The sequence below is a fragment of the Polaromonas jejuensis NBRC 106434 genome (assembly GCF_001598235.1).
Taxonomy (GTDB): Bacteria; Pseudomonadota; Gammaproteobacteria; order Burkholderiales; family Burkholderiaceae_C; genus Polaromonas; species Polaromonas jejuensis.
In genome coordinates this window covers 1-83,751 of the sequence record NZ_BCYO01000019.1, presented here as the reverse complement: position 1 = coordinate 83,751, position 83,751 = coordinate 1, and the positions used below count along the sequence as shown (strand labels likewise).

Below are 83,751 nucleotides of genomic sequence, written 5' to 3'. Positions count from 1 at the left end.
AAGCCCATGAAAAAAGCCGCCAGGGCAAACCGTGGCGGCTTTTTTCGAGCAGAACAGCTCGGGAAGCGTGATTAACGCTTGCTGAACTGCTTGCGACGGCGCGCTGAGCGGAAACCGACTTTCTTACGTTCGACTTCACGTGCATCACGCGTCACAAAGCCAGCCTGGCTCAGGGCCGGCTTGAGCGATGCGTCATAGTCAATCAGCGCACGGGTGATACCGTGGCGCACTGCACCGGCCTGGCCGGACTCGCCGCCGCCGTGGACGTTGACCATGATGTCAAACGTCTCGACGTGGTTCGTCAGAAACAGGGGCTGGCGGCAGATCATGATCGAGGTCTGGCGACCGAAGAACACCTGGATGTCCTTGTCGTTCACCGTGATCTTGCCAGTGCCTTTTTTGATAAACACGCGGGCGACGCTGGATTTGCGACGGCCAGTGCCATTGTTCCATTCACCAATCATCTCAAGGCTCCTTAAATTTCCAGCACTTTAGGCTGTTGGGCGGTGTGCGGATGCTCTGCACCACCGTACACCTTGAGTTTCTTGATCATGGCGTAGCCGAGCGGGCCCTTGGGCAGCATGCCCTTGACGGCTTTTTCCAAAGCGCGGCCGGGGTGCTTGGCTTGCATGTCACGGAAGCTGGTGGCAGTGATGCCGCCGGGATAACCGGAGTGACGGTAGTAAATCTTGTCGGTCGACTTGGCACCGGTGACGCGCAGCTGGGCTGCGTTGATGATGACGATGAAGTCACCGGTATCGACGTGAGGCGTGTAAATGGCCTTGTGTTTGCCGCGCAAACGGAGAGCAACTTCGCTGGCTACTCGTCCGAGGACCTTGTCGGTCGCGTCAATCACAAACCACTCGTGCGTCACGTCAGCGGGTTTTGCGCTGAAGGTTTTCATGAGTTTCTCTTTTTCAAAAGGGTTTGTCGGGTTCTTTTCCACGGTCGGCGTTCTTCTGATGAGAACCTCTTAGGTGGTCATTTGCGCAAAAACTCTCCGAAAAAGCCCACTTCCCGAAAAGACAAGTGAGGTCGCGAAAAGCCCCTGGCAACCCTGCCGCGGAACCACGTGTTCGCTGCAGAGCCTTGGATTATATGAAAAATCAAGGACTTGCGTCAATTTTTAGAAGCCTCCCGCGGCAAGAAGGTACGATAGACCCCATGTTTTCCTATCGCCACGCCTTCCACGCAGGCAACCACGCCGACGTTCTCAAGCACACCACGCTGATCGCGTTGATGAAGTATTTGACCCAGAAAGACACGGCGCTGACCGTGATCGACACCCATGCCGGCGCCGGTTTGTACCGGCTCGATGGCGATTACACCGAGACCAGCGGCGAAGCGCTGGAAGGTATTTTCAAGCTCCTTTCCGAGCCAAAACAGCCCGTAACCCAGACTCAACGGGCACCGGCAGCTACAAAAAAAGTAGCGCCTCCGGCCTCGGGCGAAGCGCCGGCGGCGCCTGTCGCCAAATCCGGCCCTGCTGCAGGCTGGGCGCCGGCCCTGCAGGATTACCTGGAAGTGCTGCGCGGCCTGAACCCGCATTTCGCCCAGACCGGCGACCCGGCGCATCTGAAAATCTACCCCGGCTCGCCGTTTATCGAGCAGCAATTCCTCAGCGGCCGCGACAAACTCAAGCTGTTTGAGCTGCACCCCACCGATTTCAAGTCGCTTTCGGGCAACATCGAGCAGCTCGGCGTCGGCCGCCAGGTGGCGGTGGCGCGCGAGGACGGCTTTGAAGCCCTCAAGACCTTTTTGCCGCCGCCGGCCCGCCGCGCCATGGTGCTGTGCGATCCCAGCTATGAAATCAAGAGCGATTACGCCCGCGTGAGCGCCTGCATGGCCGACGCCGTCAAGCGCTTTGCCACCGGCACCTATGTGGTCTGGTACCCCATCATTCCGCGGCCGGAAGCGCATGACTTGCCGCGCAAACTCAAGACACTGGCCGTCAAGGCCGGCCGCAGCTGGCTGAACGCCACGCTGACGGTGAAGTCGAGCAAGCTGACCACCGATGTGACCGGCGAAGTGAAACGCCCGGGCCTGCCCGCCAGCGGCATGTTTGTGATCAATCCGCCGCACACACTGAAAGCGGAACTGCAGGCGGCCCTGCCGCAAATGGTCGCCCTGCTGGGGCAGGACCGCAACGCCGGTTTCACGCTGGACCACGGCGGCTGAGCCGGGAGCCGGGTCCGCCCGGGCAACCCCAAAATCAAGGCCGCTTGGCGGCGGCGCGGCGCGTGGGGCGACGGGCTTTGCGGACCGGCGCGGATGCGGCCGCCAGCGGCGTGGACGCGGGCACTTCCAGAGACACCTCGGCGACCCCGTCGTCCAGCAGGCCCAGCGCCTGCGCCGCGGCCCGGCTCACGTCAATCACACGCCCCGGGGCAAACGGCCCGCGGTCATTGATGCGGACCTCCACCTCGCGCCCCAGCGCCAGACTGCGCACCCGTACCACGGTGCCAAAGGGCAAGGTCTTGTGGGCCGCCGTCAGCGCGTACATGTCGTAGCGCTCGCCGCTGGCGGTGCGCCGGCCATGCAGGCCCGGGCCATACCAGGAGGCCTGGCCGCGCTCCAGCTCCCTGGCCGCCTCGCCGGTCAGCAGGTATTTGTCGTCCGTCACGGCCCCCTCAGGCGGCGCTGCATCGGTGGCGGAAGCCGGCTTGGCCGGCCTGGGCGGCACCCTGGCGGCGGGTGCGGAGGTGCTGGACGATGATGGCGAAGGGATGGTCGTACAGGCGCTCAGGGCCGCCAGCAGGCCGGCGAGGGCCAGGAACCTGAACACGCCCTTGCGCATGGAGTCCGCCCGCTATCCGACCGGACTCAGGCCAGATTCAGGCGGCGAATGATCTCCGTCGTCGCCCCCGCCTGGTTCATGGTGTAGAAATGCATGCCGGGCACGCCGGCCGCGCACAGCTGCTCGCACAGCGCGGTGACCACGTCCAGGCCAAAGCTCTTGATGGAGGCCGTGTCATCGCCATAACCCTGCAGGCGCAGCCGAATCCAGCGCGGAATCTCGGCGCCGCAGGCGTCGGAAAAGCGCATCAGCTGCGTCGAGCTGGTGATCGGCATGATGCCGGGCACCACCGGCACGTCAAGGCCCAGCCGCCGCACATCATCGACAAAGCGGAAATAGGCGTCCGCATTGAAGAAATACTGGGTGATGGCCGAATTGGCCCCGGCCCTGACCTTGGTGGCAAAAGCCTGCAGGTCGGCATCGGCCGACTTGGCCTGCGGGTGAATCTCAGGGTAGGCCGCCACTTCCATGCGGAAGGCATCGCCGGTTTCGGCGCGGATAAAGGCCACCAGGTCGCTGGCGTAATGAAATTCGCCGCCCATGCCATAGCCGCTGGGCAGGTCGCCGCGCAGCGCCACCAGGCGCTTCACGCCCATGGCCTGCAGGGCGGCCAGCTGCTGGCGCACCGTGGCCTTGGTGGCGCCCACGCAGGAGAAATGGCAGGCCGCCTCCACCCCTTCGTCCAGAATTTCCTTGACGGTGCCAAAGGTGCCCTCCTGCGTCGAGCCGCCCGCGCCAAAGGTCACGGAGCAGAACTCGGGCTGGTGCGCGTACAGGGCCTGGCGCGTCAGCCGCAACTTCTCGGCGCCTTCGGGCGTTTTCGGGGGAAAGAATTCAAAGCTGATCGGAAGATTCATCGCGGGTCTCTATCGTTCTTCAGTGGTCTTCGGCTTTTTTGTCGCGCCGCTTGCTGCGTGCCGGGCCGGGCTGGCCTGCGTGCGCGGCTTCGGGATCTTCATGCGGCTCACGCGAGGCGGCGCGCGGCAGGCGCTTGGGCACCTTGCGCTGCGGCGCAGCGGGCAGCGGCGTGTCTTCGCCAGCAACGTCACGGCCCTTGATGGCATGGATGAAAAACTCGCGGTTGCCGTCACCGCCGTCAATCGGCGACGCCAGCCAGGCTTTCACGTCCAGCCCCAGCGTAGCGCAGGTGTCGCGCAGGCGTTTTTCCACAAATTCAAACAGTGCGGCTTCGCGGACAATGCCGCCCTTGCCGATCTGGCCGGGCTGCAGTTCAAACTGCGGTTTGACCAGCATCAGCAGATCGCCGCCCGGCTTGAGCAGGCGTACCACGGCCGGCAGTACCAGCGTGAGCGAAATGAAGGATAGATCGCCGGTCAGGAAGTCGAAATTGGCTTCGAGCGGAATGTCTTCTTCCGGCTCGCCATCGGCATCGAATCCATCGTCAGCCCCCGCCTCATGGGCGTGACCGGCGACCAAATCCATGGCCGTCATGGACCTCGCATTGACGCCCTCTATGCACACCACGCGCGGGTCACTGCGCAGGCTGGGGTGCAGCTGGCCGTGGCCCACATCCACACCCACGACCTGCACGGCACCGTGCTGCAGCAGGCAGTCGGTAAAGCCGCCGGTGGACTGGCCAATATCCATGCAGCGCAAGCCGCTGATGCTGAGGCCGGTGCTTTTCAGCGCGCCCTCCAGCTTCAGCCCACCGCGCGAAATGTATTTGGCCTCGGTGGTGTCCAGCAGCTGCAGCTCGGCCGCATCGGGAATCTCGTCACCGTTCTTGGCCACCTTCTTCCAGGCGCCCCCCTCTTCCACACGCCATTGCACCCCCGAAGCGATCAGGCGCTGGGCCTGGGAACGGGTCGCGGCATGGCCGTGTTCGACGAGGAAAAGATCAGCACGCAAAAGTAGTCTCCAGGCAATTCAACGGCCCCCAGGGCGTAGCGAGCGCCCCGAGAGCAAGGCGCGGGCGGCGGGCAACCGGAATGCACTTGAGGTGCATGAGGATTGCCTGACCAGGACCCGCAACGCCGCTATCGGGTCGCGCAGTCGCCTTAATAGCGATAGGTGTTGGCTTTGTAGGGGCCGGCTTTCGACACACCAATGTAAGCCGCCTGCTCGTCGCTCAGTTCGGTCAGCATCGCGCCGACTTTCTTCAGGTGCAAGCGCGCCACTTTTTCATCGAGGTGCTTGGGCAGCACGTAAACCTTGCCCACTTCGTAGTCGGCCTGTTTGGTGAACAGTTCGATCTGCGCAATCGTCTGGTTGGCAAAGCTGGACGACATCACGAAGCTGGGGTGGCCGGTGCCGCAACCCAGGTTGACCAGGCGGCCCTTGGCCAGCAGGATGATGCGCTTGCCGTCAGGGAAGATCACGTGGTCGACTTGCGGTTTGATCTCTTCCCAGGTGCATTTCTCCAGCGACGCCACGTCGATCTCATTGTCGAAATGGCCGATGTTGCAGACGATGGCCTGGTCTTTCATCTTGGCCATGTGGTCATAGGTGATGACGTTCTTGTTGCCGGTGGCGGACACGAAAATATCGGCCTTGTCGGCGGCGTATTCCATGGTCACGACCTTGTAGCCTTCCATCGCGGCCTGCAGGGCGTTGATGGGGTCGATCTCGGTCACCCACACCTGAGCGCTCAGAGCGCGCAGGGCCTGGGCCGAGCCCTTGCCCACGTCACCGTAACCGGCCACGCAGGCGACCTTGCCGGCCACCATCACGTCGGTGGCGCGCTTGATGGCGTCGACCAGCGATTCGCGGCAGCCATACAGGTTGTCGAACTTGGACTTGGTCACCGAGTCATTGACGTTGATGGCGCGCAGGGCCAAGGTGCCCTTGGCCGACATTTCGTTCAAGCGCAGCACGCCGGTGGTGGTTTCTTCGGTCACGCCGATGATGTTTTTCAGGCGGCGGCTGTACCAGGTCGGGTCTTGCGCCAGCTTGGCCTTGATGGCGTTAAACAGGCAGATCTCTTCTTCGCTGGTCGGCTTGGAAATCAGGCTGGCGTCCTTTTCGGCCTTGCTGCCCAGGTGCATCAGCAGCGTGGCATCGCCGCCGTCGTCCAGGATCATGTTGGGGCCTTCTTCGGGCGTGCCCTTGGCGCCGCTGAATTCAAAGATGCGGTGGGTGTAGTCCCAGTAGTCGGCCAGGGTTTCGCCCTTGATGGCGAACACCGGCGTGCCGGCCGCGGCAATGGCGGCGGCGGCGTGGTCTTGCGTTGAAAAGATGTTGCACGAAGCCCAGCGCACGTCGGCGCCGAGTGCCTGCAGGGTTTCGATCAGCACGCCGGTCTGGATCGTCATGTGCAGCGAGCCGGTGATGCGCGCGCCCTTCAGCGGCTGGGCCTTGGCGAATTCTTCGCGGATGGCCATCAGGCCAGGCATTTCGGTCTGGGCGATGTTCAGTTCCTTGCGGCCCCAGGCGGCAAGCGAAAGGTCGGCAATGATGTGATCGGTGGAAGGCTTCAAGACGGCGCTCATACGGTTCTCCAAATTTCAAACGTCAACTGGGCAAAATCGCCACGGGCACGGCCTTCAGGGGATGGGGAATTCAGTCATTCACCCGGCTGGAGAGCACATGCGGGTGAGCGTGGTTGCAATGAAGTCCTGAGCCTGGTCCACGTGGTGTGGCTTGCAACGCTCCTCAGGAAGCCGCTATTGTACCGAACCCGTTGCCGCCGCGCCAGCGCCGCAGTGCCCGTGCGAAAATTTCACGATGCAAGAACTGAACAGCTGGCCGGCAGCCGAGCGCCGCGCCATCACCGGCGTCTTCACCGACATTGACGACACCCTGACCACCGAAGGCGCCATCACGCCCGATGCGCTGCAGGCCCTGGCCGAGCTGAAGGCCGCCGGCCTGCAGGTGGTGGCCATCACCGGGCGGCCTATGGGCTGGAGCGAGCCCTTCGCCGCCCGCTGGCCGGTCGATGCCATCGTGGCGGAAAACGGCGCCGTCGCACTGGTCCCTCAACGCGACAATGCGCTGCAGCCCAATGGGGACGGTCGCAAGGCGCTATCAAAACTGTACCAGCAGGACGCGGCAACACGGGCCGCCCACTATGGCCGGATGCACCAGGTGCTGCAGCGCATCGAGCGCGAGATACCCGGCGCGCAGCGCGCCGCCGACTCGCCGGGCCGTGAAACCGACATTGCGATTGACCACAGCGAGTTTGCGCGCCTGAGCGAAGCGCAGATTGCGGCCGTCGTGGCGCTCATGACCCGCGAGGGCATGCACGCCACCGTGAGCAGCATCCACATCAACGGCTGGTACGGCGGCCACAACAAGCTCGAAGGCGCGCGCTGGATCGTCCGCGAACTCTGGCAACGCGACCTGGATGCCGAGCTTGAGCGCTGGGTTTACATCGGCGACTCGACCAACGACCAGCTGATGTTCAAGACCTTTGCCAACAGCGTGGGCGTGGCCAATATTGCGCGCTTCGTGCCGCAGCTGGCGCACCTGCCGCGTTATGTGACGCGCGGCGAGCGCGGCGCGGGCTTCACCGAAGTGGCGCGCGCCCTGCTCTAGGCCGGCGTGCCCGCGCGGCGCAGCGACGACCAGCGCAGCCAGGCGCCCAGGCCGGCCACCGCCAGCACCAGCGTGGCGTAACCCTCCACCGTGGCCGGCAGGCCCAGCGGTGCGATCAGCCGGCCGGCCAGCATGGCTGGCACGCTGAAGGCCAGGTAGCTGGTGGCGTACAGCGCTGCAAACAGCTCGGCCCGCTGATGCGGCTGCGCCAGCGGGGCCAGTGTCTGCACCTGTGCGGAGAAAGCCGAGCCGCCGCCGAAACCGGCCAGCGCCGTTCCCGCAAAAAACAGGGCCACGGAATGGGTGGCCAGCGACACGGCCACCAGGCCTGCGCCCACGGCAAGCAAACTCATGCCCAAGGCGCTCATGCGCACAGGCGGCAGGCGCCTGAGCAAGGTCGGCGCAACGGCGCCCAGGCCGAAAAAGGTCGCAATGGCGAGGCCGTTGACGATGCCGTTGTGAATGCCGAAGATTTGCTGCAGCACGGAAGGCACCAGCGACAGGTACAGGCCCGCGAAGGACCACACCGCCACCATCGTCGGCACGCCGCGCACAAATTCAGCACGTGCCTGCACCGGCACCGAAATGCGCGGCACCAGCGAGGCCAGCGCGCCGGGGCGCGGTGTGACGCTTTCAGGGAGAAACAGCGTGGCCACGGCACCCGTCACGCAGATGGCGGCCAGCACACCGAACACCAGCGGCACCGGGTGCAGAGCAAGCTTCACGGCGATGCCGGTCAGCAGCGCACCCACAGCCAGGCCCGCCAGTGGCGAGACGCTGCCTATCATCGCGCCCAGCCGTTTTTGCGCAGCCGGGGCCGCTTCCACCACCGCCGCCGTCAGCGCGCCGCTGACCATGCCGGTCGCAATGCCCTGGACGATGCGCGCCGCGATGATGCCGCCTACGCCCTCGGCCAGCAAAAAGGTCAGCATCGCGCCGGCCTGCAGCAGCAAGGCGGCAAACACCACGGGCCGCCGGCCGACGTGGTCGGACAGCGAGCCGGCCACCAGCAGCGAGGCCAGCAGCGCAATCGCGTAGATCGCAAAGGCCACCGTCAGCAACGCCGGCGAAAAGCCCCATTGCTGCTGGAACACGACAAACAGCGGCGAAGGCGCGCTGCCCGCCACGAAAAATGCGAACAACAGGATTGCCAGCAGCGGGAAGGCGGCCGCGGGCGGCAGCCGCCAGCGTGTGGACATGGCGGGAGTGGCGGAAGAGGACTCCGAAGAGGTGGCGGTAGATGCAGTCATGGGAAACGCTCGACTTTCTTAAAGCGAATTTATTTGCGTTTGTGAATTCTACGCTCAGTTTAAAATTAACGCAAACATCGTTGCTTTAAGCTAAAATCAACGCATGAACACCCCCCTGACACCCCAGATCAAACGCCCCGGCGGCCGCAGCGCCCAGGTGCAAACCGTGGTGCGCAAGGCGCTGGAAGAACTGATTGCCCAGGAAGGCCGCGACAAGGTCACCGTGCCGGCCGTAGCGGAGCGCGCCGGCGTCAGCGCCTCCAGCATTTACCGGCGCTGGGGCGACGTGAACGGCCTGCTGGGCGAAACCGCGACACAGCGGCTGGACCCGAGCCGCCCCCTGCCCGAGACGGGGGACTTGAAAGGCGAGCTCGCGGCCTGGGCCCGGGAGCTGATCACCCACCTCAACAAGGCCGGCAACACCTCGCTGCTGAAGGCTGCGGCCGCGCTGGCCGGCTCGGAAGACACCAACTGCCTGAAAAACCGCCGCGCCGAAGCCACCGTGCTGGTGAATCGGGCCCAGGCGCGCGGCGACGCCGCACCCAGCGTGCAGCAGGTGCTGGACCACATGATGGCCCCCATCATCTATCGGTTGATTTTTGGCTCCGGCGTCCAGCCGGGCCTGGCCGACCAGCTGGCCGACGAGCTGTTCGTGCTGGCAAACCCGAACGGCTCTGCCTGATCAGCGGGGGCCGCGGAACCGGCTTAGCCGGGCCGCAGGCGCCGTCCCCTGCAAGGGGAAAAGGGCTACACGCAGTGAGCCCGATAGGGGTGTGCTATTTATTCAGCCCCAGCTTGTCGATCAGCACTTTCTCACGGCCCACGGTGTCCTGCGCAAACTTCGTGTAGTCCGCCGAGCCCATGTAGTTGGGCAGCATGTCGTAGCGGGCCAGCACTGCGACATAGCTGGGTTCCTCCATCGCCTTCTTGAAGGCATCGTGCAGCCGCTTGACGACGTCCGGCGGCGTGCCCTTGGGCGCGCCTATGCCGAAGGGCGAGTTCTGCACGATGTCGTAGCCCAGCTCCTTCAGCGTGGGCGCGTTGGGGAATTTGTCCAGCCGCTTTTCGCCCCAGGTGTTGAGCACGCGCAGCTTGCCGGCCTCGACCTGCGGCGCAAAGCCGGTGCTGTCGGCGCCGGCCATCAGTTGCCCGCTGACCAGCGCCAGCATCAGGTCGGCGCTGCCCTTGTAAGGCACGTGCTGCAGCTCGATGCCCGCCTTCTGCGCGATAAGCTCCGTCGTCAGGTGCGGGCTGGTCAGCGTGCCGGTGGAGCCATAGGTCAGCTTGCCAGGGTTGGCCTTGGCATAGGCGACAAAGTCGGCCCAGGTCTTGAACGGGCTTTCGGCCGGCACCACGATGCCGAAGGCGTAGCCGGTCACATTGATGATGTAGCTGATGTCCTTGACCGGGTTCCAGTTGATCTTGGTGGTGTAGCCCAGCCGGAACACGCCCAGCGGGATCTGGGCGACGGTGTAGCCGTCTGCCTGCGCGCTTTGCAGCTGCTGCGCCGGCAGCGTGCCACCGGCGCCGGGCTTGTTTTCCACAATCACCGGCTGGCCGAGGATTTTCGAGGCGTTGTCGGCCAGCGAGCGCATGGTGATGTCGGTCGGCCCGCCGGCCGGAAAGGCGACGAGGAGTTTGATAGGCCGGGACGGGAAGCTTTGGGCCTGCGCCACGCCGAAAGAGGCCAAGGCTGGGGCCGCCAGTGCGGCGGCGGATTGCAATAAATGGCGGCGTTGCATAAGAGTCTCCAGGAATAATGTCGCAGCTTGCGAAGCGCCATCATGCGCCACGCAAGCCCCCGCCACATCAGGGCAACACCTGAAGCCCTGTCGCGCCCGCGTCAGCCGGACCTTCAAGCCTTTTAAGGCCATGGCCCAATCAACATGAGCGCAGATTGCTATTCATTTGATAGCATCAACACCATCACTAAACCCGCGCCAGCACCGGCGCGAGCGCCTGGCCGGTGTGGGTGCCCAGTGTCACCACCGCTTCCGGCGGCGCCGATGCGACGACTTGGCCGCCGGGGTTGCCGCAGCTACCAGGACCACAGCCCCATCCAGATCGTGCGCTACAGCAATCGGCTTGAGGTTATTAACCCCGGCTTTTCCTTGAAAGACATGGCCAGCCTGGGCACGCCGGGTTCGCGGCTGCGCAATCCCGCCATTGCCGCCGTGCTGCACGAAATCAACTGGGCCGAAACCAAAGGCTCTGGCATACGTACCATGCGCCGGCTGGCAGATGACGCAGGGCTGCCACTACCAGACTTTGCGTCTGATCGACAAAAAAACGAGTTCAAGGTCACGCTGTTTTTGCACCACCTACTGACCGAAGAAGACTACGCGTGGCTAAAAGCGCTGGCAGGCGACACGTTATCAGCCGAAGAAGCCAAGGCGCTGATTTACGCACGCGAAACCGGTGTGGTGGACAACACCGCTTGCCGCGATTTTTCTGAGCTAGACACCCTGCAAGCCAGCAGCCTGCTGCGCCGCCTGCGAGACCGGGGGTTGCTAGAAAAACAAGGAGCAGGCAGCCGCACGCACTACACCCTGGCAAACCCTGTGGAGGTGGCCAACAGGCACCCACAGCAGGGGAAATTGCCGCTCGAAGGTGATGCGCAGACACCTGAAGGTGGTAACCAACTGCCTGAAGGTGGTAAGCAGAGGTCCGAAGGTGGTAAGCGGGACTTACCACCTTTGCCGCCAGAACTGGCGGAAAGGTTGCCCGCCCTGGGTCAGCGGATGGGTGCAACAGCCTTACGCCAGCTCATCCGTGATTTGTGCGGGTGGCAACCGCTGCGGGGCGAAGAACTTGCCACCTTGCTGGGCAAGGACCTCAAATACCTGCGCAACAAGCACCTGTCAGCCATGGTTCAGGCGGGCAAACTGGCTTTTCAATACCCAGAGTCTCCAAATCACGCGTTGCAGGCCTACAAGCTTCCGGAAAAGCACTGAAATTGGCCCTCAGCCCAAACAAATCGGGCGCAATCTACTATCGTTTCAATAGCAACAACGTACGCCTAAACCCGCGCCAGCACCGGCGCGAGCGCCTGGCCGGTGTGCGTGCCCAGCGTCACCACGGCTTCCGGCGGCGCCGATGCGACGACCTGGCCACCGGCATTGCCGCCGTCCGGCCCCAGGTCAATCACCCAGTCGGCCTCGGCAATCACGTCCAGGTCGTGCTCTATCACCACCACGCTGTGGCCGCCGTTGACCAGCCGGTGCAGCACGTGGATCAGCTTCTCGACGTCGGCCATGTGCAGGCCCACCGTGGGCTCGTCCAGCACATACAGCGTGTGCGGCGCCTTCTGGCCGCGCCGCGTGATGTCGTCGCGCACCTTGCTGAGTTCGGTCACCAGCTTGATGCGCTGCGCCTCGCCGCCCGACAGCGTCGGTGAGGGCTGGCCCAGCGTGAGGTAACCCAGGCCCACATCCTTGAGCAGCTGCAGCGGGTGGCCTATGTTGGGCATGGAAGCGAAGAAATCGACCGCCTCGTCCACTTCCATCTTCAGCACGTCGCCAATGTTTTTGCCGCGCCAGGTCACGGCCAGCGTTTCCGGGTTGAAGCGCGCGCCGTGGCAGGTTTCGCACAGCACCTTCACGTCGGGCAGAAAGCTCATGCCTATGGTGCGCACGCCCGCGCCCTCGCAGGTCGGGCAGCGCCCCTCGCCGGTGTTGAACGAAAACCGCCCGGCCGCGTAGCCGCGCGCGCGCGCTTCCAGGGTGTCGGCAAACAGCTTGCGTATCGTGTCCCAGAAGCCGATGTAGGTGGCCGGGCAGGAGCGCGGCGTTTTGCCAATCGGCGTCTGGTCGACCTCCAGCACGCGGTCCACCACCTCGTAGCCCTCTATGCGCTCGCAGCCCGTCCACGCCGGGCGCCGGCCCGCGTCGTCGGCTTCACGCCCGGCCTTGGTCGAGCGCAGCGTGACGCCGGCATGCACGTTCGTCAACAACACATCCCGCGCCAGCGTGGATTTGCCCGAGCCCGAGACACCCGTGACCGCCACCAGCCGGTACAGCGGCACGGTGACAGAGACCTCCTTGAGGTTGTGCATGTCGGCATTGACGACATTGAGCCATGATGTGAATTTGCTTGCGGCAGCGGGTGCTGCGTTGTGCAGCGCGCTGGCGCTTGCTGCGGCCGCTTTCAATGCCGCGGCTTTGAGCGCAGCCTGCTTTTGTTTGCCCAAGGGCTTGAGGGGAGCGCCCTCACCCCCGCCCTCTCCCAGAGGGAGAGGGGGCAAGCCCGTTTCGCTCCCTCGCCCCTTTGGGGAGAGGGCTGGGGTGAGGGGCTGCTCCGTTTCGCGGCGTGCGTGCAGCGGATGAATCAGCGGCTGCGCCAAGTAGCGACCCGTCAGCGACTCAGGCACCGCAGACAACTGCGCCGCCGTGCCCTGCGCGACCAGTTGCCCGCCGCGTTTGCCGGCGCCGGGGCCTATGTCGATGATGTTGTCGGCGCGGCGTATGGTGTCCTCGTCATGCTCCACCACCACCAGCGTGTTGCCGCGCTCGCTGAGCTTGCCCAGGGCACGCAGCAGAATCTGGTTGTCGCGCGGGTGCAGCCCTATCGTGGGCTCGTCCAGCACATAGCAAACGCCCTGCAGGTTGGAGCCCAGCTGCGCTGCCAGCCGGATGCGCTGGGCCTCGCCGCCCGACAGCGTGGGCGCGCCACGGTCCAGCGTCAAATAGCCCAGTCCCACATCCTCCAGAAACTCCAGGCGGCTCTTGATCTCGGGAATCAGGTCGCGGGCGATGCCGGCTTCGCGGCCGGCAAGCGCCAGGGTTTCCGCCCAGCGGCGCACGTCCGTCACCGACAGGCGGGCAATGTCGGAAATGCCCACCCCGGCAAACTTCACGGCGCGCGCCTGCGCGTTGAGGCGTGTGCCCTCGCAGCCCGGGCAGACCGCGTCGGTCACGTCATCGGCATCGGGTTCTTCGAAGCTCTGCTCACGCCCCTTGTTGTCGTCGCCCAGCACCGAATCGTCAAAGACCTTGCGCTGTTCCCTGGTGAGCTTGACCCCGGTGCCCACGCAGTCCGGGCACCAGCCATGCTTGCTGTTGTAGCTGAAGAGCCGCGGGTCCAGTTCAGGGTAGGAAGTCGAGCAGACCGGGCAGGCCCGCTTGGTGGAAAAGGCCTCCAGCCGGCCAATGCCCTTGGTGCTGCTGCCGGCCTGCATGGCGGCCTGCAGGCCGTCCAGCGGCGCCAGCACATGCAGCACGCCCTTGCCATGCTCCAGCGCGGTGGCCAGCGCAGAACGCAGCGCGGCTTCGTTCTCTGGCCTGACATGGAGATCAGTCACCGGCAGTTCGACCGTGTGTTCCTTGAAACGGTCAATGCGCGGGAAGCCGGTGGTCGGCAAAAACTCGCCGTCAATGCGCAAATGCGTGTAGCCGCGCGGCCGCGCCCAGTCGGCCAGCTCGGTGTACACGCCCTTGCGGTTGATCACCAGGGGCGCCAGCAGGCCGATGTGCTGGCCGCGGTAGGTTTTCAGCAGCTGCGCCGCAATGCTTTCCGGGCTTTGCGGCATCACCGCCGCGCCGTCTTTGGTGCAATGCTGGATGCCCAGCTTGACGTAGAGCAGGCGCAGGAAATGCCAGACCTCGGTGGTGGTGCCGACGGTGGACTTGCGCCCGCCGCGCGACAGGCGCTGCTCGATCGCCACGGTGGGCGGAATGCCGTACACCGCATCGACCTCGGGCCGGCCGGCCGGCTGCACGATGCTGCGCGCATAGGCGTTGAGCGACTCCAGGTAGCGCCGCTGCCCTTCGTTGAACAGGATGTCAAAGGCCAGCGTGGACTTGCCCGAGCCGGACACGCCGGTCACCACATTGAACTTGCCGCGCGGAATATCGACCGACAGGCTCTTGAGGTTGTGTTCCTTGGCGTTGACGATCTGGATCAGGTTGGAAAAGGCCGGCCGCGTGGCCCAGGCCTTGGGCCGCGCCTCTTCCACGCCATGCACCCGGCCCATGGCCTGCTCGTACTCGCGCAGCGCCTGCGCCGTGTGCGAACCGGGATGCAGCCTCACTTCTTCAGGCGTGCCTTGCGCCACCAGCAGGCCGCCCGCTTCGCCACCTTCAGGCCCCAGGTCTATCAGCCAGTCGGCCGAACGGATCACATCAAGGTTGTGCTCGATGATGATCAGCGAGTGGCCCGCTTCCAGCAGCTTGCGCAGCGCCCGCATGAGCTTGGCGATGTCGTCAAAATGCAGGCCGGTGGTGGGCTCGTCAAACAGGAAAAGTGTGCCGCGATTTGGATACCTGAGTGCCAGCGCCTGTTTGCTGGCGCTGGCCGTTTTACTGGCATTGGCCAGAAAGCCCGCCAGCTTGAGCCGCTGCGCCTCGCCGCCCGACAGCGTGGGCACGGGCTGGCCCAGCTTCACATACTCCAGGCCCACATCCACAATCGGCTGCAGCGCACGCACCACCTCGCGGTCTTGCGCGAACAGCTGAACGGCCTCGCTCACGGTCAGCTCCAGCACGTCGGACACGTTGAGCAGCACCGGCTTGGGCTGGCCTATGGCCTGGCGCTCAATCGTGACTTCCAGGATTTCCGCGCGGTAACGCTTGCCGTCGCAATCCGGGCAGCGCAGGTACACGTCGCTCAAAAACTGCATTTCGACATGCTCAAAGCCGGAGCCGCCGCAGGTCGGGCAACGCCCGTCGCCATTGTTGAAACTGAACTTCGAGGCGGTGTAGCTGCGCTGCCTGGCCAGCGGCGCCAGCGCAAACAGTTCACGCACGGCGTCCCAGGCGCCCACATAGCTGGCGGGGTTGGAGCGCGCCGTCTTGCCTATCGGCGACTGGTCGACAAACACCACATCGGTCAAGTGGTCGGCGCCCATCAGCCGGTCATGCAGGCCCGGCGTCTCCGTGGCCTTGCCAAACTGACGCAACAATGCGGGCGCCAGAATATCCTGCATCAGCGTGGACTTGCCGGAACCGCTGACCCCGGTCACGCAAACCAGGCGCTGCAATGGAAATTCCACCGTCAGGTTTTTCAGGTTGTGGTCGCGCGCGCCCTCCAGAATCAAACGCGGCGTGTTGTCGGTCACCGCGCGCTTGAAGCCCATGCCGACCTGCTTGCGGGCGCCCAGGTAGGCGCCGGTCAGCGTATCGGCATGCTTGAGATCTTCGGGCGTGCCGTCAAACACAATCTGGCCGCCCTTCACGCCCGGGCCGGGGCCCATGTCTATCATGCGGTCGGCCGCCAGCATTACCGCGGGGTCGTGTTCGACCACCACCAGCGTGTTGCCGGCGTCGCGCAGCCGGTGCATGGCCTGCGTGATGCGGTTCATGTCGCGCGGGTGCAGGCCGATCGAAGGCTCGTCCAGCACGAAGAGGGTATTGACCAGCGAGGTGCCCAGCGCCGTGGTCAGGTTGATGCGCTGCACCTCCCCGCCCGACAAGGTGCGGCTCTGGCGATCCAGCGTGAGGTAGCCAATGCCGACGTCGCAGAGGTATTTCACGCGCGTTCTGATTTCCTCGAACAGCGATTTCAGGGCCTGCTTCTCGGCGTCGTCGCCCATCACATCGAGCGACAGGCGGCTGAAGAATTTTGCCAGCCGGTCTATGGGCAGCTGCATCAGGTCATGCACGCACAAGCCCGGCAGGGCCTCGAGTTGCTCGCGGCGCCACTGAACGCCCACCGGCATGAAGCGCCGGTCGGGCGGCAGCACTGAATCGGCGGCCTCTTTCGAGCCGAGGCGCCAGAGCAGGGGCTCGAGCTTGAGGCGCGCGCTGCCACAGGTTTCGCAGGGCGTGTAGCTGCGGTACTTGGACAGCAGCACACGAATGTGCATCTTGTAGGCCTTGCTTTCCAGGTATTCAAAGAAGCGCTTGATGCCAAACCAGTGCTGGTTCCACTTGCCGTTCCAGCTCGGCGAACCGTTGATGACCCAGGCCTGCTGCTCCGCGGTGAGTTTGTACCAGGGCGTGTCACGCGGAATGCCGGCGGCCTCGGCGTGGCGCATCAAATCGTCCTGCGCTTCTTTCCACGCCGGCGTCTGCATGGGCTTGATGGCGCCCATGCGCAAGGTGAGTTTTTCATTGGGAATGACCAGCCCATAATCCACGCCGATGACGCGACCAAAGCCGCGGCAGGTTTCACAGGCGCCCATGGCCGAGTTGAAGGAAAACAGCGACGGCGTGGGGTCGGTGTAGCGCAGGTCGCTGTCGGGGCAATGCAGGCCGGTTGAAAAGCGCCACATCTCGTCGGGCTGGCTATTGTTAGCCCCCACGCTTTTCACTTCGTGTAATGCGCTGCCCCCCAGGGGGGCTGGCTCGGCTTGGGGCGGCCCTGCGCTGTCGCCGCCTTCACCGCGCTGCACATACACATTGAGGCGTCCGCCACCGTGCTTCAGCGAAGTTTCAATCGCCTCAATGACGCGCACCTTTTCAGCAGTGTGCAGGCGAAAACGGTCCGCCACCACATCCAGCAGCTTAATGGCCCCCACGCTTGCCACTGCGTGTGCTTTGCTGCCCCCCGAGGGGGCTAATTTTCCTTGGGGCGGCCCGGCGGAAAATTGTCGGGCCGCCACTTCCCGCTCGGCATGCACGCGCGTGAAGCCGCTGGCAGAGAGCCATTGCTCGAGTTGCTCGGCGCTGGTATTTCCCGGCAACTCCACCGGAAACGTCATCACCGTTCTGGGATCACCCTCCACAGTGCGTGCCATCAGGTCGGCATAAATCGACTCGGGACTGTCATGCCGAACCGCTTGCGCCGTCTGTTTGTCGAACAGCTGGGCCGCGCGGGCATACAGCAGCTTCAGGTGGTCGTTGAGCTCCGTCATGGTGCCCACGGTGGAGCGTGAACTGCGCACCGGGTTGGTCTGGTCAATCGCAATGGCGGGCGGCACGCCCTCGACCTTGTCCACCGCCGGCTTGTCCATGCGGTCCAGAAACTGGCGGGCGTAAGCGGAGAAGGTCTCCACGTAACGGCGCTGGCCTTCGGCGAACAGCGTGTCAAACACCAGCGAGGACTTGCCCGAGCCGCTGGGGCCTGTCACCACCGTCATTTCGCCGGTACGGATGTCCAGATCAAGGTTTTTGAGGTTGTGCTGACGCGCGCCGCGAATGCGGATGGTTCCCTGGGACATCGGTTGGGTCTTTCCTGAAGAGGTCAAACATTCTAGACAGTCGTGCTGCGGATGCCGGGCGGTGGGGTTAAAGCGCCGTGCCGAGCCGCCATGATGGTTTTCCCGGCTCCTCACGCACCCCGCTTCATGATCCACTTGCGGCCTGAGTTGAACTTATGGAGACAAGTGTGAAGAAATCGAATTTGTGGTGCGCGGCCTTCATGATGGCCATGCTGGGCCACACCAGCCAGGCCCAGATCGTGATTGGTCAAACCGCAGGATTCACGGGCCCCGTGAGCGCCGGTGTGAAGGAAACCACGGACGGCGCGAAACTCTACATAGAGGCCATCAATGCCAAGGGGGGCGTCGGGGGACAAAAAATCGAGTTGATCTCCCTGGACGACAAGTTCGAGCCCAAGCTGGCGGCCGAAAATGCGCGCAAGCTGATTGAAGAGCAAAACGTGGTGGCGATGTTCCTGACCCGCGGCACACCTCACACCGAAGCGATGATTCCACTGCTCGACAAATATGGCGTGCCGCTCATAGGCCCATCCACCGGCGCCATGGTGCTGCACCAGCCCGTGAAAAAGCATATTTTCAATGTGCGCGCGACCTACCAGCGCGAAGCTGAAAAAGCCGTGACCCACCTGAACTCCATGGGCATCAGCCGGATCGCCATTGTCTATGCGGACGACAGCTTCGGCGCTGATGGCGTGACTGGCGCGCAAAAAGGACTGGCGACCGCCAAGCTGCAAGCGGTCGTGCAGGAAAAGTTTGACCGCTCCAAGCCCGATTACAGCGCTATCGCACCCAAGGTTTACCAGTCCAACGCGCAGGCCATCATCATGGTGGCGTCAGGCCAGGCCGTGGTGGATGGCATCAAGGCCTTCCGCGCAGCCGGCTCCACCGCACAGGTCGTGACCCTGTCCAACAACGCGTCAAGTGGCTTTGTGAAGAACCTGGGCGAAAACGGGCGTGGCGTGATCGTCACGCAAGTCTTTCCCTACGAACGCTCTATTTCCTACCCCATGGTGAAGGAAGCCCTGGAACTGGCCAAGGCCAAAGGACAGAACGAGGTGAGTCCGGCCATGCTGGAGGGCTTTGCGGCCGCCAAGGTGCTGGTTGAGGGCCTGCGCCGCGCCGGCGCCAAGCCCAGCCGCGAAAAAATCCAGGCAGCGCTGGAAGGCATTCGCAAACTGGATATCGGCGGACTTGAAGTGAGCTACAGTCCCGACCATCACACCGGACTGGATTTTGCCGACCTGTCCATCATTGGCACCGACGGAAAATTCAAGCGCTGAGCGGCGCTGGCCCGAAGCCCTGCCGCGGTCAGGCGTGAAGCAGGCGCATCACGCTGAGCCATACCTCGCCGTGACGTTCAGGAATACAGGGCGTGTTCAAGCGCCCTGAATTTCTCGGGGCCGACGGCCTCCTTGATTTTCGGCGCCAGTTCCCGCAGCTTGACCAGGTCACCGGCGGCTTCAACCGCCAGGTTAAGCCGGAAGCCACGCAGACCCAGCTCCGCAGTGAGCCGGGTGGCAATGGGATAGGCCTTTGAGTAATGCTCTTGCGCACTCAGGCGGGACTCGCCAGCAAGGCCTGGCGCGGAGGCAGGACCCGGCTCTGGCACCGCTGCGGCCGTGCCCGCCAGCAGACCCAGCGTCACCAGGTGATTCACATCGTCCGTCGTCACCCCCAATCCGGCGGTTGCCTTGAGCACCTCTTCGGTACTGCGCTTGCCGTCAAACATGATGAATGCCGAGCGCTGTCTTGGCGTCAAGGCAAGAGAACGGTTCTGCAAAGCGGTTTGCCCCAGCGCCGTCTTGGTGAAAGTCATTGGCTTGTCTCCATTAAATGCGCTGTGGACGTGGCCCACGGCATGGTGTCATGGTGCAGAGACGACGGTGTATTTTGTTTTTTCGCCCCCGCCCCAATTTAACCCATTTTTCGGCATCCGCCTGGATGGCTTCACTTGCCAAAACTCACGCGACGCACAGCGACGCCTGACAAGCCGGGAGAAAACCCGGACTCAGGTCGCCGCGCCGCTTGCAACGCCCGCCACGAGGGCAGCCGGCACGGGCAAGGCCCCATGCTTTTCGCCCCCCATTTCAATATCACCGCCCCTGTTCAGCATCAACAGCGCAAGCCCCGCAAACACGATGAATCCCACCACCAGTTTCCACATCTTTTTTCTCCCCCCCAAAAAAAAGCCCCCGGCACATGATGACGAGGGCCTGCAAACTTTGACAAGGCCTTGATAAGGACCTCAGGGTCAACGCGGGCGGTCACCGCCCGCGTTGCCAAAATGCCAATCAGTCGTTGGCGTAAATGTCAACGTCCTTGGTCTCCTTGATGAACAAGGTGCCGATCACGACGGTGACACCGGCAATGATGATCGGGTACCACAGGCCGTTGTACATATTGCCGGTCTGCGCAACGATGGCAAAGGCCGTTGTTGGCAGCAGGCCGCCGAACCAGCCGTTACCGATGTGATAAGGCAGGCTCATGGAGGTGTAGCGGATGCGGGTAGGGAACAGTTCAACCAGCATGGCGGCAATCGGGCCGTACACCATGGTGACGAGCACCACCAGATAAAACAGGATGGCCGTCACCGCGACCTTGTCCATCTTGGCGGGGTCCGCCTTGCTGGGGTAGCCGGCCGCCTTCAGGTCGTCAGCGACCAGCTTCTTGAACTCGGTGTCCTTCTTCTTGGCATCGTCCGCGCTCAGGCCCTTGGCGCTGTAGCTTGGAATGGTGGATTCACCAATCTTGATCGTGGCCACCGTACCTGCGGGCGCTACGGCGTTGTCGTAGCTCACCGACGCACCGGCCAGCACCTGCTTGGCAATGTCGCAGGAACTGGTGAACTTGGACGTGCCCGTTGGGTTGAACTGGAACGAGCACTCTTTTGGATCGGCGCTCACTATCACCTGGTTCTTGGCCTGTGCTGCGGCCAGATCCGGATTGGCCGCCTTGGTCAGCGCGCCGAACACAGGGAAGTAGGTCACAACGGCCAGCAGGCAGCCCGCCATGATGATGGGCTTGCGGCCGATCTTGTCGGACAGGACACCGAAGATGACGAAGAACGGCGTCCCCAGAATCAGCGAATAGGCCACCAGAATGTTGGCCGTAGGACCGTCCACCTTGAGCGCCTGGGTCAGGAAAAACAGTGCATAGAACTGGCCGGAATACCAGACCACGGCCTGGCCGGCGGTCAAGCCGATCAGGGCCAGAATCACGATCTTCAGGTTTTTCCATTGGCCGAAAGACTCGGACAGCGGCGCCTTGGACGTCTTGCCCTCTGCCTTCATCTTCTGGAAGGCAGGCGATTCGTTCATGGAAAGGCGGATGTACACAGACACCGCCAGCAGCAGGATGGACACGACGAAAGGAACGCGCCAGCCCCAGTCGGCAAACGCCGCTTCGCCGGTGGCGGTACGCACACCCAGGATCACCAGCAGGCTCAGGAACAGGCCCATGGTCGCCGTGGTCTGGATCCAGGAGGTGTAGGCGCCGCGCTTGCCGTGCGGCGCATGCTCGGCCACGTAGGTCGCGGCACCACCATACTCACCACCGAGCGCCAGGCCCTGCAGCATGCGCAGTGCAATCAGGATCACGGGCGCCGCGACGCCAATGGATGCATAGCTGGGCAGCAAGCCCACGATGAAGGTCGACAAGCCCATGATCACGATGGTGACCAGGAAGGTGTACTTGCGGCCGATCATGTCCCCCAGGCGCCCGAACACCAGTGCGCCGAACGGACGCACGATGAAACCGGCGGCGAAAGCCAGCAGTGCAAAAATGAAGGCCGAGCCCGAGTCCAGTCCGCTGAAAAACTGCTTGGCAATGATCGCGGCCAGTGATCCGTAAAGGTAAAAGTCGTACCACTCAAATACGGTGCCCAGCGATGAAGCGAAGATGACTTTCTTCTGCTCCGATGTCATGGGTCTGTTGTCGACGGCTGTTGACATGATGTCTTGTCTCCAAAATATGAGTGCTTCCGAGATGAAAGCTGAACTCATTATTTTGGTCATCCCTGACCTAGCTCTGACACGAAAATAACAGGAGCTTGCGCGAAACTTATGCGGGACTGACAAGTCAAGGGGAAACCCTTGGAAGGCTTTTCAGCATGCGAAGCGCATCAGGGAAAACGCCTAGGGTCTGTTCACGCTAAAACGGAAGATGCGTTTTAGCGTGAGCAGACCCTAGCGCCGGCGTGTCATACCCGAGATCACCTGGCTGACGCCATTCCAGTCCGGCCCGCTGAACCAGGGGTCATCCAGCAGGTAAGCGCGCAGCATGGGCAGCGAGTCCAGCCCCCAGAAGAGTTTGTCGTCAACCGCAAAAGCGGGCACGCCAAAAGCCCCCTGCGTCATGGCCTCTTCGGTATTTTTTTTCAGTTGGGCCTTGACCGCCTCACCCTGCATGCGGCCCTGCACATCCGGCATATTCTGCGGCGCCTGCTGCGGAGCCAGCTGCTGAACCAGCGACTCGAAACGTTGCACATCGGCCGCCTCGGCACCACCACGCCAGACGTGGCGAAAAATGCTTTCACACACATAGCGGCTGGGTGCGCCTGGCTCCGCTTCGGGCGCGCATGCCAGCGCCAGTCGCAAAAGAGGCAAGGGGTTGAAGGGGTGACTGGCCGGCAACTGCAGGGGAATGCCCTGGCTGTGTGCCAGCCACAGCACCTGACGGTAGGTCCAATCACGCTTGGGGGCGATCTCCGCGGGGCCCAACTGGCCGTGCTGCTTGAGCATGGCGGCGAACAGCACGGGCATGTAGCGCACGCTGTAACTCAAACCGCCCAGGGCTTGCGGTAGTTGCTCAAACGCCAGGTAGGCATAGGGCGAGAGGAAGTCGAAATAAAAGCGGATGTACTTCATGCCGCTTGTGCCCGACGACGCGGCCGCCTGCGGCGGGAGATGACCCGTGACCGTCATGATGGCATGGCCGCCATGCGCGTTTCAATGGCGCGCCAGATGGCCCGCTTGGCGTCATCATCCGCGCCGCTCCAGGCCGCGATCTCGTCACGCGTGCGGTAGCACCCTTCGCACAAGCCGCTCGCGGCGCTCATGCGGCAAACAGAGATGCAGGGCGACGGCACATCGGCGGCAGCGCTCACCGTTTGAGCGCGCAAGGAAACCAAAGTGATGGCACGCTGCAAAGCCAGTTTTTCCTCGTCCACAGCCACCGCCAGGTCAGCCACCGGCGCACCGGTCAGCTGCTGCAGTTCTTGCGGCGACAGCCGGAATACGCCATGGGGATGCCCGGCCGCGGCCCAGATGTCATCAAAGCGAAACAGCGACTGGTCAATCAGCGTCACCGAGGGGGTGGCATGGGCGAGCGGTGAAACGCCGCCAATCGAGAAGCCGGTGCGGGCCTTGACAAATTCCGCATCGGCACGCCCCAGCCGTTTGCCGTCAGGGCAGACCAGGGCCTCCACTTTTTTCTCGTCCACGCGCTGGTCGCCTGAGGTCACGATCAGCACGGCCGCATCATCGGATTTGCGGCGAAAAATAATGCTCTTGGCAATCTGGCCCACGGCCACCCCCAGCGCGTCCGCCGCCTGCTGCGCGGTGCGTGCGGCATTGTCGAGCATGACGGGCGCATGCGGATGGCCCAGGGCCTGGAGCGCGCTGGCGACCCGCCTTACACCGTCGGGCAGGGCCAGAAGTTCGGATCCACACATCTCAACCTGCCCTCTTGTTCAGCAGGGCCGTCGCGGCCCGGGAATTGGGTTTGCGCTCCAGAAAATCACTGATGAACTTGCCGGCGTCGATCAGCTTGTCCAGATCAATGCCGGTTTCAATGCCCATGCCCTGCAGCAGGTAGACCACGTCTTCGCTCGCCACATTGCCGGTCGCGCCCTTGGCGTAGGGGCAGCCGCCCAGCCCCGCTGACGAGGTATCAAACTGCCAGATGCCCATTTCCAGCGCGGCCAGGGTGTTGGCCAGCGCCTGCCCATAGGTGTCGTGAAAATGGCCCGACACATCGTCGATGGCGTAGTGCCTGAGCGCAGCCTCCATGGCGCGCTGCACCTTGAGCGGCGTGCCCACGCCAATCGTATCGGCCACGCCGATGTGCTGCACGCCGATTTCCTTCATGAGCCGCGCGACGAGCTCCACGCGCTCGGGTGGAATCTCGCCTTCATATGGGCAGCCAACGCTGCATGAAATGGCGCCGCGCACATAAATGTTGTGGGCCTTGGCCGCCGCCACCACCGGCCGAAAGCGCTCGATGCTTTCGGCGATGGAGCAGTTGATGTTGCGCTGGCTGAAGGCTTCGCTGGCCGCGCCGAACACCACGATCTCGTCGGGCCACAACGCACGCGCCGGCGCGATCGCGGCCTCAAAGCCCTTCATGTTGGGCGTCAGCACCGAATAGCGCACGCCCGGCTTGCGTCGTATGCCGGCCATCACCTCTGCGTTGTCCGCCATTTGCGGCACCCACTTCGGCGAGACAAAACTGGTGACCTCGATTTCAGTGAGCCCGGCATCCTGCAGGCGGTGCACCAGTTCAATCTTCACGGCCGCCGGTACCGCGGCTTTCTCGTTTTGCAAGCCGTCGCGCGGGCCCACGTCAACGAGTTTGACTTTGGCAGGTAAGTTCATGTGTTCAGTATCCTTGTTTAAGGTCAACCACACCGGCAAGGCTGGCAATCGGCGCGCCCTTGTGTAGCGCATCGATCTTTCCGGCGATCTGGGCAATGCTTTCATCGCGCAGGGTCCGGGCCGAGGTGTGCGGCGTGACGGTAATTTTGGGATGCGCCCAGAAGGGATGCACCGCCGGCAAGGGTTCGGTGCGGAACACATCGAGGGTCGCGCCCGCCAGATGCCCGCTATCGAGCAGCGCGATCAGGTCCTCATCGACCAGATGGCCGCCGCGCGCCACATTGATCACATAAGCACCGGGCAACAGCCTGGCCAGCGTCGCCTGCCGCATGATGCCTTCGGTCTCAGGCGTGAGCGGCAGCAGGCACACCAGAATGCGGGTGGCGGCCAGAAAATCCTGAAAGCCGGCCTCGCCTGAATAGCAGCGCACACCGTCAAACACTTTGGCGGACCGGCTCCAGCCCAGCACGGGAAAGTCAAACTGCGCCAGCGCCCGGCTGACGCGCTCACCCAGCACGCCCAGGCCCATCACGCCGACCGGGAAGTCCGCACGCCGGCGCGGCTTGCGGTAAGACCAGCGGCCCCGGGCCGAATCTGCTTCATAGGCGTCGAATTCCCGGAAATGGCGAATCACCGCATGGCAGACATACTCGGCCATCTGCACCGACATGCCGGCGTCGTCCAGCCTGACGACAGGAACCCCGGGTGGCAGGCGCAGCTTCATCAGGGCATCGACACCGGCACCGATATTGAAAATGCCCTTCAGCCCTGTTTGTTCGTCAAAAAACTGCTGGGGCGGCGCCCAGACCACCGCGTAGTCAGCGGGCGCCGAACCCGCAGCCCACAGCTCTACCACCGCCCCTGGCAATGCGGCCTGCAGGCCCTCCAGCCAGGGCTGGGCCTTGGTATCGGTACAGCAAAAAGTAATGCGCATTCAATTCGTCCATCAAATTTCAGACCGCTATTTTGAGCAGTTCGGAACCCTCGCTCACCTGGTCGCCCGGTGCATACAGCAACTCCTGCACCACGCCGTCGGCGGGTGCGGCAATCGTATGCTCCATTTTCATGGCTTCCATCACCGCCAGCGGCTGGCCCTTGCTGACCTTGTCGCCCGCCTTGACGGCAAAGGACACCACTTTACCCGGCATGGGCGCGGTCAGGCGGCCGCCCTCCGCATGGGCTTCGCCGGCGTGGGCCAGCAAATCAATGGCCGTGATCTGGGTGGCGCCGCGCGCGGCAAACACATGGTCCACCTCGCCCTGGGTATAAACCGCTGCGGTGAGCCGCTGACCCGAAAACCGGATGTCTATGCCCTGCGCGCCTTGCGCGAAAACCAGCGGCCCCGACACGCCATCAACGTCCAGGTGCAAAGCACCATCATGCTGATAGCTCAGGCTGGCTTTGGCGGACTTGCCCTGAAACTCGAACTCGAATGGCCGCCGCGTCACGCCATGCGTTTGCCAGCCATCGCGGCGGCTGAAGGGGTCGACGCCTTCGGCCGCTTTCTCCGCGAGCAGCGCCTGGGCAATCGCGCTAGCTGCCGCCAGGGCCAGCCCGAGCGGCTCCTGCTTGAACAGCACCGCCTCTTCGCGCTGAATCAAGGCCGTGTCCAGGTTGGCCCGGGCAAAGGAAGGACTGCGCACCACGTAGCGCAAGAACTGCACATTGGTGTTCAGCCCGACGATATGGGTCTGCGCCAGCGCCTCGTCGAGCCGGGCCAGCGCCTCTTCCCGCGTCTGCCCATGCACGATCAGCTTGGCCACCATGGAATCGTAGAAAGGCGAAATGGCGTCGCCTTCGCGCACGCCGTCGTCGATGCGGACCGCAACACCCGTGTTGCTCAAGTTCGCGCGCTCAAAGCTGGTGCAGTTCGGCTTCTGGTACACATGCAGCGTGCCGGTGGCGGGCAAAAAGTTGTTCTCGGGATTCTCGGCGCAGATACGCGCCTCGATCGCGTGGCCGTTGATGCGCAACTGCTCTTGCGCCAGCGGCAGCTTCTCGCCCGAGGCCACACGCAACTGCCATTCCACCAGATCGAGGCCTGTGATGGCTTCGGTCACCGGGTGCTCGACCTGTAGCCGGGTGTTCATCTCCATGAAGAAAAAAGACATGTGGGCCCCCGCGCTCGGCGCTGACGCGTCCTCGCTGCCCCCCGAGGGGGCGCTCGCTTGCTTGGGGCGGCCCGGCGCGGCGCTTGGTGCCCCGCCCTCGCGCTGCTCGACGATGAACTCCACCGTGCCCGCGCCCACATAGTGCACGGCACGCGCCGCCGCCACGGCGGCCAGGCCCATCTGCTGGCGCATTTCGGGCGTCATGCCGGGCGCCGGCGCCTCTTCCAGCACCTTCTGGTGGCGGCGCTGCACCGAACAGTCGCGCTCGAACAGGTAGACGTAGTTGCCGTGCGTGTCGCCAAACACCTGGATCTCGATATGGCGCGGGCGCTGCACGTATTTCTCGATCAGCACCGCGTCGTCGCCAAAGCTGTTGATGGCCTCGCGCTTGCAGGAGGCCAGCGCGGCGTCAAAGTCTTCAGACTTGTCGACCGCGCGCATGCCCTTGCCGCCGCCGCCGGCGCTGGCCTTGATCAGCACCGGGTAGCCGATACGGTCGGCCTCATGCCTGAGCAGCACCGGGTCCTGGTCCGCGCCGTGGTAGCCCGGCACCAGCGGCACGCCGGCCTTTTCCATCAGCTGCTTGGACTCGGCTTTCAGGCCCATGGCCTTGATGGCGGAGGCCGGCGGGCCGATGAAGACCAGGCCCGCGCTGGCACAGGCCTGGGCGAACTCCTCGTTTTCGCTCAGAAAGCCGTAGCCCGGATGAATCGCCTGCGCACCCGTGGCTTTCGCCGCTTCAATAATGCGCTCCCAGCGCAGGTAGCTGTCTTTGGGGGCGCTGCCGCCAATGTGAACCGATTCATCGCAAAAGCCGACATGCTTGGCATTCGCATCGGCATCCGAATACACCGCAACGGTTTTGACGGCCATGCGCCGGGCGGTCGCCGCGACACGGCAGGCGATTTCACCGCGGTTTGCGATCAGTATCTTTTTAAACATGGTTGGTCTCCGCGTTGAAACCGCCTGCGCACGCTTCGCGTGCCATGCAATTTAGCTTCGCTGCTGCGCGGCGTTGCCGCTGGTCACCGCGGTTTGCAATCAGTATTTTTTTAAACATGAGGGTCGCTCTTTGAAAAAGGAGATTTCAGGGTAAAAGCCGGCGACGGGCCGGGGTCCGGCTTGCCGCTGAAAATGCGTGCCACGCGGGCAAACAGCTGTGTTAAAAATCGCCAGCAAATACGGATCAGCCAGACGCTGAGCACCAGCACCAGCGCCAGCACGGCGATAAAAACAAAGGGGTGCGCAAGGGCCAGCCACAGGCCCGCAGGCACCGCGCCATCTTCAAGCAGAGACGCGCCTATGTTGCTGAACGGTTCGGGCGAGGTGTTGATGGCCGCGCGGGTGGTGGCCTTGGCGGTGAAACTGGTGGCGGCCAGCGTGCCGCCCAGCAGCGCGGCAACCAGCGCCATCACGCCATGGTCAGCACCGAAGACGCCCGCCGCCAGCGCCGCGCCGGCCGGAATGCGGATCACGGTGTGCACCACATCCCAGAGCGAATCCAGCCCCGGAATCTTGTCGGCAAAAAACTCCACGAAGACCATGAAGCCGCTGACGCCCAGCACCACCGGGTTGGCCAGTACCTGCAGGCCTTGCGGCAGGGGCACCCAGCCCAGATAGCCCGCCAGCCCCGTGAGGAACACCACCAGGTAGAGCCGCACGCCACTGGCCCAGCCCAAAGCGCCGGCCAGGGCGATCAGTTGCGCGGTATCAAGAGCATTCATGACGCTCCCCACGCTTGCCACTTCGTGTGCTGCGCGGCGCTCATGTGCGGGCTCATCTCAGCCTCCGAGCCATGACGGTTTGCGTTTTTGCAGAAAGGACTGCACGCCTTCCCGGCCCTGCTCGCTGGAGCGGATGTCGGCAATGCCCTGCACCGTACCGGCTATCAGCTCGGCCGAGATGTCGCGCCCGGCCACGTCCTGCACCAGCTGCTTGCAGGCCTTGACCGCTGCGGGGCTGGCATTGACCAGCGCCTGCGCGATCTCGGCCACCCTGGCATCGAGCTGATCGACGCTCACCAACTCATGCACAAAGCCGATCCGCTGCGCCTCCAGGGCGCTGAAGCGCTCTGCCGTCAAAAAATAGCGGTGCGCCGCCCGCGCGCCCATGGCGCGGATCACATAAGGGCTGATGGTGGCGGGGATCAGGCCCAGCTTGACCTCACTCAGGCAATAGTTCGCCGTGTCGACACTCACGGCCATGTCGCAGACTGCGACCAGCCCCATGCCGCCGGCATACACATCGCCCTGGATACGGGCAATGGTCGGTTTGGGGCATTCGTAAATCACGCGCAGCATCTCGGCCAGCTGCGCCGCGTCGGCCAGGTTCTCGGCATGGCTGTAGTCCGCCATGCGGCGCATCCAGTTCAGGTCGGCGCCTGCACAGAAAGCCTGGCCCGCGGCCGCCAGCACCACGCAGCGCACGTCGTCACGGCCGCCCAGCCCGCCAAAGGCCTGCGTGAATTCGGCAATCACCTCGTCATTGAAGGCATTGCGTACATCGGGACGATTGAGCAGCAGCGTCGCCACGCCCGCCTGCACAGTGAGTTGAAGGTAGTTCATGGCTTACATCCGGAACAGGCCAAATTTCGTCTCGGGGATGGGCGCATTCTGCGCAGCGCTCAACCCCAGCGCCAGCACGCGGCGGGTGTCGGCCGGGTCGATCACGCCGTCGTCCCAGAGCCGCGCGGAGGCGTAGTAGGGGTGGCCCTGGTGTTCATACTGCTGGCGAATCGGGGCCTTGAAGGCTTCTTCTTCCTCGGCGCTCCAGACGCCGCCCTTGGCCTCAATGCCGTCGCGCTTGACGGTGGCGAGCACGCCGGCCGCCTGGTCGCCGCCCATCACGCTGATGCGGGCATTCGGCCACATCCAGAGAAAGCGCGGCGAATAGGCGCGGCCGCACATGCCGTAGTTGCCGGCGCCAAAACTGCCGCCAATGATGATGGTGAACTTGGGAACGGCCGCCGTCGCCACGGCCGTCACCATCTTGGCGCCGTTGCGGGCAATGCCTTCGTTTTCGTACTTGCGGCCCACCATGAAGCCGGTGATGTTCTGCAAAAACACCAGCGGAATCTTGCGCTGGCAGCACAGCTCGATGAAGTGCGTGGCCTTGAGCGCCGACTCGCTGAACAAGATGCCGTTGTTGGCAATGATGCCGACCGGCATGCCTTCGATATGCGCGAAGCCGCAGACCAGCGTGGTGCCGTAGCGCGCCTTGAACTCGTCAAACTCGCTGCCATCGACGATGCGGGCAATGATTTCGCGCACGTCGAAGGGTTTGCGCGTGTCGGTCGGAATCACGCCATACAGCTCTTTCGCTACAAATTTGGGAGCTACCGGCGCCCGCACCGCCTGGGCAGAGGCCTTGTTTTTATTCAAATTCCTGACGGAGGCACGGGCCAGCGCCAGCGCATGCAGATCGTTCTGCGCCAGATGGTCGGCCACGCCCGACAGCCGGGTGTGCACGTCGCCACCGCCCAGGTCTTCGGCGCTGACCACTTCGCCCGTGGCGGCCTTCACCAGCGGCGGACCGCCCAGAAAAATCGTTCCCTGGTTCTTCACGATGATGGATTCATCGCTCATGGCCGGCACATAGGCGCCGCCGGCGGTGCAGGAGCCCATGACCACGGCGATCTGCGCAATGCCCTGCGCGCTCATGTTGGCCTGGTTGAAGAAGATGCGGCCAAAGTGGTCGCGGTCGGGGAACACCTCGTCCTGGTTCGGCAGGTTGGCGCCGCCCGAGTCCACCAGGTAGATGCAGGGCAGGCAGTTTTGCTGCGCGATCTCCTGCGCGCGCAAATGTTTTTTAACGGTGAGCGGGTAGTAGGTGCCGCCTTTGACGGTGGCGTCGTTGCAGACAATCATGCAGTCGACGCCGCTGACGCGGCCTATGCCGGCGATCAGGCCGGCACAGGGCGCGTCACCGTGGTACATGCCCAGCGCGGCCAGCGGCGCGACTTCCAGAAACGGCGTGCCGGGGTCGAGCAGCCGTTGCACCCGGTCGCGCGGCAGCAGCTTGCCGCGCGCCACATGTTTGGCACGGGCCGCTTCGCCGCCACCGGCAGCGGCCTTGGCCAATTGCACATGGAGGTCGTCGACCAGCGCGCGCATGGCGGCGGCATTGGCCTGGAAGTCGGCGGAACGGGCGTTGAGTTGGGAGGCAAGCAGGGTCATGGTTCCGGTTTCTTTCAGGCGGTTTTGTCTTCTTCCAGCCCCAGCTGGTGTTTCATTTCGTCGCGGATCTTGAACTTCTGGATCTTGCCGGTCACCGTCATGGGGAAGCCCGACACGAAACGAATGTAGCGCGGCACCTTGTAGTGCGCAATCTTGCCCTTGCAGAAGTCGCGGATCTCGTCTTCCGTCAGCGTCTGACCGGGCTTGGTGACGATCCAGGCACACAGCTCCTCGCCATAGCGCTTGTCGGGCAGGCCGACCACCTGCACGTCCTGCACCTTGGGGTGGCGGTAAAGAAACTCTTCAATCTCGCGCGGGTAGATGTTCTCGCCGCCACGTATCACCATGTCCTTGATGCGGCCGACGATGTTGACATAGCCCTCGGCGTCCATGGTGGCCAGGTCGCCGGTGTGCATCCAGCCCTGGTCGTCAATCGCCTCCTGCGTGCGGGCCGGATCGTCCCAGTAGCCGTGCATGACCGAGTAGCCACGCGTGCACAGCTCGCCCGACACGCCGGGCGCCACGATCTCGCCGCCTGCGGGGTCGATGACCTTGACCTCCAGGTGCGGCTGCACCAGGCCGACGGTGGACACGCGCTTGTCCAGCGGCGTGTCCATGGAACTCTGGCAGCTCACCGGGCTGGTTTCGGTCATGCCGTAGGCGATCGTGATTTCAGACAGGTGCATGTCGCTGACCACGCGCTTCATCACCTCTATGGGGCAGGGCGAGCCGGCCATGATGCCGGTGCGCAGCGTGGACAGATCGAACTCTTTGAAGCGCGGATGGTCGAGCTCGGCAATGAACATGGTGGGAACGCCGTGCAGGCCGGTGCAGCGCTCCTCCTGCACGGTCTCCAGCACCGTCAGCGCGTCGAAGCCGTCGTTGGGATAAACAATGGTGGCGCCGTGCGTGAAGCAGGCCAGGTTGCCCAGCACCATGCCAAAGCAGTGGTACAGCGGCACCGGAATGCACAGCCGGTCGGCCGGCGTGAGCTTCATGGCCTCGCCGATGAAAAAGCCGTTGTTCAGGATGTTGCGGTGCGTCAGCGTGGCGCCCTTGGGAAAGCCCGTGGTGCCGCTGGTGAACTGGATGTTGATGGGGTCGGTCGCCTGGAGCGTGGCGGCGATGGCGGCCAGCCGCACGTCGTCGGGGTTGCCGCTGGCCAGCAACTCGGAAAACCGCATCAAGCCGGGCTGATCCTCACCCTGCCCGGCCTCGTCTATCCAGACCACGGTATGCAGATGCGGCAAGGCGCCAGATTCAAGCCGGCCCGGCTGGGCGTGCGCCCACTCGGGCGCCAGCTCGCGCAGCATGCCCAGGTAGTCGCTGGTCTTGAAGTTGGCCATGGTCACCAGGGCCTTGCAACCAACCTTGTTGAGCGCGTATTCCACCTCGGCCGTGCGGTAGGCCGGATTGATGTTGACCAGGATCAGACCTATCTTGGCCGTGGCCAGCTGCATCAGCACCCACTCGGCGTTGTTGTGCGACCAGATGCCGATGCGCTCGCCCGGCACCAGCCCCAGGCCCAGCAGGGCACTGGCCAGGCGATTGGCCTCGCGCTGCAGTTCGCGGTAGGTGTAGCGGCGGCGCTGGTGCCGGCTCACCAGCGCCTCGCGCTCGGGCTGGCGCGCCACCACGCCGTCGAAGAAGTCACCCAGGGTCTGCTCGATCAGGGGCACGGCGGTGGCGCCGCGGGAAAGGCTGCTTGCCAGCAGCGTCGGTGCGGATAGTTCTGCGCTCATGATTGTCTCCTTGCGGCCGCCGGCACCAGCGGGTGCGGACAGCATGGCACAAGCATAGAAGCGCCGCCTGACGCGGACTCGCCACCAAGGTTGCAAATCCTGCCACCAAAAGGCAAACTTCAGGACATGCCACCCCACCCGCCCCACCCCGCTCCAGGGTCACTGCCGTCCGCCCCCGCCTTGACGCCCATTGCATTTGTCCAGGCCATTGTGCGGGCCTACCGGCAGCGCGGCCTGAACCCTGCGAAGGCGCTGGAACAGGCACAAATCACGCCGGAATCCCTGCTCAATGCGGACTCGCGCATCACCGCCTGGCAGATGGAAAAAATATCGGGCGCGGCCATGCAGGAACTGGACGACGAGGCGCTGGGCTGGTTCAGCCGGCGCCTGCCCTGGGGCAGCTACGGCATGCTGGCGCGCGCCTCCATCAGCGCGCCCAGCCTGGGCGTGGCACTCAAGCGCTGGTGCCGACACCATGGACTGATCACCGACGACATCACGCTCCAGCTCACGCTGACGGGCGACACGGCCATGCTGTCCATCACCGAGCACCGCGACCTGGGGGACTTGCGCGAGTTCTGCCTGGTATCGGTGCTGCGCAACATCCTGGGCGTGGCCTGCTGGCTGATCGACTCGCGCATTCCGCTGCAGGGCGCGCAGTTTCCGTTTGCCGCACCGCCCCACCATGCGGCCTACCAGGTGCTTTTCTCCGGCCCGACCGCGTTTGACACCGCGCCCGCCGGCCTGCGCTTCGATGCGCGCTACCTGGCCCTGCCGCTGCGCCGTGATGAGCGCGCCCTGCAACAGATGCTGCAGCGCGCCCTGCCGCTCACTGTTCTGCAATACCGGCGTGACCGCCTGCTGGTGCAACGGGTGCGTCAGGCGCTGGCCGCCCATCCGGCCCAGACCCACAACGCCGACGCGCTGGCCGCGCTGCTGCATGTCTCGCCGCGCACCCTGCACCGCCAGCTCAAGGACGAAGGCGCTTCGCTGCAGACGCTGAAGGATGAGGTGCGGCGGGACCGGGCGCTGGACTTGCTGCTGCGCACCGCGCGCCCCATCAAGCAGGTGGCCGAGGCGGCGGGCTTTCAGAACGAAAAGAGCTTTATGCGCGCCTTTCGCAGCTGGACCGGCCAGTCGCCCGCGGAGTTCCGGCAGGGCAAGCGGCCGCTGGCCTGATTTGCCCCCTTCGTGGCGCACCTTGTGCGGCCAAGCACCCTAGACTGTGGCCATGATCACGCTCCACCACTGTGTCAGCGCCCGCTCCTTCAGGCCACTCTGGCTGCTCGAAGAGCTGGGCCTGCCCTACTCCTTGCGCATGCTGCCCTTTCCACCGCGCGCGCTGGCGCGCCAGTTTCTGCAGGACAACCCCCTGGGTACGGTTCCCCTGCTGGTCGATGGCGAGACCCGCATGACCGAATCGGCCGCGATGTGCCAGTACCTGGCGGCGCGGCACAGCCCCGGCGGGCTCGATGTAGCCGTGGCGGACCCAGCCTACGGCGCCTACCTGAACTGGCTGCACATGGGCGAGGCCACGCTGACCTTTCCGCAGACCCTGGTGCTGCGCTACAGCCATTTCGAGACTGTGGAGCGCCGGCAGCCCCAGGTGGTCGAAGACTACAGCCGCTGGTTTCTGGCGCGCCTGAGAGCCGTGGACACCGCCCTGCAGCAGCAGGATTTTCTATGCGCCGGCCGCTTCACCGCCGCCGATGTATCGGTGGGCTACGCCCTGCTGCTGGCGGAGCACCTGGGCCTGCAGCCCCAATTCACCGATGCCGTGCGCCGCTACGCCCTGCGCCTTCAGCAACGCCCGGCCTATCAGCGCGCGCTGCAGCTGCAGCACCAGTCGGCCCTGGATCAGGGGGTGCCGACCATCGCCTCGCCCGACGTGCGACCGGGGGCGTGATGTTCGCCTGATTCGCGCCATGCACAGCTTCTGTGGATAAGCTTGTGCACCCGCCCAGGGAAAACCCTTAAAACCCTTGCCAGCTGGGGCCTGCAACAGGATGCCTGCCAAACAGGCAGGCCGGAATGACTCCTTGCATTACGGTCAATCAGACGCTGGCCAGCAACTGCGGCAGCTCGGCCATGTGGCCGAACAGCTGGCTGGCGCCGGCCTGCAACAAGGCTGGACCTTGTTCCGGCGAGGGGCAATACGCCCACACCGTGGCACCGGCCGCGACGCCGGCGGTGATGCCCGTGGGCGTGTCCTCAATCACCAGACAGCGTTCACCCGCGGCGCCCAGATGCGCGGCGGCGGCCAGGTACACATCGGGTGCCGGCTTGGAGCGCGGCATCTCGTGGCCGCTGAAGATGCGGCCCGCAAAAAAATCCACCAGCCCGACCTGGGTCAGCTGCATCTCGACCTTGAAACGGTCCGCGCCCGAGGCGCAGGCGATGCGCTGCCCGGTGTGCGCGTGCGCGGCGGCCACCGCCTCGTGCGCGCCGTCTATGACCTGCAGGCGGGCTTGCAGCTCGCGGTTGCGCCGCGCGTAAAACTCGCCCATCCAGTCCTCCGTCAGCGGCCGGCCGGTGCGCTGCTCGATGATGGCGCGCTCGTCGCGCACCGCCTTGCCGATGAACACCCGCATGCATTCCTCGGACGTGAGCGACCAGCCGCTTTCTTCCAGCATGTCGCGCAACACGCCGTTGGTGATGGGTTCGCTGTCGACCAGCACGCCATCGCAGTCAAACAGGATTGCTTCAAATCTCATGCTTACTCATTTTTTAATAGCTGACTGCGCCCGCCTCGGTTGGACTACAGCCACTTTTTACTTAAAACTGGTTGCCATCGACGTAATACCAGCGCCCCGACTCACGCACAAAACGGCTGCGCTCATGCAAGCGTGTTGCGCGGCCCGCCTCGCGGCAACGCGCGACAAATTCAACTTCGGCATGGTCGGCATCCATCAGCTGGTGCGAACGCACTTCAAGCCCCAGCCATTTCGCCGCCGGGTCCAGTTCCAGCTGCGATGGACGCGTGCTGGCGTGCCAGGTGGCGAGCAGGTAGTCAGGACGGCCCCGCACGAAGGCGCTGTAGCGAGAGCGCATCAGCGCTTCGGCGTCGGGCGCTGGTGTGCCGGCAAAGTCATCCAGGTACCGGCCGCAGCAGGCCGAAAATGGCAGGGGCTGATTTTTGGTCGCCTTGGTCGAATTAGCTGAGGCGCGGCCACACGGGCAAGGAGCCGTCATGACTCCAGGGCCTCAAGTTCCGCGCCGTTCGGACGCATCAAGATATCGTTCATTGCCCTGATTTTTACAGACTTCAGACTGGGGAAGCGCTCGCAGACGGAAGCTCCGTTGCCGACAGTGTTGCAGGTGCTGGCGAACCGTGCTGTGCAATCACACAACACGGAAACTTTGGCAGCGGTGCTGAATATGTCGTCCCGTTCCTTACACAGGCAGCTTCACGAAGAAGGTGAATCACTGCAGCAGCTCAAGAACGTGGGGCGCAAGAGTGAAGAATGCTCGCTTGATGGCCGCCAATGTGCGCAACAAACATGGGTGTCTGCAGAGCAGCGAGGCTGTGTGAAAACTCCGCGGAGTCGGCCGTGGACGAAAGACCGACACGCTAGATCGCTCCAAGATCGATTTTCGCAAGGTCGCCAAGGGTTCGACGCCCCCCCCCCCGAATTTGACACTCAATCGAGTTTTCACACAGCCTCCAGCGTAAGGACTCGTTCGCGCACAGGGCGCGAAATTGCGCCCGATCAGAGAAGCGGAGTTTGGCGGCGTCAGCTTCGGAGTTCCTCAGGACCGGGCGATGTGGTCGGGCGCTTGCGCGATGACAACTGCACGGATGGCAGCGGTCGTGATGTCCAAGCGTTGACCTTCACCGGGCGGAGCTTTGACTGCCTCGACAAGGCCGAGCATGCTTGTGCTAGACCTGCCGACGCCGGAACTCCCGGATGATGGCGCTGTGGTCCAGATCGCCATCGCCATGCGAGACCATGTCTGCGAACAGGCGGTCCACCAAGTCGAGCAGCGGCAGTTCGAGCCCGATGCTGCGCGACAACGCGAGTGCGGTGCTCGTGTCCTTGACCTGATACTTGGCCGGACCACCGGGGACGAAGTTGCCGGCGATCATGCGCTGGCCATGTTGGCGCAGCACGGTCGAGTCTGCGAATCCACCGAGCAATGCCTCGCGCACTTTCGCGGGGTCCGCGCCGCCGCGTTCGGCGAAGAGCAACGCCTCCGCGACCGCGGCGATCGAGCTGGCGACCATCATCTGATTCACGAGCTTCGCAAGCTGTCCGGATCCGGTCGGTCCAACGCGCACGGGTCGCCCCATGGCCTCGAACAATGCGCGTGAACGCTCGAAGACAGCCTCGTCACCGCCCACCATGATCGCGAGCGTGCCCGCTTCCGCGCCGGCTTCGCCACCCGAGACCGGGGCGTCGAGGTAGTTGACTCCGCGCAGTGCGGCCGCCTCCGATTGACGACGCGCCGATTCGACAGGGATCGAGCTCATCACGATCAGCGTGCTGCCTGGGCGCATCGTGCCAAGCACCTCGCCCTGGTCTAGCAACACATCGTCGCAGACCGGACCGGAGCTGAGCATGCAGATCACGACATCGGCTGCCCGCGCGACATCCCTCGCGGCGGCGGCCGCCGAGACGCCGGACCTCTCCAACTGCCGTGCCTTTTCCGCTGTCCGATTCCATGCCTGCACGCGGTGCCCGGCCGCCGCGAGGCGACGCGCCATGTGCGCGCCCATGATGCCGGTACCAACGAACCCGACCATGAGCGGAGCACTCATGCAAGCCCCCGACGCAAAGGTCGCTCACCGACGATCAGCGGCGCAAACGCGGCCCTGAATCGAGCTAGATGGGCCGATCCGCAATGGGCCTCGAATGCTGCCGCGTCGTCATAGGCTTCATAGAACAGCACGCCGCGGGGTGTCGTCTCGAGTTGCACGACATCGAACTGCCGGCATCCAGGCTCGCTCTCGACGCATTCTTCGGCGAAGCGGCGCGCTAACGCAGCGAAGTCGCCGAACGATTCCGGCTTGACCTCGAACTCCGCGATGACAACGCATGCCCCGACCTTGCCTGCGGGTCGGGGCAGCGGACCGCCGCTCATGGGCGATCCACCCGACGTGATGTCACGTGGCACTTTTCATCGTCCCAAGTGCACCACGTTCCATTTGCTGGCGCAGTGCGACGACATCCATGTCTCGCTCCAACACCACATCGTCGAAGCGCACGATGGTGTCCTTCGCGACCGGGCGCTTGAGCTTGACGTTGTGCGCAAGGCCGATTGGCAGGCCACCGATCTCCAGGCTCTTGGACGCGGGAATCGCGTTGGCCCAGACTGCGAAACCGCCTTCGCCGTCAAGGTACTCACCCGGCTTCAGGTCGCGCTTTGCCGTGGCGACGGCATCGCCGCGGAACTCCTTGCACGTCCCGGTTGCCTCGCCGCGCAACACGGCCGACAGGATGCTGATGCTGGTCTCCAGCCCAATCATGTGGAAGGGCCGCCACATCGATCCGTACCAGCCAGAGGGGTCGACCAGCAGACCGTATTGCTTGAAGCACGCCTTCGCATATTCGTTCGGTGCCTTGAACGTGACAAAGACGCCATAGCGGATGTTGTTGAAGACCTCGCGACCATCGGGCTCCTGGCTTGCTGCGATGTCGACCAGGCCACTGCGCGCGAGGCGGCCGCCGTCAGCCGCGGGACGGAACACCTTCGCAAGGTCGTGCAGACCGGCCGGCGGAAACGCCAGTCCGTCGTCCGGGCAATCCAGGCCTGTGCCATTGGCCACGGCGGCCATCTCGATGGCGGCCTTGGTACCGTCAGTGAAAGAGTTGTACATCTTCGGATTGAAGTCGCCCGCAGCCACTTCTTCGTCGGTCCAGCCAAAAAAGCCCCAGACGGTATCCGGGGTCGAATACCGGTAGCGCGGCTCGAAATTCATGCCTTTCCCGGCGGAGGTGATCTCGAATCCGCACGAGCGTGCCCAGTCGACCAGCTCGCAGATGATGGCAGGTTGATCGCCGTAGGCCATGCTGTAGACGAGGTTTTTTGCCCGCGCCTTCGCGGCCAGCAACGGCCCGCACATCGCGTCGGCCTCGACGTTGACCATGATGATGTGCTTGTTGCCGTCGATGGCCGCGAGCGCGTGGCGCACGCCGGCGATCGGGTGACCCGTGGCCTCGACGATGCATTCGATCTCATCGCACGATGCCAGAGCCGCCGCGTCATCGAGAACACAGGTCTTGCCGGTCTTGATGGCGTCGCCAAGCGACTTGGCCGAATATCGGTCTTCTTCCCAGCCGACACGATTGAGCGAGCCACGTGCCTTGGCGACGTCGAGGTCGGCCACGCCGACGATGTGCATGCCTTCGATGTGGCGGGCCTGGGACAGGATCATCGAGCCGAACTTGCCCGCGCCGATCAGCCCCACCCGCACTGGGCGTCCTGCTGCTGCTCGCGCAGCAAGCATGGTGTAGAGATTCATGTGTTGTCGTCCTTCGTGATGTGCCTATGAAGACGCGGGAATCGCGACTTCTGACCGTCAGTTTAGAAAGCGACTTCGATTAGGACAACTTAGATTTATAAACAGAATCGTTAGACCCTCTAATTCATCTGCGTCGCCGCAAGCACCGATCTCTAGTCCTGCCACACGGCACGCTCGGTCCGAAGCCAATCAAGGAACAGGCGGACCTTGGCCTTGTGCAGATGATCGAACGGGCAGACGATCCACTGGGTCGTCAAAGACACGCGCGGCGGGTTGCGGACCGGGCAGATCAACGTGCCGTCACGCAGTTCGCGCCACATCATCAACGTGCTTTCCAGCGCCAGGCCGAACCCGTCGACCGCAGCGTCGATCGCCATGTGACTGCGGTCGAATAGTATGCGGCTCCAATCCACGGCGGGTGGGGCACCGGCCAGCAAGAACCACTGCGTCCATTGAACTTGCGACTTGACTGAGTGGATCAGCCGGTGCTGGGGCACGTCGGTGGCACCAATGCTCGCTGCGGCGCAATATGAGGGCGAGCACACGGGCAGGAAGGACTCCTCGGCGAGGCCTTCCACAAAGACGCCCGGCCAGCGGCCCTCGCCGTGCCGGATCTCCACATCAACCGTCTCGCGGGAGAAATCTGTTGGCTCGGTAGTGCCGTTCAGCCGAAGCTCAACATCCGGGTTGGCATCAAGAAATCCCTTCAGGCGCGGCAGCAGCCATTTGGAGGCTAGCGTCGGCGTTGCGCGCACGGTCAGGATAGAGCGGGAGCGGAATCCCCGGATGCGCTGCGTTGCCTCCGAAATGTGTTCGACCTGATCGCCGATCATCTCGAAATAGCGTTCACCTGCCTCGGTCAACGCGATGCCGCGGCCGGCCTTCGTCAGCAGCGTCGTGCCGAGATGTACCTCAAGCATCTGAATCTGCTGACTCACAGCCGACGGCGTCACATAGAGCTCGGCCGCGGCTTTGGAGAGACTGCCGCAACGGGCTACGGCATGGAAAACGACAATCGCGCGCAAAGGCAGTGACATGATTGAATTCGTTAGAACAGCTTCACAATGAGGAAGAATAACTCAATTGCACTTCAATGAGCAGTCTTCTATCCTTCGCCTCGTGGATCGGCTGACTCTATGCCTCGAAGAAGGTATCGCCTCTAGCCTAAAAGCGCCACGCAATCGAACAGTCTGGAGACAAAATCATGACGACATCGAAGCCGCGCGTCGGCATTTCGCGACGAACCCTGCTGCAATCAACCGCGGCGTTGCCTTTGTTCTCGATCGGGACGCGATATGCAAACGCCGCCGAGTTCACCTACAAACTGGCCACCGGCCAGTCGCTGACCCAACCGATCAATCCACGCCTGAAGCAAGCTACTGAGCGGATTCTTGAAGCGAGTTCGGGCAAGCTCGAAATTCGCTTCTTCCCTGCCAGTCAGCTCGGTTCGGACACCGATCTGCTCAGCCAGGTTCGCTCCGGTGGTGTAGAGTTCCTGAACATTTCCGGCTCGGTCTTGTCCACGGTCGTGCCGGGGGCAGCACTCACGAATGTGGGCTTCGCGTTCGCGGGCTACGAGCAGGTGTGGCCGGGCATCGACGGCGAACTGGGCAGGATCATCCGGGGTCAGATCGAGAAGGCCGGGTTCGTCGCCGTATCAAAAGCATCGGACAACGGCTTTCGCCAAATCACCTCATCGTCGAAGGCCATCAAGTCAGCGGCCGATCTGCAGGGCTACCGGATCCGCGTACCGGTCTCGCCGATCTTCACGTCGCTCTTCAAGGCATTGGGAGCGACGCCGACCTCGATCAACTTCAACGAGTTGTACACCGCACTGCAGACCAAGCTTGTGGATGGCCAGGAGAACGGGCTTGTCGCGATCGAATCCGGCAAGCTCTACGAAGTGCAGAAGTTTGTGTCGCAGACGAATCACATCTGGGATCCATTCTGGCTGCTGGGCAACCGGCGTGCATTCGGCGCGCTGCCCGACAACCTCAAGGACATTTGCCGGCGCGAGTTCGATCGCGCCAGCATGGAGCAGCGCGCGGACGTGGATCGGCTCAATGCATCGCTGAAGGAGCAACTCGTCGGCAAGGGGCTCGCGTTCGAGAACGTCGACCGCGCGAGTTTCCGCGCCGCCCTGACCAAGGCCGGCTTCTACAAGGAATGGAGAGAGAAGTTCGGTGCGGAGAACTGGGCCGTGCTGGAGTCCATCGTGGGGCAGCTTTCGTGAGCGCGGTCGGCGCGCACATTGCGCTGGATACCGACGAGGGCGTGCAAGCGCCAACATCGCAGGCGCCCGAATTCGTCGCGGAGCTGTGGCTGCGACGCGGCGTAGAACTGCTTGCCGCGGGTGTCGTGCTGGCCGAAGTCGGGATACTGCTCTCGGGCATCGTCGCGCGGGCCGTTTTCAATCGGCCGATCATCTGGTCCGACGAACTCGCGTCGATCCTGTTCCTGTGGCTGGCGATGCTCGGCTGCGCGCTGGCGGTTCAACGCGGAAGCCACATGCGATTGACGTTCTTCGTGTTCATGGTCGGGCCCCGCGCGCAACGCTGGGCGGAAACGCTCGCGGTCGGGGCGACGCTCGCGTTTCTCGGCCTCGCTCTGCACCCGTCTTACGAATACCTGCAGGATCAGGCCTTTGTCGAAACCCCGGCGCTCGGTTGGTCCGGAACGGTCAGAGCACTGGCCATCCCGTTCGGATTTGTGATCGCCTTCGCAAGCTGCCTGTTGCGGCTCGTCCACCATGATTGGCGCGACCTTGCCGGCATCATCGCGATCATGGGCGCGGTCGCCGCTGGCTGCTACCTTGCCGCCCCGAGCCTGACGGCGATGGGACAGAGCGCATTGCTCGTGTTCTTCATCGGTCTCCTGGGCGCGGCGGTCATGTCCGGCGTTCCAATCGCATTCGCGTTCTCGCTTGCCACCGCCGCGTATCTGCTGACGTGCACGTCCACGCCGTTGGCGGTGGTCGTCGGCCGCATGGACGAAGGCATGAGCACGCTGATCCTGCTCGCCGTGCCGATGTTCGTGCTGCTGGGCCAACTCGTTCACGGCACAGGCCTCGCCCGCGTCATGGTCGAGTTCCTCGCAGCGCTGCTCGGCCATGTGCGCGCCGGAATGTCGTATGTGCTGCTCGGCGCGATGCTGCTCGTGTCGGGCATCTCGGGCTCGAAGACGGCGGACATGGCCGCGGTCGCACCGGTGCTCTTCCCCGAGATGCGCAAGCGTGGCATGAAGGACGGTGAACTCGTGTCGCTGCTTGCCGCTTCAGGCGCCATGAGCGAGACGATTCCGCCTTCGATTGTCTTGATCGCGATCGCCTCCGTGACCGGTATCTCCATCGCTGCGCTGTTCACGGCCGGCATTTTGCCGGCGATCGTGCTGGCGGTCGTTCTGGGCTTTGTCGCGCGCTGGCGCGCGGGGCGCGAGGAAGGCGCCAGCGTGGTCAAGCGCGCCCCCTTCAGCGTCGTGCGCAAGACGTTCATGGTTGCCCTGCCTGCGCTGTTGCTGCCGTTCGTGATCCGCAGCGCGGTGGTCGAGGGTGTCGCGACAGCGACCGAGGTCTCGACCATCGGCATTGCCTACGCGGTTGTCGCCGGGCTGCTCATCTACCGCGGCGGGCTCCGATGGAAGGCGGTGTTGCCGATGCTGGTGCAGACCGCGTCGCTGTCGGGCGCGATCCTTTTCATCGTCGGCGCGGCGAGCGCCATGGGGTGGGCGCTGACGCAATCGGGCTTCTCGCACGACCTGGCGGTGAAGATGGCGGCCGTCCCCGGCGGCGCCGTTGGCTTCATGCTCATCTCGATCGTTGCGTTCATCGTGCTCGGCAGCGTGCTCGAGGGCATCCCCGCCATCGTGCTGTTCGGCCCGCTGCTGTTTCCGATTGCGCACCAGCTCGGCATCCACGAGGTCCACTACGCCATGGTCGTGATACTGGCGATGGGTCTGGGGCTTTTCGCGCCGCCCTTTGGCCTGTGCTACTACGCCGCCTGCATCATTGGCCAAGTGCCCGCCGAAGCGGGCATGAAACGCATCTGGCTCTATCTTGGCGTTCTGTTGATCGGCCTCATCGCGATCGCTTTCATTCCCTGGATATCGATCGGGTTCCTCTGACGCTGTCCGGCATCCCGATGCGTGCATCCGCCATTGAAGGTCTTCTTGCCATGTCTTCTTCGAGTTCCAACCGCTTGGCCATCATCGTCATGGGCGTCTGCGGGTGCGGCAAGAGCACCTTCGCCGCGGCGCTCGCCGCCGAGCGCGGCCTTGACCTGATCGACGGCGACGATCTGCACGGTGAAAGCGCCATCGCGAAGATGACGCGAGGCGAGCCCCTCACCGACGACGACCGCTGGCCGTGGCTCGACAACGTGGCGGCCGCGCTTGCCGATTCGGTTCGCTCTCCTCGCGGCATCGTGATCGCCTGCTCCGCCCTGAGGCGCTCGTACCGCGACCGGATTCGTGCTGGTAGCTCGGGCGATCTTCGCTTTGTCTTCCTCGACGCCGCGCGAGAGCTCATTGAGGCCAGGATGCAACAACGTCGGGGCCATTTCATGCCACAAAGTCTGGTAGAAAGCCAGTTCCGTACACTTGAACATCCGACTGCCGTAGAGACTGATGTCGTTACCATTCCGGCGCACCTTCCACTGGGAGCTGCGCTGAAGCTGGCCATCACCAAACTCTCAGTCTGAACCCCAGCCTCCTCACAAGGCCTCGGAGAAGACGGGACAGAAAACCGCTTTCAATTGGCAAATTCACGGACCTCAGAGACAGCAATGGGCCGCGGGCTGCCCATCAACGGCCGACATCGAATGTCCGTAGTCTGTAGCGGACATCCGGTGCGAACTTCGAGCGCGACACCTCGTGCCCGCTGCAATGCGCCAAACCTAGACATCAGCCCGCAGCGCTCCAACTGCAAACCCACCTTCAACCGGTCCGAGCCAGACGCGCAGTCTACTCACCCTTCATACAGGTCGTGAATCTTTGCCACGACCTCCCGCCACGCAGTGAATCGGTTTGAGGTCACGCATCAGGCTTTCGTTAATGCGCTCACGAAGCAGACACCCAATCTTCAGCCAGCAACCGTTTCAGTAACCCGCGCCGTCAACCCAATCCGATCCAGCGCCGCTGCCAGTTGCCCCACCGTGCGCTCCGCCTGGTGCCACTTCTCCAGCCCGAACAGCCCGACGCGGAAGGTCATGAAGTCGGCACCTTCGTCGCATTGCAGCGGCACGCCGGCGGCGGTCTGCAGGCCCTGCTCCAGGAATTTCTTGCCGGACTGGATCTCGGGGTCTGTGGTGTAGCTAACCACCACGCCGGGCGCCTTGAAACCTTCGGCGGCGACGCTGGGCAGGCCGCGGCTTTCGAACAGAGCGCGCACCTGGCTGCCCAGCGCCTCCTGCTCCGCGCGCACCTTGGCGAAACCGTAGGCCTGCGTTTCTTTCATGGCGGCGCGCAGGCTTGTGAGCGCGTCTGTGGGCAGGGTGGCGTGGTAGGCGTGGCCGCCTTTTTCGTAGGCTTCCATGATCTGCAGCCACTTCTTTAAATCGCAGGCAAAGCTGGAGCTGGTGGTGCCTTCGATGGCGGCGCGGGCGCGCTCGCTGAGCATGACCATGGCGCAACAGGGTGAGCTGCTCCAGCCTTTTTGCGGCGCAGAGATCAGCACATCCACGCCTGTGGCCTTCATGTCGACCCACATGGCGCCCGAGGCGATGCAGTCGAGCACAAACAGGCCGCCCACTTCATGCACGGCATCGGCCACGGCGCGCAGGTAGTCGTCGGGCAGCATCATGCCGGAGGCGGTTTCCACATGCGGGGCAAAAACGACGGCGGGTTTTTCTTTGGCTATTGACGCCTGGACTTCGGCTATGGGCGCAGGGGCCCAGGGTGCCTGGGCGCCAGAACCGGCTTTACGGGCCTTGAGCACGGTGGACGATGCGGGGATGTTCCCCATGTCGAAAATCTGCGTCCAGCGGTAGCTGAACCAGCCGTTGCGAATGACCAGCACATGCTTGCCGGCGGCGAACTGCCGCGCCACGGCTTCCATGCCGTAGGTGCCGCTGCCGGGCACCAGCGCCACAGAGGGTGCGTTATACACCTCCTTGAGGATGCTGGAGATGTCACGCATCACGCCCTGGAAGCTGCGCGACATGTGGTTGAGCGCGCGGTCGGTGTAGACCACCGAGAATTCAAGCAGGCCATCAGGGTCGACGTTGGGCAGCAATCCGGGCATGGTATTCCTTCAGAGTGATGGAAAAAGTCGGACTGCCAGCTTAGCATGTGCGCCGTTTTAAAGGCGCGCCAGTGCGCCCAGGCAGGGTCGCGCCGGCCTGATGAATGCTCACTTATTGTTAGCCTCTTACTCTTGTAAAACGCGGGCCGGAGGCCTGTTTCATCTAAAACAGGTCGCCCTCCACGCAACACCAGCGCCCGACCGCAGGAAGGTCAAGCCTGTTTCGCCTTGCGCTTTTCCCGCTCTTCGGGCGTTTCGGTCGGCCCGCCCTGCTTGACCCACTCGGCATAGCCGCCGTCGAGATGGGCAACATTGGTCATGCCCATGTCCTGCAGGGTCTTGGTGGCCAGTGCGCTGCGCCAGCCGGCGCCGCAGAACAGGATGAACTCCTTGCCTTCGTCGGCAAAAATCGGCTTGTGGTAGGGCGAGGCCGGGTCGACCCAGAATTCCAGCATGCCACGCGGCGCATGGTAGGCGCCCACCACCGTGCCGGCCGCCAGCTCGCGCACATCACGGATGTCGACGAGCTGCACCCTGGGGTCGGCCAGCCGGGCCCGGACCTCTTGGACCGAATAGTTCTTGATCTGGGCCATGGCCTCATCGACCAGGGCGCGGAATCCTTTGGTAATTGGCATGCTGTGTCTCCTTGAGCGCGGCAGGCCTCAGGCCAGCGCGCGCTGAATGATGATTTTCTGCACGTCGCTCGTGCCTTCATAAATCTGGCACACGCGCACGTCGCGGTAGATGCGCTCGACCGGAAAGTCGCTCACATAGCCGTAGCCGCCCAGGGTCTGGATGGCGGCGCTGCAGACCTGCTCGGCCATTTCGCTGGCGAACAGCTTGGCCATGGCGGCCTCCTTCAGGCAGGGCTGGCCGGCATCGCGCAGGCTGGCGGCGTGCCAGATCAGCTGGCGCGCCGCTTCGATTTTTGTCGCGCACTCGGCCAGCCTAAAACCGACCGCCTGGTGGTTGAAGATGGAAGTGCCAAAGCTCTCGCGCTCCTTGGCATAGTCCAGCGCGCACTCAAAGGCGCTGCGCGCCATGCCCACGCTCTGGGCCGCGATACCTATGCGCCCGCCCTCCAGCGCGCCCAGCGCGATCTTGTAACCTTCGCCCTCGGCGCCTATCAGGTTCTCGGCCGGGATGCGGCAGTTGTCGAAATTGATCTGCGCGGTGTCGCTGGAGTGCTGGCCCAGCTTGTCTTCCAGTCGCGCCACCACATAGCCGGGCGCGTCGGTCGGCACGATGAAGGCGCTCATGCCTTTCTTGCCGGCGCCCTTGTCGGTGACGGCGATGACAATGGCCACCTGCCCGTTCTTGCCGCTGGTGATGAACTGCTTGACGCCGTTGATCACATAGCCGTCGCCGTCTTTCACCGCGGTGGTCCGCAGCGCCGAGGCATCGCTGCCCACATGCGGCTCGGTCAGGCAGAACACGCCCAACATCTTTCCCTGCGCCAGGGGCGTAAGCCATTGCTTTTTCTGCGCCGCGTTGCCGTAGCGCATGAGTATGGCGTTGACCGGGCAATTGGTCACGCTGATGGCGGTGCTTGTGCCGCCATCGCCGGCGGCGATTTCTTCCAGCACCAGCGCCAGCGTGACATAGTCCAGATTCGCGCCGCCGAATTCCTCGGGCACGCAGATGCCGTAGGCGCCGAGGGCTGCCAGCCCCTGGTGCGCTTCCTTCGGGAAGTAATGCTCCTTGTCCCAGCGCGCGGCATGGGGCCACAACTCTTCTTTCGCAAAGGCGCGCACGGCGTCGCGGATCATTTCCTGGTCTTGTGTCAGCAACATCCTGATCTCCGGTTCACCACGACGGGTAAGGCGTGCCATCGTGCTGCAAAAACTGGCCCTTGTGAGCCGGGGTCAGCGCAGCCAGCGTGGCACGCATGGCGCTCACGCTTTGCTGCACCGAGAGTGGCGCCTGCGGGCCGCCCAGGTCGGTGCGCACCCAGCCGGGACACAGCGCCACCATGATGGCGCGCGGGTAGTCGTGCTGGGCTGCGGCCACCGCCATGTTGAGCGCCGCCTTGCTGACGCGGTAGGTCCAGCCAAAGCTGGAGTCGACCGCGCCGATCTGCCCCATGCCGCTGCTGATAAAGGCAAATTTGCCGCCCAGGCCGTGGTTGGCGGCCTCGACCAGCGGGGCGACCTGGGGAATCGTTTGCATGGCGCCCAGCACATTGGTGTGCAGCGTCCGGTCGAATTCCTCACGGGTGGGCGGCGTATCGGCCCCGCCTTTGGCGTAGACCCCGGCCACGTAGAGCGCGACGTCGATCTTCTCGCCGTCGAGCTGCCAGGCCAGCCCACTGATGCTGGCCGGCTCGCTCACGTCCACGTGCAGGGGCTGCGCACCCAGCGCCTTCAGGCGCGCCAGGCCGGCCTCGTCGCGCGCCGTCGCGATCACGCGCGCGCCGGCCTCGAGGTACTGGCGCACAAACTCCAGGCCGATGCCGCGCGACGCACCGATCACCAGCACCGTGCTCATTTTATTTTCTTCATAGGGAAAATAGACCTGCAGCCCAGGTACTGATTGCGCATATTGCTATGCTATTTATAGCAACTCGACAGCCAGCGCCGTGCCCTCGCCGCCGCCTATGCACAGCGTGGCAACGCCCTTCTTGAGGCCGCGGGCCTTCAGCGCATGGATCAGCGTGACGATGATGCGGGCGCCGCTGGCGCCAATCGGATGGCCCAGTGCGCAGGCGCCGCCGTTGACGTTGACGATGTCGTGGCTGATGCCCAACTCTTTCATGGCGGCCATGGGGACCACGGCAAAGGCTTCGTTGACTTCCCACAGGTCCACGTCCTTCACGCTCCAGCCTATCTTCTTGAGCAGCTTTTGCACCGCGCCCACCGGCGCCGTGGTGAACCACTCGGGCGCCTGGGCGAAGGTGGCGTGGCCGACGATGCGGGCGATAGGCTTGGCGCCCAGTTCCTTGGCGGTGGACTCGCGGGCCAGCACCAGCGCGGCGGCGCCGTCGTTGATGGACGAGCTGGAGGCCGCGGTGATGGTTCCGTCTTTCTTGAAGGCGGGCTTGAGCGTGGCAATTTTGTCGAGCTTGACCTTGCCCGGGCCTTCGTCAATGGCAATCACGGTGTCGCCGGCGCGGCCTTTCACGGTCACCGGCGTGATCTCCGCCTTGAAGGCGCCGGACTCGGTGGCCGCCTTGGCGCGCTGCACGCTGGCGATGGCAAAGGCATCCTGCGCCTCGCGGGAGAACTGGTATTTGTCGGCGCACTGCTCGCCGAAAGTGCCCATGGCGCGGCCGGGCTCGTAGGCGTCTTCGAGGCCGTCCAGCATCATGTGGTCGTAAATGCGGTCGTGGCCGATGCGCACGCCGCTGCGGCCCTTGAGCAGCAGATGCGGCGCATTGGTCATGCTTTCCATGCCGCCGGCAACCACCACATCGCGGCTGCCCGCCATGAGCTGGTCATGCGCCAGCAAGGTGGCCTCCATGCCGGAGCCGCACATCTTGGAGAGCGTGACCGCGCCCGCACTGGCGGGCAGGCCGCCCTTGAAACCGGCCTGGCGCGCCGGCGCCTGGCCCTGGCCGGCCATCAGGCAGTTGCCGAACAGCACTTCATCGACCTTTTCGGGGGCCAGCCCTGAGCGCTCGATGGCGGCCTTGATGGCGGCGCCGCCCAGGTCGTGCGCCGAAAGGCTTGCAAAATCGCCCTGGAAGGCGCCCATGGGGGTGCGGGCGGCACCGAGGATGACGATGGAATCAGACATGGTGATCTCCTTCAAGTAATGGGATGGGATGCATGGCGGCGCACAAAGCGCTTGTCACGCTCATAGGGAAAGACATCGTGCACATGGCCGGCCTGGATGCGCTCCTTGTGGCCTTGCCAGAAGGCCGCATCGAGCAGGTCGGCATGGTGTTTCATGAACACCTCCCGCACGGCATCATTGCCGAGCAGGAAGGGACCGAAGGTCTCCGGAAAAACGTCCTTGGGCCCGACCGAGTACCAGACCTCGCCGCTCATTTCCTCTTCCTCATTGTGAGGCACCGGCACGCGGCGGAAGTTGCAGTCGGTGAGGTATTCGATCTCGTCGTAGTCGTAAAACACCACCTTGCCATTGCGCGTGATGCCGAAGTTCTTCCAGAGCATGTCACCGGGAAAGATGTTGGCCGCCACCAGGTCCTTGATGGCGTTGCCGTACTCGACCACCGCGCGTTCGATCTGCCGGCGGGCGTCGGCCTCGTCCAGGCCCGCGTCGAAGGCTTCCTGCAGGTAGATGTTGAGCGGGATCATGCGCCGCTCGATGTACAGGTGCTTGATGATGACCTCTTCGTGGCCATCGCCGTCGCGGTCGCTGATCTCCAGCTGGCTGGGCGCGAATTTGCGGATTTCCTCGATCAGCCCGTCCTCGAAGCGCTCGCGCTGGAACGCCACCTCGCTGTACTCCAGCGTGTCGGCCATGCGGCCCACGCGGTCGTGCTGCTTGACCAGCAAATACTTGCCCTTGATCTGCTCGCGCGTGGTGTCCTTCTGCGGCGGGTAGTAATCCTTGATGAGCTTGAACACATAGGGGAAGGATGGCAGGTCGAACACCAGCATGACCATGCCCTTGATGCCGGGCGCAATGCGGAACTTGTCGCTCGAGTGCTTCAGGTGATAGAGGAAGTCGCGGTAGAAAAGCGTCTTGCCCTGCTTGGCCAGGCCCAGTGCGTTGTAGATTTCATTGCGCGGCTTGCGCGGCATCAGCGAGCGCAGGAACTGCACGTAGGCACTCGGCACCTCCATGTCCACCATGAAGTAGGCCCGCGCAAAGCTGAACAGCGCCTGCAACTCGTCCTCGCCGAACAGCACGGCGTCGATCACCAATTGGTTCTGCTTGTTGTGCAGGATGGGCAGCGCGAACGGCAGCTCCACGAAGCCGTTGATGATCTTGCCCACCACATAGGCGCCCTTGTTGCGGAAGAACAGCGAGGACAGCACCTGGATCTGGAAGTTGGCACGCAGCTTGACCAGCGCGAGGCGCTCGCTGATCGCCTCCTGCACATAAGCGGCATCGCGCGACAGGTCCTCGAACTCGTGCTGCAACTGGAAGTTGTCGACGATGCGCACAAGGGTGGCCAGCAGGGTCTCGCGGGTCGGGTAATAGGCCCGGTAGGTGGGCCTGGCCGCGGGCTCGTCGTTCTCGATGTACTCGGTGCTGACGGCCGGCCGCACAAAGATGAAATCGTTGTGGAAATGCGTGCGGTGCAGGATTTTGGTGGTGACCGAATTGAAAAAGGTTTCGGCCAGTTCGGGCTGGTGGTGGTTGACCAGCAGGCCGATGTAGTGCAGCTTGATCTGCTGCCAGACGTCCATGGGCTGAGCGCCGGCCTTGAACTCCTTTTCCAGCCGCATGACGCATTCCTTGACCCGCAGGTCGTAGAACTCGATGCGCTCGCGCTGGGCGCGCTGCTGGCCGTGCCAGTCGGCGGTTTCAAAGCGGTGCTTGGCGCGCGCCGACTCGGAGCGGAACAGCTGGTAATGGCGGTTGAATCCGTCCATCATCGCTTTCGCGATGTCATAGGCCAGGCTGGAGTCAAGGCGCTGGGGAAACATGGTCAAGCCTATCGGCCCGGGCTGTTCCAGACGTCCCAGACGCGGTCTATCGCCTGGCTGTACAGCGCATCCAGCGCATCGGGGTTGGCAACGCTCATCTGCAAGTCCTGCAGCAGGCCGTCATGCACGCCAAAGGCCCATCCGTGCACCGTGACGTTCTGGCCGCGCGCCCAGGCATCGACCATCACGGTGCTGACCGACACATTCACCACCTGCTCGATCACATTGATGTCGCACAAGGCGTTGGCGCGCACCTCATCCGGCAGGCTGTCGAGCAGCTGGCGGTGCCGGTGGCGCACGTCCTGAATATGGCGTATCCAGTTGTCCGCAAGCCCGATGCGCGCAGCTTCCAGCGCGGCCTGCACGCCCGAACAGCCGTAGTGGCCCACGACCATGATGTTCTCGACCTTGAGCCGCTCGACGGCAAACTGGATGGCGGACAGGGCATTGAGGTCGGAATGCACCACCACATTGGCGACGTTGCGGTGCACAAACACCTCGCCCGGCTCCAGGCCGGTGATCTGGTTGGCAGGAACGCGGCTGTCGGAGCAGCCTATCCACATGTATTTGGGTGTCTGCTGCTTGACCAGGCTGGTAAAAAAGCCCGGCCGCTCGGCTTCCATGCGGGCAGCCCAGGCGCGGTTGTGACTGAAAAGTTCTTGAAGTGATGTGCTCATGGGTCTTATTTTCGCTCGCCTGGCGGTTACATGGTTTCAGCGAACAATTCCCGCCCTATCAGCATGCGGCGAATTTCGCTGGTGCCGGCCCCGATTTCATACAACTTGGCATCGCGCCACAGGCGTCCCAGCGGATACTCGTTGATGTAGCCATTGCCGCCGAAAATCTGCAAGCCCTCGCCAGCCATCCAGGTGGCTTTTTCGGCGCACCAGAGGATGACGGAAGCGCAGTCCTTGCGCACCTGGCGCACATGCTCAAGGCCCAACAGGTCCAGGTTTTTGGCCACGGTGTAGGCAAACGCGCGCCCGGCCTGCAGCACGGTGTACATGTCGGCCACCTTGCCCTGGATCAGCTGGAACTCGCCAATGCTCTGGCCAAACTGCTTGCGGTCATGGATGTAGGGGACGACGCTGTCCATCACCGACTGCATGATGCCCAGCGGCCCGCCCGTGAGCACGGCACGCTCGTAGTCCAGACCACTCATGAGCACCTTGGCGCCGCTGTTGAGGCCGCCCAAAATGTTTTGCGCCGGCACTTCGACGTTGTTGAAGACCAGCTCACCGGTGTGGCTGCCGCGCATGCCCAGCTTGTCGAGCTTTTGCGCGATGGAAAAGCCCTTCATGCCCTTTTCTATCAGGAAGGCGGTGATGCTGCGTGCGCCCCCGTTCGGCGACGGGCCGCCCCTAGCCGAGCGAGCCCCCCCGGGGGGCAGCGAAGCGTGGGGGCTGTCATCCATGGGCTCGGTCTTGGCATAGACCACCAGGGTGTCGGCATCCGGGCCGTTGGTGATCCACATCTTGCTGCCGTTGAGCAGGTAGTAGCCGCCCTTGTCTTCGGCCTTGAGCTTCATGGAGATCACGTCGCTGCCGGCGCCGGGCTCGCTCATGGCCAACGCGCCTACATGCTCGCCGGAAATCAGCTTGGGCAGGTATTTCCGGCGCTGCGCGTCCGTGCCGTTGCGCTTGATCTGGTTGACGCACAGGTTGCTGTGCGCGCCGTACGACAGGCCGACCGACGCGCTGGCGCGGCTGATCTCCTCCATGGCGATCATGTGGGCCAGGTAGCCCATGTTGGCTCCGCCGTACTCCTCGCTCACGGTGATGCCCAGCACGCCTAGCGCGCCCATTTTCGGCCACAGGTCCATGGGGAACTGGTCGCTGCGGTCAATCTCGGCCGCGCGCGGCGCGATCTCGGCCTGCGCAAATTCACGCACCGCGTCGCGCAACGCGTCAATGTCTTCACCGAGCTGGAAGTTGAGTCCTGGCATGTCCATGGCTTGTCTCCGGGGTTCTGGGTCAATAGAGGGGTCAGTAGGTTTTCGGGACGGGCACCAGCGTTTGCTGCATCACCGCGCAATCGCTTGGCTGGCCGCCGGCATCCTGGTGCACCACGTGGGCGGTAGTGACGATGATGCGTTTGCCCGCCTTGAGCACCTGGCCCGTGGCGCGTAACTCGCCGCCCTGGAAGGCGGCCAGAAAATTGATCTTGTATTCCACCGTGGTGACCTCCATGCCGTCCGGCGCCACGGTCAGCGCCGCATAGCCCCCGGCAATGTCGGCAAGCGCGCCCATGGCGCCGCCATGAAAGCCGCCCTGCTGCTGCGTGACGCGCTCCGAGTAGGGCAGCGCGATTTCACACAGCCCGGGCTCGACGCGCACCAGCCGCGCGCCCAGGTGCTGCATCAGGCCCTGACGTAAAAAACTCGTTTCGATGCGCCGGAACAGCGCTGACGGTGCGGAAGGTGCGTCCATGGGGAAGGCCATTTGAGGGATTTTGAGAGGCTTCTCTTGAATTGACGTTTACGTAAACGTCAATTATGAACTATTTCGCCTTTCAGCCTTGCCGAGCAGCGCCTTGGCCTCTTTTTCGTGGGTGCGAATCTCGTCCAGATTGGCCTGCAGGTCCAGCATCTGCGCTTCCAGCTTCTTGCGGTGCTCCGTCAGGACGGCGAGGAACTTCTTGAGTTGCGGGGCGGTGTCGCGGGGGCTGTCATAGGAGTCAATGATTTCCTTGGCCTCCACCAGCGAAAGACCCAGACGCTTGGCACGCAGGGTGAGTTTGAGCCGCGTACGGTCGCGCGCCGTGTACACCCGGTTGCGACCGCCAGGCCCCTCGCGCTGGGGCTGCAGCAGGCCCATGTCTTCGTAAAAACGCATGGCGCGTGTGGTCAGATCAAACTCTTTGGCTAGATCGCTGATGGTGTAAGTGGTGGCCATGATGAAAAGAAAAGCACAGGCAGCGCAAACGGCAGCGACAGCGCAAAGCGCGCGTCATGCCTACAATGCACCGCATATGACGTTTACGTAAACGTCAAATATACCGTGAATATGGCATGAATCTCCTCGAACAACAACTCGACTACCCCTTTGGCGAGACCCTGCCCCGGGCGGGCACGGCGCTGGAAATTGCGCCCGGCCTCCGCTGGATACGCATGGCGCTGCCGTTTGCGCTGGACCATATCAACCTGTGGCTGCTGCGCGATGAAATCGAGGATCCCCATGATGCGGGCCAAAAAATCCAGGGCTGGACCGTCGTGGACTGCTGCATCAGCCGGGAGGAGTCCAAGGCGCAATGGGAAGCCATTTTTGCCACCGAACTGGAAGGGCTGCCCATCCTGCGCGTCATCGCGACCCACATGCATCCGGACCATATCGGGCTGGCTTACTGGCTGTGCCAGCGCTGGAGCACGGCCAGCCATGTCTGCCGTTTGTGGATCAGTGCCACCGACTACCACTCGGCACGCCTGGGCTCGCAAAGCACCACAGGCTTTGGCGGAGACAGCGCCGCCCGGTTTTTTGCATCGCACGGCCTGACCGACCCCGAATCGGTTGAAAAAATCAGGGGACGGGCCGGCTACTACCCCAGCATGGTGCCCGAAGTGCCCGCCAGCTTTTGCCGCCTGATGGACGGCAAGGTGATCCGGATTGGCGGGAAAGACTGGCGCTGCATCAGCGGTTATGGCCACGCCCCGGAGCACATTGCGCTGCACTGCGATGAACTCAGATTACTCATCAGCGGCGACATGGTGCTGCCGCGCATTTCCACCAATGTGAGTGTCTATGACATGGAGCCCGAGGCCGACGCGCTCACCCTGTTTCTGGCGTCCATAGCCAAATTCATGCCGCTGGACAAGGACACGCTGGTCCTGCCTTCGCACGGCAAACCTTTCCGCGGGCTGCACACGCGCATTGGGCAGTTACAGGATCACCACCGGGACCGGCTGGAGGAGGTGATGCAGGCCTGCACGGCGGCGCCCTGCAGCGCGGCCGACATCCTGCCCATCATGTTCAGGCGCAAGCTGGACCTGCATCAAACCACCTTTGCGATGGGCGAGGCGGTGGCCCATCTGCACGCGCTATGGTTTGGCGGCAAACTCACGCGCCAGCTGGACAGCGGCGGGATTTATCGGTTCAGCGCGCCAACGTAGCGCCTCTCCAGACCAGCAGGGGCCGCGGAACCGGCTTCGCCGGGCCGCAGGCGCAGCGGCCCCCTAGGGGGGCAGGGAGTTACACGAAGTGAACGACCGTGGGGGCTCAATGCCCTAGCGCCGCCATTTCCGGTTGGCCGTCACCAATGCCGTGAGATACCCATGCAACCACTCAAAACTGACGGGTTTCTGAAGCAGGTGAGCATGTTGCGGCAGGCCGCCGCGCGCCTCAATGGCCTCGGCAGGCAAGCCGCTGATCACGATGATCTGCATGTCCGCCAGATGCAGGTTGCGCTTGAGGGCCTTCAGCATTTCGATGCCGTCCACGCCGGGCATGGACAGGTCCGTGATCAGCAGGTCCGGCCGCATGCTGGCAATGTCCATCAAAGCCTCCAGCGCCGACGGCATCCAGGTGCAATCCACCGGCAGATCCCATTCCTCTAACTGGCAGCGGTACAGCTCCCGGGTGTTCTCGTCGTCCTCGACCATCAGCACCCGCAGGCGGCTTTTGGGATCGGTATCCACCCGCGACAGTTGCGAGTTGTGCTTGGCCAGATAGGTATTGATGGACTGAAGGGCAATCCGGCGATGGCCGCCCAGCGTTTTCCAGGCATCGATTTCGCCTTTTTCAACCAGCGACTGCACGGTGGCGACCGACAAGCCCAGCAGCTTGGCCGCGTAACTTGTACCGCAGTAATCCTCGCTCGAAAAATCCGAGGCCGTGATCGCGGCTTCGAAGGATTTAGGCTCACGCGGCATGGCGGGCACCAGCATGGTTGAAATTCATCATTTACAACATTTTACTTATTCAAACCGTTTAGAAAAGTGCAAATAGAGGGTGAAAAGGGCTTTTCATGGTCACCTGGCGGTCAAACGCTCAAGACGGTGCGCGGCAGCGTAAAGAAAAAACATGCCCCTCGCCCCGGAGCAGCTTCGGCCCACAGCTTCCCTCCGTGCCGCCCGATCACACGGCTGGCGGTGGCCAGTCCAATGCCGGTTCCGGGGAACTCCGAGGCCGCGTGCAAACGTTGAAACGGGTTGAACAGCTTGTCGGCGTAGGCCATGTCGAAGCCAGCACCGTTGTCGCGCACGAAAAATACCGGCAATCCCGCGGCGTCGAATTTCTGGCCCACCATGATCTCGGCCCGAGCCTGCTGCGCCGTGAACTTCCAGGCATTGCTCAACAGGTTCTCCAGCACCACCCGAATCAGTCGTCCGTCGCCATGGGCTTGCAAGTCCGTTTCAATCTGCACCACCACATCGCGCCCGGGCTGGCGCGCCTGCCTTTCGCCCAGTATGCCGTGGGCCAGCGCCGACAAATCCACCGCTTCCTGCTGCAACTGGACACGCGAGACTTGCGCCAGCGACAGCAGGTCTTCAATCAACTGCCCCATTTGCGCCACGCCGGCCTGTATGCGCGACAGGTAGTGCTGAACCTTCTCGCTCTCATTGCCGGTCAACTGCTTGGCCAGCAGGCGACTGAACCCATCGATGGTGTTGAGCGGTGAGCGCAGATCATGAGACACCGAGTACGAAAAGGCTTCAAGCTCCTGATTGGACAGGCGCAAGGCCGCCTCAATGGCCTTGACCTCGGTGATGTCCGCGTCGATGCCCACCCAGAAAGCGACCTCACCCTGGCTGTCCAGCACGGGCGAAGCCCGGTAGGACATGGTGTGACAACTGCCGTCTTTGGCCAGAATGCGCCGGATGCCCACATACTGCGCCCGGTTCGTCATGGCCTCCTGCCACCCGGCTTGCACGCTGGGCAGATCTTCAGGATGAATGACGGCAAACCACTTGCTGCCCGTCCAGTCGTCCAGTTCGCCCCCCACCAGCTCCAACCAGGTGCGGTTGAAATAGGTGGCCGCGCCATTCGGCTTGGCGGTCCACACGAGCTGGGGCGCCTGCTCGGCCAGGGCCCGGAACAACGCTTCCTGGCGCGCCAGCGCGACGGTGCGCTCGGCCACTTTTTGCTCCAGCCCGGCATTGAGCTGGCTGATCTCTTCCAGCAGCTGGGCGTTTTCTATCGCGATGGACGCCAGCTGGGCGAGCTCCATCGCGACGTATTCATCCTGCTGCGTGAATTCACCCTCGTATTTGTCGGACAGCTGGAGCAATCCAATGTTTTTACCGGTTCGCCCCATCAGCGGTATGGCCAGCCAGCCCCGCATCGGGGGGCGCTTGCCAGCATCGCGGCCAAAACCCTGCCAGCGCGGGTGCGCTTCGAGTTCGGCTTGCGTCAGCCGCATGGAGCGGTTGTTCTCGCAGACCAGTGCGTCAATGCCGCTGCCATCCGGCAGGGCGATCCGCCCACGGTCATTCGCATATTTTTCGGATATTGACAGCGCATTGATGGCTTGTGTCCAGTCGCTGCCCACGGTAAAGCTCACCATCGACTGGTGCGTGCCAATCACCCCGCGCGCCTGCTCAGCGACCTCTTGCATCGTGCCTTCCAGCGTCTGGTGCCAGGTGATGGCCTGGGTGGCATCGGCCGCGCGCTGCAGCGTGAACAGATAGTCCTGCACGTCCTTTTCGGCCTTGACCTGGGCGGTCACGTCCATTACCACGACAAAGCGGGCCGCACGACCGGCATATTGAACGGGCCGAGAAACAATCGCCACGGGAAAGATCGCGCCGTCTTTGCGACGGTGCCGCGAGACCCTTTCCCGCTTTGCCGTGGCGTCCTCGCCCAGTTGCTCGCGCAAACGGTCATTGTCTTCCTCGGGGCGGATATCGAAAAGCGTCATCGACAGGAATTCGCTGGTCGAATAGCCGTAGCTTTCAACGGCCGCATTGTTAACCGTCAGAAACTGCCAGGTGGCGATATCGAGTACCCACATGGGCACCGGCGCGTCCTCGAACAGCGCCGCATAGCGCTGTTCGCTGTCGACGAGCGCCTGCTCGGCCAGCTTGCGGCGGGTGATGTCCCGCTCTACCGCCACCCAATGCGTGAACCGGCCCTTGGCGTCGGCAATCGGCACCATATCCAGTTCGATCCAGAACGCCTCCCCGTCCTTGGTGTAGTTGATCAACTCCGACTGAACGGGCCGCCACTTTCGAAGTGCAGCACCGATACGGTCCAGTTCGTGCCGCTGGGTTTTGGGGCCCTGCAAAATGCGCGGCGATTTGCCCAGCACTTCTTCGCGGCTGTAGCCTGTGCGGCGTTCAAAGGCCTCATTGACAAAAACAATGCGCGGGCCGGGCTCATCAAAAGGCTCGGCCTCGGTGATCAGCACGATATCGTTCAGGCGGGAAACGCAGGTTTCCAGCAAGCGCAGATGCGCCTGCGACTCATGCTGCTCGGTGATGTCCTGCAGGACACCGACCAGCCTCACCACCTTGCCATCCTGCAACAGCGCGCGCCCCTGTGTGCGAACCCAGAGGCGCCGCCCCATCGCGGTGATCAGCGGCAGTTCCATGTCCCAGGGGCTTGCATGTTGCAATGCGGCATCCACTGCGGCCCTGAGCACGGGCTGCGCTTCCGGCGCGTAAAAGCTTATCGCGGCCTCAACGCCCAGCGCCTCCGAGGAGGGGGCCAGCTCATGAATGCGATAGACCTCGTCAGACCAGTACGGCGTCATCGTCTCCAGGACCAGTTCCCAGCCGCCCACCCTGGCCAGCGCCCCGGTGCGGTTCAGCAATTCGGTATTGCGGGCAATCACCAGTTCTGCGCGCCTGCGTTCCGTGATCTCCTGAATCACCCCGGTACGGTACAGCGCCTGGCCCTCGCCGTTGGTCTGCAGCCGCTCATACTGGTGCATCCACCGCGCTTCGCCTGCCGGCGTGATGATGCGGTACTCGACATCCATGGGCAGACCGGCTTGCGCCCCTGCGTAGCGCTGCTGCTGCAGGTAGCGCTCACGATCTTCCGGATGAATGAACTCAAGCAATCTCTCGGCATGGCCATCGAAGGCTCCGCGCGCCACGTCGTACAAGTCGTAAACCTCGTCGGATACCCACAGTTTTTGGGTCCTGAGATCCAGCTCCCAGATGCCAATGCGCCCCAGACGCTGCGCGTCCAGCAGCCGGCGCTGCGTCTCGCGCAACTGGGCATAGCGCCCGGCCTGCTCCTGCTGGAGCCGGTCAACTTCGGTGATATCGGCAAATATGCACAGCGCGCCCACAATATCGGCGCCGCGATGCATGGGGCGGTAGCTGCAACTGAGCAAGCGGCCTTGCGGCACCCTGTCGTTTCGCATGAGGATATGCATTGGCCCGCCACTCTCCCCCTTCAAGGCCTTGGCCAAGGGCAAATCCTCGCCGGGAATCAGCGTCTGGCTACCCGGCACAAAAAAACCTTGCTGCTGGGCCCACTGGGCGGACAGCGTCCTGGTGCGATCGTCGATCGCAAAGATTTTTTGGGCCGGCTCATTGATCAGCAGGGACCGCCCGGCCGTATCGACCGCGACCAGGCTTTCGTGCATGCTGTTGATGGTCAACTCCAGCGTCGAATAGGCCTGCCGACTTCTTTCAAGCTCAATCCCGAGCTGCCGCTCACGCTGCTGCAGCGAGTCGGCCATCAGGTTGAAGCCGTCTGCAATGACGGCGAACTCACTTCCGCCATACAGCGAGCGGCTCGGGATGCGCACATCCAGATCGCCACCGGTCAGCCGGTGGGTCGCCTGCAGAATCTGCCGTGTGGGGGCCACAATGGCACGCCCGCCAATCGCCCAGGCCAGCCCGCCGCCCAGAAAGGCCAGCAGCGCCAGCGCGGCCAGCTCCAGCCCCAGTTGGCGCTGGCTGGGTCCGACGACCAGGCTGCGGTCCATGCTGACCGCCACCAAAAGCGCCGTGTCCGCCAGCGGGCTGCTGGGCATATAGGCCCACAGCCGCTGCTGGCCCTTGCCATCCGGACCTTCGCGCACCCCCGGGGTCATGGCTTTCGCCGCTTCCTGCAAAATCGTGCTGGCCACTCTTTGTCCCATCTGCAGCGGCAGGTTGGATGTCCCCGCCAGCAAGATGCCATGGCGGTCATGAATGCCTACCGCGGCGCCGGGTGGCAGCCGGAGCGCGGCGACCGACTTGGACATCTCGTTCAAGTCAAGCCCGGCATAGGCCACGAAGGAGACGCGGCCGTCCCCATCGAGCGCCGGCAATGCATACGTGATGGACGGCTTGCCCGTCAAGCGCCCCACGATGTACTCGCCGGCCACAAAGCGGCGGCGCGCGACGGCATCGCGAAAGTAGGCGCGGTCCCCCAGGTACCCCGGCGGGCCGCTGACGCCGTTGCAGCGCGCATAGCCGTCCGCCCCAACAATGCCCAGGTTGGCGTAGCCGGGAAACAGCTGCTTGAGCTCAGCCAGATAACGGTTGCAGCGAAGCACCTTGCCGTCCCGGATATCGGGCACATGGGCAATGGCCGTCAGCAGCTGGTGCGCCGTCTCGGTCATCCGCTGCTGGCTTGAGGCGGCCAGCGAGACGGTAAATTGCAGTTCGGTCAAGGCCCGCGCCACGGCGGCATCGGCGTTGAGCCAGGCCTTGAACATGGACAGACCGAACAGGGGCACAATCGCGGCCACCACCAGGATGACGAGTCGGGCCCGCAGCGTGATCTGAATCTTCATCTGGCCATTATTTCAGGTGGCCCCGCGCTTGACCCGACGGGCCAGTCACCGGGCACGCAACAGTCCCTCAAGCGGCCGCGATGGATTCATTGACACCCAGCCAGTAAGCCTGCAAGCCATTGAGCTTTTGGGTGAAGGTCCCGAAATCGACCGGTTTGCGAACAAAGCCGTTGGCCCCGCTCTGGTAGCAGGCCTTGATGTCGGACTGCTCACTGGAAGACGTCAGCATGACCACCGGCACAAAGGCGGTGAGGGGATTCATGCGGATGCTGCGCAGCACATCCAGCCCCGACAATTTGGGCAGCTTCATGTCGAGCAGGATAAAAGAGGGTTGCTTCTGGGTATCACGGCCGGCGCAGCGGCCCACGCCAAACAGATATTCCAGCGCTTCTGCTCCGTCGCGAGCGACGGCGATCTCCGCAGCCACCCCCTGCTCTTCAAGAGTCAGCACCGTCAACTCGAGGTGATCGGGATTATCTTCAACGACGAGAATCAGTTTGTCATTCATGGTATTTCCGGCGGGGGCTTACTACTTTTTTACTCGGTGTCTTTCGTTTTCATACGGGCAAGTCGCCATGGACATTAGAACTTACGACCTCCTTTCAGTAAAGGCCGCGACCGCGGCAACGCCTCACCACCGGGGAATGGCCTCGTCCTTGAGCTGGCCACGCAATTCGGCATAGTCGGGCACCACCGCGCGTACCGTGTCCCAAAAGCGCGGGCTGTGGTCCATGACGCGCAAATGGCTCAGTTCGTGAACCACCACATAGTCGATCACGGATGGCCGGAAATGCACCAGCCGCCAGTTCAGGCGGATGGAGCCGTCCGAACTGGCGCTGCCCCAGCGCGTTCCGGCGCTGGACAGGCTGAGCTTGCGCCACTGCACACCCAGCTGCGGTGCGAAGTGATTCAGCCGCTCGGCAAAAATCCGCTTCGCCTGCCGCATCAGCCACGCCTGCACCATATCGCGGATTTGCTCGGGCGTGGCACTGCGGGGCAAACTCACCTGCAAAGTCTGTAACACAACGTTCAATAGCGTGACATTGTGCGTATCCGCGTTGGCATGAAGCCACGCTTCATCCGGGCGCTTCTGGAGTTCGGCCCCCACGCCGCCGAAAGCATGGCGCGAATCGATCACCACCCGCACCGGCTCGCCCAGAAAAGGGAAGGTCGCACCGTCCTTCCAGTCAATGCGCGCGGATTCGAGCCGATCGTGTCGCGCGCGGGTCTCGTGCAGCTTCTTGAGGATCCAGCCCGACTTTTCGTGCACCGCCTTATCGATTTCGTACAGCGGCACCCACTTGGGCGCGCTCACCACCAGCCCCTCGGCACCGGCCGTAAAACCGATGGTGCGGCGCTTGCTGCGCCTGAATTCGTAGGCCACCAGCACGCCGTCAAGCAGGGCCTCGCGCGTGGCCAGCGGATGGCGAAAGGTGGCGGGCGCCAGGGCCTGCTGCAGGGTCTGAAGAGGCAGCGGGTCCTCGGCCCGGGGGCCGGGCGCAGCGACCTCTGACGGCGCGCTCTCAGCTACGGTTTCGATAGCAGGCGGCGCCGTCTCCTCCTGGGCTGCAGGCCTGTTTTCTTTAAACTCCGGGGCCTGGGCAGGGGTCGCAGGCTCCGACTCAAAGAGGTCGAGCGTGAACTGGAGTAGCCTTTGCATCATGGCCTGGCTTGACGTTGCGCCGCTGCTGTGGGACCAGGCACTCAGGCGGCGGACTTGACGATGGCGGCAGCGCGATCCACATAGGCCTCGGGGTCGAGGCGGCGCATCTCGGCTTCAATCCAGTTTTCCACCTCGCGCATCAGCTCATCCGGCCGGCGGCCCAGGCTGGAGATCGGTTTGCCGATCGAAAAATCCACCACGCCCGGGGTCTTGATGAAGGCCTTGCGCGGCCAGCATTTGGCCGAGGTCACGGCAATCGGAATCACCGGTGCGCCGGTTTCAATCGCCAGCCGGGTGCCGCCGGACTTGTAAACGCCCTTCTGCCCGCGCGGAATGCGCGTGCCCTCGGGAAACATGATGACCCAGGTGCCCTGGCTCATCAGGCGCTTGCCCTGCGCCACCACCTTGCTGAAGGCCTGGGTCCGCTGGCTGCGGTCGATGTGGATCATGTCCATGCGCGCCATGGCCCAGCCGAAAAACGGCACGTAAAGCAGCTCTTTCTTGAACACATAGGCCAGCGGATGCGGCATCAGCGTGGGCATGCAGAAGGTCTCCCAGGTGCTCTGGTGCTTGACCAGCAGCACCGCGGCACTGGTTGCGCCGGTGGGCAGGTTTTCCATGCCCGTGACCCGGTTCCTGATGCCCAGAATCAGCGTGCCGCCCTTGACCGCCACGCGCAACCAGCCCGCGCACATCCAGTACATGGTGGTGCTGCTGACAAACAGCGAGGCAATGATCACGAAAAGGGCCCACGGGATCACCGTGATGGCCATCCACAGCATGTGCAGGATTGATCGAATCAGGGGCATGGCAGGTTTTCCGGCAGTCGGGTTGGTGGCGTATTCAAGGTTGAAGCGCTTGCTGGCTCAAACCCATGGGCGCATGGTTTTCAAGGCTGCCGCCCTTATCAGGCGGGCACCAGATGCTATTGTTTTCATATCGCCACCGGCAAGGACCGGGCGCTGCGCTCCAGCAGGAAGTCCGCAAATGCCGACAGGTCCTGGTGCAGCAGGGTGCCCGCCGGCAGGCCATCGGGCTGGCCGCCAGCGCGGTACCTGGCCGATTTGCCGGTGAGCACCAGATGCGGCTCGCAGCCCGCGCTGGCACCCGCCAGCAGATCGCGCACCGAATCGCCGGCGGCGGGCACGCCCTTGAGTGGCACGCCAAAACGCTCACCAATCTGTTCAAACAGGCCGGGCAGCGGCTTGCGGCAATTGCAGCTTTCTTCCGGGCTGTGCGGGCAGTAAAACACCGCATCCACCCGCCCGCCCACAGCGGCCAGCAGCTTGAACATCTTGGCGTGCATGGCGTTGAGCGAGGCCACGTCAAACAGGCCGCGCCCCAGCCCCGACTGGTTGGAGGCGATGACCACATGCCAGCCCGCATGGTTGAGCCGGGCAATCGCCTCCAGCGCCCCGGGCAGCGGCACCCACTCCTCGGGCGTCTTGACGAAATCGTCGCTGTCGCTGTTGATGGTGCCGTCGCGGTCGAGGATGACGAGTTTCATGGTGCTTCGCTTTGAAAATCAGGCGGCCAGCCGCCGGGCCGCCGCAAGGCAGGCCAGCCCCCTCGGGGGCAGCGACGACACGAAATGGTAAGCGTGGGGGCTCATGTTGCCAGTTTGGAGAGGTCGGCGACGCGGTTCATGGCCTGGTGCAGCGTGGCCAGCAGGCCAAGGCGGTTGGCGCGCAGCGCCGGGTCTTCGGCGTTGACCATCACGCCGTCGAAGAAGGCATCGACCGGCGCCTTGAGCGCGGCCAGGGCCTGCAAATTCGCGGTGTAATTGCCGGCAGCCCAGGCAGTATCGGCCTGAGGCGCTACCAATTGAAGAGCGCTCGCGAGGTCTTTCTCGGCCGCCTCGGCCAACAGGGCCGCGTCGACCCTGGCCTCGACCAGGCCGTCGGCCTTCTTCAGGATATTGCCCACCCGCTTGTTGGCGGCCGCCAGCGCCGGGGCTTCGGAAAGGGAGGCAAAGGCACGCACGGCCGCCAGGCGCTTGGCCACCTCACCCAGACGCTGGGGACGCAGCGCCAGCACGGCATCCACTTCCTGGGCGCTGTAACCCTGCTCGCGCAGGCTGCCGGCGAGGCGGTCGTAAATGAAGTCCACCAGGGCCGCAGAAGCGTCCTGAATCTTGTCGCCAAACGCTGTGCCAGCGCCGGTTACCAGTTCCGTCAAACCCAGCGGCAAATCCTTCTCGACCAGCATGCGGATCACGCCCAGCGCATGGCGGCGCAGCGCAAACGGGTCTTTGTCGCCGGTCGGCAAATTGCCGATGCCGAACATGCCGACCAGGGTTTCCAGCTTGTCGGCCAGCGCCACGATCACACCCACCTCATTGCGCGGCAGTTCATCGCCGGCAAAGCGCGGTTTGTAGTGGTCTTCGATGGCATCGGCGACCTCGGCGGGCAAACCATCATTGAGCGCGTAATAGCGGCCCATGATGCCCTGCAGCTCGGGGAACTCGCCGACCATGTCGGTCACCAGGTCGGTCTTGGCCAGTTCCGCCGCACGCTGAACGTTGGCCACCAGTTGGGGATTGAGGCGATTGGCAATCGCCTCGGCAATCGCCCGCACGCGCTGGATTCGCTCGCCCTGCGTGCCCAGCTTGTTGTGATAGACCACCTTACCCAGCCCCGCGACGCGCGAGGCCAGCGTCTTCTTGCGGTCCTGGTCAAAGAAGAACTTGGCATCCGCCAGGCGCGGGCGCACCACGCGTTCGTTGCCGCCAATCACGGCGCTGGCGTCGTCGGGGCTGATGTTGCTCACCACGAGGAACTTGTTCGTGAGCTTGCCCGCCGCGTCGAGCAGCGGGAAGTACTTCTGGTTGGCCTTCATGGTGAGGATCAGGCATTCCTGCGGCACCTCCAGGAATTCCTTTTCGAACGCGCAGACCAGCACGTTCGGGCGCTCGACCAGAGCCGTCACCTCATCGAGCAGGGCGTCGTCTTCGATGGCTTTGACGCCGCCGCCGACCTGGCTTGCGGCGGCCGCCAGCTGGCGAACGATCTCGGCGCGGCGCGCGGCAAAGCTGGCGATCACGGCGCCGTCTTGTTGCAGCGCGCTGGCGTAGCTGTCGGCATCATTCAAGACCACCGGATCGAGCAAGGCCTCGAAGCGATGGCCGTGGGTGCTGTTGCCGGCTTGCAGGCCCAGCACCTCAACCGGCACCACCGCACTGCCATGCAAGGCCACCAGGCCGTGCGCGGGGCGCACAAACTTCACGTCGCTCCAGCCATCGGCCAGCTGGTAGGTCATAACTTTGGGAATCGGCAATTTGGCAATGGCTTCGAGCAGTGCCGCTTCCAAGCCCACTAGCAAGCTACCGCCAACCGCTACGCCACGCAAATACACGGCGTCAGTTTTTCCATCGTTCTGAACTAATAGGCTATCCGGCCCATCGATTGCATTCGGCCAGAGGTCTGCCAAGTGGCCTCGCCCCGCCTTACCCAGCCTCTTGCGAAACGCCTCAGTCGGCTTTCCATCTTTAATGGCGACCGCGAGTGGCATTAGCTTTTCGATAAGTTCTTTATCAGCACCTCGCTCAAGCACATGCGTGATATGCGCTGCCAGTCTGCGGGGCGATGCAAACGAAGTCAGGACTGAGTCGGCGGAGGTCAATCCACGCAACTTGAGTTGCTCCAGCAGCACGCTGGCAAAGGCTTCGCCCAGCTTTTTGAGCGCCTTGGGCGGCAGCTCTTCGACAAACAGTTCAACCAGCAGGTTTTGGGTCATCATCGTCATCGCGCTCACGCCGCCTTCTTCGTCATCTGTTCCACCCATTCGCGCGGCGCCAGGGGGAAACCCAGGCGTTCACGGCTTTCAAAATAACTTTGCGCCACGGCGCGCGCCAGGTTGCGGATGCGGCCGATGTAGGCGGCACGCTCGGTCACGCTGATGGCGCCGCGCGCGTCCAGCAGGTTAAAGCTGTGCGCCGCCTTGAGCACCTGCTCGTAGGCCGGCAGCGCCAGCTGCGCCTCTATCAAATGCTTGGCCTGCTTCTCGTGCGCCGTGAAGGCGGTAAACAGGAAGTCGGCGTCGCTGTGCTCGAAGTTGTAGGTGGATTGCTCGACCTCGTTCTGCTTGTAGACGTCGCCGTAGCTGAGGCCCTCGGTCCAGGTCAGGTTGTAGACGTTGTCCACGCCCTGCAAATACATGGCCAGGCGCTCCAGGCCGTAGGTGATTTCGCCGGTGGCGGGCTTGCAGTCAATGCCGCCCACCTGCTGGAAATAGGTGAACTGGGTCACTTCCATGCCGTTGAGCCAGACTTCCCAGCCCAGGCCCCAGGCGCCCAGCGTGGGGTTTTCCCAGTCGTCCTCCACAAAGCGGATGTCATTCTTCTTCAGGTCAAAGCCCAGCGCTTCGAGCGAGCCCAGGTAAAGCTCGAGGATGTTGGACGGCGCCGGCTTGAGCACGACCTGGTACTGGTAGTAGTGCTGCAGGCGATTCGGGTTCTCGCCGTAACGGCCGTCTTTCGGGCGGCGGCTAGGCTGCACATAGGCGGCCTTCCAGGGCTCGGGCCCCAATGCTCTTAAAAAAGTAGCGGTATGTGACGTCCCGGCGCCGACTTCCATGTCATAGGGCTGCAAAAGGGCGCAGCCTTGTTCAGCCCAGTAGGACTGCAGCTTCAGGATAATTTGCTGGAAAGTGAGCATAGGAATGGGTTGAAAGCAAAAGCGCGGCGCCTGTTTCGGCGCCGGGGGAGCAAGGCCGCACCCGGCGGCATCGCTAAACCATTCATTTTACGCGGCGATGACGCACAGGCCGCGCGGGCGTTGTGGCCGGCGATGCCGGGGCCGATGGCACGTACCACGCCGGCGCAGCCTTGAAAGCCTCAACCAGGAAATCCACCATGACCCTGACTTTGGCACTGAGGTGGCGGCGGCTGGGGTAAACAGCCAGCACGTCGATGTCGGGCATGCGGTAGCCGGGCAGCAGGGGAAGCAGCCGCCCTTGCTGCAAATCGCTCCCGACCAGGAAGGCCGGCTGCCAGATGATGCCCTGCCCCGCCAAAGCCGCTTCGCGCACCGTGTCGCCGTTGTTGGCGTGCATGACGCAATTGACCCTGACGGCGTGCGGGCGGCCTTCGCCGTCCACAAAGCGCCATTCATCGGCCGTGGCCGCGTAGGTGTAGCCAATGCAGCGGTGCGCTGCGAGATCAGCCGGCACCTCAGGCCGGCCATGCTTCTTGAGGTAGGTGGGCGCCGCGCAGACGATGTTGGCCGACGTGGCCAGCTTGCGCGCGGCATGGCTGACAGGCCCCGTGCGCGAGATGCGGATCGCCAGGTCGTAGCCCTCTTCCACAATGTCCACCACCCGGTCGCTGAGCGCAATGTCGAGCTCCACATCCGGGTAGCTTTGCATGAAGCGCGGCCACAGCGGCGCCAGGTACCGGATGCCAAAGCTCACGGGCGCATTGATGCGCAAACGCCCGCGGGGCTGCAGGGTGGCCGACGAGGCCAGCGCCTCCGCGTCGGCGACCTCTTCCAGAATGGACTTGCTGCGCTCGTACAGCGCCTCACCGCTTTCCGTCAAGGACAGCTTGCGTGAGCTGCGGTTGAGCAGGCGCGTGCCCAGATGGGCCTCCAGCTCATTGATATAGCGCGTGACATTGGCCGGCGAGGTGTCCAGCGCGTCGGCGGCACGCGTAAAGCTGCCACGGCCCACCACCGAGGCAAATACCTCAAACGCACGCAAGCGGTCCATGCCAGCCTCGTTGATTCATAAAAGATGAACGATTAAAACACTTTTCAGGTCTTCTTCTTACAAAAGATGGCTCGTACATTGGCTTCATCGGCGGGCACATGAGGCCAGCCGACCCGAAAACCCTCTCCATCAACCGACACCAGGAAACCTTGAAATGACCACACTCACCACCTCGGCAGCAAAACGCTTCGACAACAAAACCGTGCTCGTCACCGGCGGCAACAGCGGCATTGGCCTGGCCACCGCGCTGCAGTTTGCCAGCCAGGGCGCCCGCGTCATCATCACCGGCCGCGACCAGGCGACGCTGGACCAGGCCAAAGCGCAGTTGGGCGCCCATGCCATCGCCCTGCGCAACGATGCCGGCGACAGCGGCTCCGCCAAAGCGCTGGCCGGCGCGCTGAGCGCCCAGGACATCACGCTGGACGCGGTGTTCATCAATGCCGGCGTCGCCAAATTCGCGCCGCTGGAGGGCGTGGACCAAGACCTGTGGGACCAGACCTTCAACGTCAACGTCAAGGGGGCTTTCTTCGCGATCCAGGCGCTGTCGCCGCTGCTGAACACGGGCGCGGCGATCATCCTGAACGGCTCCATCAACGCCCACATCGGCATGCCCAACTCCAGCGTCTATGCGGCCAGCAAGGCCGCGCTGATCTCGCTGGCCAAAACGCTGTCGGGCGAGCTGGTGGCCCGCGGCATACGCGTCAATGTGGTGAGCCCCGGCCCGGTGCAAACGCCGCTCTACGGCAAGCTGGGTGTGCCTGCCGACCAGCTCGATGCGCTGGCGGCCGGCATCCAGGCGCAAATACCATTGAAGCGCTTCGGCACGCCCGACGAAGTGGCCAGCGCGGTGGTCTACCTGTCGTCACCTGAAGCGGCATTCATCGTCGGCACCGAGCTGATTGTCGATGGCGGCATGAGCCAGCTCTAAACGCGGCCCTGAGCGGCCAAAACGAAACACGGGCGATGCCGGCCGGCGGCATCGCCCGTGTTTTTATGGCAGATAAAAAGCTCAGTACTGCCAGAAGATCCGCTGCAGTTCCTTGCTGTCCATGGGTTTGGTCAAGGCCACGGCGGCCAGGATGCGCGCCTTTTGCGGGTTGAGGTCATGCGCCACCACCCAGTCGTACTTGTCGTCGGGCTGCTCGGCATTGCGCAGCACAAAGCCGTCGGGCACGCGCGAGGAACGAATGACCTGAATGCCCTTGGCGCGCACATCCTGCAGCGCGGGAACGATGCGATCGGCCACCGAGCCGTTGCCGGTGCCGCCGTGGATCAGCGCCTTGATGCCCGACTTGCCGACGGCATCCAGCGCGGTACGCGATACGTTGCCGTAGCCGTAAACGATTTCAACCGGCGCCAGCGCCTCGAACTCGTCGATATTGAACTCGGATTGCAGCGTGTGGCGCTTGACCGGTGCGCGGAACCAGTAGTTGTTGCCTTCCACGACCATGCCCAGCGGGCCCCACTGGCTCTTGAAGGCCTCGGTCTTGATGTTGGTTTTTTTGGTCACATCGCGGCCACTCTGGATTTCGTCGTTCATGGTGACCAGAACCCCTTTGCCGGCGGCGTCCTTGCTGGCCGCCACGCTGACGGCGTCATACAGGTTCAGGGCGCCGTCGGCCGACAGCGCCGTGCCGGGCCGCATGGAGCCCACCACCACGATGGGCTTGCTGGTGCGGATGACAAGGTTGAGGAAGTAGGCGGTTTCCTCCAGCGTGTCGGTGCCGTGCGTTACCACAATGCCGTCCACGTCGGCCTGCTTGACCAGCGCCGAGACGCGCTTGCCCAGCTTCATCAGGTTGTCGTTGGTAAAGCTTTCAGAGGCGATCTGCGAGACCTGCTCGCCTTTCACATTGGCCACATTCGCCAGTTCGGGCAGGCCCGCCAGCAATTTGTCGACCGGCACCTTGGCGGCCGCATAGGTCGCGCTGTTAAGGGCCGAGGCACCGGCGCCCGCAATGGTGCCGCCCGTGGCCAGGATCACGACGTTGGGCTTGGCGGACTGCGCCGCAGCCAGGGTGGTCAATGCGGCCAGCCCCAGTCCGGCCACCAGGTTGATGAGCTTTGATTTGAGTTGCATGCGATGTCTCCGCGAGGGATTGAATTCAGCCAGGTTTGCACGCAGGGAGAGCGGCATGCGCCGTGCCCCGCGTCACGATTTACCGGGGGCCCGCAGGCCGAAGGTGGCTCATCGTAGCCACGCCGCCAGCGCATGGCGATGCATAATGCAACGAGGGGTATGAATGAAACTCACACCCTCCGGCGGCGCGCTTCCCTGCCCGGCCGGGGACCTGGCAGCAACATGAACCTCAGGCAACTCGAAGTCTTTCAGGCCATCATGCAGACCGGCAACATGAGCGCTGCCGCACGTCTGATCTGCATCACGCCCTCGGCCGTCAGCAAAACCGTGGCGCACACCGAACTGCAACTGGGCTACAAGCTGTTTACCCGCGCCAAGGGCACGCTGGCGCCCACGCCCGAAGCCCGGGTGCTGTTTGAAGAATCCACGCTGATCCATCGCAAGCTGGACGAGTTCAAACGCATTGCCCTCAACCTGCGCCAGGCGGGTGACGGCCAGGTGCGGCTGGCGGCGATTCCCTCCATCAGCCATGAATTTTTGCCGCTGGTGCTGGAGAAGCACCTGGCGCGCCATCCCCGTGTCAGGCTGGAGGTGCGCACCCTGCACCAGGACCAGATGGTGCAGGCCTTGCTGACACGCAGCGTGGATTTCGCTTTGGGCTTTTACCCGCATCCACACCCGCTGCTCACCAGCACCATGCTGGTGAGCGGGCCGCTTTACCTGGCCGTCACGCGCGAGATCTGGCAGCGTGCCGTCCGCGCGCGGCGCCAGAACCCCATGACCTTTCTCTCCGGCATGCCGCTGGTCCGGCTGGTCGGCGAAGATCCTATGTGCCAGTCGATCGATGAACTGGCCCGGCAACTGGGCCTCACCGCCCCGGCCAACCTGCAGGTGCATACCTCACGGCTGGCGCTCGAGCTGGTCAAGCGCGGCCTGGGCTGGACCGTGGTTGATTTCCTCACGGCCCGCAATCTTGACCCGGCCTCCCTCACGGCCGTGCCCCTGCATGACTTCGCCCCCATTTCCCTGCAGATGTACTTTGCCGCCAGCACACCGCCGGGCCAGGATGCCTTGCGCATGCTGGGCATGCTGCCGGACTTGCTGCGTACGGTGATGACGCCCGGCCACTGAACAGCCGGACGCCGGGGGGCGACGTCAGCGGCGGCGGCGCAACAGCAGCGCCAGCCCCGCCACCGCCAGGCCCAGCCCCCACCAGGGCCACAGGCCATAACGCGACACCCACCAGGCGTAGGGCGTGATGCCGCTGCGGCCCTGCACCTGACCAACCAGCACGCCGCGCGTGTGGCGCTCCAGGGCATGCGTGACCTCGCCGCGATGGTCGATGATGACGGTGGCGCCGGTGTTGGTGGCCCGGATCATGGGCCGGTTGAATTCCAGCGCCCGCATGCGCGAGATCTGCAGGTGCTGGTCAATCGCCACGGTGTTGCCAAACCAGGCAATATTGCTGACGTTGACAAACACCGTGGGCGCCAGCGCCGGGTCGACAAAACGCGCGCCCAACTCTTCGCCAAACAGGTCTTCATAGCAGATGTTGGGCGCCAGCCGCTGGCCCATCCAGTCGAACGAGGCCTGGCCGACCGCGCCGCGGTTGAAGTCGCCCAAAGGGATGCGCATCATGTCGATAAACCAGCGGAAACCGGGCGGAATGAACTCGCCAAAGGGCACCAGGTGGTGCTTGTCGTACTGGTAGGGCGCGCTCTGGCCGGGCGCCAGGCCGACCACCGAATTGGTGTAGCCCTGCCCATGGCTGCCCAGCGGCAGGCCGATCAGCGCAGCCTGCTTGCCGGTGGCAAAGCGCGACTGCAGCGCCCGCCAATAGCCCTCAGGCAGTTCCTGCGGCAGCAGGGGAATGGCGGTCTCGGGCGCCACCACCAGCGGGGTTTGGGCATCGCGCAATTGCTCGCCGTACCACTGCAGCGCGGTGGCGATGCCGGTGCCGCTCTGGAATTTTTCGTTTTGGGGAATATTGCCTTGCAGCAAGGTCACCGCAAGCGCCGCAGCCGGCGCTGCACCGGCTTCGGGCTGAACGGTGCTGTGCACCGGCAGCCCGGCCACGGCAACACTCAGCACCACCATGCCCAGCCCCGCCAGCCAGCGCGTGCTGGAGGCGCGCAGGGACATGGCCAGCCACGCCGCCACCAGCGCCGCCAGAAAACTCAGGCCATGCACGCCCACCCAGGCCGCCAGCGGCCTGGCCCAGCCGTCCACATGGGCGTAGCCGCCCTCCCCCCAGGGGAAACCGGTGAAGAATTTGACCCGGGCCAGCTCGGCCAGCAACCAGAACGCGGCAAAAACCAGTGCGCGCGGTACCCGCCGGGCCGGGGCCAGCGCGACAAACAAGGCCCCGGCGGCCGCGTAGTACAGACCCAAAAAAGCCGCGAGCAGCACAATCGCCAGCGCGGCGAGCGGCGCGGCCAGGCCGCCGTACACATGCATGGAAATAAACAGCCACCAGAAGGTGGCGCACAGCATGGCCGTGGCAAACAGGCCGCCCAGCCAGGCAGCGCGCTTCCACGAGCGGCAGCCGTCCAGATGGCCCGCCAGCAAGGTCAGCGACAGCAGCTGCAGCCACCAGACCGGCGCACCTTGCGTCAAACCAAAGGCAAAAGGCCATGCCATGCTGGCAGCGTGCGCGCCGCCAGCTATCAAAACAATAGCAATCTGAAGCAGTGACAGGCGATTGCGCGGCGAATAGCCGGTACGCTGGAGCAGGGCCGGCAGGGTGGCCAAAGACATCATGCTGTGGATCGTGCCTCGTGCCATCTGCCGGCCTTTCAGAATGCTTCGGGGGCGGGAACGGCAACCGGCGAGACCTTGAACCAGCGCACGGCACCGCCCTTGGTGTGCAGCACCGTGAACTGCAGGCCAGCCAGCGCGTAATGCTCACCGCGCTTGGGCACATGGCCCATTTCGTGGGCGACCAGGCCGCCTATGGTGTCGAAATCGGTTTCGGGCATGGTCACGCCAAAGGCCTCGTTGACCCGCTCAATCGAGGTGTCGCCGCTGACCCGGTAAGTGTGGTCGGCCAGGCCGAAGATATCGCCCTCGTCTTCCTCGATGTCGAACTCGTCCTCGATTTCGCCGACGATCTGCTCGAGCACGTCTTCAATGGTGATCAGGCCAGCCACACGGCCAAACTCGTCGATGACGATGGCCAGGTGGTTGTGGTTGTCGCGAAATTCACGCAGCAGGTCGTTCAGCCCCTTGCTCTCGGGCACGAAGGTCGCGGGACGCAGCAAGGCGCGGATGTTGAGCTCGGGTGCGCGCTGCAGCTTGAGCAAATCCTTGGCCATCAGGATGCCCAGGATGTTTTCCTTCTCGCCCTCGTAGACCGGAAAGCGCGAGTGGGCGGTGTCTATCACCAGGTGCAGCAGCTCGTCAAACGGCGCGTCGATGTTGATCACATCCATGCGCGGGGCAGCCACCATCACGTCGCCGGCCGTCATGTCGGCCATGCGGATCACGCCTTCCAGCATCTCGCGGCTCTGGGCGCCTATGACTTCGTTGTCCTGTGCTTCCACCAGGGTTTCGATCAACTCGTCCCGGGAGTCGGGACCGGGATGAAGCATTTCTGCGAGCTTTTGCAAAAAGCCGCGTTTGTCTTCCGGCTTGGAAGATCGACTGGGGGGGACGTCGGACACGTGAGGGCGGTCGGTAGTTGAGAAGCTGCCTAGGATAGCTGAAATTTTTGATGGCGCGATGCCGCCGATCAGCGGCGAGGCCCCCGACGAAGGCAGCGCCTGGCCGCACCCGGCAATTTCATGACCCGGCGAGCGGGCGCCGGGCGCCGTGAGCAAACCGGGGGACCACCGCCCCCCTACGTCCGCATGCGGTCAAGCCCATCGCGCACGCCGCGCCGCACTTCCTGCACCATGGCCAGCAGGTCCCAGAACTGCTTGGCCTGGACCTTGAGACGGTAATCCGTCTGGGCGATCTGCTCTTCGACCATTTCGGTCACGCGCGAATCCAGGTCGGCCGGTGGCAGCTTGAGGTAGGCCTCGCTCTCGGAGCCATCGCGCGCTATCGTGGCGCCGGCCTTGCGGGCGATGTTGAGCATGGCGGTGTTTTCGCTCAGCGCATGGATGAACATCATGCCGACGCCCTCGTTGCGGGCATGCATCACGGCGCGCTCAAACAGGCGCGCGCCATAGCCGCGGCCCCGCGCCTGGGCCAGCACGGAAACGCCAAACTCGGCGCAGCTCTTGAGCTCCGGGTCGGTCGAGAAGGCCAGGTGCGCCATGGCGATCAGCTGCAGCTGGCGGTTGTAGATGCCGAAAATCTCGTCGCGCTCAAAATTGAGCCCGTTCACATAGCGTTGAATCTGCTCGTCGTTGGCCATGTAGCCAAAGCGCAGATAGCGGTCATGTTCGCTCAGCGCCAGCAGGTGCCTGGTGATGCGCTCGGCGTGGCTGGGCCCCATGGAGCGAATCGGCACCATGACCGGCCTGGCGAGCGGTGCGGCCGGCGGGTGCTCCTCCTCGGGCGGGCGAAAGAAGCCTTTGCTCGCCTCCAGGGATGCTTTTAAAAGGGTGCCGGGTGAAACCATGGCGTAAATATAAGGGTTTTCCCCTAGGCAAGAAACTCTAGGGCCTTTATCCGGGATCTTTGCAATGCCCCAACTTTCCAGATTGCAGTCAAATCAGCCCTGAGCCCAGCAGGATAGGGCGCCAGAGGCTATCAAAACAGTAGCAACTCCAGCCTCAAGCAGCGAATGACCAGGGCGCCGCAGCATCCGGTGCCGGCCGCTGCACGAACCCCTGCGAATTAAACCACTGCCGCCTGGTCCTGGTCCGGGTATTTGGGCCGGGCTTTTCAGGGCCGGCAGGGCCTACAGGGGCACGGCCGTGGTCGCCTTGACCCGGTCCAGCACAAAACTGGTCTTGCAGTCCTGCACGCTGGGGTGCTTGAGCAGGGTGTCCATGATGAAACGGCTGTAATGCGCCATGTCCTGCACCACCACGCGCAGCAAATAGTCCATTTCACCGGTCAGGGCCGCGCATTCCACCACCTCGGGCCAGGTCTGCACGCTGGCACGAAACAGGTCCATGGGATTGCGTTTGTGGCTTTCGGTGTGCTTTTCCAGGCGCACATTGAGGTAGGCCGTCAGCCCCAGCCCGACCGCTTCGGGCCGGACCAGCGCCACATAGCGGTCGATCACGCCGCTTTCCTCCAGGCGCTTGACGCGGCGCAGCACGGCGCTGGGCGACAGGCCGACCTGCTCGGCCAATTGGTCGTAGGTGGCGCGGCCATCGGCCTGCAGACTGCGCAAAATCTGCCGGTCTAGCTTGTCAAGTGTTTCCATTTTTATATTTTGCAGGTTTCCTGCGTTGAATGACAATTCAGCGCCCTAATTCGCATAAAAAAATACCGCAGGCGCTCGTACAGTCGAATTAACTTCTTAATGGAAACACGCATGAACGCACCCCACACTCTCGAAAGCGGCACCGCCTGGGACAACCCCATGGGCACCGACGGCTTTGAATTCGTCGAATACGCCGCCCCCGACCCGGTCGCCATGGGCCAGTTGTTTGAGAACATGGGCTTCAAGGCCGTGGCCCGCCATCGCCGCAAAAACGTGACCCTGTACCGCCAGGGCGAGATCAACTTCATCATCAATGCCGAGCCCGACAGCTTTGCCCAGCGCTTTGCGCGCCTGCACGGGCCCAGCGTGTGTGCGATTGCCTTCCGCGTGCAGGATGCCAAGACCGCTTATGAACGCGCCATATCCCTGGGCGCCTGGGGCTACGCCGACCACGCCGGCCCGGGCGAGCTGAACATCCCGGCCATCAAGGGCATTGGCGACTCGCTGATTTACTTCATCGACAAATGGCGCGGCAAAAACGGCGCCCAGCCCAGCGAGATCGGCAACATCAGCTTCTTTGACGTGGACTTCGAGCCCCTGCCGGGCGCCGAACTCAACCCCGTGGGCCACGGCCTGACCTACATCGACCACCTGACGCACAACGTGTACCGGGGTCGGCTGGACGAATTGGCCGGCTTTTACGAGCGCCTGTTCAATTTCCGCGAAATCCGCTACTTCGACATCGAAGGCCAGTCCACCGGCGTGAAGAGCAAGGCCATGACCAGCCCCTGCGGCAAGATCCGCATCCCCATCAATGAGGAAGGCAACGACAAGGCCGGGCAAATCCAGGAGTACCTGGACCGCTACCACGGCGAAGGCATCCAGCACATTGCCCTGGGCTCCACCAACCTCTACGACACGGTGGATGCGCTGCAAATGAGCGGGGTGAAACTGCTGAGCACCAGCGACACCTATTACGAGCTGCTGCCCAAGCGCATTCCAAATTTGCAGGAAGACATCCACGCCCTGCAGCAACGCAATATTCTGGTGGACGGCACACCGCAAGAGCTGCTGCTGCAGATCTTCAGCGAAAACCAGCTGGGCCCTATCTTCTTTGAGTTCATCCAGCGCAAGGGCAACGACGGCTTTGGCGAGGGCAATTTCAAGGCCCTGTTCGAGAGCCTGGAGCTGGACCAGATGCGGCGTGGCGTGCTCGAGCCGAAAAAGGCTACCTGAAGGAGTAAGAAACATGGCCGTCGAACCCGTTGTCTATGGGGCCAGCGAACGCCCGCCGCGCGGCGACTACAGCCGCGCGGGCGCCGACTACACCTGCCCGCAAAACTACGCTGCCTACACGGCGGCAGACCATGCCACCTACCACAAGCTGTATGAGCGCCAGTCCGCCCTGGTGCCCGGCCTCGCCTGCGACGAATTCCTCGCGGCCCTGCCGTCCCTGGGCGCGAAAGACCAGATCCCGCGCTTCGAAGACATCAACGAGCGGCTGTTCAAGGCCACCGGCTGGGAAGTGGTGGCCGTGCCCGGGCTGATTCCGGAAGTGCCGTTTTTCACGCTGCTGGCCAACCGCAAGTTCCCGGTCACCGACTGGATTCGCACTCCGGCCGAGTTTGACTACATCGTCGAGCCCGACGTGTTTCACGACCTGTTTGGCCATGTGCCGCTGCTGTTTGAGCCGGTGTTTGCCGACCACATACAGGCCTATGGGGCGGGTGGCTTGAAGGCACACCGGCTGGGCGCCTGCGAGCAGCTGTCGCGGCTCTACTGGTACACCATCGAGTTCGGGCTGATGCGCCAAAAGAATGGCTTGCGGGCCTATGGCGCCGGCATCTTGAGCTCCTCGGGCGAGCTGGTCCATGCCGTGAAAAGCGGCGAGCCGCAGCGGATCGCGCTCGATGTGCTGCGCGCCATGCGCACGCGCTACAAGATCGACAGCTACCAGCAAACCTATTTCGTCATCGACAGCTTCCAGCAGCTGTTTGACATGACGACGCCGGATTTCACACCGCTGTATGCGCAACTCAAGCACCTGAGCGAGCTGCCCGCCGACGCGCTGTTGCCGGAAGACAAGCTCATCGAGCGCTGATCAAGGCGGCGGCTCGTCGAGCCAGGCCAGCGTCGCGTCCATCACCGGCGGCAAGAAGGCCATCTGCACATGGGCCGCGCCGCGCACCAGCCGGTTCTCTGCCCCGACCAGGGTCGCGGTGGAGGCCGGAAACACGATGTTGTCGCAATTGGAATACCAGCAGGTGAACAGCGCGTGCCGGTCCGCGGGCATGTCGTGGTCCAGCCGGGCTTGCCAGTCGGACAGCAAACGCATCTGGCGATTGTTGTGGCCATGGCCAAAGCGCGCCAGCCAGGTGCCGCGGTGCGGCGTGCCTATGGTCACCACATGGTGCACGCGCGCCTCGGCCTTCATGCGCTGCAGCCAGGCCCGCGCGGCCAGCCCGCCCATGCTGTGGCAGACCAGCAGCGGCGGCAGCCCGGTGGCCTGGGTCAGCTGCTGGACCGCCGCCTCGATTTGCGGCACATAGTCGTCGATGGCGCCGAACACCGGCTCCAGGTTGACGGCCACGAAGGCATGGCCACTGCCCTGCAGGCGCCTGAGCCACGGCGTCCAGAAGCCCCGGTTGCAGAAAAACCCGTGCACCAGCAGCACGCCGCGGCGCCCCGCCCCCGGCGCGGACGGCGTCAGCTGGTCGGGAATGGCATGGGCGCGGAAAGGCTGGCGCCAGCAGAAAACCTGCGGCGCCGTCCAGACCTCACCCCGCCAGGCGCCAAGCAGCTCCCGCCAGGTGGCCGGGGGTACCGGATCGGCCTGGTTGACATGCCGCGCGAGCAGGAATTCGAGCGCCAGAAAGCCGGTGTAGCCCAGCGTCAGCACCAGGAAACCGGCCATGGCCAGCACCGGGGAGCTGCCTGCGAAGTAAAGCAGCCAGGCCCAGGCCAGCGCGAGCAGCGACAGGGTGATCCCTCTTTGCAGCTGGGCCAGCATGTCAGGCCAATGCGACGTCGCGGCCCGTCAGCCTTTTCGCCAGGCCTTGCGCGAGCCGGTTCACCGCGCCGTAAATCGACAGCTGCGGATTGGCCCCTATGCTGGTCGGAAAGAGCGAGCCATCGTGAATCGAGAGATTGTCCAGCTGCCAGTGCACGCCATCCGGTCGCGTCACGCCCCACTGCGCGCTGCCCGCCAGGCCGCAACCGCCCATGACATGCGCGCTCATGATTTTGACCAGCCGGGGTTTCATGGGCAGGGCCTTCACCGCCTCGCGTGCCTGCGCCCAGGAGGTGTAGGGCTCGGCCATTTCGTGCAGCGGCAAGACCTGCCGGGCACCAGCGGCAAACTGGATTTCCATCATGGAGAGCAGCGCCCGGCGGCCGCCCTCCATCACATAGTCGGTCAGTGGGTAGTCCAGCACCGCCGAGCCGTCCCCACGCAGCCTGACCTGACCGCCCGGCGCCTCGTCATGGAAGCCATCGCGCAGCAGCGCCAGCAGCGTGTGGTTGTGCGGGAAAGTCTTCAGCAGCTCATGCTGGCGCTGGCCTAAGCCCGGCACCGTGGCGGCAAAAATCATCGGGTGCAGCGGCGGCGCCTCCAGCTTGTAGCCCATGGGCCCATCTATCGCCTGGGTGTCGAGAAAGTGGTCGGTGTACACCGACTGGGGTGCGCCATTCCAGGCCTCCACCTTTTGCGCAAAGACACTGGACGACATCAGCACCGGATGCAAAAAGGTTCTGGCGCCCAAACGGCCATGCGGGTCGGGCGCGCCGGAGCGTAGCAACACCGCCGGCGAATTGATCGCACCGCCGGCCAGCACGTAATGTCTAGCTACTACTTTGATAGCTGATTGCGCCCGTCCTGCCTTGGCCAGCGCCCCATTTGGCGCTACAGAGCGACAGACCAGCGCCCTCACCTGGCCGTTGGACCACTCGAAGTGCTCGGCCCGGGTTTCGGTCAACAGCCGTGCGCCCAGGTCCAGCGCCGCGGGAATGGTGGTGACCAGCATGGATTGCTTGGCGTTGGTCGGGCAACCCAGGCCACAGGAACCCAGGCTCCAGCAGCCCTTGACATTGCGCGAGATCGCCGCCGTGGCAATCCCGAGCTGGGCCGCACCACGGCGCAGCAGCTCATTGTTGACATTGGGTGCCACCGGCCACGGCGTGATGTTCAGGCGCTGCTCGGCCTGCGCGAAGTACGGCGCCAGGGCTTGCGCGGTGTAGCCGCTCAGGGCAAACCTTTCTTGCCAGAACTGGAGCGTGGCGGCCGGTGTGCGGAAAGAGCTGGTCCAGTTGACCGTGGTGGAGCCGCCCACACAGCGGCCCTGCAAAATGCTGATGGCCTTGTCCTCGGTTTTGCGCGCCGCGCTTTCCTGGTAGAGCGAAGGATAGGCCTCGGACTCTTTCTGATGGAAGTCGTGGCTGCTCTTCAACGGCCCTTCTTCGATGATCAGCACCTGCAGCCCGGCCTTGGCCAGCAGCTCGGCGCTGATGCCGGCACCCGCGCCACTGCCTATGATGGCCACGTCGCAGACGATTTTTTCGGGGACCGGGCCCATGGCCCCGCCCAATACCTTCCAGCCGCGTTGAATCCCCTCGCGGATCGGGTCCGGCAATTGACTCATGCTGCTTTCATTCGCGCCGAATGGATACTCAGATGTTCTGGGGGCCGGGGTAGCCCAACAGGGGCCAGCTGGCCTCATCCGAGAAGTAGGCGCCCGCCGTGATGTCATGCAAAGCACCATAGGCCTGCTGACGCAAGGCCAGACCCGACAGCCGCATGCCCTGGAGGGCTTGCTGGAGCTGCGCCACCGAAGCCTCCGGCCAGGGCGGGCGGAGACCCGCCAGCGTGCGCCGCCCCGCGCTGCTGGCCAGCAGCGACAGCAGTTGCGACAATTCGCCCTGCGCGTGCGGCGGCAGCGCCCGCACCAGGGCGTCGACCCGGCCGAGCAAGCCCTTGAGCGCCGCCTGGCGAGCGGCCGCCTCAGCGGGCAGGCTTTTGTCCAGCACCGCCAGGCCGACCGCGGCAAACACCTCGCGGCCGCCTGAACTTAGCGCGCCGCCTTGCCAGCCCGGCTGCCACAAAGAGGCAAAGCCTCCGGCAGCGGCCAGCGCGGCGGCTGACAGCGCGCCAAGCCTGAGAAGCGTTCTTCTTTGCATCGTTGCAGTTTCTCATGGGGCCCCGAGGTTTCAATAGAGCACGGTCTCTAGACCGAAGCTGGATAAACTCCGGCTGATATGGATGCCTCTGCACACGACATTCACCAAGCCCTGCAAACGGTGGCACAGCTTAGGCTGCAGCATGCGGCCTATCCCGGGCTGGCGCAGGCGAGTGCTGACGTCAAACGCTTTCAGGCGCGCCGCTTCAAGGCGACCTATGCCAACCTGCTGCACAGCCCGCGCTATAAGACGGCGACCGCTTTCTTCCTGAACGAGCTCTACAGCGACAAGGACTATGCCGACCGCGATCAGCAGTTTGCCCGCATTGCCGGCACCATCGCCAGGCTCTTTCCGCAAGCGGTGGTCAACACCGCCGCCGCGCTGGCCGAGGTGCATGCGCTGACGGAGCAGCTGGACGACTTGATGGCCAGGCAGTGGCTCGCCGACAAATCGGGCCACCCCGCAGGCAGCGAATGCGCCCTCTATATCCGTTGCTGGCGCGGCGTGGGAGACGCTGCGGCCCGGCAGCGGCAACTGGAAGTGGTGCTGCGTCTGGGGCATGCGCTGAACCGCCTGACACGCATGCCGGGGCTGCGCACCTTGCTCAGGATGATGCGCCGCCCGGCGGCAACGGCGGGCCTGACCTCTCTCCAGCATTTCCTGGAAAGCGGCTTTGACGCCTTTGCCGACATGCGCGGTGCAGACGAGTTTCTCGAGGTGATCGACAGGCGTGAGTCAGCGTGGATACGTACCCTGTTTGAAGAAGACGCTGTCACCTGCGAGACCCATTTGACCCATTTACTCGCGGCTGGCGCCTCGCGCTAGGCCAGCATTAGGACAAGCCCCATACGCGTTCAAGCGCCCGCCTTTCACAATGGGCCGCAAGGAGTGTCCATGAACAAGCATTGGCTCAAGAGTTACCCCGACGGCGTTGCGCACGAGATAGACCCCGAGCAGTTCCGCTCGCTCAACCATCTGCTGGAAGACGCTTTCAAAAAGAATGCGTCCAAGCCTTTCTCGGTGTGCATGGAGCGCTGGATGTCTTACGGGCAACTCGACGAGCTGTCCTCGGCCCTGGGCGCCTGGCTGCAAAACCTGGGCCTGGAGCCTGGCGCACGGGTGGCCATCATGCTGCCCAACGTGCCGCAATTCGCCGTCACCATGGCGGCCGTTTTGCGGGCCGGCTATACCTGCGTCAACGTCAACCCGCTCTATACCGCGCGCGAGCTGGAACACCAGCTCAAGGACTCGGGCGCCACCACGATTGTGATTCTGGAGAATTTCGCCGCCACGCTGGCAGAAGTGATCACGCGCACTCCCGTCAAGAACGTCGTCATGGCATCCATGGGGGATCTGCTCGGCTTCTGGTATGGGCACTGGATCACCTTCGCAGTCCGTCATCTTGCCAAGCTGGTTCCGGCGTACAAGCTGCCCCTGGGCGAGGGCCGCGCGGTCACACCGTTCAAGCGTGCGCTGGCCGAGGGCGGCCGCCAGAGCCTCAAGCCGGTGCAAAGCGATCTCGATTCGATCGCCTTTTTGCAATACACGGGCGGCACCACGGGCATCTCCAAAGGCGCGGTGCTCACGCATCGCAATATCGTCGCCGCCATTTTGCAAGCCGAGGCGTGGTTCACGCCGGCACTGAAACGGGTCGGTGATGTCAGCAAGACCAACAACATTGCCGCCTTGCCGCTGTATCACATCTTCGCGCTGACGCTCTGCCTGCTGGTCATCCGCTGGGGCGCTCATCTGACGCTGATACCCAATCCGCGCGATATCGGCAAATTCATCGACGTCCTGAAAAAGCGGCCCTTTCACATGCTGCCGGCGGTCAATACGCTGTTCAATGCCTTGCTGCAGCATCCGCAGTTCAAGAGCGTTGATTTTTCCGGCCTTTGCGTGTCGCAAGCCGGCGGCATGGCGGCCTCTGAAGGCACGGCCAGACATTGGTTGCAAATCACCGGATGCCCCATGATCGAAGGCTGGGGCATGAGCGAGACCTGCGCCATCGGCACCAACAACCCGGTGACCAACAAGAAGTTCACGGGCACCATTGGCTTGCCGTTGCCGGGTATTGAGGTGGCCATCAAGGACGACGATGAAAAGTCTCTGCCCCCTGGCCAGCCCGGTGAAATCTGCATCAGGGGCCCGCAGGTGATGACTGGCTATTACCGCCAGCCGGTGGAAACCGAAAAGGCCTTCACCCGCGACGGCTTCATGCGTACCGGCGACATCGGCATCATGGATGAGTACGGATACACCAGGATCATTGATCGCAAAAAAGACATGATCATTGTCTCCGGCTTCAATGTCTTCCCCAACGAGCTTGAAAACGTGATCTCCCTGTGCCCGGGTGTTGTCGAATGCGCCGCCGTCGGCGTTGCAGACGACAAGCAGGGCGAGGCCATCAAGGTGTTTGTGGTGAAGAATGACCCCACCTTGACCGAAGACGACGTTGCCACTTACTGCAAGCAGCACTTCACCGGCTACAAGCGCCCCAAATATATTGAGTTTCGCGATGACCTGCCCAAGACCAATGTCGGAAAAATTCTCAGGCGCGAGTTGCGCGCGCCGGCCTGAGGTTTTTGCCGTGGCCGCTTGCTAATGCCTACGCCCAAGCTACCTTCGGGAGTTCACGTTTTCGAACGTGGCTGGCTATCCGCGAACAATATTCTGTTCATCGATGGGAATGAGACCTTGATGGTCGACAGCGGCTACTGCACCCACGCGGCACAGACGCTGGCGCTGGTAGAGGGGCTTTTGGGACAGCGCCCCCTCGACGCTCTCGTCAACACCCATTTGCACAGCGACCACTGCGGGGGCAATGCAGCGCTGCAGGCCCGTTATCCGGGCCTTAGAACCATGATTCCACCAGGCCATGCCCGGCAGGTCGCTCAATGGGATGCGGTGGCGCTCACCTATGTGCCTACCGGCCAGCGATGCCCCCGATTCAAGTTCGACCGTACCCTCCAGCCAGGAACGCAGCTGCGATTCGGCTCCGCCGATTGGCAGGTACATGCGGCGGCCGGCCACGATCCTCATTCAGTGGTTTTTTTTGAGCCCGCCAGCAAAACCCTGATCTCTGCCGATGCCTTGTGGGAAAACGGCTTCGGCGTGGTGTTTCCCGAGCTGGAAGGCGCCGATGCCTTTGCGGAGGTTGCCGCAACACTGGACATGATTGAAAGGCTGGATCCCAAAATCGTTATTCCGGGCCATGGTCGAGTCTTTGCCTACACGCCCGAAATACTGGCGCGAGCACGCAGCCGCCTGGATTCCTTTGCGGCAAACCCCAGCCGGCACGCGCACCATGCCGTGAAGGTTTTGCTCAAGTTCAAATTACTGGAAACCCAAAGGCAGTCCTTTGAGGCTTTTGCGCAATGGGCCATGGCAACTACCTACATCACACAGATCAGAGAACGGTTTTTTGCCGACATCCCGCTTCGGTCATGGATAGATCAACTGTGCGCCGAGCTGGTGGCCGCCGGTGTGGCACAAATGGATGGGGCAGACATCCTAAATGCGTGAGGAGCACTACTCATAGCATGGCCCTGTAATCAAAAAAACCCGCAACGGCAAAAAATGCGGGCGGGGATGAGTCCGAGTTCAGAAATGGGTGCCGC

72 protein-coding genes, 1 other RNA gene and 1 riboswitch are annotated in these 83,751 nt (G+C 63.6%); of the genes, 18 read left to right on the top strand and 55 right to left on the bottom strand.

Annotation, left to right across the window (positions count from 1 at the left end; translation table 11 throughout):
* Nucleotides 1-71: 71 nt before the first annotated feature.
* Both rpsI and rplM read right to left on the bottom strand, forming a co-directional pair.
* Nucleotides 72-464 carry a 30S ribosomal protein S9 gene (gene rpsI, locus PJE01S_RS18340; protein WP_068835090.1) on the bottom strand — a complete coding sequence of 131 codons (393 nt, stop codon included), beginning with the start codon at nucleotides 462-464 and terminating at the stop codon, nucleotides 72-74.
* Between the two features lie 11 nt (nucleotides 465-475).
* Complete coding sequence (gene rplM, locus PJE01S_RS18335) at nucleotides 476-904, bottom strand: 50S ribosomal protein L13 (protein ID WP_068835089.1); 429 nt, start codon at nucleotides 902-904, stop codon at nucleotides 476-478.
* Nucleotides 905-1,164: 260 nt separating this feature from the next.
* Between rplM and PJE01S_RS18330 the strand changes: the two genes are divergently transcribed.
* The gene (locus PJE01S_RS18330; protein ID WP_068835088.1) at nucleotides 1,165-2,178 is read left to right on the top strand and encodes a 23S rRNA (adenine(2030)-N(6))-methyltransferase RlmJ; all 1,014 of its coding nucleotides are present in this window, start codon (nucleotides 1,165-1,167) and stop codon (nucleotides 2,176-2,178) included.
* Nucleotides 2,179-2,212: 34 nt separating this feature from the next.
* Here the strand turns inward: PJE01S_RS18330 and PJE01S_RS18325 are convergent, their stop codons facing one another.
* The 5 genes from PJE01S_RS18325 to ahcY form a co-directional block, all read right to left on the bottom strand.
* The gene (locus PJE01S_RS18325; protein WP_068835087.1) at nucleotides 2,213-2,797 is read right to left on the bottom strand and encodes a septal ring lytic transglycosylase RlpA family protein; all 585 of its coding nucleotides are present in this window, start codon (nucleotides 2,795-2,797) and stop codon (nucleotides 2,213-2,215) included.
* A 26-nt stretch (nucleotides 2,798-2,823) separates the two neighbouring features.
* On the bottom strand, nucleotides 2,824-3,654 hold the full coding sequence (metF, locus tag PJE01S_RS18320; RefSeq protein ID WP_068835086.1) for a methylenetetrahydrofolate reductase [NAD(P)H]: 831 nt from the start codon (nucleotides 3,652-3,654) through the stop codon (nucleotides 2,824-2,826).
* A gap of 19 nt (nucleotides 3,655-3,673) precedes the next feature.
* Nucleotides 3,674-4,666, bottom strand: coding sequence for a TlyA family RNA methyltransferase (locus tag PJE01S_RS18315; protein ID WP_068835085.1), 993 nt, complete (start codon nucleotides 4,664-4,666; stop codon nucleotides 3,674-3,676).
* Between the two features lie 23 nt (nucleotides 4,667-4,689).
* A non-coding RNA gene (locus PJE01S_RS18310) (sX9 sRNA) lies at nucleotides 4,690-4,763 on the bottom strand.
* Nucleotides 4,764-4,815: 52 nt separating this feature from the next.
* Nucleotides 4,816-6,246 carry an adenosylhomocysteinase gene (ahcY, locus tag PJE01S_RS18305; RefSeq protein ID WP_068835084.1) on the bottom strand — a complete coding sequence of 477 codons (1,431 nt, stop codon included), beginning with the start codon at nucleotides 6,244-6,246 and terminating at the stop codon, nucleotides 4,816-4,818.
* 98 nt (nucleotides 6,247-6,344) lie between these two features.
* A riboswitch (S-adenosyl-L-homocysteine riboswitch) is annotated at nucleotides 6,345-6,417 on the bottom strand.
* A gap of 64 nt (nucleotides 6,418-6,481) precedes the next feature.
* On the opposite strand from ahcY, the gene PJE01S_RS18300 reads away from it, so the two are divergent.
* Nucleotides 6,482-7,291, top strand: coding sequence for an HAD-IIB family hydrolase (locus tag PJE01S_RS18300; protein ID WP_068835083.1), 810 nt, complete (start codon nucleotides 6,482-6,484; stop codon nucleotides 7,289-7,291).
* Here the strand turns inward: PJE01S_RS18300 and PJE01S_RS18295 are convergent.
* Nucleotides 7,288-8,541: an MFS transporter gene (locus tag PJE01S_RS18295; protein WP_068835082.1), complete on the bottom strand. Its 1,254-nt coding sequence runs from the start codon at nucleotides 8,539-8,541 to the stop codon at nucleotides 7,288-7,290. The two genes, PJE01S_RS18300 and PJE01S_RS18295, sit on opposite strands and share 4 nt — an antisense overlap.
* Before the next feature lie 103 nt (nucleotides 8,542-8,644).
* Here PJE01S_RS18295 and PJE01S_RS18290 point away from each other — a divergent pair, with 103 nt between their 5' ends.
* Nucleotides 8,645-9,223: a TetR/AcrR family transcriptional regulator gene (locus tag PJE01S_RS18290; protein ID WP_068835081.1), complete on the top strand. Its 579-nt coding sequence runs from the start codon at nucleotides 8,645-8,647 to the stop codon at nucleotides 9,221-9,223.
* A gap of 94 nt (nucleotides 9,224-9,317) precedes the next feature.
* On the opposite strand, the gene PJE01S_RS18285 is transcribed toward PJE01S_RS18290, so the two are convergent.
* Nucleotides 9,318-10,283 (bottom strand): Bug family tripartite tricarboxylate transporter substrate binding protein, encoded by a 966-nt coding sequence (locus PJE01S_RS18285; RefSeq protein WP_068835080.1) that lies wholly within the window; start codon nucleotides 10,281-10,283, stop codon nucleotides 9,318-9,320.
* A gap of 264 nt (nucleotides 10,284-10,547) precedes the next feature.
* Between PJE01S_RS18285 and PJE01S_RS18280 the strand changes: the two genes are divergently transcribed.
* Complete coding sequence (locus PJE01S_RS18280; protein WP_245660840.1) at nucleotides 10,548-11,495, top strand: ATP-binding protein; 948 nt, start codon at nucleotides 10,548-10,550, stop codon at nucleotides 11,493-11,495.
* Between the two features lie 65 nt (nucleotides 11,496-11,560).
* Here the strand turns inward: PJE01S_RS18280 and uvrA are convergent, their stop codons facing one another.
* Nucleotides 11,561-17,638, bottom strand: a complete 6,078-nt coding sequence (uvrA, locus tag PJE01S_RS18275; RefSeq protein WP_068835078.1) for an excinuclease ABC subunit UvrA — start codon at nucleotides 17,636-17,638, stop codon at nucleotides 11,561-11,563.
* 200 nt (nucleotides 17,639-17,838) lie between these two features.
* Here uvrA and PJE01S_RS18270 point away from each other — a divergent pair, with 200 nt between their 5' ends.
* Entirely contained in the window at nucleotides 17,839-18,918 is a 1,080-nt protein-coding gene (locus tag PJE01S_RS18270; protein WP_157090383.1) for an ABC transporter substrate-binding protein, read from the top strand.
* A gap of 77 nt (nucleotides 18,919-18,995) precedes the next feature.
* On the opposite strand, the gene PJE01S_RS18265 is transcribed toward PJE01S_RS18270, so the two are convergent.
* From PJE01S_RS18265 to PJE01S_RS18215, 12 genes are all read right to left on the bottom strand, one after another.
* Nucleotides 18,996-19,454 carry a hypothetical protein gene (locus PJE01S_RS18265; protein WP_068835076.1) on the bottom strand — a complete coding sequence of 153 codons (459 nt, stop codon included), beginning with the start codon at nucleotides 19,452-19,454 and terminating at the stop codon, nucleotides 18,996-18,998.
* Between the two features lie 192 nt (nucleotides 19,455-19,646).
* A complete protein-coding gene (locus PJE01S_RS25590; RefSeq protein WP_169804398.1) occupies nucleotides 19,647-19,802 on the bottom strand; it encodes a hypothetical protein in 156 nt (51 codons plus the stop codon).
* Between the two features lie 127 nt (nucleotides 19,803-19,929).
* Nucleotides 19,930-21,588, bottom strand: coding sequence for an MFS transporter (locus tag PJE01S_RS18260; protein ID WP_068835075.1), 1,659 nt, complete (start codon nucleotides 21,586-21,588; stop codon nucleotides 19,930-19,932).
* Between the two features lie 234 nt (nucleotides 21,589-21,822).
* Complete coding sequence (locus PJE01S_RS18255) at nucleotides 21,823-22,503, bottom strand: 2-hydroxychromene-2-carboxylate isomerase (RefSeq protein WP_068835101.1); 681 nt, start codon at nucleotides 22,501-22,503, stop codon at nucleotides 21,823-21,825.
* A 53-nt stretch (nucleotides 22,504-22,556) separates the two neighbouring features.
* A complete protein-coding gene (locus tag PJE01S_RS18250; RefSeq protein WP_068835074.1) occupies nucleotides 22,557-23,309 on the bottom strand; it encodes a YbaK/EbsC family protein in 753 nt (250 codons plus the stop codon).
* A 1-nt stretch (nucleotide 23,310) separates the two neighbouring features.
* Nucleotides 23,311-24,231, bottom strand: coding sequence for a hydroxymethylglutaryl-CoA lyase (locus PJE01S_RS18245; RefSeq protein WP_068835073.1), 921 nt, complete (start codon nucleotides 24,229-24,231; stop codon nucleotides 23,311-23,313).
* 4 nt (nucleotides 24,232-24,235) lie between these two features.
* Nucleotides 24,236-25,165: a 2-hydroxyacid dehydrogenase gene (locus PJE01S_RS18240; RefSeq protein WP_068835072.1), complete on the bottom strand. Its 930-nt coding sequence runs from the start codon at nucleotides 25,163-25,165 to the stop codon at nucleotides 24,236-24,238.
* A gap of 19 nt (nucleotides 25,166-25,184) precedes the next feature.
* Entirely contained in the window at nucleotides 25,185-27,284 is a 2,100-nt protein-coding gene (locus PJE01S_RS18235; RefSeq protein WP_068835071.1) for an acetyl-CoA carboxylase biotin carboxylase subunit, read from the bottom strand.
* A gap of 110 nt (nucleotides 27,285-27,394) precedes the next feature.
* Nucleotides 27,395-28,066, bottom strand: a complete 672-nt coding sequence (locus tag PJE01S_RS18230; RefSeq protein WP_068835070.1) for a DUF4126 domain-containing protein — start codon at nucleotides 28,064-28,066, stop codon at nucleotides 27,395-27,397.
* Nucleotides 28,067-28,123: 57 nt separating this feature from the next.
* A complete protein-coding gene (locus PJE01S_RS18225; RefSeq protein WP_068835069.1) occupies nucleotides 28,124-28,906 on the bottom strand; it encodes an enoyl-CoA hydratase/isomerase family protein in 783 nt (260 codons plus the stop codon).
* Nucleotides 28,907-28,909: 3 nt separating this feature from the next.
* Complete coding sequence (locus PJE01S_RS18220) at nucleotides 28,910-30,517, bottom strand: carboxyl transferase domain-containing protein (protein WP_068835068.1); 1,608 nt, start codon at nucleotides 30,515-30,517, stop codon at nucleotides 28,910-28,912.
* A 14-nt stretch (nucleotides 30,518-30,531) separates the two neighbouring features.
* Nucleotides 30,532-32,259: an AMP-binding protein gene (locus PJE01S_RS18215; protein WP_068835100.1), complete on the bottom strand. Its 1,728-nt coding sequence runs from the start codon at nucleotides 32,257-32,259 to the stop codon at nucleotides 30,532-30,534.
* 126 nt (nucleotides 32,260-32,385) lie between these two features.
* Between PJE01S_RS18215 and PJE01S_RS18210 the strand changes: the two genes are divergently transcribed.
* Both PJE01S_RS18210 and PJE01S_RS18205 read left to right on the top strand, forming a co-directional pair.
* The gene (locus PJE01S_RS18210; protein ID WP_068835067.1) at nucleotides 32,386-33,438 is read left to right on the top strand and encodes an AraC family transcriptional regulator; all 1,053 of its coding nucleotides are present in this window, start codon (nucleotides 32,386-32,388) and stop codon (nucleotides 33,436-33,438) included.
* 52 nt (nucleotides 33,439-33,490) lie between these two features.
* Complete coding sequence (locus PJE01S_RS18205) at nucleotides 33,491-34,165, top strand: glutathione S-transferase family protein (protein WP_068835066.1); 675 nt, start codon at nucleotides 33,491-33,493, stop codon at nucleotides 34,163-34,165.
* A gap of 148 nt (nucleotides 34,166-34,313) precedes the next feature.
* On the opposite strand, the gene PJE01S_RS18200 is transcribed toward PJE01S_RS18205, so the two are convergent.
* The 6 genes from PJE01S_RS18200 to PJE01S_RS18175 form a co-directional block, all read right to left on the bottom strand.
* Nucleotides 34,314-34,973, bottom strand: a complete 660-nt coding sequence (locus PJE01S_RS18200; RefSeq protein ID WP_068835065.1) for an HAD family hydrolase — start codon at nucleotides 34,971-34,973, stop codon at nucleotides 34,314-34,316.
* Nucleotides 34,974-35,034: 61 nt separating this feature from the next.
* On the bottom strand, nucleotides 35,035-35,451 hold the full coding sequence (locus PJE01S_RS18195; protein ID WP_068835064.1) for a YchJ family protein: 417 nt from the start codon (nucleotides 35,449-35,451) through the stop codon (nucleotides 35,035-35,037).
* Nucleotides 35,452-36,139: 688 nt separating this feature from the next.
* Nucleotides 36,140-37,018, bottom strand: coding sequence for an NAD(P)-dependent oxidoreductase (locus PJE01S_RS18190; protein WP_068835063.1), 879 nt, complete (start codon nucleotides 37,016-37,018; stop codon nucleotides 36,140-36,142).
* Nucleotides 37,015-37,341, bottom strand: coding sequence for a putative quinol monooxygenase (locus PJE01S_RS18185; RefSeq protein ID WP_068835062.1), 327 nt, complete (start codon nucleotides 37,339-37,341; stop codon nucleotides 37,015-37,017). The genes PJE01S_RS18190 and PJE01S_RS18185 overlap by 4 nt, the downstream gene beginning before the upstream one ends.
* A 22-nt stretch (nucleotides 37,342-37,363) precedes the next feature.
* Nucleotides 37,364-38,722: an NAD(P)H-dependent oxidoreductase gene (locus tag PJE01S_RS18180; protein ID WP_068835061.1), complete on the bottom strand. Its 1,359-nt coding sequence runs from the start codon at nucleotides 38,720-38,722 to the stop codon at nucleotides 37,364-37,366.
* A 152-nt stretch (nucleotides 38,723-38,874) separates the two neighbouring features.
* Nucleotides 38,875-39,759, bottom strand: coding sequence for a LysR substrate-binding domain-containing protein (locus tag PJE01S_RS18175; RefSeq protein ID WP_068835060.1), 885 nt, complete (start codon nucleotides 39,757-39,759; stop codon nucleotides 38,875-38,877).
* 167 nt (nucleotides 39,760-39,926) lie between these two features.
* Here PJE01S_RS18175 and PJE01S_RS18170 point away from each other — a divergent pair, with 167 nt between their 5' ends.
* The 3 genes from PJE01S_RS18170 to PJE01S_RS18160 are packed head-to-tail and all read left to right on the top strand — an operon-like array spanning nucleotide 39,927 to nucleotide 43,416.
* A complete protein-coding gene (locus PJE01S_RS18170; RefSeq protein WP_068835059.1) occupies nucleotides 39,927-40,955 on the top strand; it encodes a TRAP transporter substrate-binding protein in 1,029 nt (342 codons plus the stop codon).
* 41 nt (nucleotides 40,956-40,996) lie between these two features.
* On the top strand, nucleotides 40,997-42,841 hold the full coding sequence (locus PJE01S_RS18165; protein ID WP_245660844.1) for a TRAP transporter large permease: 1,845 nt from the start codon (nucleotides 40,997-40,999) through the stop codon (nucleotides 42,839-42,841).
* Nucleotides 42,842-42,891: 50 nt separating this feature from the next.
* Entirely contained in the window at nucleotides 42,892-43,416 is a 525-nt protein-coding gene (locus PJE01S_RS18160) for a gluconokinase (protein WP_068835058.1), read from the top strand.
* Nucleotides 43,417-43,796: 380 nt separating this feature from the next.
* Here PJE01S_RS18160 and PJE01S_RS18155 read toward each other — a convergent pair whose 3' ends face one another.
* From PJE01S_RS18155 to PJE01S_RS18110, 10 genes are all read right to left on the bottom strand, one after another.
* The gene (locus PJE01S_RS18155; protein ID WP_068835057.1) at nucleotides 43,797-44,957 is read right to left on the bottom strand and encodes an aminotransferase class V-fold PLP-dependent enzyme; all 1,161 of its coding nucleotides are present in this window, start codon (nucleotides 44,955-44,957) and stop codon (nucleotides 43,797-43,799) included.
* A gap of 212 nt (nucleotides 44,958-45,169) precedes the next feature.
* The gene (locus tag PJE01S_RS18150; protein ID WP_068835056.1) at nucleotides 45,170-45,592 is read right to left on the bottom strand and encodes a rhodanese-like domain-containing protein; all 423 of its coding nucleotides are present in this window, start codon (nucleotides 45,590-45,592) and stop codon (nucleotides 45,170-45,172) included.
* Nucleotides 45,593-45,619: 27 nt separating this feature from the next.
* On the bottom strand, nucleotides 45,620-46,750 hold the full coding sequence (locus tag PJE01S_RS18145) for an acyl-CoA dehydrogenase family protein (RefSeq protein WP_068835055.1): 1,131 nt from the start codon (nucleotides 46,748-46,750) through the stop codon (nucleotides 45,620-45,622).
* 13 nt (nucleotides 46,751-46,763) lie between these two features.
* Nucleotides 46,764-47,444, bottom strand: a complete 681-nt coding sequence (locus PJE01S_RS18140) for an SDR family oxidoreductase (protein WP_068835054.1) — start codon at nucleotides 47,442-47,444, stop codon at nucleotides 46,764-46,766.
* A 66-nt stretch (nucleotides 47,445-47,510) separates the two neighbouring features.
* Nucleotides 47,511-48,692 carry an acetyl-CoA C-acyltransferase gene (locus PJE01S_RS18135; protein ID WP_068835098.1) on the bottom strand — a complete coding sequence of 394 codons (1,182 nt, stop codon included), beginning with the start codon at nucleotides 48,690-48,692 and terminating at the stop codon, nucleotides 47,511-47,513.
* An 11-nt stretch (nucleotides 48,693-48,703) separates the two neighbouring features.
* Nucleotides 48,704-50,518 (bottom strand): bifunctional isocitrate dehydrogenase kinase/phosphatase, encoded by a 1,815-nt coding sequence (gene aceK, locus PJE01S_RS18130; RefSeq protein ID WP_068835097.1) that lies wholly within the window; start codon nucleotides 50,516-50,518, stop codon nucleotides 48,704-48,706.
* A gap of 8 nt (nucleotides 50,519-50,526) precedes the next feature.
* Nucleotides 50,527-51,195 (bottom strand): carbonate dehydratase, encoded by a 669-nt coding sequence (gene can, locus PJE01S_RS18125; protein WP_068835053.1) that lies wholly within the window; start codon nucleotides 51,193-51,195, stop codon nucleotides 50,527-50,529.
* Between the two features lie 26 nt (nucleotides 51,196-51,221).
* Complete coding sequence (locus tag PJE01S_RS18120; protein WP_068835052.1) at nucleotides 51,222-52,469, bottom strand: isovaleryl-CoA dehydrogenase; 1,248 nt, start codon at nucleotides 52,467-52,469, stop codon at nucleotides 51,222-51,224.
* Between the two features lie 34 nt (nucleotides 52,470-52,503).
* A complete protein-coding gene (locus PJE01S_RS18115; RefSeq protein WP_068835096.1) occupies nucleotides 52,504-52,947 on the bottom strand; it encodes a PaaI family thioesterase in 444 nt (147 codons plus the stop codon).
* A 63-nt stretch (nucleotides 52,948-53,010) separates the two neighbouring features.
* The gene (locus PJE01S_RS18110; protein ID WP_068835051.1) at nucleotides 53,011-53,412 is read right to left on the bottom strand and encodes a MerR family transcriptional regulator; all 402 of its coding nucleotides are present in this window, start codon (nucleotides 53,410-53,412) and stop codon (nucleotides 53,011-53,013) included.
* Between the two features lie 116 nt (nucleotides 53,413-53,528).
* Here PJE01S_RS18110 and PJE01S_RS18105 point away from each other — a divergent pair, with 116 nt between their 5' ends.
* Complete coding sequence (locus tag PJE01S_RS18105) at nucleotides 53,529-54,623, top strand: MBL fold metallo-hydrolase (RefSeq protein ID WP_068835050.1); 1,095 nt, start codon at nucleotides 53,529-53,531, stop codon at nucleotides 54,621-54,623.
* Between the two features lie 114 nt (nucleotides 54,624-54,737).
* Here PJE01S_RS18105 and PJE01S_RS18100 read toward each other — a convergent pair whose 3' ends face one another.
* The 9 genes from PJE01S_RS18100 to PJE01S_RS18060 form a co-directional block, all read right to left on the bottom strand.
* Nucleotides 54,738-55,397 (bottom strand): response regulator, encoded by a 660-nt coding sequence (locus PJE01S_RS18100; RefSeq protein WP_245660838.1) that lies wholly within the window; start codon nucleotides 55,395-55,397, stop codon nucleotides 54,738-54,740.
* A gap of 95 nt (nucleotides 55,398-55,492) precedes the next feature.
* The gene (locus PJE01S_RS18095) at nucleotides 55,493-60,187 is read right to left on the bottom strand and encodes a PAS domain S-box protein (RefSeq protein WP_068835049.1); all 4,695 of its coding nucleotides are present in this window, start codon (nucleotides 60,185-60,187) and stop codon (nucleotides 55,493-55,495) included.
* A 67-nt stretch (nucleotides 60,188-60,254) separates the two neighbouring features.
* Entirely contained in the window at nucleotides 60,255-60,695 is a 441-nt protein-coding gene (locus PJE01S_RS18090) for a response regulator (RefSeq protein WP_068835048.1), read from the bottom strand.
* Nucleotides 60,696-60,818: 123 nt separating this feature from the next.
* Nucleotides 60,819-61,847: a M48 family metallopeptidase gene (locus tag PJE01S_RS18085; protein ID WP_068835094.1), complete on the bottom strand. Its 1,029-nt coding sequence runs from the start codon at nucleotides 61,845-61,847 to the stop codon at nucleotides 60,819-60,821.
* Between the two features lie 44 nt (nucleotides 61,848-61,891).
* Nucleotides 61,892-62,659 carry a lysophospholipid acyltransferase family protein gene (locus PJE01S_RS18080; RefSeq protein WP_068835047.1) on the bottom strand — a complete coding sequence of 256 codons (768 nt, stop codon included), beginning with the start codon at nucleotides 62,657-62,659 and terminating at the stop codon, nucleotides 61,892-61,894.
* A gap of 125 nt (nucleotides 62,660-62,784) precedes the next feature.
* Nucleotides 62,785-63,357, bottom strand: a complete 573-nt coding sequence (gmhB, locus tag PJE01S_RS18075) for a D-glycero-beta-D-manno-heptose 1,7-bisphosphate 7-phosphatase (protein ID WP_068835046.1) — start codon at nucleotides 63,355-63,357, stop codon at nucleotides 62,785-62,787.
* Between the two features lie 101 nt (nucleotides 63,358-63,458).
* Nucleotides 63,459-65,588 carry a glycine--tRNA ligase subunit beta gene (gene glyS / locus PJE01S_RS18070; RefSeq protein ID WP_068835093.1) on the bottom strand — a complete coding sequence of 710 codons (2,130 nt, stop codon included), beginning with the start codon at nucleotides 65,586-65,588 and terminating at the stop codon, nucleotides 63,459-63,461.
* Nucleotides 65,589-65,599: 11 nt separating this feature from the next.
* Nucleotides 65,600-66,505, bottom strand: a complete 906-nt coding sequence (glyQ, locus tag PJE01S_RS18065) for a glycine--tRNA ligase subunit alpha (protein ID WP_068835045.1) — start codon at nucleotides 66,503-66,505, stop codon at nucleotides 65,600-65,602.
* A gap of 82 nt (nucleotides 66,506-66,587) precedes the next feature.
* Entirely contained in the window at nucleotides 66,588-67,556 is a 969-nt protein-coding gene (locus tag PJE01S_RS18060; protein ID WP_068835044.1) for a LysR family transcriptional regulator, read from the bottom strand.
* A gap of 154 nt (nucleotides 67,557-67,710) precedes the next feature.
* On the opposite strand from PJE01S_RS18060, the gene PJE01S_RS18055 reads away from it, so the two are divergent.
* On the top strand, nucleotides 67,711-68,484 hold the full coding sequence (locus tag PJE01S_RS18055; RefSeq protein WP_068835043.1) for an SDR family oxidoreductase: 774 nt from the start codon (nucleotides 67,711-67,713) through the stop codon (nucleotides 68,482-68,484).
* Between the two features lie 81 nt (nucleotides 68,485-68,565).
* Here the strand turns inward: PJE01S_RS18055 and PJE01S_RS18050 are convergent, their stop codons facing one another.
* The gene (locus PJE01S_RS18050) at nucleotides 68,566-69,636 is read right to left on the bottom strand and encodes an asparaginase (protein ID WP_068835042.1); all 1,071 of its coding nucleotides are present in this window, start codon (nucleotides 69,634-69,636) and stop codon (nucleotides 68,566-68,568) included.
* Nucleotides 69,637-69,858: 222 nt separating this feature from the next.
* Between PJE01S_RS18050 and PJE01S_RS18045 the strand changes: the two genes are divergently transcribed.
* The gene (locus PJE01S_RS18045) at nucleotides 69,859-70,767 is read left to right on the top strand and encodes a LysR family transcriptional regulator (protein WP_068835041.1); all 909 of its coding nucleotides are present in this window, start codon (nucleotides 69,859-69,861) and stop codon (nucleotides 70,765-70,767) included.
* 24 nt (nucleotides 70,768-70,791) lie between these two features.
* Here PJE01S_RS18045 and lnt read toward each other — a convergent pair whose 3' ends face one another.
* The 4 genes from lnt to PJE01S_RS18025 all read right to left on the bottom strand — a co-directional run bounded on the left by lnt (nucleotide 70,792) and on the right by PJE01S_RS18025 (nucleotide 74,959).
* A complete protein-coding gene (lnt, locus tag PJE01S_RS18040) occupies nucleotides 70,792-72,420 on the bottom strand; it encodes an apolipoprotein N-acyltransferase (RefSeq protein ID WP_084389625.1) in 1,629 nt (542 codons plus the stop codon).
* Between the two features lie 11 nt (nucleotides 72,421-72,431).
* Complete coding sequence (locus tag PJE01S_RS18035) at nucleotides 72,432-73,226, bottom strand: CorC family transporter (RefSeq protein ID WP_377372062.1); 795 nt, start codon at nucleotides 73,224-73,226, stop codon at nucleotides 72,432-72,434.
* 248 nt (nucleotides 73,227-73,474) lie between these two features.
* Entirely contained in the window at nucleotides 73,475-74,203 is a 729-nt protein-coding gene (locus PJE01S_RS18030) for a GNAT family N-acetyltransferase (protein ID WP_068835040.1), read from the bottom strand.
* 282 nt (nucleotides 74,204-74,485) lie between these two features.
* A complete protein-coding gene (locus PJE01S_RS18025) occupies nucleotides 74,486-74,959 on the bottom strand; it encodes an Lrp/AsnC family transcriptional regulator (RefSeq protein ID WP_068835039.1) in 474 nt (157 codons plus the stop codon).
* A 111-nt stretch (nucleotides 74,960-75,070) separates the two neighbouring features.
* On the opposite strand from PJE01S_RS18025, the gene hppD reads away from it, so the two are divergent.
* Both hppD and phhA read left to right on the top strand, forming a co-directional pair.
* Nucleotides 75,071-76,195 carry a 4-hydroxyphenylpyruvate dioxygenase gene (gene hppD, locus PJE01S_RS18020; protein ID WP_068835038.1) on the top strand — a complete coding sequence of 375 codons (1,125 nt, stop codon included), beginning with the start codon at nucleotides 75,071-75,073 and terminating at the stop codon, nucleotides 76,193-76,195.
* A 13-nt stretch (nucleotides 76,196-76,208) separates the two neighbouring features.
* The gene (phhA, locus tag PJE01S_RS18015; protein ID WP_068835037.1) at nucleotides 76,209-77,060 is read left to right on the top strand and encodes a phenylalanine 4-monooxygenase; all 852 of its coding nucleotides are present in this window, start codon (nucleotides 76,209-76,211) and stop codon (nucleotides 77,058-77,060) included.
* On the opposite strand, the gene PJE01S_RS18010 is transcribed toward phhA, so the two are convergent.
* Genes PJE01S_RS18010 through PJE01S_RS18000 form a run of 3 tightly spaced genes read right to left on the bottom strand, consistent with a single transcriptional unit; the run spans nucleotide 77,061 to nucleotide 80,131 of the window.
* Entirely contained in the window at nucleotides 77,061-77,969 is a 909-nt protein-coding gene (locus tag PJE01S_RS18010; RefSeq protein ID WP_068835036.1) for an esterase/lipase family protein, read from the bottom strand.
* Nucleotide 77,970: 1 nt separating this feature from the next.
* Nucleotides 77,971-79,596 (bottom strand): GMC family oxidoreductase, encoded by a 1,626-nt coding sequence (locus PJE01S_RS18005; protein ID WP_068835035.1) that lies wholly within the window; start codon nucleotides 79,594-79,596, stop codon nucleotides 77,971-77,973.
* A 28-nt stretch (nucleotides 79,597-79,624) separates the two neighbouring features.
* On the bottom strand, nucleotides 79,625-80,131 hold the full coding sequence (locus PJE01S_RS18000; protein WP_068835034.1) for a hypothetical protein: 507 nt from the start codon (nucleotides 80,129-80,131) through the stop codon (nucleotides 79,625-79,627).
* Nucleotides 80,132-80,209: 78 nt separating this feature from the next.
* On the opposite strand from PJE01S_RS18000, the gene PJE01S_RS17995 reads away from it, so the two are divergent.
* From PJE01S_RS17995 to PJE01S_RS17985, 3 genes are all read left to right on the top strand, one after another.
* Nucleotides 80,210-80,956, top strand: coding sequence for a DUF8198 family protein (locus PJE01S_RS17995; RefSeq protein ID WP_068835033.1), 747 nt, complete (start codon nucleotides 80,210-80,212; stop codon nucleotides 80,954-80,956).
* Between the two features lie 69 nt (nucleotides 80,957-81,025).
* The gene (locus PJE01S_RS17990) at nucleotides 81,026-82,711 is read left to right on the top strand and encodes an AMP-binding protein (protein ID WP_068835032.1); all 1,686 of its coding nucleotides are present in this window, start codon (nucleotides 81,026-81,028) and stop codon (nucleotides 82,709-82,711) included.
* Between the two features lie 24 nt (nucleotides 82,712-82,735).
* Nucleotides 82,736-83,656 carry an MBL fold metallo-hydrolase gene (locus tag PJE01S_RS17985; protein ID WP_068835031.1) on the top strand — a complete coding sequence of 307 codons (921 nt, stop codon included), beginning with the start codon at nucleotides 82,736-82,738 and terminating at the stop codon, nucleotides 83,654-83,656.
* The last annotated feature ends 95 nt before the right edge of the window (nucleotides 83,657-83,751 follow it).

What these genes read in the sequence shown, in the direction of transcription:
- rpsI (WP_068835090.1), bottom strand. Translation starts at nt 464, where the DNA reads ATGATTGGTGAATGGAACAATGGCACTGGCCGTCGCAAATCCAGCGTC.
- rplM (WP_068835089.1), bottom strand. Translation starts at nt 904, where the DNA reads ATGAAAACCTTCAGCGCAAAACCCGCTGACGTGACGCACGAGTGGTTT.
- PJE01S_RS18330 (WP_068835088.1), top strand. Translation starts at nt 1,165, where the DNA reads ATGTTTTCCTATCGCCACGCCTTCCACGCAGGCAACCACGCCGACGTT.
- PJE01S_RS18325 (WP_068835087.1), bottom strand. Translation starts at nt 2,797, where the DNA reads ATGCGCAAGGGCGTGTTCAGGTTCCTGGCCCTCGCCGGCCTGCTGGCG.
- metF (WP_068835086.1), bottom strand. Translation starts at nt 3,654, where the DNA reads ATGAATCTTCCGATCAGCTTTGAATTCTTTCCCCCGAAAACGCCCGAA.
- ahcY (WP_068835084.1), bottom strand. Translation starts at nt 6,246, where the DNA reads ATGAGCGCCGTCTTGAAGCCTTCCACCGATCACATCATTGCCGACCTT.
- PJE01S_RS18300 (WP_068835083.1), top strand. Translation starts at nt 6,482, where the DNA reads ATGCAAGAACTGAACAGCTGGCCGGCAGCCGAGCGCCGCGCCATCACC.
- PJE01S_RS18295 (WP_068835082.1), bottom strand. Translation starts at nt 8,541, where the DNA reads ATGACTGCATCTACCGCCACCTCTTCGGAGTCCTCTTCCGCCACTCCC.
- PJE01S_RS18290 (WP_068835081.1), top strand. Translation starts at nt 8,645, where the DNA reads ATGAACACCCCCCTGACACCCCAGATCAAACGCCCCGGCGGCCGCAGC.
- PJE01S_RS18285 (WP_068835080.1), bottom strand. Translation starts at nt 10,283, where the DNA reads ATGCAACGCCGCCATTTATTGCAATCCGCCGCCGCACTGGCGGCCCCA.
- PJE01S_RS18280 (WP_245660840.1), top strand. Translation starts at nt 10,548, where the DNA reads ATGCGACGACTTGGCCGCCGGGGTTGCCGCAGCTACCAGGACCACAGC.
- uvrA (WP_068835078.1), bottom strand. Translation starts at nt 17,638, where the DNA reads ATGTCCCAGGGAACCATCCGCATTCGCGGCGCGCGTCAGCACAACCTC.
- PJE01S_RS18270 (WP_157090383.1), top strand. Translation starts at nt 17,839, where the DNA reads ATGATGGCCATGCTGGGCCACACCAGCCAGGCCCAGATCGTGATTGGT.
- PJE01S_RS18265 (WP_068835076.1), bottom strand. Translation starts at nt 19,454, where the DNA reads ATGACTTTCACCAAGACGGCGCTGGGGCAAACCGCTTTGCAGAACCGT.
- PJE01S_RS25590 (WP_169804398.1), bottom strand. Translation starts at nt 19,802, where the DNA reads ATGTGGAAACTGGTGGTGGGATTCATCGTGTTTGCGGGGCTTGCGCTG.
- PJE01S_RS18260 (WP_068835075.1), bottom strand. Translation starts at nt 21,588, where the DNA reads ATGTCAACAGCCGTCGACAACAGACCCATGACATCGGAGCAGAAGAAA.
- PJE01S_RS18255 (WP_068835101.1), bottom strand. Translation starts at nt 22,503, where the DNA reads ATGAAGTACATCCGCTTTTATTTCGACTTCCTCTCGCCCTATGCCTAC.
- PJE01S_RS18250 (WP_068835074.1), bottom strand. Translation starts at nt 23,309, where the DNA reads ATGTGTGGATCCGAACTTCTGGCCCTGCCCGACGGTGTAAGGCGGGTC.
- PJE01S_RS18245 (WP_068835073.1), bottom strand. Translation starts at nt 24,231, where the DNA reads ATGAACTTACCTGCCAAAGTCAAACTCGTTGACGTGGGCCCGCGCGAC.
- PJE01S_RS18240 (WP_068835072.1), bottom strand. Translation starts at nt 25,165, where the DNA reads ATGCGCATTACTTTTTGCTGTACCGATACCAAGGCCCAGCCCTGGCTG.
- PJE01S_RS18235 (WP_068835071.1), bottom strand. Translation starts at nt 27,284, where the DNA reads ATGTTTAAAAAGATACTGATCGCAAACCGCGGTGAAATCGCCTGCCGT.
- PJE01S_RS18230 (WP_068835070.1), bottom strand. Translation starts at nt 28,066, where the DNA reads ATGAATGCTCTTGATACCGCGCAACTGATCGCCCTGGCCGGCGCTTTG.
- PJE01S_RS18225 (WP_068835069.1), bottom strand. Translation starts at nt 28,906, where the DNA reads ATGAACTACCTTCAACTCACTGTGCAGGCGGGCGTGGCGACGCTGCTG.
- PJE01S_RS18220 (WP_068835068.1), bottom strand. Translation starts at nt 30,517, where the DNA reads ATGACCCTGCTTGCCTCCCAACTCAACGCCCGTTCCGCCGACTTCCAG.
- PJE01S_RS18215 (WP_068835100.1), bottom strand. Translation starts at nt 32,259, where the DNA reads ATGAGCGCAGAACTATCCGCACCGACGCTGCTGGCAAGCAGCCTTTCC.
- PJE01S_RS18210 (WP_068835067.1), top strand. Translation starts at nt 32,386, where the DNA reads ATGCCACCCCACCCGCCCCACCCCGCTCCAGGGTCACTGCCGTCCGCC.
- PJE01S_RS18205 (WP_068835066.1), top strand. Translation starts at nt 33,491, where the DNA reads ATGATCACGCTCCACCACTGTGTCAGCGCCCGCTCCTTCAGGCCACTC.
- PJE01S_RS18200 (WP_068835065.1), bottom strand. Translation starts at nt 34,973, where the DNA reads ATGAGATTTGAAGCAATCCTGTTTGACTGCGATGGCGTGCTGGTCGAC.
- PJE01S_RS18195 (WP_068835064.1), bottom strand. Translation starts at nt 35,451, where the DNA reads ATGACGGCTCCTTGCCCGTGTGGCCGCGCCTCAGCTAATTCGACCAAG.
- PJE01S_RS18190 (WP_068835063.1), bottom strand. Translation starts at nt 37,018, where the DNA reads ATGAGTGCTCCGCTCATGGTCGGGTTCGTTGGTACCGGCATCATGGGC.
- PJE01S_RS18185 (WP_068835062.1), bottom strand. Translation starts at nt 37,341, where the DNA reads ATGAGCGGCGGTCCGCTGCCCCGACCCGCAGGCAAGGTCGGGGCATGC.
- PJE01S_RS18180 (WP_068835061.1), bottom strand. Translation starts at nt 38,722, where the DNA reads ATGAATCTCTACACCATGCTTGCTGCGCGAGCAGCAGCAGGACGCCCA.
- PJE01S_RS18175 (WP_068835060.1), bottom strand. Translation starts at nt 39,759, where the DNA reads ATGTCACTGCCTTTGCGCGCGATTGTCGTTTTCCATGCCGTAGCCCGT.
- PJE01S_RS18170 (WP_068835059.1), top strand. Translation starts at nt 39,927, where the DNA reads ATGACGACATCGAAGCCGCGCGTCGGCATTTCGCGACGAACCCTGCTG.
- PJE01S_RS18160 (WP_068835058.1), top strand. Translation starts at nt 42,892, where the DNA reads ATGTCTTCTTCGAGTTCCAACCGCTTGGCCATCATCGTCATGGGCGTC.
- PJE01S_RS18155 (WP_068835057.1), bottom strand. Translation starts at nt 44,957, where the DNA reads ATGCCCGGATTGCTGCCCAACGTCGACCCTGATGGCCTGCTTGAATTC.
- PJE01S_RS18150 (WP_068835056.1), bottom strand. Translation starts at nt 45,592, where the DNA reads ATGCCAATTACCAAAGGATTCCGCGCCCTGGTCGATGAGGCCATGGCC.
- PJE01S_RS18145 (WP_068835055.1), bottom strand. Translation starts at nt 46,750, where the DNA reads ATGTTGCTGACACAAGACCAGGAAATGATCCGCGACGCCGTGCGCGCC.
- PJE01S_RS18140 (WP_068835054.1), bottom strand. Translation starts at nt 47,444, where the DNA reads ATGAGCACGGTGCTGGTGATCGGTGCGTCGCGCGGCATCGGCCTGGAG.
- PJE01S_RS18135 (WP_068835098.1), bottom strand. Translation starts at nt 48,692, where the DNA reads ATGTCTGATTCCATCGTCATCCTCGGTGCCGCCCGCACCCCCATGGGC.
- aceK (WP_068835097.1), bottom strand. Translation starts at nt 50,518, where the DNA reads ATGTTTCCCCAGCGCCTTGACTCCAGCCTGGCCTATGACATCGCGAAA.
- can (WP_068835053.1), bottom strand. Translation starts at nt 51,195, where the DNA reads ATGAGCACATCACTTCAAGAACTTTTCAGTCACAACCGCGCCTGGGCT.
- PJE01S_RS18120 (WP_068835052.1), bottom strand. Translation starts at nt 52,469, where the DNA reads ATGGACATGCCAGGACTCAACTTCCAGCTCGGTGAAGACATTGACGCG.
- PJE01S_RS18115 (WP_068835096.1), bottom strand. Translation starts at nt 52,947, where the DNA reads ATGGACGCACCTTCCGCACCGTCAGCGCTGTTCCGGCGCATCGAAACG.
- PJE01S_RS18110 (WP_068835051.1), bottom strand. Translation starts at nt 53,412, where the DNA reads ATGGCCACCACTTACACCATCAGCGATCTAGCCAAAGAGTTTGATCTG.
- PJE01S_RS18105 (WP_068835050.1), top strand. Translation starts at nt 53,529, where the DNA reads ATGAATCTCCTCGAACAACAACTCGACTACCCCTTTGGCGAGACCCTG.
- PJE01S_RS18100 (WP_245660838.1), bottom strand. Translation starts at nt 55,397, where the DNA reads ATGCTGGTGCCCGCCATGCCGCGTGAGCCTAAATCCTTCGAAGCCGCG.
- PJE01S_RS18095 (WP_068835049.1), bottom strand. Translation starts at nt 60,187, where the DNA reads ATGAAGATTCAGATCACGCTGCGGGCCCGACTCGTCATCCTGGTGGTG.
- PJE01S_RS18090 (WP_068835048.1), bottom strand. Translation starts at nt 60,695, where the DNA reads ATGAATGACAAACTGATTCTCGTCGTTGAAGATAATCCCGATCACCTC.
- PJE01S_RS18085 (WP_068835094.1), bottom strand. Translation starts at nt 61,847, where the DNA reads ATGCAAAGGCTACTCCAGTTCACGCTCGACCTCTTTGAGTCGGAGCCT.
- PJE01S_RS18080 (WP_068835047.1), bottom strand. Translation starts at nt 62,659, where the DNA reads ATGCCCCTGATTCGATCAATCCTGCACATGCTGTGGATGGCCATCACG.
- gmhB (WP_068835046.1), bottom strand. Translation starts at nt 63,357, where the DNA reads ATGAAACTCGTCATCCTCGACCGCGACGGCACCATCAACAGCGACAGC.
- glyS (WP_068835093.1), bottom strand. Translation starts at nt 65,588, where the DNA reads ATGATGACCCAAAACCTGCTGGTTGAACTGTTTGTCGAAGAGCTGCCG.
- glyQ (WP_068835045.1), bottom strand. Translation starts at nt 66,505, where the DNA reads ATGCTCACTTTCCAGCAAATTATCCTGAAGCTGCAGTCCTACTGGGCT.
- PJE01S_RS18060 (WP_068835044.1), bottom strand. Translation starts at nt 67,556, where the DNA reads ATGGACCGCTTGCGTGCGTTTGAGGTATTTGCCTCGGTGGTGGGCCGT.
- PJE01S_RS18055 (WP_068835043.1), top strand. Translation starts at nt 67,711, where the DNA reads ATGACCACACTCACCACCTCGGCAGCAAAACGCTTCGACAACAAAACC.
- PJE01S_RS18050 (WP_068835042.1), bottom strand. Translation starts at nt 69,636, where the DNA reads ATGCAACTCAAATCAAAGCTCATCAACCTGGTGGCCGGACTGGGGCTG.
- PJE01S_RS18045 (WP_068835041.1), top strand. Translation starts at nt 69,859, where the DNA reads ATGAACCTCAGGCAACTCGAAGTCTTTCAGGCCATCATGCAGACCGGC.
- lnt (WP_084389625.1), bottom strand. Translation starts at nt 72,420, where the DNA reads ATGGCACGAGGCACGATCCACAGCATGATGTCTTTGGCCACCCTGCCG.
- PJE01S_RS18035 (WP_377372062.1), bottom strand. Translation starts at nt 73,226, where the DNA reads ATGCTTCATCCCGGTCCCGACTCCCGGGACGAGTTGATCGAAACCCTG.
- PJE01S_RS18030 (WP_068835040.1), bottom strand. Translation starts at nt 74,203, where the DNA reads ATGGTTTCACCCGGCACCCTTTTAAAAGCATCCCTGGAGGCGAGCAAA.
- PJE01S_RS18025 (WP_068835039.1), bottom strand. Translation starts at nt 74,959, where the DNA reads ATGGAAACACTTGACAAGCTAGACCGGCAGATTTTGCGCAGTCTGCAG.
- hppD (WP_068835038.1), top strand. Translation starts at nt 75,071, where the DNA reads ATGAACGCACCCCACACTCTCGAAAGCGGCACCGCCTGGGACAACCCC.
- phhA (WP_068835037.1), top strand. Translation starts at nt 76,209, where the DNA reads ATGGCCGTCGAACCCGTTGTCTATGGGGCCAGCGAACGCCCGCCGCGC.
- PJE01S_RS18010 (WP_068835036.1), bottom strand. Translation starts at nt 77,969, where the DNA reads ATGCTGGCCCAGCTGCAAAGAGGGATCACCCTGTCGCTGCTCGCGCTG.
- PJE01S_RS18005 (WP_068835035.1), bottom strand. Translation starts at nt 79,596, where the DNA reads ATGAGTCAATTGCCGGACCCGATCCGCGAGGGGATTCAACGCGGCTGG.
- PJE01S_RS18000 (WP_068835034.1), bottom strand. Translation starts at nt 80,131, where the DNA reads ATGCAAAGAAGAACGCTTCTCAGGCTTGGCGCGCTGTCAGCCGCCGCG.
- PJE01S_RS17995 (WP_068835033.1), top strand. Translation starts at nt 80,210, where the DNA reads ATGGATGCCTCTGCACACGACATTCACCAAGCCCTGCAAACGGTGGCA.
- PJE01S_RS17990 (WP_068835032.1), top strand. Translation starts at nt 81,026, where the DNA reads ATGAACAAGCATTGGCTCAAGAGTTACCCCGACGGCGTTGCGCACGAG.
- PJE01S_RS17985 (WP_068835031.1), top strand. Translation starts at nt 82,736, where the DNA reads ATGCCTACGCCCAAGCTACCTTCGGGAGTTCACGTTTTCGAACGTGGC.